At 62.2% G+C, this 95,323-nt stretch carries 91 protein-coding genes, 2 tRNA genes and 5 pseudogenes (1 of these 98 cut by a window edge); 51 read left to right on the top strand and 47 right to left on the bottom strand.

What is annotated here, in order from left to right:
- Positions 1-135 (top strand): annotated as a pseudogene (locus GA0061105_RS33425) (IS110 family transposase); the annotation flags it as partial.
- 490 nt (positions 136-625) lie between these two features.
- Complete coding sequence (locus tag GA0061105_RS19325) at positions 626-817, top strand: DUF6494 family protein (RefSeq protein WP_064692131.1); 192 nt, start codon at positions 626-628, stop codon at positions 815-817.
- 175 nt (positions 818-992) lie between these two features.
- On the opposite strand, the gene GA0061105_RS19320 is transcribed toward GA0061105_RS19325, so the two are convergent.
- The 3 genes from GA0061105_RS19320 to GA0061105_RS19310 form a co-directional block, all read right to left on the bottom strand.
- On the bottom strand, positions 993-1,817 hold the full coding sequence (locus GA0061105_RS19320; protein WP_092752245.1) for a DUF2182 domain-containing protein: 825 nt from the start codon (positions 1,815-1,817) through the stop codon (positions 993-995).
- 8 nt (positions 1,818-1,825) lie between these two features.
- Positions 1,826-2,467, bottom strand: a complete 642-nt coding sequence (locus GA0061105_RS19315; protein ID WP_092752243.1) for a DUF1326 domain-containing protein — start codon at positions 2,465-2,467, stop codon at positions 1,826-1,828.
- A 283-nt stretch (positions 2,468-2,750) separates the two neighbouring features.
- Positions 2,751-4,514 (bottom strand): adenylate/guanylate cyclase domain-containing protein, encoded by a 1,764-nt coding sequence (locus GA0061105_RS19310; RefSeq protein WP_092752241.1) that lies wholly within the window; start codon positions 4,512-4,514, stop codon positions 2,751-2,753.
- Positions 4,515-4,945: 431 nt separating this feature from the next.
- Here GA0061105_RS19310 and GA0061105_RS19305 point away from each other — a divergent pair, with 431 nt between their 5' ends.
- Positions 4,946-6,283, top strand: a complete 1,338-nt coding sequence (locus tag GA0061105_RS19305) for a TrkH family potassium uptake protein (protein WP_342587649.1) — start codon at positions 4,946-4,948, stop codon at positions 6,281-6,283.
- Positions 6,276-6,947, top strand: a complete 672-nt coding sequence (locus tag GA0061105_RS19300) for a potassium channel family protein (RefSeq protein WP_208601667.1) — start codon at positions 6,276-6,278, stop codon at positions 6,945-6,947. The genes GA0061105_RS19305 and GA0061105_RS19300 overlap by 8 nt, the downstream gene beginning before the upstream one ends.
- A gap of 418 nt (positions 6,948-7,365) precedes the next feature.
- On the opposite strand, the gene GA0061105_RS19295 is transcribed toward GA0061105_RS19300, so the two are convergent.
- The 3 genes from GA0061105_RS19295 to GA0061105_RS19285 all read right to left on the bottom strand — a co-directional run bounded on the left by GA0061105_RS19295 (position 7,366) and on the right by GA0061105_RS19285 (position 11,461).
- The gene (locus GA0061105_RS19295) at positions 7,366-9,327 is read right to left on the bottom strand and encodes an elongation factor G (RefSeq protein ID WP_092752238.1); all 1,962 of its coding nucleotides are present in this window, start codon (positions 9,325-9,327) and stop codon (positions 7,366-7,368) included.
- A 305-nt stretch (positions 9,328-9,632) separates the two neighbouring features.
- A complete protein-coding gene (locus tag GA0061105_RS19290) occupies positions 9,633-10,568 on the bottom strand; it encodes a pirin family protein (RefSeq protein WP_064692120.1) in 936 nt (311 codons plus the stop codon).
- Between the two features lie 233 nt (positions 10,569-10,801).
- The gene (locus GA0061105_RS19285; protein ID WP_064692118.1) at positions 10,802-11,461 is read right to left on the bottom strand and encodes a hydrolase; all 660 of its coding nucleotides are present in this window, start codon (positions 11,459-11,461) and stop codon (positions 10,802-10,804) included.
- Positions 11,462-11,601: 140 nt separating this feature from the next.
- Here GA0061105_RS19285 and GA0061105_RS19280 point away from each other — a divergent pair, with 140 nt between their 5' ends.
- Both GA0061105_RS19280 and GA0061105_RS19270 read left to right on the top strand, forming a co-directional pair.
- Positions 11,602-12,474: a LysR family transcriptional regulator gene (locus tag GA0061105_RS19280; protein ID WP_092752236.1), complete on the top strand. Its 873-nt coding sequence runs from the start codon at positions 11,602-11,604 to the stop codon at positions 12,472-12,474.
- 398 nt (positions 12,475-12,872) lie between these two features.
- Positions 12,873-13,613, top strand: coding sequence for an SDR family NAD(P)-dependent oxidoreductase (locus GA0061105_RS19270; RefSeq protein WP_092752234.1), 741 nt, complete (start codon positions 12,873-12,875; stop codon positions 13,611-13,613).
- Positions 13,614-13,762: 149 nt separating this feature from the next.
- Here GA0061105_RS19270 and GA0061105_RS19265 read toward each other — a convergent pair whose 3' ends face one another.
- The gene (locus GA0061105_RS19265) at positions 13,763-14,536 is read right to left on the bottom strand and encodes an SDR family oxidoreductase (RefSeq protein WP_092752232.1); all 774 of its coding nucleotides are present in this window, start codon (positions 14,534-14,536) and stop codon (positions 13,763-13,765) included.
- An 88-nt stretch (positions 14,537-14,624) separates the two neighbouring features.
- Here GA0061105_RS19265 and GA0061105_RS19260 point away from each other — a divergent pair, with 88 nt between their 5' ends.
- Positions 14,625-15,278 carry a TetR/AcrR family transcriptional regulator gene (locus tag GA0061105_RS19260; protein ID WP_092752230.1) on the top strand — a complete coding sequence of 218 codons (654 nt, stop codon included), beginning with the start codon at positions 14,625-14,627 and terminating at the stop codon, positions 15,276-15,278.
- 174 nt (positions 15,279-15,452) lie between these two features.
- On the opposite strand, the gene GA0061105_RS19255 is transcribed toward GA0061105_RS19260, so the two are convergent.
- Complete coding sequence (locus GA0061105_RS19255; protein WP_064694165.1) at positions 15,453-15,926, bottom strand: methyltransferase family protein; 474 nt, start codon at positions 15,924-15,926, stop codon at positions 15,453-15,455.
- 21 nt (positions 15,927-15,947) lie between these two features.
- Positions 15,948-16,841 (bottom strand): NAD(P)/FAD-dependent oxidoreductase, encoded by an 894-nt coding sequence (locus tag GA0061105_RS19250; protein ID WP_092752228.1) that lies wholly within the window; start codon positions 16,839-16,841, stop codon positions 15,948-15,950.
- A gap of 199 nt (positions 16,842-17,040) precedes the next feature.
- On the opposite strand from GA0061105_RS19250, the gene GA0061105_RS19245 reads away from it, so the two are divergent.
- The 4 genes from GA0061105_RS19245 (at position 17,041) to GA0061105_RS19230 (ending at position 22,815) form a co-directional block, all read left to right on the top strand.
- Positions 17,041-17,688, top strand: coding sequence for a TetR/AcrR family transcriptional regulator (locus GA0061105_RS19245; protein WP_167358565.1), 648 nt, complete (start codon positions 17,041-17,043; stop codon positions 17,686-17,688).
- Between the two features lie 247 nt (positions 17,689-17,935).
- On the top strand, positions 17,936-18,562 hold the full coding sequence (locus GA0061105_RS19240) for a class I SAM-dependent methyltransferase (RefSeq protein WP_092752224.1): 627 nt from the start codon (positions 17,936-17,938) through the stop codon (positions 18,560-18,562).
- A gap of 603 nt (positions 18,563-19,165) precedes the next feature.
- The gene (locus GA0061105_RS19235; protein WP_092752222.1) at positions 19,166-20,263 is read left to right on the top strand and encodes a branched-chain amino acid ABC transporter substrate-binding protein; all 1,098 of its coding nucleotides are present in this window, start codon (positions 19,166-19,168) and stop codon (positions 20,261-20,263) included.
- Positions 20,264-20,346: 83 nt separating this feature from the next.
- Positions 20,347-22,815: an adenylate/guanylate cyclase domain-containing protein gene (locus GA0061105_RS19230; RefSeq protein WP_092752220.1), complete on the top strand. Its 2,469-nt coding sequence runs from the start codon at positions 20,347-20,349 to the stop codon at positions 22,813-22,815.
- Positions 22,816-22,944: 129 nt separating this feature from the next.
- Here the strand turns inward: GA0061105_RS19230 and GA0061105_RS19225 are convergent, their stop codons facing one another.
- Genes GA0061105_RS19225 through GA0061105_RS19210 form a run of 4 tightly spaced genes read right to left on the bottom strand, consistent with a single transcriptional unit; the run spans position 22,945 to position 26,423 of the window.
- Positions 22,945-23,127 (bottom strand): hypothetical protein, encoded by a 183-nt coding sequence (locus GA0061105_RS19225; protein ID WP_028744015.1) that lies wholly within the window; start codon positions 23,125-23,127, stop codon positions 22,945-22,947.
- 34 nt (positions 23,128-23,161) lie between these two features.
- Positions 23,162-24,589 (bottom strand): TRAP transporter large permease, encoded by a 1,428-nt coding sequence (locus tag GA0061105_RS19220; RefSeq protein ID WP_092752218.1) that lies wholly within the window; start codon positions 24,587-24,589, stop codon positions 23,162-23,164.
- A complete protein-coding gene (locus tag GA0061105_RS19215) occupies positions 24,586-25,233 on the bottom strand; it encodes a TRAP transporter small permease subunit (protein WP_092752216.1) in 648 nt (215 codons plus the stop codon). Before GA0061105_RS19215 ends, GA0061105_RS19220 begins: the two co-directional genes overlap by 4 nt.
- Before the next feature lie 59 nt (positions 25,234-25,292).
- Positions 25,293-26,423 (bottom strand): TRAP transporter substrate-binding protein, encoded by a 1,131-nt coding sequence (locus GA0061105_RS19210; RefSeq protein ID WP_064694154.1) that lies wholly within the window; start codon positions 26,421-26,423, stop codon positions 25,293-25,295.
- Between the two features lie 243 nt (positions 26,424-26,666).
- Between GA0061105_RS19210 and GA0061105_RS19205 the strand changes: the two genes are divergently transcribed.
- Complete coding sequence (locus GA0061105_RS19205; protein WP_092752214.1) at positions 26,667-27,776, top strand: sulfite oxidase; 1,110 nt, start codon at positions 26,667-26,669, stop codon at positions 27,774-27,776.
- 56 nt (positions 27,777-27,832) lie between these two features.
- On the opposite strand, the gene GA0061105_RS32475 is transcribed toward GA0061105_RS19205, so the two are convergent.
- Positions 27,833-28,432: a gamma-glutamylcyclotransferase gene (locus GA0061105_RS32475; protein ID WP_141130217.1), complete on the bottom strand. Its 600-nt coding sequence runs from the start codon at positions 28,430-28,432 to the stop codon at positions 27,833-27,835.
- Positions 28,429-29,322: a LysR family transcriptional regulator gene (locus GA0061105_RS19190; protein ID WP_092752212.1), complete on the bottom strand. Its 894-nt coding sequence runs from the start codon at positions 29,320-29,322 to the stop codon at positions 28,429-28,431. Before GA0061105_RS19190 ends, GA0061105_RS32475 begins: the two co-directional genes overlap by 4 nt.
- Here GA0061105_RS19190 and GA0061105_RS19185 point away from each other — a divergent pair.
- Both GA0061105_RS19185 and GA0061105_RS19180 read left to right on the top strand, forming a co-directional pair.
- A pseudogene (locus GA0061105_RS19185) lies at positions 29,321-30,795 on the top strand (alkyl sulfatase dimerization domain-containing protein). The gene GA0061105_RS19190 and the pseudogene GA0061105_RS19185 overlap by 2 nt on opposite strands.
- Before the next feature lie 267 nt (positions 30,796-31,062).
- Positions 31,063-32,769 carry an adenylate/guanylate cyclase domain-containing protein gene (locus GA0061105_RS19180; RefSeq protein ID WP_092752210.1) on the top strand — a complete coding sequence of 569 codons (1,707 nt, stop codon included), beginning with the start codon at positions 31,063-31,065 and terminating at the stop codon, positions 32,767-32,769.
- 96 nt (positions 32,770-32,865) lie between these two features.
- Here GA0061105_RS19180 and GA0061105_RS19175 read toward each other — a convergent pair whose 3' ends face one another.
- Positions 32,866-33,729, bottom strand: a complete 864-nt coding sequence (locus GA0061105_RS19175; RefSeq protein ID WP_092752208.1) for an NmrA family NAD(P)-binding protein — start codon at positions 33,727-33,729, stop codon at positions 32,866-32,868.
- Between the two features lie 118 nt (positions 33,730-33,847).
- Here GA0061105_RS19175 and GA0061105_RS19170 point away from each other — a divergent pair, with 118 nt between their 5' ends.
- From GA0061105_RS19170 to GA0061105_RS19165, 4 genes and pseudogenes are all read left to right on the top strand, one after another.
- Positions 33,848-34,747 carry a LysR family transcriptional regulator gene (locus GA0061105_RS19170; RefSeq protein ID WP_092752281.1) on the top strand — a complete coding sequence of 300 codons (900 nt, stop codon included), beginning with the start codon at positions 33,848-33,850 and terminating at the stop codon, positions 34,745-34,747.
- A gap of 75 nt (positions 34,748-34,822) precedes the next feature.
- Positions 34,823-34,932 (top strand): annotated as a pseudogene (locus tag GA0061105_RS34080) (LysR family transcriptional regulator); the annotation flags it as partial.
- A 48-nt stretch (positions 34,933-34,980) separates the two neighbouring features.
- A pseudogene (locus GA0061105_RS33420) lies at positions 34,981-35,104 on the top strand (LysR family transcriptional regulator); the annotation flags it as partial.
- Between the two features lie 94 nt (positions 35,105-35,198).
- Positions 35,199-35,708 carry an adenylate kinase family protein gene (locus GA0061105_RS19165; protein ID WP_064694196.1) on the top strand — a complete coding sequence of 170 codons (510 nt, stop codon included), beginning with the start codon at positions 35,199-35,201 and terminating at the stop codon, positions 35,706-35,708.
- A 219-nt stretch (positions 35,709-35,927) separates the two neighbouring features.
- Here the strand turns inward: GA0061105_RS19165 and GA0061105_RS19160 are convergent, their stop codons facing one another.
- Complete coding sequence (locus tag GA0061105_RS19160) at positions 35,928-36,674, bottom strand: glucose 1-dehydrogenase (protein ID WP_092752206.1); 747 nt, start codon at positions 36,672-36,674, stop codon at positions 35,928-35,930.
- Between the two features lie 107 nt (positions 36,675-36,781).
- Here GA0061105_RS19160 and GA0061105_RS19155 point away from each other — a divergent pair, with 107 nt between their 5' ends.
- Positions 36,782-37,126 (top strand): ArsR/SmtB family transcription factor, encoded by a 345-nt coding sequence (locus GA0061105_RS19155; RefSeq protein WP_064694146.1) that lies wholly within the window; start codon positions 36,782-36,784, stop codon positions 37,124-37,126.
- Positions 37,127-37,366: 240 nt separating this feature from the next.
- On the top strand, positions 37,367-38,062 hold the full coding sequence (locus GA0061105_RS19150) for a class I SAM-dependent methyltransferase (protein WP_092752204.1): 696 nt from the start codon (positions 37,367-37,369) through the stop codon (positions 38,060-38,062).
- Positions 38,063-38,513: 451 nt separating this feature from the next.
- Here the strand turns inward: GA0061105_RS19150 and GA0061105_RS19145 are convergent, their stop codons facing one another.
- The 7 genes from GA0061105_RS19145 to GA0061105_RS19115 form a co-directional block, all read right to left on the bottom strand.
- On the bottom strand, positions 38,514-39,104 hold the full coding sequence (locus GA0061105_RS19145; RefSeq protein ID WP_092752202.1) for a hypothetical protein: 591 nt from the start codon (positions 39,102-39,104) through the stop codon (positions 38,514-38,516).
- Positions 39,105-39,118: 14 nt separating this feature from the next.
- Positions 39,119-39,316, bottom strand: a complete 198-nt coding sequence (locus tag GA0061105_RS19140) for a response regulator transcription factor (protein ID WP_184458465.1) — start codon at positions 39,314-39,316, stop codon at positions 39,119-39,121.
- 8 nt (positions 39,317-39,324) lie between these two features.
- The gene (locus GA0061105_RS19135; protein ID WP_064694143.1) at positions 39,325-39,621 is read right to left on the bottom strand and encodes a GcrA family cell cycle regulator; all 297 of its coding nucleotides are present in this window, start codon (positions 39,619-39,621) and stop codon (positions 39,325-39,327) included.
- Positions 39,618-40,016, bottom strand: coding sequence for a hypothetical protein (locus tag GA0061105_RS19130; RefSeq protein ID WP_064694142.1), 399 nt, complete (start codon positions 40,014-40,016; stop codon positions 39,618-39,620). Before GA0061105_RS19130 ends, GA0061105_RS19135 begins: the two co-directional genes overlap by 4 nt.
- Complete coding sequence (locus GA0061105_RS19125) at positions 39,982-40,350, bottom strand: hypothetical protein (protein WP_092752279.1); 369 nt, start codon at positions 40,348-40,350, stop codon at positions 39,982-39,984. The genes GA0061105_RS19130 and GA0061105_RS19125 overlap by 35 nt, the downstream gene beginning before the upstream one ends.
- A gap of 32 nt (positions 40,351-40,382) precedes the next feature.
- Positions 40,383-40,649 carry a hypothetical protein gene (locus GA0061105_RS19120; RefSeq protein ID WP_092752200.1) on the bottom strand — a complete coding sequence of 89 codons (267 nt, stop codon included), beginning with the start codon at positions 40,647-40,649 and terminating at the stop codon, positions 40,383-40,385.
- Positions 40,650-40,784: 135 nt separating this feature from the next.
- Positions 40,785-41,009: a hypothetical protein gene (locus GA0061105_RS19115; protein WP_092752198.1), complete on the bottom strand. Its 225-nt coding sequence runs from the start codon at positions 41,007-41,009 to the stop codon at positions 40,785-40,787.
- 85 nt (positions 41,010-41,094) lie between these two features.
- Between GA0061105_RS19115 and GA0061105_RS19110 the strand changes: the two genes are divergently transcribed.
- The 3 genes from GA0061105_RS19110 to GA0061105_RS19095 all read left to right on the top strand — a co-directional run bounded on the left by GA0061105_RS19110 (position 41,095) and on the right by GA0061105_RS19095 (position 43,040).
- Positions 41,095-41,742 carry a S24 family peptidase gene (locus GA0061105_RS19110; protein ID WP_092752196.1) on the top strand — a complete coding sequence of 216 codons (648 nt, stop codon included), beginning with the start codon at positions 41,095-41,097 and terminating at the stop codon, positions 41,740-41,742.
- A gap of 793 nt (positions 41,743-42,535) precedes the next feature.
- Entirely contained in the window at positions 42,536-42,799 is a 264-nt protein-coding gene (locus GA0061105_RS19100) for a hypothetical protein (RefSeq protein ID WP_064694137.1), read from the top strand.
- 13 nt (positions 42,800-42,812) lie between these two features.
- A complete protein-coding gene (locus GA0061105_RS19095; RefSeq protein WP_092752192.1) occupies positions 42,813-43,040 on the top strand; it encodes a hypothetical protein in 228 nt (75 codons plus the stop codon).
- A 26-nt stretch (positions 43,041-43,066) separates the two neighbouring features.
- Here GA0061105_RS19095 and GA0061105_RS19090 read toward each other — a convergent pair whose 3' ends face one another.
- Positions 43,067-43,306, bottom strand: a complete 240-nt coding sequence (locus GA0061105_RS19090; RefSeq protein ID WP_064694135.1) for a DUF982 domain-containing protein — start codon at positions 43,304-43,306, stop codon at positions 43,067-43,069.
- Positions 43,307-43,966: 660 nt separating this feature from the next.
- On the opposite strand from GA0061105_RS19090, the gene GA0061105_RS19085 reads away from it, so the two are divergent.
- The gene (locus GA0061105_RS19085) at positions 43,967-44,578 is read left to right on the top strand and encodes a hypothetical protein (protein ID WP_092752190.1); all 612 of its coding nucleotides are present in this window, start codon (positions 43,967-43,969) and stop codon (positions 44,576-44,578) included.
- 142 nt (positions 44,579-44,720) lie between these two features.
- Positions 44,721-44,984 (top strand): hypothetical protein, encoded by a 264-nt coding sequence (locus tag GA0061105_RS19080; RefSeq protein ID WP_092752188.1) that lies wholly within the window; start codon positions 44,721-44,723, stop codon positions 44,982-44,984.
- Here the strand turns inward: GA0061105_RS19080 and GA0061105_RS19075 are convergent.
- The gene (locus GA0061105_RS19075; RefSeq protein WP_092752186.1) at positions 44,981-45,445 is read right to left on the bottom strand and encodes a hypothetical protein; all 465 of its coding nucleotides are present in this window, start codon (positions 45,443-45,445) and stop codon (positions 44,981-44,983) included. The two genes, GA0061105_RS19080 and GA0061105_RS19075, sit on opposite strands and share 4 nt — an antisense overlap.
- Positions 45,435-45,674 carry a hypothetical protein gene (locus GA0061105_RS19070; protein WP_092752184.1) on the bottom strand — a complete coding sequence of 80 codons (240 nt, stop codon included), beginning with the start codon at positions 45,672-45,674 and terminating at the stop codon, positions 45,435-45,437. Before GA0061105_RS19070 ends, GA0061105_RS19075 begins: the two co-directional genes overlap by 11 nt.
- A 79-nt stretch (positions 45,675-45,753) precedes the next feature.
- Here GA0061105_RS19070 and GA0061105_RS32890 point away from each other — a divergent pair, with 79 nt between their 5' ends.
- Positions 45,754-45,924 carry a hypothetical protein gene (locus tag GA0061105_RS32890; protein ID WP_156665731.1) on the top strand — a complete coding sequence of 57 codons (171 nt, stop codon included), beginning with the start codon at positions 45,754-45,756 and terminating at the stop codon, positions 45,922-45,924.
- A gap of 159 nt (positions 45,925-46,083) precedes the next feature.
- Here the strand turns inward: GA0061105_RS32890 and GA0061105_RS19065 are convergent.
- Positions 46,084-46,160 (bottom strand) — tRNA-Pro (locus GA0061105_RS19065).
- 262 nt (positions 46,161-46,422) lie between these two features.
- Between GA0061105_RS19065 and GA0061105_RS19060 the strand changes: the two genes are divergently transcribed.
- Positions 46,423-46,830 (top strand): hypothetical protein, encoded by a 408-nt coding sequence (locus GA0061105_RS19060; RefSeq protein WP_092752182.1) that lies wholly within the window; start codon positions 46,423-46,425, stop codon positions 46,828-46,830.
- A 392-nt stretch (positions 46,831-47,222) separates the two neighbouring features.
- On the opposite strand, the gene GA0061105_RS19055 is transcribed toward GA0061105_RS19060, so the two are convergent.
- On the bottom strand, positions 47,223-50,198 hold the full coding sequence (locus GA0061105_RS19055) for an NAD(P)-dependent oxidoreductase (protein ID WP_092752180.1): 2,976 nt from the start codon (positions 50,196-50,198) through the stop codon (positions 47,223-47,225).
- A gap of 243 nt (positions 50,199-50,441) precedes the next feature.
- Here GA0061105_RS19055 and GA0061105_RS19050 point away from each other — a divergent pair, with 243 nt between their 5' ends.
- Positions 50,442-50,951 (top strand): nuclear transport factor 2 family protein, encoded by a 510-nt coding sequence (locus GA0061105_RS19050; protein ID WP_245304377.1) that lies wholly within the window; start codon positions 50,442-50,444, stop codon positions 50,949-50,951.
- Between the two features lie 608 nt (positions 50,952-51,559).
- On the opposite strand, the gene GA0061105_RS19045 is transcribed toward GA0061105_RS19050, so the two are convergent.
- From GA0061105_RS19045 to GA0061105_RS19025, 4 genes are all read right to left on the bottom strand, one after another.
- Positions 51,560-52,624: a dipeptidase gene (locus GA0061105_RS19045; protein WP_092752178.1), complete on the bottom strand. Its 1,065-nt coding sequence runs from the start codon at positions 52,622-52,624 to the stop codon at positions 51,560-51,562.
- A 279-nt stretch (positions 52,625-52,903) separates the two neighbouring features.
- On the bottom strand, positions 52,904-56,299 hold the full coding sequence (locus tag GA0061105_RS19035; RefSeq protein WP_092752176.1) for an acyl-[ACP]--phospholipid O-acyltransferase: 3,396 nt from the start codon (positions 56,297-56,299) through the stop codon (positions 52,904-52,906).
- Positions 56,300-56,391: 92 nt separating this feature from the next.
- Positions 56,392-56,673, bottom strand: a complete 282-nt coding sequence (locus GA0061105_RS19030) for a YiaA/YiaB family inner membrane protein (protein WP_011424367.1) — start codon at positions 56,671-56,673, stop codon at positions 56,392-56,394.
- Positions 56,674-56,720: 47 nt separating this feature from the next.
- Positions 56,721-57,407, bottom strand: a complete 687-nt coding sequence (locus GA0061105_RS19025; protein WP_092752174.1) for a PspA/IM30 family protein — start codon at positions 57,405-57,407, stop codon at positions 56,721-56,723.
- A gap of 111 nt (positions 57,408-57,518) precedes the next feature.
- Here GA0061105_RS19025 and GA0061105_RS19020 point away from each other — a divergent pair, with 111 nt between their 5' ends.
- Together GA0061105_RS19020 and GA0061105_RS19015 are read left to right on the top strand one after the other, a co-directional pair.
- A complete protein-coding gene (locus GA0061105_RS19020) occupies positions 57,519-58,133 on the top strand; it encodes a TetR/AcrR family transcriptional regulator (RefSeq protein WP_092752172.1) in 615 nt (204 codons plus the stop codon).
- A 500-nt stretch (positions 58,134-58,633) separates the two neighbouring features.
- Positions 58,634-59,413 (top strand): SDR family NAD(P)-dependent oxidoreductase, encoded by a 780-nt coding sequence (locus GA0061105_RS19015; RefSeq protein ID WP_092752170.1) that lies wholly within the window; start codon positions 58,634-58,636, stop codon positions 59,411-59,413.
- A gap of 22 nt (positions 59,414-59,435) precedes the next feature.
- Here GA0061105_RS19015 and GA0061105_RS19010 read toward each other — a convergent pair whose 3' ends face one another.
- Positions 59,436-60,260, bottom strand: a complete 825-nt coding sequence (locus GA0061105_RS19010) for a DUF429 domain-containing protein (RefSeq protein ID WP_092752168.1) — start codon at positions 60,258-60,260, stop codon at positions 59,436-59,438.
- A gap of 749 nt (positions 60,261-61,009) precedes the next feature.
- A tRNA-Gln gene (locus tag GA0061105_RS19005) sits at positions 61,010-61,084 on the bottom strand.
- 167 nt (positions 61,085-61,251) lie between these two features.
- Between GA0061105_RS19005 and GA0061105_RS19000 the strand changes: the two genes are divergently transcribed.
- The 4 genes from GA0061105_RS19000 (at position 61,252) to GA0061105_RS18985 (ending at position 65,193) form a co-directional block, all read left to right on the top strand.
- The gene (locus GA0061105_RS19000) at positions 61,252-62,160 is read left to right on the top strand and encodes an MBL fold metallo-hydrolase (RefSeq protein WP_092752166.1); all 909 of its coding nucleotides are present in this window, start codon (positions 61,252-61,254) and stop codon (positions 62,158-62,160) included.
- 24 nt (positions 62,161-62,184) lie between these two features.
- A complete protein-coding gene (locus GA0061105_RS18995) occupies positions 62,185-62,634 on the top strand; it encodes a thiol-disulfide oxidoreductase DCC family protein (RefSeq protein ID WP_092752164.1) in 450 nt (149 codons plus the stop codon).
- The gene (locus GA0061105_RS18990; protein WP_092752162.1) at positions 62,631-64,352 is read left to right on the top strand and encodes a saccharopine dehydrogenase family protein; all 1,722 of its coding nucleotides are present in this window, start codon (positions 62,631-62,633) and stop codon (positions 64,350-64,352) included. Before GA0061105_RS18995 ends, GA0061105_RS18990 begins: the two co-directional genes overlap by 4 nt.
- Before the next feature lie 160 nt (positions 64,353-64,512).
- Positions 64,513-65,193 (top strand): peroxiredoxin-like family protein, encoded by a 681-nt coding sequence (locus GA0061105_RS18985; protein ID WP_092752160.1) that lies wholly within the window; start codon positions 64,513-64,515, stop codon positions 65,191-65,193.
- Between the two features lie 540 nt (positions 65,194-65,733).
- On the opposite strand, the gene GA0061105_RS18980 is transcribed toward GA0061105_RS18985, so the two are convergent.
- Entirely contained in the window at positions 65,734-66,642 is a 909-nt protein-coding gene (locus tag GA0061105_RS18980) for a DUF1499 domain-containing protein (protein ID WP_092752158.1), read from the bottom strand.
- Between the two features lie 231 nt (positions 66,643-66,873).
- On the opposite strand from GA0061105_RS18980, the gene GA0061105_RS18975 reads away from it, so the two are divergent.
- The gene (locus tag GA0061105_RS18975; RefSeq protein WP_092752156.1) at positions 66,874-67,260 is read left to right on the top strand and encodes a hypothetical protein; all 387 of its coding nucleotides are present in this window, start codon (positions 66,874-66,876) and stop codon (positions 67,258-67,260) included.
- Positions 67,261-67,276: 16 nt separating this feature from the next.
- On the opposite strand, the gene GA0061105_RS18970 is transcribed toward GA0061105_RS18975, so the two are convergent.
- On the bottom strand, positions 67,277-67,522 hold the full coding sequence (locus GA0061105_RS18970) for a hypothetical protein (RefSeq protein WP_092752273.1): 246 nt from the start codon (positions 67,520-67,522) through the stop codon (positions 67,277-67,279).
- Positions 67,523-67,643: 121 nt separating this feature from the next.
- Here GA0061105_RS18970 and GA0061105_RS18965 point away from each other — a divergent pair, with 121 nt between their 5' ends.
- Together GA0061105_RS18965 and GA0061105_RS18960 are read left to right on the top strand one after the other, a co-directional pair.
- Positions 67,644-67,841, top strand: coding sequence for a hypothetical protein (locus GA0061105_RS18965; RefSeq protein WP_092752271.1), 198 nt, complete (start codon positions 67,644-67,646; stop codon positions 67,839-67,841).
- A gap of 212 nt (positions 67,842-68,053) precedes the next feature.
- On the top strand, positions 68,054-68,329 hold the full coding sequence (locus GA0061105_RS18960; protein WP_092752154.1) for a hypothetical protein: 276 nt from the start codon (positions 68,054-68,056) through the stop codon (positions 68,327-68,329).
- Between the two features lie 19 nt (positions 68,330-68,348).
- Here GA0061105_RS18960 and ppdK read toward each other — a convergent pair whose 3' ends face one another.
- The gene (ppdK, locus tag GA0061105_RS18955) at positions 68,349-71,015 is read right to left on the bottom strand and encodes a pyruvate, phosphate dikinase (RefSeq protein WP_092752152.1); all 2,667 of its coding nucleotides are present in this window, start codon (positions 71,013-71,015) and stop codon (positions 68,349-68,351) included.
- 1,021 nt (positions 71,016-72,036) lie between these two features.
- Between ppdK and GA0061105_RS18950 the strand changes: the two genes are divergently transcribed.
- A complete protein-coding gene (locus GA0061105_RS18950; RefSeq protein ID WP_092752150.1) occupies positions 72,037-72,690 on the top strand; it encodes a glutathione S-transferase family protein in 654 nt (217 codons plus the stop codon).
- Between the two features lie 764 nt (positions 72,691-73,454).
- On the opposite strand, the gene GA0061105_RS18945 is transcribed toward GA0061105_RS18950, so the two are convergent.
- The 3 genes from GA0061105_RS18945 to GA0061105_RS18930 form a co-directional block, all read right to left on the bottom strand.
- Entirely contained in the window at positions 73,455-76,916 is a 3,462-nt protein-coding gene (locus GA0061105_RS18945) for a chromosome segregation SMC family protein (RefSeq protein ID WP_092752148.1), read from the bottom strand.
- A 279-nt stretch (positions 76,917-77,195) separates the two neighbouring features.
- Complete coding sequence (locus tag GA0061105_RS18935; RefSeq protein WP_425348772.1) at positions 77,196-77,966, bottom strand: DsbA family protein; 771 nt, start codon at positions 77,964-77,966, stop codon at positions 77,196-77,198.
- Between the two features lie 341 nt (positions 77,967-78,307).
- Positions 78,308-78,805 carry a DUF721 domain-containing protein gene (locus GA0061105_RS18930; RefSeq protein WP_092752146.1) on the bottom strand — a complete coding sequence of 166 codons (498 nt, stop codon included), beginning with the start codon at positions 78,803-78,805 and terminating at the stop codon, positions 78,308-78,310.
- Between the two features lie 108 nt (positions 78,806-78,913).
- On the opposite strand from GA0061105_RS18930, the gene mutY reads away from it, so the two are divergent.
- From mutY to GA0061105_RS18915, 3 genes are read left to right on the top strand one after another with little or no spacing between them, the layout of a single operon-like run.
- On the top strand, positions 78,914-80,005 hold the full coding sequence (gene mutY / locus GA0061105_RS18925; protein WP_092752144.1) for an A/G-specific adenine glycosylase: 1,092 nt from the start codon (positions 78,914-78,916) through the stop codon (positions 80,003-80,005).
- Positions 80,006-80,007: 2 nt separating this feature from the next.
- A complete protein-coding gene (locus GA0061105_RS18920) occupies positions 80,008-80,622 on the top strand; it encodes an HAD family hydrolase (RefSeq protein WP_092752142.1) in 615 nt (204 codons plus the stop codon).
- 5 nt (positions 80,623-80,627) lie between these two features.
- Positions 80,628-80,993, top strand: coding sequence for a nuclear transport factor 2 family protein (locus GA0061105_RS18915; protein WP_092752140.1), 366 nt, complete (start codon positions 80,628-80,630; stop codon positions 80,991-80,993).
- Between the two features lie 111 nt (positions 80,994-81,104).
- Here GA0061105_RS18915 and GA0061105_RS18910 read toward each other — a convergent pair whose 3' ends face one another.
- From GA0061105_RS18910 to GA0061105_RS18895, 3 genes are all read right to left on the bottom strand, one after another.
- Positions 81,105-82,235 (bottom strand): site-specific DNA-methyltransferase, encoded by a 1,131-nt coding sequence (locus GA0061105_RS18910; protein ID WP_092752138.1) that lies wholly within the window; start codon positions 82,233-82,235, stop codon positions 81,105-81,107.
- Between the two features lie 730 nt (positions 82,236-82,965).
- On the bottom strand, positions 82,966-83,316 hold the full coding sequence (locus GA0061105_RS18900) for an antibiotic biosynthesis monooxygenase family protein (RefSeq protein ID WP_092752134.1): 351 nt from the start codon (positions 83,314-83,316) through the stop codon (positions 82,966-82,968).
- The gene (locus tag GA0061105_RS18895) at positions 83,313-83,642 is read right to left on the bottom strand and encodes an NIPSNAP family protein (protein ID WP_092752132.1); all 330 of its coding nucleotides are present in this window, start codon (positions 83,640-83,642) and stop codon (positions 83,313-83,315) included. Before GA0061105_RS18895 ends, GA0061105_RS18900 begins: the two co-directional genes overlap by 4 nt.
- A 69-nt stretch (positions 83,643-83,711) precedes the next feature.
- Here GA0061105_RS18895 and GA0061105_RS18890 point away from each other — a divergent pair, with 69 nt between their 5' ends.
- From GA0061105_RS18890 to GA0061105_RS18875, 4 genes are all read left to right on the top strand, one after another.
- Positions 83,712-84,398: an ArsR/SmtB family transcription factor gene (locus GA0061105_RS18890; RefSeq protein ID WP_092752130.1), complete on the top strand. Its 687-nt coding sequence runs from the start codon at positions 83,712-83,714 to the stop codon at positions 84,396-84,398.
- A gap of 217 nt (positions 84,399-84,615) precedes the next feature.
- On the top strand, positions 84,616-85,086 hold the full coding sequence (locus GA0061105_RS18885; RefSeq protein WP_064694099.1) for a hypothetical protein: 471 nt from the start codon (positions 84,616-84,618) through the stop codon (positions 85,084-85,086).
- Between the two features lie 51 nt (positions 85,087-85,137).
- Positions 85,138-85,482, top strand: a complete 345-nt coding sequence (locus GA0061105_RS18880) for a hypothetical protein (RefSeq protein ID WP_064694098.1) — start codon at positions 85,138-85,140, stop codon at positions 85,480-85,482.
- Between the two features lie 9 nt (positions 85,483-85,491).
- Positions 85,492-85,935 (top strand): hypothetical protein, encoded by a 444-nt coding sequence (locus GA0061105_RS18875; RefSeq protein WP_092752128.1) that lies wholly within the window; start codon positions 85,492-85,494, stop codon positions 85,933-85,935.
- A 111-nt stretch (positions 85,936-86,046) separates the two neighbouring features.
- Here GA0061105_RS18875 and GA0061105_RS18870 read toward each other — a convergent pair whose 3' ends face one another.
- Positions 86,047-86,946: a LysR family transcriptional regulator gene (locus GA0061105_RS18870; RefSeq protein ID WP_064686236.1), complete on the bottom strand. Its 900-nt coding sequence runs from the start codon at positions 86,944-86,946 to the stop codon at positions 86,047-86,049.
- A gap of 117 nt (positions 86,947-87,063) precedes the next feature.
- Between GA0061105_RS18870 and GA0061105_RS18865 the strand changes: the two are divergent.
- A pseudogene (locus tag GA0061105_RS18865) lies at positions 87,064-88,451 on the top strand (MFS transporter).
- 158 nt (positions 88,452-88,609) lie between these two features.
- Positions 88,610-89,299, top strand: coding sequence for an HAD family hydrolase (locus GA0061105_RS18860; protein WP_092752126.1), 690 nt, complete (start codon positions 88,610-88,612; stop codon positions 89,297-89,299).
- Between the two features lie 328 nt (positions 89,300-89,627).
- Here the strand turns inward: GA0061105_RS18860 and GA0061105_RS18855 are convergent, their stop codons facing one another.
- Together GA0061105_RS18855 and GA0061105_RS32885 are read right to left on the bottom strand one after the other, a co-directional pair.
- Complete coding sequence (locus tag GA0061105_RS18855; RefSeq protein ID WP_208601669.1) at positions 89,628-90,275, bottom strand: hypothetical protein; 648 nt, start codon at positions 90,273-90,275, stop codon at positions 89,628-89,630.
- Between the two features lie 56 nt (positions 90,276-90,331).
- Positions 90,332-90,535, bottom strand: a complete 204-nt coding sequence (locus tag GA0061105_RS32885) for a hypothetical protein (RefSeq protein WP_167358564.1) — start codon at positions 90,533-90,535, stop codon at positions 90,332-90,334.
- A 2-nt stretch (positions 90,536-90,537) separates the two neighbouring features.
- Between GA0061105_RS32885 and thrC the strand changes: the two genes are divergently transcribed.
- The 4 genes in view from thrC to GA0061105_RS18835 are tightly spaced (at most 28 nt apart) and all read left to right on the top strand, a layout consistent with a single transcriptional unit that may run on beyond the window.
- Positions 90,538-91,962, top strand: coding sequence for a threonine synthase (gene thrC / locus GA0061105_RS18850; RefSeq protein WP_092752122.1), 1,425 nt, complete (start codon positions 90,538-90,540; stop codon positions 91,960-91,962).
- A gap of 3 nt (positions 91,963-91,965) precedes the next feature.
- Positions 91,966-93,261 carry a M16 family metallopeptidase gene (locus tag GA0061105_RS18845; RefSeq protein ID WP_092752120.1) on the top strand — a complete coding sequence of 432 codons (1,296 nt, stop codon included), beginning with the start codon at positions 91,966-91,968 and terminating at the stop codon, positions 93,259-93,261.
- A gap of 28 nt (positions 93,262-93,289) precedes the next feature.
- The gene (locus GA0061105_RS18840) at positions 93,290-93,904 is read left to right on the top strand and encodes a GNAT family N-acetyltransferase (protein ID WP_092752118.1); all 615 of its coding nucleotides are present in this window, start codon (positions 93,290-93,292) and stop codon (positions 93,902-93,904) included.
- Positions 93,901-95,323, top strand: partial view of a sensor domain-containing phosphodiesterase gene (locus GA0061105_RS18835; protein WP_092752116.1) — the beginning only. It continues 1,490 nt past the right edge of the window; 1,423 of the gene's 2,913 nt are visible here — the first part of the coding sequence; it begins with the start codon at positions 93,901-93,903; its stop codon lies beyond the right edge, outside the window. The genes GA0061105_RS18840 and GA0061105_RS18835 overlap by 4 nt, the downstream gene beginning before the upstream one ends.

The following is a 95,323-nucleotide window of genomic DNA, read 5'->3' as shown; positions in this document are numbered from 1 at the left end:
AACTTCGCTCAAAGTTGGCTGGGGCGCATTATCGCTCGCAAGCCTATCAAACTCGCGGCAGTTGCCTTGGCAAACAAAATGGCAAGGATCATTTGGGCGGTGATGACGCGCGAGGAGACTTATCGACCGGCATAAGTATCTATCGCCAGGATCAGCCGAATCCTGACGGTGGTGGTGCAACGGCGCTGAATGGAAAGATGACGCGACAGTTGTTAGACGAGATCGGAACACCCAGTAGACTTGTAGGCGCTTCGAGCGCGAGAGCTTGTTATGGACCCGATCCGCGAATCTCATCTGGGCCGGCGGCCAAGTATGCCGCCTTTATGTAGGCCGGACACATGCAAGCTGCCGACTTTCGCGCATCACTCAAAAAAGCCTCTTGCATCACGGGAGCCATCCACACATGCAGGTCTCGATCAGCGACGCGACGGTCGCCCAGTTCTCCGCTCGAGCATCGTGTCCGGCAAATGACCACGCAGCTCCGCCTGTATCCGATAAAGCTCGCTGATATTGCCGCCATCGCCCATAAGGTCAGAGCTCCCTGATGTACTTCACCAACTCTCGATAGCTTCCCCGACCACTTTCCTTCCGTTACAATCTCTTTCGGATGTAGAGGAGTTCCGCCATGAGCGAAGACGCCTTCAACATGTCGATCCGCAAGTTCCTAAAGGAAGTCGGCGTGACCTCGCAGCGTAAGATCGAGGAGACGGTGCGTAACGGGCAAATCGACGGCAAGAAGCTGAGAGTTCGCATGACGCTGACGGCCGAAGGCAGCGGCCTCAACCACGTGGTGGAGGGTGAGATAGAACTTCCATAGGCCGGGGAATTGATTAAGTGACGTCGACCGGCCGTCGGCGCCCTCCATTTGATGCTCGCTCGCGGCTGCTTTGCTAGAGTTGGAAGAACTAGAGCCGAGCAACAGGATTTTTGAATCCACTCTACGCTACAACTTGAACTAAGGCCCGATGCTGAAGACGAGATTCCAGTCGTCGCTAGGTCCACATCAGATCAGCGAAAGATGTCGTGAGAAGAGCCATCCCGGCTATGACCAGCACCGCCGCCATGATGCGGGAGACGTTCTTTCCGGCAGGAGCGAGCTTCTCCACGGCTACATAGACTGCGATGGCGGCGATCCACCAGATGTTCATGATCCCGCCGACGAACAAAAGCATCATCAATGCCCAGCAGCAACCGATGCAAAATCGACCGTGGACCAGGCCCATGCGGAATGCAGCGGCCCTGCCCGTCCGGCGATGGCGGATGAGCGCCTCGACTGGACCCCGGCAGTGATCGAGGCATGCGGCTTTGACGGGCGAAAGTTGGTACAGCCCAGCGCCGATGAGGACTGCCGCGGCCAAATAGCTGGTCGCAAGGTTCATATACATGGCGGACATCAAGCCGCTTGCGGCAAGAACACCTTGAACAGAGGTCGCCACAAGGCTGAACGCGGCCCACATTGCCAGGTAGCCGGCAAGAAATTCGAGCGCCCCCCGCGCGCCACGGTCTCGATGAAGCGCTCCATAGAGCAGGATGGTCGGCGCCGCGCTCGGCACCATCATGGCGACCATCATCAGCCACCACATGGCGAAAACGATCACACCATAGCGCACCGACCACGCTTGGGGGCTGATCATGTCGTCGGTGCCCGCAAGCAGCGCCCCGCCGGGTCCGGTCTCGACGGACATCTCCACGGGAGACATGCCCGTCCGCGCTCCGTCGAGGATGTACCAGGCGGACAGGGCAACGCAGAGCGCTAGCGACACGACCACGATGGCCCGGTCGCGTCCGAGGATACGTTCGACTGTTGGCTGCGCCATGGGTGTTCTCAGGCGGCGTGTTCGATGACGCCCTGGCCGTTCATGTAGACCCGGCAGATATGGGCGTGGCTATCCTTGTTGTTTTCGAGCGACATCATGCCGAATGTCCTGGTCGTGCCGCTGGCAATCTCGGCCACCCGGTATTCGAAGCCATGCGGCAAGTTGATGCGGGCGCGGTGTTCGGCTCCGGTGATGGGATTACGGATAGGCTGGATGTCCATTTCAAAGACATCGAGGACCCGGACATGGCCCGTCCGCTTCTCGACGTCGACCTCCAGATCGATCGGCTTGGTCAAAACGTCGAGCTTGTTCGGAGACATCTTGCTGAACACCCAGAACATGGTCGCCATATCCTCGGTGTCGCCGCCGGAGACGATGGTCGCGACGGCGTCGCGTTGTGCCGGAGTGGCACTTGAATCCACGATCAGTTGGACCGTCCCGTTCCCGAGATGGATCGGACCAGGCCATTTGGCGGTGAACGCCATCTTCACGCCGTCCAGCCTAACATCGCCGTAGAAACCCGATTTGATGGCGAATCCCACCGCAGCCTCGCAGTTACCGTTCGTCGGCAGCGAGTTGAACTGACAGGGGCATCCGGAGCTGCAATTGCAATTGGTGATCGCAAGCGCATCGATCTCCCAAGGCGTCATGACAAAGCCTCCCCCGTTGATCTAAATGACCGCTAATAAAGATATCACTAATTTAATGTTCGCGGTAGGGTATGACGATCGCCGGCGCGCAGGAAGAGATGTGTGCGCTGCCGTCGGAAGTTGCCTCTTCTCCAGACCGGGTACGAGTTCACGAGGCGCAGGCGGTCGCCTGCTGCCGATACCCCATTGCCATTGAACGCGCGGGACATGACGCTCGCGAAGGGGGCCGTCAAGGCCAATCTACCAGGTGGACGCTTCGCTTGTCCTAGCTGCTTCTTGCGGCTCAAGTCTTCGAAACAGCGCGGTCCGTCGCACCCGCCCTGACGAGCCCATCCCGCATGTGCTGCACATTGGAATCCTGCGCGTAATGCAGGGTGGAAAGAAAAGTCTCAACGTCGAAATCCGACGCGAGTGCTCGCACCTTCTTCAAATGGGAGCGCGCGCTGTCGGCGTCGCCACGCCAGCCGTGGCAGGCCGCGGCAAAGGCATGCTGTTCATGATCCATCGTCGACAAGCGCTTGAACGCCTCGAGCGCCTCGTCATACTGTCGGGCTGCGAAATGGGCCTTTGCCAGGTGGCTCCAAAAGCGTTCGGGATGATGGGGGTTGAGCCGCATCGCCTTGCGTATCCAGTCCATGCCCTCTTCCGGCCGCCCGAGCCAGGTAAGAAGTTCACCTTGCTGCACGACGACCAAGTCGTAATTCGGATTGAGGGAAAGAGCCCTTTCCTGATGATATTGCGCCTCCGAAAGCTGGTTGCTGCTGACGCGGACTGCGGCGAGAATGCGGTGCACGTCGGCATCGTTGTCGTCGAGAGCCAGTGCCTTGTCGAGTTCGCTAGTCACCTGCTCCCAGGTGGCGTCCTTGTCTTCGCACCAGCCGTGCACCCACGCCTGGCCAAGGATGCACGCTCGCCACGCATGGGCGTGGGCGTATCCGGGGTCGAGTGCAATTGCTTTGTCGATGAAGGCCTGGGCCTTCAAATTGTCCTCGGCTGTGCTTCGGTGATGTAAGACCTTCGCGGCAAGGGCACATTCATAGGCGACCATGTTCGACGGCTTCATCCTGGACAAGTGGTCGCGCTGGGCCGCCTCGACGCGTCCGGGAAGTGTGGCCGCGATTGAGGCCGTCACCTCATCCTGAATGGCAAAGACGTCGTCGAGCTTACGATCATACTTGTTGGCCCAGATATGTGTGTCGTTGACCGCATCGATCAACTGAACGGTGACGCGCAGCCGGTCTCCGATCTTTCGCACGCTGCCTTCTACAAGGTACTGGACTCCAAGCTTCTCGGCGACTTCACGCACATTGGTCGATTTATCCTTGTAGACGAAGCTGGAATTTCGGGAAATCACGAAGAGCTCGTGGTGGCGAGAGAGTTCCGTGATGATGTCCTCAGTCAGGCCGTCGGCGAAGAACTCCTGATCGGGATCACCGCTCATGTTGTCGAACGGCAGCACCACGATTGATGGCTTGGTGTTCGTACGTCGCCTCTGAGACGTTTCTTTCACCGCCGGGTGAGCAGCAATTTCCTCATCGATGCCGATGCGATAGAGCCGCACCGGGCGGCTGATGTTCTTGAGCACCTTTTCGCCCAAGTCTTCGATCGATACTTCGAGCCGATCGGCGATCTGCGCCGCAACCGCCGCTGTGATGCAAATGCCGCCGACGTCGGCGAGCTGTTCGACCCGAGAGGCGACATTCACTCCATCGCCAAAGATATCGCCGTCGTCGAATATGATGTCACCAACATTTATGCCGATCCTGAACTCGATCCGCCGGTCCGTGGCGACGTCGGAGTTGCGCCGCTTCATGCGCTGCTGTATTTCGACGGCACAACGCACCGCGTCACTCACGCTTTGAAACTCGACCAGCATACCGTCGCCCGTCGTCTTGATGATACGACCATCGTTCTTGGCGACCGCTGGATCAATCAATTCAATTCGGTGGGTCCGCAGGCGGGCAAGCGTGCCTGCTTCGTCGGCTTCCATGAGTCGGCTGTAACCCGCCATATCGAGCGCCAGAACTGCAGCGAGCTTCTGTCTCATGGAAGCACCAAGGGTAACGCATTGGCCAGACCGCAACATTTTAGCGGAATATGATGCGATCTCCTATCGAATTTGGCGTTCCTTCATGTTCGAGGCGACATCGACGCCGTCAGCTCTGGCAGGAAAGCGAAAGCTTGCTCCGGTCCTCCTGACCGACGGAAACAATGCCCAGAGTGCTGTTTTCGTCTGCTCCGTCACTTCGAGTTGGACTGCTTTGCCTTCTTCCGAATGAAGATGCTGATCGGCTATCCAACCACAGTTCCTCGACTCTTGCGTGACGAGGTCCCATATACGCAGCTTGTTATCGATGGAAGCAGGAGCGCCCGCCCCATCATTTGTGCAATCGCCTCTTTTGCCCGCGCCCAGCTCGCTGTAGGAGTGTCCTGCCGCGAACGGCCATATTGGGGTGAAGACCCTTCTGAGAAACAGAGGTGAATGTGCCGCAATCGATTCGACATCCCGCTCGAATGGTACCGATTGCTTTCCTGGCCGCCATCGCGATAGGCACACTGCTTTTGATGCTGCCGATCTCTCGCAGCGGACCGGCCGGTGCGCCATTCCTCTCCGCCCTGTTCACGGCGACCTCAGCCGTTTGCGTGACAGGCCTCATCGTCCACGACACGCCCCATTATTGGTCCGGCTTCGGACAGGGCGTCATTCTCGCGCTGATCCAGGTCGGCGGTTTCGGCATCATGACCGGGGCAACTCTCCTTGGGCTGCTGGTCACAAAGAAACTCCGGCTGTCAAATCTCCTGGTGGCGCAAGCCGAAACCCGGAGTTCAGGCCTTGGCGATGTCAAGAGCGTGCTGCGGCTGATCTTGACGGTTACTCTCGCTGTGGAGGCGGTTACCGCACTGGTCCTCATGCTCCGCTTCCATTTCGGCTATGGGCTCCCTTGGCTGGAAAGCTTCTGGCACGGCCTCTTCCAATCGATCTCCGCATTCAATAATGCCGGCTTTTCCACCTTTTCGGACAACCTGATGGGCTTTGCGGGCGATGTGGCAATCCTTGGTCCCATTATGCTTGCAGTGGTCATCGGCGGCCTGGGTTTCCCCATTCTCTTCGAACTGCCGCAGGGTGTGCGCGATCCCTCGCGATTTTCCGTTCACGCCAAGATCACGCTTGTCGGCACCGCTATCCTGCTCATAGTCGGATTTGTTGCGGTTGCCGCCTACGAATGGACCAATCCGGCAACTCTGGGCCCGATGAGCTTGCCCGACAAATTGCTCAACGCCATGACCCATTCGGTGATGACACGCACCGCCGGCTTCAACTCGGTCGACGTGGGCAAGATGACCACCGAGACGCTGACGCTGAGCAACGCACTGATGCTGATTGGCGGCGGAAGCGCCGGCACGGCCGGCGGGATCAAGGTCACGACCTTCATGCTTCTCGGTGTCGTTGTCTGGGCTGAAATCCGCGGAGATGCGGACTCGAACATATTCCGGCGCAGGATCGGCCGGCATGTGCAGCGGCAGGCGCTTACCGTGGTCCTCCTGGCGCTCGGTGCCATTGGAGCCGGCGTGCTTTTCGTCCTGAGCGTCACGCATTTTTCCCTTGAAGCCGTCCTGTTCGAGGTCATCTCGGCCTTCGCTACCGTCGGCCTCTCCACCGGCATCACCGCCGATCTTCCGCCATCGGCGCAATTGGTGATCGTCGCCTTGATGTTCGTCGGAAGGGTTGGCACCATCACGGTGGCGAGCGCCCTGGCGCTCAAGGAAAGATATGTCCCCTACCGCTATCCAGAGGAGCGCCCAATCGTTGGCTAAAAATTCGGCTTTCACGGGTGACGGCGTCGTTGTCATCGGCCTTGGCCGTTTCGGAACTGCGGTCGCGCAGTCCCTCGTCCTCCTTGGGCACGACGTCCTCGCCATGGACGAAAGCGCCCAGCTGGTGCAAGACTGGTCCCATCGGCTGACCCACGTCGTCGAGGCAGACAGCACGAATGCCGACACGTTGAGAAAGCTCGGCGTACAGGATTTCGCCCATGCGGTAGTCGCGATCGGGACCGACCTTGAAGCAAGTGTGCTGACGGTCCTCGCGCTCTCCGAGCTTGGCGTGCCTGATATATGGGCGAAGGCGTTAAGCCCGAACCACGGACGAATTCTCGAGCGAACCGGAGCACACCACGTCGTCTATCCGGAAGCGGCGATGGGCGAGCGTGTTGCCCATCTGGTGACGGGAAAGATGATCGATTTCATCGAGTTTGATGACGGCTTCGCAATTGTGAAGACCACCGCGCCCGCCGAAGCAACGGGAAAGACGCTGAGCGAGTCGGGGGTGCGCACGAAGCACGGGGTGACCGTGGTGGGGGTGAAGAGGCCTCATCAGGACTTCACCTATGCGACGCAAGAGACGATGGTCGAGCGAGGCGACCTGCTGATCGTCTCTGGACCAACTGCCATGGTCGAGAAGTTCGCAGCATTGAAATGACCGAATGCTTGTTCAGGATGAGAACCGAACGGTGCGGGGCCTGACGAGCTGTCGAAGGATAGCGTCGATCCGAGTTGCGTGTCTCCCTGACAGCCGCTTCTGGCGCAAAGCGGTCATATTGCTGCTCTTGAGCGGACTTGAGCCAGCAATCCTGAAGAAACAAGTCCCTGCTCCCCCGAAATCAATGAGTTGAGGCGACATCGACGCCGTCATCAACGCCATCGAGCTGCCCCGGAGCAACGGACCGGCCGAAGGCCAGATCAACCGTCTCAAGCCTCAAGCACGCAATATGGTCGGGCAGGTCCAGAACTGCTGAGGGCACGAATGCTACCACCGCTCCACACGAAGTGAGGAAGACCCGGCTAACTCAACGACATAAGCCCCATTCTGCGAACGAGCATGACGTGGCGCGAATGTTTCAGTGTGCGACGCCTTGTTCCTCGTGTGCTCTCACGACGGCGTCCGCTTCCTTGCCGTATAGCTCCTCGAAGTGATCGAAGGTCTTGGAAAAGTAGCCAATGCCCTGCGTCGCCGAGCGCAGCGCCCGCGCCAGATCGTCAAGCGCGCCGCCCGGAACAAGTGCCCGGAAGATGTCCCATCCCTTGGCGGTTTCATCCCGGTCGAAGCCGAGAACCTGACCCTTGAGGGCGGAGACGATCTGGACGAGGCTCCCGGAATAGATCGACGGAATGTGAATTTCGCTGCGGAAGACCGGTTGCATCAAAACGGCCGACCCTTCCGAAAGCGCCTGTCGCACTCCCATTCTCGACGCGGTCCTGAAGGCGTGTTCCGAACTGTCGACGGCATGGTGCTGACCATCGAACAGCGTTACGCCGACATCGATGACCTGGAAGCCGAGCGGCCCTTTCTCCATCGCTTCGCGCGCGCCTGCTTCGACGGCAGGGATGTAGTTGCGCGGAACGACGCCACCCTTGACGGTTTCGCTGAAGGTGAAGCCCCGGCCGCGCTCGTTGGGACGAATGCTCAGCTTCACATCCGCGAATTGCCCGGCACCGCCGGTCTGTTTGCGATGCCGGTAGTGAACCTCGGACGGCTTCGCGATTGTCTCGCGGTAGATCGGGCTGGGCGTTCGATCGGTTACGTTGATGTGGAAGACTTCGGACAGGGTTCGGCAGAGATCGCGCAGATGTACCGGGCCCTGGGCGCGGACGAGCTGGGCGCCCGTGCCTTCCTCCTGCAAAACGACAAGACCGCGATCGGTCTCGGAAAGTTTTGCCAGCGTTTCGGACAGCTTGTTTTCATCGCGTTCGCTGCCCGGGACCAGGATCCTTTCAAGCATCGGCGTCGGTGGCTCGGTCCATTCGGGCGGGGCGACCGTCGCGTTCGACGTCAACAGCGACGGAACGGGCAAGTGGTCGGACTTGACCGTTGCGAAGACATCCCCCGGTGCAGGCGTGATCGCCGAGCTGGACCGTCCGTTTGCGGGATCCTGCACGGCGCCGAGGCTGGAGCCGCCCAGTGACGCGCCTTGCCGCAGTCCCTCACCAAACGTACGCACCAGCACCGTCTTGCCGATATTCTGACGATGATAGGCATGGAAGCTCACGGCGGTCAGCTTGTTTTCATCGACATTGCCCGCACGAGCCAGGCGCTGTCGAAGAGCCGTGACCTGCGGCGCCTCGTGGCGCAGCGCCTTCATCAGCCTCATCATGCCGTTGCCATGGCTTGCGGCACCGATCAGGACTGGAATGATCCTGTTTTCGCTCAGAACCCGTGACGAAATGGCATAGAGGGCGTCGCTGGGTGGCTCGCGATCTTCGATCAGCTCCTCGAGAAGCCAATCGTCGAATTCGGACAGGTGTTCCAAAAGCTCCGTGCGCGCCTCGTGCTCGCGCTCGGCGGCACTTTCGGGGATTGCGATCAGCGCCGAAGGCTGGCCTTCCCGGTAGCGCCACGCCCGTTCCGAAATCAGATCGCAACTGCCTATGATCCTGTCTCCCTCGCGGATCGGGATCTGGCGAAGCAAAAGCGTGTGGTTGGCGTAGTCCTGAAGCGCGGCGATCACGTCCCTCAACCGCCCTCTCGGTTCGTCCATTCGGTTGACGAAGAGGATGCACGGCGTGCCCGAGGCTTCGACTATCCGCAGATAGGGCGCGGCGAGCACAGCCTCCTCGGGTGCCGATGAAACACACAGGATGCAGGCGTCGCTGGCAAGAAGCGCGTGCTGCACATGCGCCAAGGCTTCGTTCGGTCCCGGCGCATCCAGCGCGCACCACGCCTCGTTTCCAAAGGTGAATTCTGTGAGGTTCAGTCCATAGGGGGAGCTGGATTTTCTCGGTGTTCCCCCCAACGAGCCGAGCTTTTCCACGACTGTTGATTTTCCCGTCTGCGAGGGTCCAAGCACGGTAAAGCAGCGCATCGGCATTCCTCCAACTGCCATAAACACAATTCTCAGCCATCATAGGATGCCCTGAACCGCTGCAAGGCGCCAGAGGGGTTCAGTTTCACAACGTTTGACCTAAAGACGTAGGAGATGTTCTTCAGTTGCCGGCGGGGCTGACCGCAGGGGCTGCAGACGCATCCAGAACGATCCATCCAGAGCCTCTGACGCTACTCGCGCAAGTCGTCAGGCGTGAACTTGCCGGCTGCCGCGCCAACCCGGCGGCAAGCGCATCGCGTTCATCGATACCATGCAAGAGACCGCCATTGAGGCGCGGCTCGCGGTCAGTCCGGAAGAGGAATGAACTCACCACGATCGCCGATCGGAAGGTCGAAGCGTCCCTCCCCCCATTTTCCGGCTCGCCACTCCGCCTTCGCTTCTTCGATACGTTCCTCCGACGAGGCAACGAAATTCCACCAGATATATCTGGGTCCTGAGAAGGTGGCGCCGCCGAGGATCATGATCCGCGCGCCTCCTTCACCAGCCGCCACCGTGATCCTGTCTCCGGGACGAAACACCATCATTTGCATCGCTGCGAACTCTTGCCCGGCGACGGAGATCGAACCGTCGACGATGTAGATCGCACGATCTTCATGCTCGTCCGGCATCGGCAGACGCGCGGCCGGCGCCAGTTCGACGTCCGCATAGAAGGTTTGCGAAAACATCCTGGCGGGCGCCTGCGCGCCATAAGCGCTACCGAGGATCAGGCGCGCCGAGATACCGTTATCCTCGATCATGGGCAGCGCGTTCTTGGCGTGATGTTCGAATGACGGGGTCACATCCTCATGACTTTCGGGCAGAGCCAGCCATGTCTGGATTCCGAACAAGCTGTTCGGGCCGGTCCGTGCTGCGGCACTCGTGCGTTCCGAGTGAGATACGCCCTTGCCTGCGACCATCCAGTTCAACTCTCCCGGTCTTATGATCTGGTCGGCGCCGGTGCTGTCCCGATGGTGAAAGTCGCCGCGATAGAGGTAGGTGACGGTGCCGAGACCGATGTGAGGGTGGGGACGAACGTCGATGCCCTGCCCGGTCAGGAGCTCGGCGGGGCCGGCCTGATCGAAGAAGATGAACGGCCCGACCATCTGCCGTTTCGGCGCGGGCAAAGCGCGACGGACTTCGAAGCCGCCGAGATCGCGAGCTCGAGGAATGATCAGCGTTTCAATCGCATCCATTCCCACTTGATCAGGGCAGCCGGGTTCGATGGCGGGGTTCCAACTCATGTACTACGTCCTTCTGGTGGCGTTTTGATCCGATGCGTTTGCCTTGGGGTCCACAGGAGACGGAAGCTCACAAGCTACAGTCTGCGCGCGCGCCGGTCTACGTCCGCATGATCGGTTGCGCCAAGGCCAGCGAAAAGCTAGGGGCGGTCGGCTGTTTGATCGCCGGCCCGAGCGAGGACGTGATTGGCGAGCGAAGGCCGCTCCCGGCTTTCGCTCGCCAACGCGTAACCCGATTACATTCCTGTGCCGGTTTTGGGCACTGGGGTGTTGAGCAATTGCTGCTCCCACAGATATGCAATCCCGCTACCGCCAACATGCTGGACGATGACATCTGTGATCCTTGCCGCCTGTTCGGCACGAGCCCAGTCGCGCTGCCATTCGGCTGCGAGCGCCAACCAGGTCATCATGTTGACGCCGGCTGCGATCATGCGCTGGATTGCGACCTGGTGCGCCTCGACCGAGACTGCGCCCGAGGCGTCGGTAATCACCGTGACGTCCCAGCCTTCGCCCGCAGCCTGAATTGCCGGCATGGCGACGCATACCTCTGTCCAGAGACCCGCTATGATCAGTTGCTTGCGGCCGGTCGCCTTCACGACGTCGACGACCTTCTGATCCTGCCAGGTGTTGATGAGCGTCCGGTCGATGATCTCCTGGCCGGGAAACACGTCCGCGATCTGGGGGAACAGGTTGCCGCCGCGCTCTGCGATCACCGTGGTGAGGATCGTCGGAACGTCGAAGGCTTTGGCCGCCTTGGCCAAACCCACTGTGTTGTTGACCACCATTGTGGGCTCGTGGCTGTTTACGTTCGCGAGCTGATAAGGCTGATGGTCGATGAGAACGAGCACCGAATCTTCGGGACGCAGGAGAGAGTTGAGGCCGTTACGAAAGGTCATGGAATATCCTGGGTTGGCGGTTCGTCGAGGCACATGTGAACGCTCCCTCGGGAGGCGATCCGCGCGAACCCTGTCATTCTCACATGCGATACGGTAGTCCTCGGATAGGGTGAGCTGTGTTGCAGAAAGGGGAACGCCGCGTGGAAATCGAGGATCTCAGGACATTCGTGGAAGTTGCCGATGCGGGCGGAGTGACACCTGCCGCGCAACGGCTCGGCATCTCCAAGTCAATGGTCAGCAGGCGCATCGCCCGGCTTGAGGCAGATCTTGGCGCGCAGCTTGTGGCGCGGACGACGCGTGGTATCGCACTTACCGAAGAAGGCGCCACTTTCCGAGACTACGCAGCGAGAATCTCGGCTGAGATCGATGCGGCGCGTGAGACGATCCTTCCGGCCGGAGAGCTCTGCGGCCGCCTGCGAGTTGCAGCGCCTCTTTCGTTCGGGCCGACGCACTTTGCGCCCGTCCTGTCTCAAATGGCGCGTCGGCACCCGCAACTACACGTCTACTCATGCTACACCGACCGCTTCGTCGATCTCATCACGGAAGGTTTCGACTGCGCCATCCGGGTCGGCTACCTGCCGGATTCCAATCTCGTCGCCAGACGAGTCGGACCACTGTATGGAAAATTCGTCGCCAGCCCGGACTACATCGCGGCGAACGGTTCCCCTGAGACGCCGGACGAGCTTCTCAACCATCAGGCTCTTATGCAAGGAACCGAAATCTGGCAGGTCACCGATGGAGACCAAGTTCTCAACATTCGGCCACAGGGACGCTTCAAGGCCGACAACGGCGTAGCCCTCCTTGCGGCCGCGTTGGAAGGGCTCGGGATAGCAAGACTCCCGAACGGCCTCACGGATGAACATATCTCCTCGGGTGCGCTCGTCGAGGTGATGCCACGCCACCCCCCGCCTCCAGCCGGCATCTTCGTCGTCAGGCCTCCCGGACAGCACCCGGCCAAGAAGGTCCGTGTGCTGACAGAAATGCTGATCGAATGCTTCGATTCCGGCTCGTAGAAAGCGCCTCGAATCTGTGGCAGGTGAGATCGTCAACGGTGCCGTGAACTGCTCGCCTTTCGAAGAGCGCTCCCATAAACACTCCATGCAGCGTTTGGTAGTTCCGCATAGACTGCCATGGATCGGCGTCGAGCTTGCTGCCTCCAGCATTCCACGAAAGACAAGACGGCCTTCGGCAGCGAGCGCGGAGCTGTGGCCCTGCAGGTCTATCGACCGCACCGACGAGAGCCGAAACGGCGGATACCTTGGCCGCTGTTCCTCTTCGCGCAACACTCTGTCGCGATCGTCGCCACTACGGGGATCCCTGCGGAAGCACAAAATAAGCCGAACTGGTCGTCGAGCGCTTCTGCGCCTCCCGACCTGCTGAAACTTGACTGTCAGTAACGGAAAGGACCAACATGATCGATCTAAGCGGAAAACGCGCCTTGATCACCGGCGGCTCGCGCGGCATCGGTGCAGCTATTGCCGAGGCGCTTGCCGAAAACGGAGCCGACGTGGCGTTCACCTATCAGCATTCGGTTGAGAAGGCTGAGGCGGTGGCAAAAAACATTGAAAGCCGCGGCCGGCGCGCAGTTGCCATCCAGGCCGACAGCGCCGATCCGAGCGCAATAGCTCGAGCAGTAGAAAAGGCCGTATCTGCGCTCGGCGGGCTCGACATCCTTGTCAACAGCGCAGCTATCGGCCATGCCGGAACCATTGCCGACCTGGATGTGGAAGAATATCAGGCCGTGATGGACGTCAACGTGCGAGCGCCGGTGCTGTTCGCAAAAGCTGTTATCCCGCATTTGCAGGAAGGTGGCCGTATCATCACGATCGGTTCGGCCCTTGGCGAGCGGGTGCCATTTCCTGGAATTACGCCTTACGCCATGTCCAAGGCGGCGCTCACCTCATTCACCCGCGGCCTCTCGCGTGAACTGGGGCCAAAGGGCATAACTGTCAATCTCGTGCAACCAGGCGCGACGGATACGGATGCCAACCCCGCCGACGGCGCGGCCGCCGATTTCCAGCGCAGCCTGACGTCACTAGGACGCTACGGCGAGCCACGCGAGATCGCGAACGCCGTGGCCTTTCTTGCGAGCCCCGCCGCCAGCGTGATCACCGGCGCAACCCTGACTGCAGACGGAGGGGCAATCGCCTAGCCGCAGATCACTAGTCGAGCACCTCTCAGTGGCGGCGGCTGTCAAGCCGGTCACGCTGAGAGGTGATAAGTCAACCGCCGGCAATACAAAGGAACATTGTCACAAGGCGCGCTCGGCACGGCTGCAGACATAGTGGAGCGTCGGATCGATCAGATCCGGGCGCCGCCCGTCGCATCAATCATTTGCCCCGTCGTCCAACGCGCATCGTTCGATGCGAGGAAGGTGATGACGTCGGCGACGTCCTCCGCCCGTCCGACACGTGAGAAGACCGAGAGTGCTTCGGCGCCGGCGCGCGCATCCGGCGATGCCAGCCACTCGGCATTCATGTCCGTCTCCGTCACACCCGGCAGCACAGCATTGACTGTAATCCCGCGAGCCGCAAATTCAGGTGCCAGCGCAAGTGTCAATGTCTCCAGCGCGCCCTTGGAGGCAGCATAGGCCGGATGTGTCGGCGCCGCGATCCGTGTAAACCCGGTCGTGACATTGATGATCCGGCCGTTCTCGCGAATGTGGTCGGCTACGGCCTGGATCAGGAAGAACGGCGCCTTGTAGTTAATCGTCATCACCTCGTCGAACGCGGCTTCGCTCGTCTGCTTCAACGGCAGTGCGGGCGCGATGCCGGCATTGTTCACCAGAATGTCGAGACCGGGCGAGCCCGTCTCGGTACGCGCGGCTTCGCTGAACTGTGCCCAGAGGCTGTCGGCCGCGTCCTTGCCCTGTCTGAGATCGGCCTTCACGGCTACGGCCTTGACCCCGAGCGCCTCGATGTCGCGTACCGTGACATTGGCCGCATCCGCGTTGGCGGCGTAGTGCACGCCAATCAGCGCGGCGCCCTCTTTTGCAAACGCAAGGACAGCAGCTCGGCCAATACCGCGCGAACTTCCGGTTATAAGGGCCGTCTTGTTTGCTAGTCTTCGGGACATTTTTCACTCCGTTGCTAAATTAAATAGTGAACCCTATAATAAAAAGCGACAGGCGTCTGTCAACAATTTAATAGGGATCGCTATTTTAATGACTGAGGCTGTCCGCAAACGAGGCAGACCGCGTGTTCTCGATCGCGACATCGGGCTCGACATCGCGGCACGGCTTTTCTGGGAAAGGGGCTACGAGGGAACATCGACCGCCGACCTTACAAAGGCGATGGGGGTCAATCCGCCCACGCTTTATTCGATGTTCGGCTCGAAGGAAGAATTGTATCGTCAGGCGCTCGACTCCAGCATTGCCCGTGAAAACAGCCGACGGTCGGAAATCCTGCAATCGAGTCTTCCGGTTTATGAAGCCCTGAGCCTTTACCTTTACGATATCGCTGACGGAGACACCCAGCCGGGCAAGCCGCCAGGCTGCATGGTCTCGACGGCCGTCCTGCAGCATGCGGAAGAAAATGCATCCGTCGCGCGGATGACGGCAGCATTGCGCGAGACGTCGATGCAGACCCTCAAAGCCCGCTTCGACCGTGCCGTCGAGGAAGGCGAATTGCCTGCACATACAGATACCGACACGCTCGCGCGCTTCTATGGTGCGATCATCCAGGGAATGTCCGCTCAGGCATGCGACGGCGCCTGCAATGCCCTGCTGAAACGGCTGATCGACCTTGCACTCACGGCCTGGCCCGGAAAGCGTCAGACCTCCGCGGGGGAACTCGGATTAAAGCCACCTAACCACTGATATGACCGGCAAAAAACGCAGTTATCGCCTCTGGCTGCCACAGGAAGAGGCGAAACTTTTGCGCGGCCTTGGCGAGGGTGGGGTGAAAGCTACCGCCGTTTGAATATGATAGCCGGCGGCAAGGAAGCCGGTGCTGGTTTATCAGAAGCCCCGCAGGCGGCAGCGGCGGAATAGTCAGAGCCAACGGCGAATCTCGGCCTTGTAGCGGCGGTAGTCGTCGCCGAACTTCGCTTCGAGATAGCGCTCCTCGCGGGCGATCACCTGCGTCTGGATCGCGATCAGCACCAACGGGAGCAAGGCGAAAGCGATCGGCCCGTCGAAGCCGATGGCAAGGCCGGCATAGATAAGGGCCATGCCGAGGTACATGGGATTGCGGGTCCACCGATAAGGACCGGTCGTTGCGATGAGGGTCGTTGGCTGCGACGGCCGAACGTTGGTGCCGAGCCGCCGGAACAGCCCCGCCGCCGCAAGCATCATCGCCGCGCCGGCAACGAACAGCAGCGCGCCCGTCGCGGCCAGCAACCGCCAGTCGATGCCGAAAGAGCGCAGGGGGACGAACCGCTCCGCCGCCAGCCCCAAGAGCAGCGCTCCCAGATAGATGAAGGGCGGAGGGAAGCGCACACCCGCGCTGTCCGGTTCGACTGCCATGCTCATCTCCAATCTGTGTTCTCAAACCAGCATCGACTGCTGGGCGGAGATACCCGCCGTTGCGCCTTGCGATATTGCCGTGGTGACAGAGGCCATGGCTGGGTTCGCAAGATCGCCGGCAGCATAGATGCCGGGCGTGCTGGTTTCGCGGCGGTCGTCGACTTTGAGGGCGATGCCGAAGGGCGTATTGACCGTGGCAAGGCCAAGTGATTCATGCAGGCGTGCCGACGGCGTGTTGCGCGGATGCGCGAACAGGATATCTACCCCGGCATTGCGGCCGCTCTCAAGATTGACGTTGGTAATTCGGCCCCTGTGATGGGCGATCTCGGCGATCCGGCCTTCAACGACACTTATGTTGCGGCGCGCCAGATCGGCTCGGATATCGGGTGAAATGTCGTGACCATCGGCGAAGACCGTCAACGTTTCGGTCCAGTCGTGGTACAGCCTGACATAATTGTGCGACGGCGGGCCGGACCAGACGAGGCCCCAATGCTGGTCGGCTACTTCAAAACCATCACAATAGGGGCACGGCACGATCGATGTTCCCCAGCTTTCGGCGAAGCCTGGAACATCAGGCATCTGGTCAGCGACGCCATAGCTCAGGATCAGGCGGCGCGCGCCGAGGCTTTCGCCCTCGCCAGTGACGACGAAGAAATTGTCGATGATGCCAGAGATGCTGTCGGCCCGGGCATTGACCAGCCTGACCGTGGGATAACGCGTCAGCTGCTGCCGGGCCTCTGCCAGGATGTCCAGCGGTGGCTTGTGATCGTGGCCGAGCAAGCCATGTGAATGGCCTGCAAAGCGATTGCGCGGCTGGCCGGTGTCGAGAACGACGACCTTGCGGCGGGCACGGCCGAGCTGCAAAGCGGCTGCGAGGCCGGCAAAGCTGCCGCCGATGATGATGACGTCATCCATGGTGATGGGCTCCGTGCTGTGGATGGAGGGAGTTGGGCTGAGCGTGGCGCGCAATATCGTCCGGCGATGCGCATTCGCTATCGCCGGGCGGCCAAGGGAAACCTGATTTGGAGGACACGATAAATCCACTCTTGGAATTTCGGACACTAAGTAGTATCGTAATTCAAGAATAATGATACTGTCAAGTATTGGAATTGTCGTGACCGAAAATAATCAGGCCCGGCGCGGCCGTCCCGCCAACGAGGCGCTTGGCCAAACGATAATCGACGCCGCGGGTGAACTCTTTGCGGAACTGGGTTTTCAAGCGACGACATTGGACAAGGTCGCCCAGCGAGCGAAGATATCCAAGCTCAGCATCTACAGGCACTTCGAGAACAAGGAGGCGCTGTTCAGCGCGGCCTTTGCGGCCCGCTGCCATCAGTTTGTACCACCGGCCCTTTTTGAAGGCGTCGACGGTTCGGCCGAAGATCAACTCATGGCTGTGGGATCATCGCTACTTCGCACGCTGTTGCGACCGGACGTCCGCAACGTCGAAGCGATGGTCATGACCGACACGATAAATCAAAAGTCGTTGAGCAAGCTTCATTACGAAGCCGGCCCCGCCCATATCATCGCCCATATCGAGGCCCTGTTGCGTCAGTTGCACGCGAAGGCGGTTCTGAGCGTGCCCGATCCTCTCCTATCCGCCCGCCTATTTGCCGCGCTTATCAAAGGATCCGATCTCCTGATTATCGCACGCTTCGATCAGGCGAGAGCAGAGGACGAGAACGAAATTGAGTCCTATTGCCGGTCGGCCGTCGCCATGTTCATCGCCGCGCACGGTGGCAGCGACCATGCGGCGGGATAGCGAGGACAAGGCCGCGAAGAGATGTTAGCCTTCGGGAAGCTGCAACGGTGGTCTGAGTGGCGGAAATGAGGGCGCATTGCCGCCCGGCAGCATTGGCGATCGGCCGGTGGTGTCTCTGACCGCATTTCTGCTAAAGCTGGGGAGCAAAACCGCCCGCGATGTCACCAACTGCCGAAGTGTGAAGGGCGCAACGGGCTGATGGGCCTCTCGCTCATCAGGCCTCTTGTCTTGGAGGAGGAGCGATAGGATGAGCACCGACCCGGATACCGTGCGGTCCTATGATATGGTCGCGGCGGAGTACGCTGCCGAGGCCGCGGCGATGCCCGGATGGGTCGCGACAGAGATCGGTGCGTTCGTGTCCGAGCTGGGCGGCTCGGGCAGAGTGCTGGAGATCGGAAGCGGCGGCGGGCGAGATGCACTTGAGCTTGAGAATCGGGGAATTAGCGTCCGGCGCACCGACATTTCGAAGGGTTTCGTCGAACTGCTTCGCGAAAGCGGCTTCGAGGCCGACCTGTTGGACCCGCTGACCGAAGACCTGGCCGACCCGCAGCGTCCCGGCACGCCGTACGACGGCATCTGGGCTTGTGCCTGCCTGATTCATGTCGCGCGCGAGGATTTCCACACGGTGCTTGGGCGGCTTGCCGAGGCGACCCGGACCGGTGGCCGACTGCACGCATCGGTTAGAGAGGGCGAAGGCGAGGATGTGTCCACACACGGCAGTGCTGCAGCGCCTCGGCGCTACGTCGAGACCTACTGGCGCGAGTCTGCCCTGCGGTCCGCACTCACTGACGCTGGCTGGATCGTCAGCGAGGTACGTCGGTGCGTCGGAAAGCCCAATGATCGGTGGCTGAGCGTGCGGGCGTTTCGGGCGTGATGCACACAGAACTTCCGGGAATGGCCGGTTGTGGCGCGACTATGAACTCCAAGTGATCGCCGCAATGTCGGCTTCCGGGCGAAGGTAAAGATCCCCTCTGTGGCCGACATGGGGCGCATAGCCGCTCCGTCAACTTTCTCGTACGAGGGCCACTCGCGCGCCGCTCGCGGCCCCAGTGTCGTCCACCTCGACGCCGTCGGTCATAAAGAGGGATGACGGCTTGATGGAGGTGGAGGTCGGGTGATCAATTTCCGAGCCGAGAGCCCGTAGGTCGATGGTCGAACAGGCTTTTTGCAGCCGATTGCCGTCACGAAATGGCGGCGGTTGAACGATTGCAGTCTATCCGGACGATTGACCGATTTGAGGCCGGAAGCCGCCCGTCGCTGCTTGGAAACCCAACACGAAAAGCGGACGTCACAGTTTTCGCCGCCAAGGGTTGGGATTCGCCCAAAGCAGACAATGAGGTACCCGCAGGAACGTCAACTGCTGACCAGCCCACACGGATAAGAGGCAAGCGCGCTGCAGAAATGGCGGAGATATCTGCGCCTGCGCAGGGGCTGTCGGCGGGGACGAAATTGGCGTAAGCTGTGAAGGAGGTTCACCATGCGCAGCAGCATCACTGCAGCTATCGTCGCGCTCGTCGTTTCGCTCGGCAGTCTAGCGAGGGCGGAGATCCTGATCGGGGCGGCAGGCCCGGTCACAGGACCGCTCGCCTGGATTGGGGAGCAGATGCAGCGCGGCACAGAGATGGCAGTGGCCGACATCAACGCGACTGGCGGCGTGCTCGGGCAGAAGGTGCAACTCATCACGGTCGACGACTTTTGCGATCCCGAGCAGGCTGTGGCGGCCGCCCAGAAACTGGTGGCTGATGGTGTGGTGCTCGTCGCCGGGCATTATTGTTCCCAGGCCTCGATCCCGGCATCCAAGGTGTACGAGGCCGCGGGAATTCTACAGATTTCACCGGGTTCGACCAATCCGCTGTTGACCGAACAAGGTCGTGCCAATGTTTTCCGCGTCATTGGGCGCGACGACGCGCAGGGGGTGGTAGCCGGCAACTATTTGGCCGATCGCTGGGGTGACAAGAAAATAGCGATCCTTCACGACAACACCACCTATGGGAAGGGGCTCGCCGACGAGACCAGAAAGCAGTTGAACAAGCGGGGTGTCACCGAAGCGATCTACGAGGCCTTCACCCCTGGGAAGAACGACTATACGGCCGAGATCTCGGCGTTACAGGGCGCCGGCATCGCCGTGTTGTATGTTGGCGGGTATTTGCCCGACGTCGCGCTTATGGTTCGCGCTTCGCGAGACCGTGCCTACGCACTTCAACTCGTCTCAGGCGATGGCATGGCGAGCGAGGACTTTGCACTGATCGCCGGATCTGCCGCCGAGGGTACCCTCTTCACGTTTAGCGCGGACCCACGGCGCGCACCTCAGGCGGCTCAGGTCGTCGAGCGTTTCCGTGCCGAGAATTTCGAGCCAGCAGGCTACACACTGCTCAGTTACTCCGCCGTCCAGGTCTGGTCGCAGGCGGTGAAGAAGGCCGGCTCTCTAAGGCCGCAAGAGGTGATCACCTCAATGCAAGGTAATCAATTTGAAACGGTAATGGGCCGGGTCGATTTCGACGACAAGGGCGACCTCACAGTTCAAAGCTGGATTTGGTATGTCTGGAAGGGTGGCGAATACGTGCCGCTGGAATAGTCAGCCGCCGGCCGGGTGGATCGTTTTAGGTCAATCTGTGCAGACTTTATTGGCTGTGCAAGCAAGACCTTGCAGTTGCCGCTATGTTTGAACGCGTCGGCATACGCGGGCGCTTGTTGCTCGCTTTCTTCGGCATCAGCACCTTCGCAGTGCTCGCGACCGCCGCAGCTCTCTATGCCTTCCTTCAGGTCGGCGACGTGGTCGATCGCATCACCAAGGAACGGGTGCCGACGGCGCTCGCCTCTCTCCAATTGTCGCGCCAGGCTGAGAGGGTCGCCTCCACCGCGCCGTCCGTGCTGGCGGCGACCAGCACGGTTCAGCACAAGGAGGTCTCGGCTGCGATCGGAGTCGAGATGGGGCGTCTCGAAGAGTTGCTCGCCGCACTTAAAGGCACCGCATTCAGCGCGACGGCGGTGACTGAAATCGAAGCCGCCGTGATTGGTCTACGCCGAAACCTCGATGCTCTCGACGATCTTGTGGCCGTTCGCCTTACCATGGTTCAGCGCAAGGAGGCGTTGCTGCGCCGCTTGTCGGACACGACAAATGCAAGTCAGCGTCTCGTCGCGCCCGGCATCGTCGTGATGAACTCCAAGGTTCCCCAGTGGCGCGCAGCGGTGGCTGATCCCGCCGCACCACCCGACGCGCGTGCTGCGGCGACGAGCGACCTGGTCAAGGCAATTGCGGCCTACATCCCCCAGCAGAGAGCGCAACAGGAGATCTCGGCAGTCAACGACGCGCTGGTCAAAACTGCCAACGCGCCTACGCCGGGAGACCTGAAGCTGATCCTGTTTCCGCTGCGTCGGTCGCTCGCCGTACTCGAAACGCTCTCCACCGAGATCGACGAAAAGTTGCGGACCCGCTTCCAACAGCGGCTGGACGAGTTGAAGTCGCTGACCGATGGTGAGAACGGGATCCCGAAGGTACGACAGGACGAGTTTGCCGTCCTTGCACAGGGCGAAAAGCTTCTGGCTGAAAACAGTCGGCTATCGCGCGACCTTACCGCAGCCGTCGATCGCCTGGTTGCAAAGGCGAACCATGAGATCGCCGCGTCCGCCCTCGAAGCCTCGGTCGTCCAGCGCTACGGCACCGGCATTGTCCTTGGCTCCGCCCTTCTCAGTCTCCTGAGTTCGGTTCTGGTTGTCTGGCTCTATGTCGACCGCAGCCTTCTCGCTCGTCTCGGAGAGGTAAGCCAAAGCATGCTGGCAATCGCGGGCGGCAATCTGCATGCGCAGATGCCCGCCGGGGGCCGCGACGAAATCGGCCGCATGGCCGGGGCGCTCAGGCTATTCCGGGATACTGCGGTCGAGGTGGAGGAAAACAGCCTGCGCGAGGTCGCAGTAGCGCGCCAGCGGCTTGTGGATGCCATCGAGAGCATCTCCGAAGGATTCGCTCTGTACGATGGCGAGGACAGGCTCGTGCTGAGCAATAGCCGCTACCGCGAGCTGTTGTACGCCGGCCTGGAGGAAATGACACCCGGCACGACATTCGAGCAGATTGTTCGCCGGTCCGCTGAGGGCGGCTACATCAAGGATGCTGAGGGGCGAGTCGAGGAGTGGGTTGCCGAGCGGCTTTCGCGGCATCGCAACCCTGGTGAAACGTGGGTGCAGCGGCGTCGCGACGGGCGATGGATCATGATTAGCGAGCGGCGGATCACGGCGGGTGGCACGGTGGCCGTCTACTCTGATATCACCGAGCTGAAGCAACGGGAGGAAAACCTTGCCGAGAAATCCGCGGCTCTCGAGGCGCTTTCCAGCAAGCTGGCGAAATACCTGGCGCCGCAAGTGTACAACTCCATATTCACCGGCCGCCAGGACGTCAGGATCGCCAGCCAGCGGAAGAAGCTGACGATATGCTTCTCCGATATCGCCGGCTTTACCGAAACCACAGACAAAATGGAAGCCGAGGATCTCACACAACTCCTCAATCACTACCTGACGGAAATGTCGAAGATTGCTTCAGATCACGGCGCGACGATCGACAAGTATGTTGGCGACGCCATCCTGATGTTTTTCGGCGATCCGGAAACCCGCGGCGTCAAGGATGATGCGCTCGCCTGCGTGCAGATGGCTCTCGCCATGCAAAAGCGAATGAGCGAGCTTGGGGAAATCTGGCGCGATATCGGGATTGAAACACCGCTGCGCTGCCGCATTGGCATTCACACAGACTACTGCACTGTCGGCAACTTCGGCAGCGAGGACCGGATGGATTACACCATAATCGGCGGCGCCGTGAATCTCGCCTCGCGCCTTGAGCAGGAAGCGTCGCCGGGCACCGTGCTCATTTCTTATGAGACGTTTGCGCAAGTGAAGGACACGATCGAGTGCGAGGAACTGGGGCATGTCCACGTAAAGGGAATAGCCTATCCGGTCGCCACCTATCGCGTGGTCGATCTGAAGGAAAATCTGGTCCGCAGCTGTCATACTGTCCGGACCGAACTGCCGCACCTGAGATTGGAAGCCGAGCCCGAGCTTATGTCGACCGATGAGCGAAATCAGGCCGCCGCCGCACTTCGAGATACGCTCGATCGGCTTTGTCACAAGCCTGGGTCGTAGGCTCACGTTCGCGCGGGTTGTCGCCTTCCATAGCCATCAATCTCGTCGACGGCCCTCGGGCTCACCACTCGACCTTCCTTTTTACAGCGGATTGCCATCACGAAATGGCGGCGGTTGAACGATTGCAGTCTATCCTGACGATTTCGATGGGCGTCGCCGAAAGAGCTGATCCCAGATGTCGTACCCCGCAGGGACAATCCCGATCAGCAGTGCAGCGGCCAAATCGAACCGTGGAACAAACGCCAGGATGACCGCGCAGAACGCGACAAGCGTCACGAATGCAAATACTGCAAAAAACCGGCTTCTGTTCATCGGTCTATCCTTCCGGAATGGGCCAGACACAGCGTCACCTCGGTCCTCCATAGAGCAGATTCGGCAGCATGTAGACGATGCTCGGGAATAGATAGATGACCACCATGCAGAGAATGACGATCAACATATACGGCATCATGCCGCGGAAGATGTCGGTCAGTTTGACATGCTGCGGCGAGACGCCCTTCAAGTAATATGCCGACATCGCCATGGGTGGTGATAGGAAGGCCGTCTGCAGGTTGATTGCCACGAGGATACCGAAGAACAGCGGATCGATCCCGAAATGCGGCAGCAGCGGAATGAAGATCGGGATGAAGATGACGATGATTTCAGTCCATTCCAGGGGCCAGCCGAGAAGGAAGATGATGATCTGGGCGAGGATCAGGAACATCAGCGGCGACATGTCCAGGCCGGTCACGAAGTCACTGATAAACTGCTGGCCGCCGAGATAGGCGAATACCGATGCGAAGGTCGCCGAACCGACGAACAACCAACAGACCATCGCGGTCGTTCGCGCCGTCAGATACACCGACTCCTTCAGTCGCTGCCAGGTCAGCGCCCGATAGGCCGCAGCAAGCGCCAGTCCCCCCAATGCGCCGATCGCGGCGGCTTCCGACGGCGTTGCCAGGCCAAAGAGAATGGCACCGAGCACCGCAAGAATCAGAAAGGCGAGCGGCGCGAAGGATGTAAGCATCATCCAGGCGAGTTGGACCGGCGTGTGCTCGCCCACATCTTCTTTCGTTGGCCGCGGCGCCAGTTGCGGCTGCAGGATTGCCCGCACCACGACATAGATGAGATAAAACCCGGCCAGGGCGAGGCCGGGCAGGAGCGCCGCCGCATACATTCGGACGACCGAGATCCCGGAGGTGGCCGCATAGACGATCAGCAGGATGGAAGGCGGGATCAGGATCCCGAGCGTGCCGCCCGCGCAGATCACGCCCGTCGCGTAGCGCACGTCGTATTTTGCCTTCAGCATCGCTGGTAGGGCGAGCAGTCCCATCAACGTCACCACGGCCCCGACGATGCCGGTTGCCGTGGCAAAGAGTGTGCAGGTGGCCAGGGCGGCGACCGCCATCGAGCCGGGCACCCGGCGCGTGACGCTGAATAGCGTCGAGAACAGCCGATCGACGATGTTGGCTCGCTCGACGATGTAGCCCATGAACAGGAACAGCGGGATAGCCGTCAGCACGTCGTTCTGGATGACCGAGTAGGTCTGGTTGACGAACAGATCGAAGATCCGGTTGTTGAATAAACCGCCGATCCAGGTCTCCGCCAGTGTAAAGGCATCGCCGCCGGATTCGAGCGCGCGGTCATAGCCGCGCCACATGCGGGCGGCATCGTAATAGGCATAGTATCCGAAGCCGACACCCAGAGCCATCAAGGTGAACGCCACCGGGAAGCCGAGGAAGATGGCGAGGATCAGGATCAGGAGCATCCCGACGGCGATATGTGCATCCGTCATTGAGCGTCCCGATCCCGTGGTTCACGTCCAGCGTCAAGTTCCCGCGACGGAAGGAAACCCTCCTCTTCGGACTTGAGCACCTCCAGGCTTTTTGTTTCCAGTAGTACCTTTTCCAGTTCTTCGACATCTTCGGCCTGCTTCGGCCATTCGCCCGTCCTTATGCAGAGAATGCAGCGGAAGACCTGCGCCACGCCCTGCAGGAACAGGAGAATGCCGGCGGCGACGATCACGGCCTTGAACTGGAAGATCGGCACACCGGCGGGACTGTTGGAACTGACCTCCAGGTAGCGCCAACTGCGCGCTGCATATTTCCAGCCCGAGAACACAAGCGCGGTTATACCGGGAAAGAAAAAGATGAAGTACAACACCAGTTCCAGCCTGGCCTGCGTCCGCGGTTTCCAGAGCCGGTAGATGAAGTCGCCGCGCACATGGCCATTACGTGAGAGGGTATACGCTCCCGCCATCATGAAGATCGCTCCATAGAGCATGTAGCTCAGATCGAAGGCCCAGGGGGTCGGCGCGCGAAAGAGGTAGCGTGCAACAACCTCATAGCCGACGCCGAAGGCCATGATGAGTATCCCCCACGCGAACATCTTGCCGAACCACGCCGACAAATCGTCGGCGAATGCAATGTAACGGAGCATGCAAGCGCCTCCCTAACCTCGATGAGGGACAAGGCCCGGAAATACCGGGCCTTCACCATCTATTTTCCGAGGTTCAATTTTCCGGGGAAATAGTGCTCATAGGCGAGTGCGAGATCGGCGGAGTTCATCAATTCGTAGTACACGACCCTCTCCACCCACTGCCGCTGGCTGTCGAGCACCTTCTTCATGAACGCATCCGCTTCAAGCGTGGGGATGATCGCATCCCAGGCCTTCAGTTGCGCATCCAGAATTTCCTTTGGAGTGCGGTGCACGGTCACGCCATGTTCGGCCTGGAGTTTTCGAAGGTCGCTCGAATAGTTGTCCATCGCGGACGCTGTATTCGCCGTGCTTGCTGCCTCCACGCCATATTCCAGGATCGCCTGCAGATCGTCGGGAAGGTCGTCGAACACATCCTTGTTGAAGAGGAACTCGAAAGATTCGCTCGCTTGATGGTAGGACGACAGCATGTAGTTCTTGGCGACATCCTGCGAACCAAACCGTAGGTCAGAGGAGGGATTGTTGAACTCGAAGGCGTCGATGACACCTCGCTCCATTGCCGGCACGATCTCGCCGCCCGGAAGTTGAGCGACGCTCATGCCCATGTTCTGCATGAGATCGGCGGCGAGCCCGACCGTACGATATTTGAGGCCGTTGACGTCGGCCACGGTCGCGACCTGGTTCTTGAACCAGCCGAACGGCTGCGCGGGCATCGGGAAGCCATAGAAGCCGTAAAGGTTCAGCCCCATGATGTCCTGGGTGAGTTCTCGGTAGAGATCCTTGCCGCCACCTTGATGGAACCATCCGAGCATGGTGGTTGCGCTGCCGCCAAATACCGGCCCGGTTCCGAAGAGGGAGGCTGCCTTGTGCTTTCCGTACCAATAGACGGGAACGGTGTGGGCTGCGTCGATCACGCCATCGTTGACGCCGTCGAGCACCTGAAACGCGCCGACGACCGTACCGGCAGGCATTAGTTCGAACTTCAGGCGTCCGCCGGACATTCGTTCGACCCGTTCGACGTACTGGCGGGCAAAATCCATCCAGATGTCCGACGCGGGCCAGGATGTTTGCATTTTAATGACGGTGGGTGCCTGGGCCAGCACGGCCGGGGCGGCAAGAGCCCCAACTGCGGTTACTCCAACGAGTGTAGATGCTCCCAGCAACTCTCGACGCGATACTGCCTTTTTGTTCATTGTTCTTCCTCCCTGGATTGTTGTCGAATTCTCCCTACATTTCTTGGTAGTCTGCCAAGTTGAAGAAGAGGGCTCACAACCTTTTCGCGATCAGTGTCGACAACTGATTGTTCTCATTTGTCTAATATACACACTTTTTGCAGTTCTGACAGACGTTCAAGTGTTGTTGATGACAGCTTGCGGCTGTGTTTCAACGGCCAAGGCACAGTCGACATTGTGCTTTTGAAAGGGGAGACGAGGACGATGCCGACACCACAGCAACCCAGTCTAATCGTTCGACAGAAATCCCCACAGAACATCGAGTTTCCGTTTGCGTCGCTCTCCGATTGGCTGATCCCAACCGAGCTGTTCTTCGTGCGAAACCATTTCCCGTCACCGGACCTCGATGTGCGAGACTGGAGATTGCGCGTTGGCGGGGCGGTGGAGCGACCGCTCGAACTTGACCTCGACAGCATCAAGGCGATCCGGAGTACGACTCTCACCGCCGTCGTCGAGTGTGCAGGGAACGGGCGCGTCTACTATGAGCCGCCGAAGGAGGGGTTGCAGTGGCAGAACGGAGCCGTCGGCAATGCCGCGTGGACAGGTGTTCTTCTGCGCGAGATTTTGGAAATGGCGGGCGTCAAGCGAACCGCACGTGAGGTTCTCCTCGCAGGCGCCGACAGCGGCGTCGTCGACGCGAACAAGAAAACGGCTTCTCCCGGCCCCATCGCTTTTGCGCGCAGTTTACCGCTTGAGAAGGCCATCGCTGACAGCACGATCCTTGCCTATTCGATGAACGAGGAGCCGTTGACGCGCGAGCACGGCTACCCACTACGCGCGGTCGTGGGTGGCTGGTTCGGCATGGCTTGGGTCAAGTGGATCACGCATATCACGGTTGTGGAGCAACCCTTTCTTGGCTACTGGCAGGCGCGCGACTATTTCCGTTGGGAGCGCAGCCTCGGGGAACCCAGGCTGGTCCCCCTTGCGGAGATGGAGGTCAAAGCGCAAATCGCGCGTCCCGTACAGGGGGCGCATCTCATCGTCGGCCAACCGTACCGGATTTTCGGAGCCGCCTGGAGCGGAGAGGCTGTTATCCGGCAGGTGCAGGTCTGCGCCGGAGATGGCAGGGGCTGGCGCGAGGGAAGGCTTCTCGAAACAGAACGTCCCTTCGCGTGGCGCTTGTGGGAGTACATGTGGACCCCTGAAGAAGTGGGGCGATATACACTGCGATGTCGCGCGATCGATGCGGCCGGGTGCGTGCAGCCCGACCTCCAGCGTCCCGACTGCGAGAGCTACGCGGCCAATTGGATCATCCCGGTGGAGGTCACGGTCGTTCCCGAGCCACTGACGTACGCGGAGGAATTCGTGATCTAATCACCGCATGGGCGGAACGGCGGCTTCGCAAAGAATGGGTACCATAGGCGTTTGCTTCAAGGCCAATGCTCTGGACCCATCGGTGAACGATGCGCGCGTATTGTCGGGTCGAGAGGTGGGTCGACTGGCGGCGTCTGCCGGGAAACAAGTAACTTCCTCCAGTTCTCTTGATCGACGGAAGCCATGCCATGAGCGCGATTTTCGTCTGTTCCGTTTTCCACCCATCTGATCATCGACGCGACTTCCCGATAGCGGATTTTCCGCGCCAGCGACCGCCTAAGATCGTCAGCTTGCTTGGACTGCCGCATTCGGAAGGCGATACCTTTGCAGGTCCCGCTGCGTTCGAGGGCGAGCATCAGACCGGGTTTGCCAGACGTAGCTCGCCGCCTCTCAATATGCAGTGAGAAGGAGCGGTGCCAGCCGTAGATTGTTCCAACCTCTCTCGCATCGAAGTCGAAGTCCGGATTCCTGATCAGGGAGCCGTAAGCGAATATCCATAGCGGCTCGTTTTTGCTCTCCTCATTGACCCGCCGCACCAAGGCATCCAGTTCATCCTCTGGGATAGATGTCCATCTTGGCTCCGGCCCTTCCTCTGGGACAGGCCTCAGCGTCCGCGTGACGAGTTCCGGCGTGAGCGCCATCTTCGTTCTACTCATGATGTCAGCCGACATCTTGCTTCGACAAGCGCGATGTGAGCGGAGCAGAAATCGAGATAGGCCCGGACTATCGTCGAGGGATGACGCTGCCTCTTATAGACCAGGTGTAAAGCCGTTTCCGGGAAGGGGTACTCGGGCAGAAGCTCTACCAGTTCGCGTGACTTCAGGTATTCGGCTGCAAGAAACGATGGCAGTTCCGTTGCCACATCTCCTGCCATCGCCCTTGCTCTAAGGTGCAGATAATCGTTCGCCGTGAAGATCGCATTGATCTTTTGCGTCTGGCTCCCGAGTGTCCAGGTGGGCTGCGCATCGAGCGTAGAGCCCCATGCCGCACAAGGCAGCCGCAAGATGTCTTGCGGACCTTCTGGCCTATCATGTGCTGCCACAAGCTTGGGGCTGGCGACAAGGATATGCCGAAACGTCAGCATGTGACGCGCGATAACAGTGTCGTCAGCGATTGTGCCTACGCGAAGCGCGACATCCACTCCGTCCGCGAGCAAATCGACGCGCCTCTCCGTGGAATAGACGTTGATCTGAATGCCGGGGTGGGCACGCTGGAACGAAGCCAGCAAGTCCCACCACGGCTCGAAAGACTGCGGGAGCGATAGACGCAAGCGGCCCACCAGTTGTGCCTGCTCGCTCAAGATTGCTCGTTCAGCTTCCTCAAGAAGATCAATTCCACCGCTCGCTTGCTCGAACAACCGCGACCCGGCTTCTGTGGGTCGGCATCCCTTCGCAGTCCTCTCCAGCAGTTGAACCTTGAGGTCCGCCTCCAGCTCAGCCACCTTCCGGCTAAGTGTGGGCAGTGGCACACCGAGGCGGGCGGCAGCAGAGGAGAGACTGCCCGTCTGAGCCACCGCGACAAACATTCTGACAGCGTTGTAATCCATGTCTGGCTTATCGTATATGAGAGGCTGGTTGTCAATTTTGCCTCTACATTACCAATATTGGTTGGCCTATTTTGGGCGATCGGACGGCTTCTCGTCCGCAAAGATTGGAGATGAGATGCTCGGTTCATCGATACTAAAGGCAGGAGTGATCGCCGCCATGATTTCAACTCTCGCAACCACGTCCCCTGCTCTCGCGGAAACCGCGTATTCAGGAAGGGACAAACTGATCGCTCACTCGGATGAGTTTCAGAAACAGATCATTGAGGTGACCGATGGCGTGTATGCGGCTGTTGGGTACTCTGCCAGCAACGTCACGCTGATCCACGGCAAAGACGGATCGATCATTGTTGACACATCAGCCAACCCGGTCGATGCGAAGGCGATCATGGCGGCATTCGGAGAACGGTTGCGCCATCCAATCAAGGCAATCATCTATACGCATAATCACCCGGATCATACGGGCGGCGCGACGGTGTTCGTGGGCAAAGACAAGCCCGAGATCTACAGCCACAAACTGCTGATAACAGCGAACCCGGATACCGGACGCGGACGCCGTGATGGTGGTGACGCTTTCGGAACCATGTTGCCCGACGAAGACTTCATCAATGCAGGGACGCAACTCGAATATGGCAGGACGACCCCTCACACGCGCGACGGCTTCATCCCGCCGACGAAGATGTTCGAGGGCGCGGAAAAAGAGCTGACGATTGCGGGTGTACCGCTCAAGTTGATCTTCACACCGGGGGAAGCTGACGAAAATATCTCCGTATGGCTGCCGGACCGCAAGGTGCTGATCGCAGGTGACGTGTTCCTAAAGACATTTCCCAATATCGCGCCACTGCGCGGCTTGCCCACGCGTCCGGTAGAAAAATGGGTTACGAGCCTCGATAAGTTGATCGCTCTCGGCCCGGACTTCGTCATCCCCGGCCACATGGGTACCATCCAAGACGCTGCTGAAGCGAAGGATGCCCTCACTGCGTACCGTGACGGCATCAAGTTCGTTTACGACAAGACCATGGAGGGCATCGCAAAGGGCAAGACGCCGGATGAGCTGGTTCAAGAGGTAAAGCTCCCGGAGAAACTCGCGAAACACCCTTATCTGCAGGAGTTCTACGGAACCGTGGCATGGTCGGTACGAGGCATCTACTCACAGAACGCGGGCTGGTTCGATGGAAATCCGACCAACATATTCCCGTTGACTGACAAGGAACGGGCAGAAAAGCTGATCGCACTGGTTGGCGGAAGCGATAGGTGCTGAAAAGCGCCCAAGATGCTCTGGAAGCAGGCGAGTTCCAATGGGCCGCTGAACAGGCTGACTACCTTCTGGCGGTCGACGGGAAGAACGCAGCCGTCCTCGATGTGAAAATCAGAGCTTTCCGTGAGTTGGGCGAACGGCAGATGAATGCCACCGCCCGAAACTACTATCTCACGGTGGCCAACAGCCTGAAGACAGCTCGCTCCAGCGACAGGTAGACTGTGACAAGGCATCGCCTAACTAAGGCTAGGCGATGCCGCATGTCGGCCAAAGGCATGTCTGACGCAAAGCGCTCATATTGCTGCTCTTGAGCGGACTTGAGCCACGGGGCTGACCGCAGGGGCTGCAGACGCATCCGAGACGTTCATCCAGAGACTGACGGTCTGATGGAGGTGGAGGTCGCCTGGGCACTAACTCTTACGATTTCTTGACTCACCCGCGCTTGACCAATACCTTGCGCACTCGGTCGTTGGGCTTGTCCTCAAATGACGAACCATTCTCTCCAGCGTCGCCTTGCCGCCATCGTCGTTGCCGATGTGGTGGGATATTCACGCCTGATGGAGGCTGATGAAGTCGCAACGCTTGAGAATCTCAGGGAACTCCGTTCTGGCGTTATCGAGCCGGCTGTGACGGGTCACCATGGTCGCATCTTCAAGGTCGTGGGCGACGGCTTCCTGATCGAATTCGGTAGCGCGGTGGACGCGGTCGCAGCTGCGTTGGAAATGCAACGGGCCACCACTGCCGTTGAGGCTTCCGAAGACCGGCGCCTGCTTTTACGCGTGGGCGTCAATCTCGGAGATGTCATTGACGAGGCTTCGGACGTCTTCGGCGACGGGGTCAATGTCGCAGCGCGCCTCCAGACGCAGGCCGCGCCAGGAGGTATCTGCATTTCTGCCAGCGTTCACGGCGAGATCGTCGGCAAGATCGCCGAGCAGTTCTTCGATGCAGGCGAACGCTACCTGAAGAACCTGACCCGCCCAGTCCACGTGTGGCATTGGCCGGATGCGCTGCAGAGCATATTGCCGCTGCCGGAAAATCCCTCGATCGCTGTATTGCCGTTCACGAATATGAGTGGGAATGAAGCGGACGAGCCCTTCGTCGACGGCTTGACTGAAGACCTGATCACCGACCTTTCCCGCACGGCTGGCCTGTTCGTCATCGCGCGTAATTCCGTGTACGGCTACAAGGGCAAGCCGGTCGACGTACGGCTGGTCGCCCAGGAACTCGGCGTCCGCTACGTCCTCGAGGGGAGCGCCAGACGCGCAATGGGCCGTGTCCGCATCAATGCCCAATTGGTCGACACGCTTGGCGGCCAGCACTTGTGGGCCGAACGGTTTGACAGGACGGTGGAAGATGTTTTCGAGTTGCAGGATGAGGTCAACGCCAAGATTGTTGAAGCTCTCGTCGGCCGGCTGACCATTCCGACGCCGCGCAATCGGCCGAAGAACTTTGAGGCCTATGACCTGTGTGTGCGCGCCCGCCTCCTGACAGAAGAGTCGCCGCAAACCGAGCGTGAGGCCTATATGCTGCTCCAACGCGCGGTCAAGCTCGAGCCATCCTATGCCGAGGCGCTCGGTCTGCTCGCCTATAACCGTTGGCTTGCCTGGACTCATTTCGGCGAGCCCGAAGATCCTAACCGCCGGATGGCGGTGACATCAGCGCAGAAAGCCGTCGACCTGGACCCCAACGATGCCGGCTGCCGTTACGTTCTGGGGACCATTTTGGCTTATGAGCGGCGATGGGAGGAATCGGAGGCCGCCTTTGCCAAGGCCCTGGAGCTGGACCCCAACCACGCCGACACCTGGGCTGCCATGTCTGACATGTCCGTGCTGGACGGCAGGATTGCCGACGGACTGGCGCAGATCGAAAAAGCTCTGCGGCTCAATCCCTATCCAGCCTGCTGGTATCTTTGTCATCTCGGGCAGGCGCAATACGCTGCGCGTGACTATGAGGCGGCAGCCGCTACACTCCGCAAGAAAGACACGTATCGTACCAACTCACGCAAATTCCTGGCTGCTGCGCTTGCGCAGTTGGGCCACCATGAGGAGGCGCGGCGAGAGGCAGAATTGTTCCTGATCGCCCACCCTCATTTCACGATCGGCCATTGGCTCAGCTCCCAGCCGCTGCGCGATGCATCTGTACGAGACCACTTCGTCGACGGCTTCCGAAAGGCTGGCCTGCCGGAGACGTGACAGCGGGCGGCGACAATCCCGATACGTTCGCCCGCTCACGCCTATCGGCGTATTCTCGCCGCCTCGCCGGACTATCTTGCCCGCCATGGCCTTTCATCAACCGCGTTCAACCAGCTTGCGAAGAGCGGTCTCAAAGGTCGTTGTGCCCTTGTGCGATCGGGCCTCGCTGCCTTCGAACTCGATCCAGCCTTCGTTGAAGCCGTCAAGCATGCGCATACGGGGTCGGGGGTTCTGCATGCCCTGGTTCAAAAATAACGCTTCCCATGTCTCTCTTGCAACCGCCTCAGCACGGACCGTCTTGCCGAGCACGGCAGAGAAGGCCTCCGCCATCTGCAGCGGCGTGATGCGAAAAGGGCCCTCAAGCTCGACGATGCGTTGACCGGTCCAATCCTCCTGCAGCATTTCAGCCGCAACGGCGCCGATATCGCGCACGCAAACCATTGGCACGGGTTTGGTGAGCGGCTGCAGGAAACTTGGCATGATGCCGCTCTCCCTTGCAGGCGCGATGTCCCAGGCTGAATTCTCCATAAACCAGCCGGCGCGCAGGAAGGCGACCGGCATCGGAAGTGTCGACAGAGCCTGCTCGACGAGGCCGAGCTGGCTCAGCAGGTTCTCCTCCTTTGCCTGAGCGCCGATCGTCGATAGGCAGACCACCTTCTTCGGTGACGCCCTTGTGAGCGCCGTCGTCAGTGCTTCGATGATTGCCTTTACCTCCGGGAAACCCGGCGCAGGATCGAAGCTTGGCGGCAGAAGCAGGAAGACGCCCTCGGCGCCTTCGAAGGCTAGCGCGAGCTCCGGCGCGTCCGTCATGTCGGCAATGGCGATTTCCGCACCGCGATCCCGCCAGGCGCCTGCTTTTTCCGCGTTGCGCAGGACTGCCCGGACAGGAAGCCCCTGATCTATCAGATTCGCGCCGACCACGGCGCCGACTTGGCCTGTTATTCCAGTCACAGCAAACATTCTCGGCCTCCTATCGGCAGCGGCCTGCGCCGCGATCAATGAAAGATGCGCCAAAATCGCTTTTGACTGAATTGCCCTTTTGTCAGATATTTCATGACAAAATATCAGGAATTGGATGATGTTCGACGGACGTTTGCTGAATGGGGTCAGCGTGCTGGCCGCCGTGGTTGAGAGCGGCAGTTTTGCGCGGGCAGGCGAGGCGCTGGGGCTGACAGCTTCTGGTGTCAGCCGGGCGGTGGCGCGGCTTGAGAGCCGTATCGGCGTACGCCTGCTCGAGCGGACGACGCGCTCCCTGAGGCTGACCGATGAGGGCACGCGCTTCTACCAACAGGTCGTGCCGCTACTTGGCGGCATCGAAGAAGCCGCTGCCTATGCGGCCGGGACGACCAAGACGGTGCGTGGGAGGCTACGGATCAATGTGGATCCCTATTTTTCGCGGCTGATCCTCGGTCCGAAGCTCGGCACGTTTCTCGACCGCTATCCCGATCTTCAGATCGAGGTGGTCACAAGGAACGAGATCGGCGATCTTGCCGCCGACGGCATGGATGTGGCGGTGCGCTTTGGCGAAATCCCGGCGAAGAGCTCGCTGATTGCCCGGCAGCTTTTTCGCACGAGGGTGATCACGGTTGCCGCGCCGTCCTATCTTGCGAGGCACGGCACGCCGAAGCTGCCTGCCGACCTAACCGATCATACCTGCATCCAATATCAGGACCCTTTGACGGGGAGGCCTTTCAAATGGGAGTTGCGGCGCGGAAAGAAGGTGGTGCCGATCGAAACTCGTGGCCGCGTCCTCGTCAATGATGCAGGCACGGCGCTTGCCACCTGTCTCGCCGGCATCGGCATCGCCCAGGTCTTCTCGCTCGGCATGAAGCCCTATCTCGACTGCGGTCAGTTGGTCGATCTCTATCCGGATTGGCCTGATGAGACCTTTCCACTGCACTGCTTCCACACCTCCCGCCATCATGTGCCTGCCAAGGTTCGCGCCTTTATTGATTTCTGCGTCGAAATCGCCAGCTAGATGTCTCTGCCTGCCTTTTTCCTTACGATCAGCGATCGCAGACAGAAGTACAAGGTTCTCGGGAGCTGTGTGGCGGCGTTGCTCGGTCCGGCGCTTGCGCGCACGCTACCGATTATCCCGACATCAGTGTTGAGGTCGTGATCGACTATGGGCTGACCGACATTGTCGTAGGGCGTTTCGATGCATTCTCGGTCCTGCTCGATGCATTGCGGCATTCGAGAAAGCATAGTCCCGAGCAGGTGCTGCCGGAATGGTCCTGCAGGCCTGTGCCGATGTTCCTCATCTACGCCCCTAAACCGCCGGCCGACAGCGATGCTGCGGACGGTGATCGATTTCCTGGTGGAACGGTTTGGCTAACTCGATCGACGTCGACATGGCGACGGGCATGTCGGCTCATCGTCCGCACGGCGAGACCCTTCTCACCGGATCAAAGCCCGTGATAAAAGCGCTCATGGGCATCAAGAACTATTTGATCGAAGGCAGTTCGGGCACTGGAAAAACGTCTGTCGCCTCCGAACTGGAGCGGCGGGGCTACCATGTTGTCCATGGTGACCGCGTCCTGGCATATGTGGGCGACCCCGAAACAGGCCGCGCACTCGCGGGACCACCCGAAGGCGCCGACCGCATTGCCTGGGGATTCGCACATTGGATCTGGCCTGCCGAAAAGGTCCGGGCCATTGCTGCCGACACCACCCACCCTGTTACTTTCTTCTGTGGCGGCTCGCGCAATTTCCACAAATTCCTTCACCTCTTCGATAAGGTTTTCGTGCTCGACATCGACGTTGAGACTTTGAACCGAAGATTGGATGGGCGGCCCGATGAGCCGGGCTTCGAGCCGGCCGAGCGGGCTCTCGTACTCCGTTACCATAATAGCCGGGAGTATCTTCCCGTCGGTATCAATATCGACACGGCGGGTAGCATCACATGCGTCGTCGACGACATCCTCGCTCAACTGACCTGAAGTCCTATAGCTGAATCGGATGCGAGCGCCTGAACGCTGCCGGCGAGTTGGGCGGAAACGCACCTTGGGCCTCGTCATTCCTGGCCTTGGGCCCCCAACCCATGGCCATAGCCGATGATGCCGACGTGGGCCCTCGGGGCAAGCCCGAGGACGACGGAGGGTGGGCGGGTGGTACCCGGGTATGCGCGCGCTCAAGAAGCGCGCGCTTTTACTTGCATCTCAGCGGAAACCGCCGCTGGCGGCCAAGCGTTCGCCGGTCAGCCAGCGGGCGTCGTCGGAGGCGAGGAAGACCGCGACGTCAGCGATATCATCAGGCTGGCCGATGCGGCCGAGCGGCGTCTGGGCGGCGATGCTCTGCTCGAGATCCGAGCCGATGACGCCGGCCGTGTGCGTGCCCTCGGTCTCGACCATGCCCGGCAGGATGGCGTTGACGCGGATCTTGCGCGGGCCGAGCTCCTTGGCAAGCACGCTGTTGATGCCCTCGACGGCTCCCTTGGTGCCGGTGTAGACGGCAGTGGACGGCAGCCCCAGGGTGGTGACGACCGAGGAGATGTTGATGACGCTGCCGCCCTCGCCGAGATGTTTGACCGCTGCCTGCGTGGTCATGAGAACACCGAGAACGTTGACGTCGAAGATGCGGCGATACTGTTCCTCGGTCACCTCGTCGATCGGCGCGAATTCATAGACGCCCGAATTGTTGACCAGCACGTCGAGCTTGCCGAATTCCTTGACTGCGGCATCGACCAATCCCTGCGCCTGCTCGGCCTTCGACACATCGCCCTGGACCGCGATGGCCTTGCCGCCCTTGGCGCTGATCGCCTCCACCACGGCATCTGCTCCCGCCTTGCTCGAGGCGTAATTGACCACCACTTGCGCCCCCTCTGCTGCGAACGCCTTGGCGATCGCAGCGCCGATGCCCTTGGAGGCTCCGGTTACGACTGCGACCTTTCCTGTGAGCTTAGCCATCTGTTGTTCCTTCTGATCCGGACAGCCGCCGGAATTGGCAGCCTCGTTCCGTAGTTCAGAAATTCGGAACTGTTGATCTCGATGTCAAGTGGGACTATATAAAATTCATGAGACCGCTCTTTCACCCAGCCCTGGAGGACATAAAGCCCGAGGCGATCCTCTATGCGCTCTCCGATCCCGAGCGCGTCGCCATCTATGCGAAGCTTGCCGGTGCGGCCGGCGGCGGCACCTGTTCTGCGCTGGCTGACCTCGGTGACCGCATCATTCCAAAATCGTCACTGTCGAACCATTTCAAGGTGCTGCGCGAATCCGGGCTGATCCGCAGTGAGCGCCAGGGTGTCGAGATGCGCAACCAGACCCGCTGCGCCGAGCTCGACGAGCGCTTTCCCGGGCTGGTCAGCGCGATCCTGATGGCTTACGGACAGCTTGCCAAAGAGCCGAAGACGGGTTGATCCGCCCCTAGAGCAGAAGGCTCCCGCATGCGGTCAAGCCGGGGACGAGACCTGCTGGTGTCGTCCGTTATAAGGTTTTGGCAGAAACTTATAACTATGGTGTGAGATCGCCCCACTCGCTGCCCGTCAACTTTAAAACCAGGAAACGCGACCGAAGCTCCCTCGCCATCGCGCGACGATGTAGCATCGCTGTCGCCGGCCCTCGGCAAAGCAGCATTCGAGCACAAGAAAGGAAAAATCTTGGCCGAGAATGATTATGATGCTTTCGCCGCGGCCTATGACGCCGACAACGAGGCGAATGCCTGGAATGCCTATTACGAACGGCCGGCCATTCTCTCCCTGGTCGGCGAGGTTGCCGGTCTTCGTGTCCTTGATGCCGGATGCGGCGGCGGGGCGCATGCGGCGGTCCCCATCGAGCGCGGCGCTCAAGTGACCGGGATCGATTCGAGCGCGGGCATGCTTGATATCGCCGAGCAGCGCCTGGAAGGGCGCGCGCGCCTGCTTGCCGCTGATCTCAACCAAGCCCTGCCGTTCGAAGATCAAACCTTCGATCTGATCCTTGCCTCGCTTGTCCTGCATTATCTGCCGGACTGGTCGGGGCCGCTCGTGGAATTCCACCGGCTGCTGCCGCGAGGCGGCCGTCTGGTCTTTTCCACCCACCATCCCTTCATGGACCACCCGTCGAGCGGCCGCGACAATTATTTCGAGACCTACAGTTTCGACGAGACTTGGCAGCGCGGCGGAAAGGATATCGCCATGCGCTTCTGGCATCGGCCGCTGCACGCCATGTTCGACGCCCTCAAATCGGCCGGCTTTACGATCGATATCGTCAGCGAGCCCCAGCCCGATCCCCGCGCCCGCATGCTCTTTCCGCAGGCCTACCGCAGCCTGACGACCACGCCGCGCTTCCTGTTTTTCTCGGCGGTGAAAGCATGAGGGGGATCAGGCGGGGTTTTTCTGAAGCGCGTCGCGTCCAAAATATTCCGCCGGCTCGGGAACAACGGGCTTCGCCGATCGTAACTATTATGGGCCGTGCGGAGGTGCTTATAACACAGCCATGCACTTCGATACTCTGTGCGGCCCACTCCAGTTCAAAGCTAGGGCGCGTCCACGTATGTGCGAGCGCCCGCATGATTGCCCACTTCTGATCGACACAGCGATTGGAGCCGCACCCGCACCCTCCGTCATCCCAGGCCTTGAGCCTGGGATCCATGCGGGCGAGGCACTGCGTGCCGACGGTGTGCGACGCAAACAACTGCAGCCGCGTGCGTGGCTGTGGATCCCAGGGTCAAGCCCTGGGATGACGGAGTGTGGGGTTGGCCTTGTTGCCCAACGCACCCGCCGGTGCGGACGGAGGATGAGGCACGCTCTGCGGCAGACCCCCATATCACCCCTTCGCCCTGCGCAGCGCAATCAGCCCCCGCCGCAGCCACAGCAATTGCTGTGGCGGCATCTGGCGCAGATGTTCGTAGTCCATCACCGCGACATTATAGACGGTGCTCCGCACCTGCGGCCCGTCCTCGCAGCGCAGAAGAACGGCCTGCAGTTCCATCATGCGATTGCTGGCCTTGCGGGCGCGGTCGGCGAGGCTTTCGGTCACCTCGCCTTCGTGGCCCTTGACGGCAAAGAGCGACTGGGCCCTGGGGCTCGGGGCCGGGATGCCCGTCGTCTTGTGGTAGCGGGCCATGACCTCGGCATAATCGTCGCCGGCCTGGCGCTGCTCGTCGGTGATCAACCCGTCGAGGAACATGCGGCCAAGGGTATAGCCGGCATAGGGGCTTCTGACGGTCTCGTCATCAACCTTCCTGCCGAAGCCGTGGATGCGCCGGCGCGCCGCCATCGCCACGCTGATATTCTCCTTCTCGGTTTCGAACGGCTTGATCTTGCCGCAGGGGAAACGCTCGACATTGGCCTTGCGCGGCCGGCCGGCGCCCTTGTTTGCCCGCTGTATCTTCACCTTGGTGGCCTTGCCGCCCATCGGGATGGTCCTTCCTATTGAATGATGCCGTTTCGAAGTGCGGCGGCGACCAGCGCGGTCTCCTTGAACACGCCGAGTTTCGCCTTGGCGTTGGCAATGTGGGTGTTGACGGTGATCGGCGAGATGCCGAGGATGGTGCCGATCTCGGCGGCGGTCTTGCCTTGCGCCATCCAGCCGATGATTTCCCGCTCGCGCGGAGTCACGGCGCTGATCACGGCGCTCATGGCGCCGGCCCGTCGATCGTCGGCACACGCGGCATCGTCACCTCGGCGCCCGACAGCGTCACCCGCCTGACACGGTCGGGATGGCGGATCGGCGCGGGCGCCGCGCCGGCGGTCGCCAACTGCTTGCGCGCATCCTGCCTTGACGGAAACCTGTCGCGGTTGCGATGCGCCATGTTGATGACGGTGTTTTTCTTCGAGCCGAAGAGTTCGGCGATCTCACGCGCCGAAAACCCTTCCTGCCAGAGCTTCTGCGCCTTGACGATCTTGTCTTCCGTCCAGAACAGATCTCTCATCCCACTGCCTCCTGTGCGTCTCGTGCGGCCTTTGCGATGACCGGATTGTCGGGAAACATCTCAGCCAGCGCCCGTTTGGCGCTGCGGCTGCCGTTTGCCGCCTGTCTCAGCAGCCGCATCTTTTCGGCCGCGACCTTCGGCAGCGGCTGTTCGGGTGGCGCCTCGACGCGCGGCCGGCGTTGCGCCATCATCACCGCCTGCTGCTGGCGGGCGATCTCGGCGAAGCTCGCCGAGCTCGGGGCGAAGGCGCGGTTATGATCGCGGACCTTGCCCGAGAGGAACAGCTTGGCGGCCAGCCAGACCGCCTCTGCCGGAATGCCGTCGATGGCAACGAGATAGGCGCGGAGCTGCATGTCGGGATCAATGCCGGCGGAGGCCGGAAAGCCCGAAAGCATCCCCGCTATGATCTTGACCGGAGAGGAAATCTCTTGCGGCATCGACCGATGTCCTTCTGCCCACGCTTGCATTGATCGGCCCGGCTTCCCTCGCCTTCTCATTGAAATACCAGTCGGATTTGATCGCCCGCCAGCCGCGCAGGATCTGCATCTCGGCGGCCTCGACCGGGTTGCCGGTCTTGAGATACTCCCTGACCTGGATCCTCGCCGCATAGACCGTCAGCGGCTTCTTCAGCGTGCGGCTGCGATGCACGATGATCGCCTCCGCCAGCTCCTGCCCCAGCACCGGGCTGAGGATCTCCATGATGTCCTTATCGATCTCTTCCTTTTGCATGCGCATCCCTTTCCGCTCGCCCACTGCCGATCTCAAACCGGCAGCCTGCGTCGGGCGCCGGCGAAACCGACCAGGGCGCCGGGCTTGGCGGCGCGACCGGCAAACCGCCTGGCCTTGCCGGCGGCGTAATCCTGCTGGGCGGTGTCGCCCTTCTCGGCGCTGCGAAGCCGGTGGATCTCGCTTTCCACAGAGGGTACCGACATGCCGACGATGGCCGAGATTTCGATATAGTCCCGGCCGGAGCGGAAGAGCTCGAGGGCGTTCATGTGAGTGCCTTGATAGGCTGTGGCGATGCTCATCGCTTGATCCTCTTTCTCATTTCGATCCGCAGCCGGCCCTTCCCGCCAGGCGGGCGCCGGCCAGATCGTTCAGTTTCAAACCTGTGGAAGAGGCTGGCGTCGCCGAGGGAGCGCGACGCCAGCTGCCGATAGCCTTCAGGGAGGAGTGAGGCTGTCGGGTTTGGTGGTCGGCTGAGAACCGGGCAAGACCGGCGTCTGCCGCATCTCCTCCGGATCCGTCTGCCGGCCGCATTGCTCGCAATGGCGTTCGATCACCTCGGCGATCGACAGCGTCCTGCCGCAGTGCGGGCAACCGGTGTAGCGGGCATTGGCAAAGCCCGAAAGCCGGGGCCGGTTGTTGAAAATCTCGATGCTTGTCATGGCTATAAGGGTACGTAAAATACCTCGCACACGTCAAGCGATTTAGGGCATTACATATACCTTTTTTTAGGGTATAATTTATATCATGTTGAAAGATCAAGAACAATTTGAGCGCGAAGAACGCGCAAGGCGTCTGGTCATGGCCAGGAAGAACGCGGGCTTTGCCGGGCCGAAAGCGATCGTCGATCGTTTGGGCTGGAACGCCAATGTCTACAAGGCGCACGAGTCGGGCCGGAACGGCTTCGGCATCGCCGACGCGAAGAAATATGCCAAGGCGTTCAGGGTCAATCTCAACTGGCTGCAGTTCGGGACCGGCGATGCGCTCGATCCGGAGGAGCGGCCGGTCTCCGTCGCCGACGTGCCGAAGATCTCCTGGGTCAGCGCCGGGCAGCTGACCGAGCAGGCGCCGATCACCGACTTCTCGGAATTTCCGACGGTCGCCGCGCTCGATCTGCCCGATGGCGACTGGATCGCGCTCGAGGTCGAGGGCAATTCGATGAACAAGATCTCGCCGCCGGGCTCGATCATTTTCGTCAATCGCCGCGACAAGCGCCTGGCGCCGAACGCGCTCTATGTCGTCGCCGACGAGACCGGGGCCGCCACCTACAAGCGCTACCGCCCGAACGACAACCCGCCCTTCCAGCCCGCCTCCTACGAGGAGGTGCCGCCGCCGGAATTCCAGGGCGCCGTCACCATCGTCGGCCGCGTCCGCCGGTCGGTGATCGAGATGTGATAGCAAGGCACCCGGAAAATGCCAGTTCATTCAGTGGCTTAATTCTTATCATTCCAGCAAAATTCCAACCACTTCCCAAAAAGATTCAAGATCATCCGCCTGCGCTCACGAACCGGCAGACCTGGCTCCAAATCGCGACACTTGCCGTGCTGATCACAGCTTTCGGCGCCACGCTGGCGATCCTGCTTTGATGCGAACCTCTCGCAAGCCCGAGGCCGGCTCCGCCCGGCGCTTCGATCACCACACGCAATGCATGCAGCAACCTTGCGAGACCGACGGCTGCAAACAACCGCCTCGAAGGCAGGCCTCAAAATCTGAAAGCCGCGACGCGCCGCAGAGCGGATCATCGCCGCCGCGCCGCGCGCCTGCGATATCCTGATCTCTCTCACTCCTCTCTCTTCCATCTCTTTCCAGTTCCTGAAGGCTGGTGAGGGAGGGTTCCGGCCAAAGCTTCCCCCTACCCCATGAGCAAAGCCCATGAAGCCGGGAGAGCATTGGCCATGTCCTGAAGGCCGGAGCCGGGATGGGACACGTGCCAGAGGGGCCATTCGCTTCGCCCTCGTCCTGATTTTCTGACAGCGCACTTAAGGACTTTCGCTTCCCGCGCCGCTGGGCTTCGTCAGCTCGGGAGTTGCACCCGGTCGCCCAATCATCTGCCCGAGACATAAGCCTACGATTCGTACCTCGTCAACCTATTAGGTATTTTTTATACCTCTTGTCGTTGACGCGCGAGGGTATCTTATATACCTTTCTTTCAAGCAACGACCAGCCGGCGCGAGAGAGGGGCAAAGCGATGCAGCATATCCGCGGGATCGAGACCGAGCAGAGCCGGCGGGACGCCCGCTGGAATGCGGCACAAGGGCTCGGCGATTGCGCCGCCTATATGGCCAACGAGGCCCAGCGCATGGGCGCCCTCGGCTTTGCCTATCTCGCCCGCCCCGAGCATTCGGTCCGCGGCCCGTCATGGCTGCGCGGCGCCACGGCCAGCGTCGAGGCGCATTACCGCTACGCCCGCGAGATCATGGGCATCACCGATGGCGATCAGCTCTATGCTTGAAGGAGAACAGGACATGTCCGCCGATTGCGTCATCAAGGCCTTCTCCGGCTGCGCCTGCCCGCCCTGTCAATGCGGAAAAAAGCCCCTCACCCCGGCGCCCGTCACCTTCGTCTCCTGGCGGATTCAAGCAATCACCTGCATCGCCTTCGGCTTCCTGGCCGCGATCCTCTCGGCCGCGTGGATGGAGCCGCAACTCAAGAATCGCGATCTCGATCACCAGGAGCAGGTGTCATGGAAGTAAGCGAATGCTTTTCCAAGCGCCGCCGGTCAGGAGCTGAACTTGATATCGCTCGCCTTGGCTGCGGTAATGAATGCCCGCCGCACCTGCTCGGGCTCGGCGACATCATTGAAGACATCGAGCACAAGCAGCTCGGCAGCCTTGGCCGCCGGCGTCTGCTCCGGCCAATCGTTGAGCAACGTATTGCCGGCCTGGACGACGTTATAAACGGTCCTGGTTTTGCCATTGATGGTGATCTTCACCGGCTTGAAGCTTCGTCGCCTGCTCATGATGCAGCCCCCCAACGCGGAACACGCGACTCAACGAGCGACGTCGGGACTCGTTCCGGTTGAGGTGACTATCTCACATGTTATCGTCGCTGGGCGAATCAACTTGCCGGCAGCCAGACGTCGAAAGCCAGAAAACGTGGCGACCAGTTGCCGCCTGACGCACAGGAGACGCAATGCTTGGGCTGGTTGTAAATAATTCGTTCTTTCGAGAAGAAACGGACAATCATACGCCTAGTCCATCTGAATATAGCCGCCAGAATGGTATTCACCATAGTATTACTCATTGCAATAAATATTGATTTGCGCAAGTAATTGCGCAGCGCCTAGCCGCGCAAACTATGAAACACCCCCCTTTCTCGACCCCGCTTTCGCGGGGCTTTCTTTTTCTCAGTCGCACCTCCGGATGCAGGCCCTGACCCAGCAAGCCGGCGGCAGCTTTGGGATATCCACTGAGGAATTCGACCGAACGTACGAGCATGCTTTAAACGACTGGCGGTCAGGAGCTGAACTTGATTGCCTGCTTTGGCCGCGGTCGCCTGCTCATCATGCAGTCCCCAGGCGGAGTAGCGCCTCAAGAGCGACGTCGGGCCTCGTTCCGGTTGAGGTGACTATCTCACATGTTATTGTCGCTGCGCGAATCAACTTGCCGGTAGCCAAAACGTGCCAAAGCCAGAAAAACGTGGCGACCAGTTTACGTGGACATACGCCCTCTGGCTGTTGCCGCTTCTGGGGCAGGATTGGCTTTATTGGCTTGCTCCCCAATGGGACTGGTGGACGGTCGATCTTTTCGTCTTCCTCGCAACGCTGATCGCCATCGCAGGCTCCCTCTGCTTCAACCTGGCGCTGCGGCGCTGGCGGCGGGTCCTCTCTCTTCTGACAGCACCCCTGCTGTTGCTCTTCGCGCTTTATCTCCTCGGCACGGCCGGTATAACGTCCGATAGCGTTCGATTTGCGCTGACCAGGCAACCATATCTGGCTGAGATCGAACGAAGCGACCCGCCGGACGAGGCGCCGCGCTTCCGCACATTCGTATGGGACGACACGTTCAGGAATAAGACATACTCGACGCTCGTCTATGATGAGAGTGACGAGATCGCCTTGCCGAAAGGCGCGCAATCTGCAGCCTGGCGACAGCGCCTTCATAAAGCCTGTTCGGAAAACAAGAAAGAATGCGTCAGTCTCGATCCGGGTCCGGACGAGGTCGTCAGCCTCAGAAAGATCGGCGAGCACTTCTATATTCTGGACAATAGTCTGCCGAACGCGTTTCCTTAAGCCAGATGCTGCCGGGCACTTCATCGGCTGGCGGTACGAGCAAATCCGCACCGGCTTTCTCGGCGTAATCCAGAAGCAGTTCGACAGCGCGCGTCAGCAAGAGGAATACTCGCCCCTTCTTGTGGCTCGGGTGGAGTATTCCTTGTACCTTGATCACGTGAAGGAGGCGCAGACGAAACTGAAGACTGAGGTCTACCAGCACCTCCACGAATTGACTGACCTCAACCGGGAACTGACCGTAGAGAATATAATGGAGAAATGGCTCGATACCGTTCTCTCGGACAAGTTCACCGATCTAAGCCTCGCCGGTCTAAAGGTGATGACCGACAACGCCGATATCCTCAAGACTGCTGACGACAACTGGCGGCGCAAATTTCCCGAACTCGCCGCAGCTCAGCTCGATTAAATCTGGTGCGCCAATCTGCTCTGCATACTTTGCAGCTGCTCGAACATTACGGTTGCCGGGCCTGCCTCGTGAAATTGGAAGACGTACATCTCGTCGCGCTGGATACCCCATAGCGTTCGTAGAAGTTCACGTGTCAGTGTAGCATCACGACGATCCATGTCGACGTCTTTGCTGTTGCTCAGCTGCCAAGTCAGCGTGCGCAATATTTCATAGATTGCGTCGAACTCATAGAGGAATGGAAACCTGAAGCTCAGGCCGATGCTTACGCCTTCGGACCCATATCGCCCGGAACCATCCCGACTGATGACCAACGTCCCATTGCGAAGCTTACCATAATACAGCTTGTAGTGTCGGCCGGTAATGCGAGGCAGGTTATATCCTGACCAGTCATCGGCGATCCCGACATCGCTTTCGATTACGCGCCATTGCCCTCCACCATATGACAACCGGTCATTCAGCAAGCGACCAGCGCAGACAGTGCGCTCGAAAATTTCTTCGGTCTGCTTCCGCGACGTGTTTAAAATCCATGGCCTCCAGGGTAGCTGCCTGCTTATGAACTTCCGGATGTACGACCGGATCGGGAAAGACTTCATCGAAATCTTCGGATAGCCGGATTGCTTCGCGGTGTTCTTCGATTTCGTCCTGCAGCGTCTGTCGAGCTGATTTGGTCTCCGTCTTTTTCCAGAACATCTTCCCCTCCACCCCTCGAATCTTGCACCGCCGCGTCCGCTGATACCGTCAGCATATACAATGTTGATGAGTTCTTTGCATGGCTATTGATGAAAACTTCTTGATGAAGGAAATCCTGAAACTGAACACCGCCGTCGCCGGGATTTCGGGTAACATCGATGGTTTCCTGCGATTCATCTATCGTCGGAAGCGGCGGCAGATCATCGAAGCAGGGAAAGTGGCTTACGCTGAAGGAGAAGTAGGAGAATGACTACCCTGAGGAAGAGCGTTGCCCTCGTTATCGGAACGTTGGCAAAGCGCCCGAGGCAATGGACGCTTCTCGATCAGGGCTCATACCCAGATGGGCTTCCCCATTTTGATTAATCTATGAGTGAGAAACGAAAAACCCCGCCGGAGCGGGGTTTCTAGCTGGTCGGAGTGGAGTGATTCGAACACTCGACCCCCACGTCCCGAACGTGGTGCGCTACCAGACTGCGCTACACTCCGTGACCAGCGGCGCTTCTATAGAACAGCCTATCTGGTTGCACAAGCGCCAAATTTCAAAAACCCGACGGATTTTTTGACGGGTTGATGACAGCGGCCGGGATGGGACGCCGCTGCAAAAAGACACACCCTCGGCAAATCGAACGGAAGTGCAAAAGGGGCAATTTTCTTTTGCCGGGTTCCGCGCTAAAGGGCTCGGCGGGACAGGCGAAACCGCCGTGACGGCGGCTTCGCAGCCAATGCGCTAGAGATCAGGAACGACACGATGAAACTCCGCACCATCACCGCGGCCGGGCTTGCCATTGCGCTTGCCGGATGCACGACCATTCCTTCCGCCGGCAATCCGATCGAGGCCCGCTGGGTCGGCAAATCGGCCGGCATCTTCTTTGCCGCCTATGGGCCGCCGATCAGCGATCGCGAGGAAGGTGCGAGCACCATCTACGCCTGGCGCGGCGGCTACAAGACCGTGCGCATTCCGGCGAAATACGCCGAGGGCGCCGATGGCAAGCGCGGCAAGCAGATTTCCGCCGCCCGCACCGCCTATCTGCGCTGCCAGGCCGAAATCACCACCAATTCCGACTACACGATCCGCGACATCCGCACCGTCGCCGACATTCCGGGCGTCAACGGCCCGTCCTATTGCGCCGAGTTCCTGGCGCCCGAACAGAAGTAACGGGCTCATCCGGCTTATGGAGACAGGCGGCAAGGGTGCCGCCTGAGACCGCCGGTAACGCGTAGATACCCCCTCTGCCCTGCCGGGCATCTTCCCCACAAGCGAGAGATCGGATGGGCTTCAGGGTTTCCCTGAGCAATTTCCGTTTACAACGTCGCTCGTCTTTTCAGACGAATCTGCGCATCGGCCAGCGAGGACGAAGTCTTCGCCTCCTGCCAATCTCCCCCCGTGTGGGGGAGATGCCCGGCAGGGCAGAGGGAGGTTCCACAGGATTCGACGCCCACGTCTGCCCACGCGCCGCGTGATGTCGATAATCGCGATCGTCTTGCCGCGTCCCCTCATTACGATAATGATAGGAGACCATCGCTGCCCGCCGAGCCGGCCGATTGAGCTCAGCCCTCCGCCGGGCCGTAGAGGCCGAGCTCCTCGAGAAGCGCCCGCTGCCGGTCGGCGTTTTCGACCAGGAGGGCGGTGTAACGCTCGACGATGCGCGCGCGATGGCCGGGATCGGAGACGGCGGAGAGCGCGCCCGTGATGGCGGCGATCTTTTCCGAGGTCTGGCGCAGTTCTTCCAGCAGTTCCGCCTTGACGCCGGCTTCCGCGACCACCTGCTTCGTCACCTTGCCGATGCCGGCCGGCGTGCGGCTGCCGGCCGAGACGTAACCCTCCGGCAGGTCGCCCTTGAGATTGACGACGGATTTGAAGCGGATGACGTCGAAGATCTGGTCGACCGCCTGCTTGGCGCCGGTCACCCGCGAGGGGTGATCGGTGTCGGCGGCGGCATGCGGCAAGAGCTCGAGCTTGCCCTTGTGGCGCTGTTCGAGCGGCAGGTAGGGCAGCATCGGGCCGCTGAGCGTGCCGGTCGCGGCATCGCTGAAGAGGTCGGCGTCGATTGCCGCATGGGCGATCTTGCCCGACGACAGCGCCGCGTCGAGCGCGTCGGTATCGACCACTTCGCCGCGGTCGTAATTGACCAGCACCGCGCCATGGTTCATGGCGGAGAGCACTTTCGCGTCCACCGTGCCGGCATTGGAATAGATGCCGGTCGATGCATCCAGGCGGCCGAGGCCGATATGGACGGAGAGCACATCGGCGCCGCTGGCCGCTTCGGCCGGGCTTGCGGCATAGTTAAAGCCCTCGGCCTCGATCCAGCGCTTGTGATGCTCGCGGGCATAGATCGCCACCTGCATGCCGAAAGCCCTAGCGAGCTTGGCGACTTCACGGCCGATATTGCCGTAGCCGAGCACGGCGAGCTTGCGGCCCTCGAGCTTGGCCGTCGGGAAATCCTTGAGCTGGCGGCCGGTATCGAAATCGCCGCCGGCGACCATCCGGTGCAGCCGGTCGACCGGCAGGTCGGGAACGACCTTCAGGATCGCCTTCACGGCCATCTGTGCGGTCGCGCGGCTGTTGATGCCGGGCGTGTTCATCAGGGCCGCGGTGCCGCCCTCGCCGTTGCCGCCGCCCCAGGAGGCCGAGCCCATATTGCCGGTGCCGGCGCCGATGCGCACGCCGCCGAGCGGGAAGACCGAGGCCTTCGGGATGAAGGTCGCAGCCGCAATCAGGGCGTCGTACTGGCCCTTGTCGGTCTGCGGCAGGATTTCCGCCTCGGTGCTCAAGTTCGGCTGGTAGAAGAAGTGGATGCGGCCCTTTTCGAGGCCGGCGCGATCGCCGAGCGGGCCGAGATGGAAGACCCCGCCCTTCTCCTCGATATAGGCCTTGACCTCGCTGTAGTCAGGCTCACCGTCGGCGCCGAAGCGCAGGCCGACCAGATCGGCGATCAGCACCGTATAGGCGCGGTTCGGATCATCCTTGCGCAGCGCGCCTTCAGCTTTGACCGGCGCCTCGAAGGTTACGCCGTGTTTTTCCAGCTCTTCCTCGAGAACGACGATCTTGGCTCTGAGATAGGCATATTGCAGATTTTCCAGGAGCGCCACTACATCTTCCGGCTCGCGGATGCCGCCAACCCAGGCGCGGTAATCGCCCGGCGTGCCCGGGAAGGCGTTGACGTAGCGGGCCGCGTCGAGGCCGGGCTCGTATTCGCCGTTCGGATGGGTGATGCCCTCATAACCGAGCAGCTGCTTGGAGCGGGCAATGATACGAGCGTGGATGGCGGCATCGGTGATGCCCTGATCCTCGACCTTCAGCAGCGTCACCGCCGCACCGCGCCGCTCGGCATCGGTGACGGTCAAAGACAGAAGCGGGTGCGACTTGACCCATTCGTCGATCACGGCGCGATTGGCGGCGGAGCGGCGGTTGAGCTCGACGACCGAGCCGACCCTGGCCTCCGACTGCAGCAGGCCGAAGGTGGTCTCCGCAAAGGCGAGCGCGCTATAGGTGTTGATGACGCCGCCGAGCATGCGGTCTTCGGCGGCATCGTAGAATGGGCCGGCATCGACGGAGCGCTTAGCCGAAAACGGCTGGCGCGGATCGATCGGCGGCGCGATCTTCAGCTGCCGCGGGATCGCCCAGGCGGGATCCTGCTGGTTCTTCTCGATCAGGGCCAGGGCATGCGGGGTGAAGGAGGCGACGAAATAGCCGGAGATGCCGCCGATCGCCTTCTGGAACGGCATGAACAGGCAGCATTTCGCCATCACGGCGCTGACCAGTTCGGGCTCCCAGGGCATGGCGCCGAGCATCGAGGTGGCGTCGAACACCGCATGGCGGTTGGCCGGATCGCCATCGAGCCAGTTCAACAGCTCGTGGATTTCGCCGCTGGTATAGGCATTGGCCCCAGTCGTCTCGTGGCCGACGCCGACGAAGATCGACACGCCGAGGGCCGACAGTTCGGCCGCCGTCGGGATCACGCCCTCGGAGGCGGCGAAATGAATGCGGCTCTCGCAGCCTTTTTCGGCGAAGCGCTGCATCTCGATCAGCTGTGTGGCCCATGACTGGCGGAAGAAGCCCGCCGCCTTGGACGGATCGCTCTCCGGCCGCGGCGTATCGACATAGACGCGCTGGCCGGCATCGTTGGCATTCATCAGGTGCTGGATGCAGACGGTGAAGCCGCTGTGGCCGCCGCCGAGACCGACCGCCATGCGGTTGGTTTTGGGAAAGCCGAAATAGCGGTGGATCGCCCGCATCATGTCGGTCAGGATCTTGTCGGCCGGATAGCCGCGATGCATGCTGCGGGAAATCTCGGCCGTGGTGAAGCCGCCGATATCGTTGCCCTTGTCGTCGAACTTGCGATAGGTCTTTTCGATCCAGGCGTCGAAGGCGATGCGCCGCAGGCGGCTGTCGACCTCGTCGGTCGTCGCATCGGTGATCGGCCCGACGCCGAAGAACGGGTTGGACGGCAGTCTCGGCGCGCCAGACGCGGTCTGTCGAAGGGCGCTCAACCGCTGTTCCTGCATCTGCGCGATATCTGTCATTGCCTGCCTGTCTCTGTCCGGAGCTGAAGTTGCCTTCATGGTGAAGCGACTGCCCCGGCGACACAACCTCATATGCGCCGAACAACAGGCGAAACGCGTCATCAGGATACTTCGCCCACGCAAGCCCGACAGTGCACCGGCGATTTATGCCTCCCACTGAGATTGATCAGGAGCCGGAATCTCTTGGCAAATACGCCCGCTGCTCCGGACAGGGACGCAATCGCGCCATCATAGACGACGGTGATGACACGTCTGTTCGGCGTGAAGAACGAAGTGTGCACTCTTTGGCATGAACGCATCGACATCTGGCAGTTCCGCCACTGGCAACGCCTGCTGCAGCCATGCGAATTTGCCCGGCCGACAACAATGGGAAACACGATGCGCCGCGATACCGAACTGCTGGATGCGATCCAGATCTATTTCGACGCCCTCTATGCCTGCGATCTCGCCTTGTTCGACCAGGTCTTTCACCCCGCCTGCAGCCTGTTCGACGCAGACGAGGGAAGGATCACGGTCGACCCGATCGCAAATTACCGCCAGGTGATCGCCAAGCGGGTGTCTCCGGCCAGCCGCGCCCAGGATCGCGAGGATGAAATCATCCTGATCGACTGGCTGTCGCCGAAGGCTGCCACGGTCAAGGTCCGGCCGCGCATCCATGCCAATATCTTCATCGACCACCTCTGCTTCGCAAGGGGCGCCGAGGGCTGGCGCATCGTCGCCAAGGTCTGGCATCTCGAAAGCGTCAAATCCTGAACCTCAGGCGAGCGCGGCGGTGCCGCTGTAGGCGACATCGCCGGCCCGAAACCGGCGGGGCGCTGGTCGATGCCGCCACGCGATCGAGGCTTTACCGGAGCGGTGATGCCAGTCGTGGCGGGCGCATGGCGACGCCGTTGCGCCCGCTTGCCCGCCGTGCTCGGCTGTGGATCCCAGGGTCAAGCCCTGGGATGACGGAGGAGAGGTGGTGCCGGGAGCACACGCCTCGCCGGCGTGGGATGGGGCTTCTGACGGAGGAGAGATAGTGCCGGACCCGTCAGCTCCACCGGCGCGATGCAAAGGCGCGCGTCCTGCACCGGCGGTACGTGTGGTGAGAACGCCACCCAACACTCCGTCATCCCAGGGCTTGATGTAAAGCCCTGGGATGACGGAGGAGAGGTGGTGCCGGGAAACACAGGACTCGCCGGCGCGATGAGGCCGCGGCTCAGCGGCGGTAATGGAACTGCGGCAAGCGGAGGCACACGCTGCACCGTCTGTGGGTTTGGCAAGAACGCCAACACACACTCCGTCATCCCAGGGCTTGAACCTGGGATCCACAGCCAAGCACTCGACTTCATTGGTCTCCCCGCAGCGGCACCGCATCCGCGTCACGACGACGGACCGTTCTTCCATGTCAGCTTAAACACGCGCAGCCAGTTGTCGAAGGCGAATTTCGACAGGCTCTCACTGTCGAAGCCGTTTTTGCGCATCGCTTCGAAGAGCTGCTGCAGGCCGCTCGCATCCTTGATCGCGCGAGGAATCACCGCGCCGTCGAAATCCGATCCGAGGGCGACCCGGTCTTCGCCGACGCGGTCGATCAGATATTTGATATGGTCAACGATGTCGTCGAGCGGGGTATCGTCAATCAGGTGGCCATCCGCCCGGATGTCGTTGACCGAGAGGTTGAAGCCGATCACGCCGTCGGTGTCGCGGATGGCGTCGAGCTGCCTGTCGGTGAGGTTTCGGGTCGACGGGCAGACGGCATGGGCGCAGGCATGGGTGACGACGAGAGGGGCGTCGCTCAAGGCTGCCACATCCCAGAATCCGCGTTCGTTCAGATGCGCCAGATCGATCATGATGCCGAGCCGATTGCAGGTCCTGACCAGCTCCTTGCCGATCGCGGTCAGCCCGGGACCGGTATCCGGCGACCTGGGATAGGCGAAGGGAACGCCGTAGCCGAATATGTTCGGGCGGCTCCAGACCGGCCCCAGCGACCGCAGGCCCGCATCATAGAGCTGCTTGAGATAGTCGAATTCGCCATCCACCGCTTCGGCCCCTTCCATATGAAGCACGACGGCGAAGGCGCCCTCGGCTCTGGCGGCCGCGATCTCATCGACATTGACCGCCAGGCGCATCCGACCACCGGAGCGGCGGATCAATCCCTCCAGCGCCAGACGCTGGGCCTCGATCTGCCGGCGGGCATAAAGCGGATCGAGGCTCTCGGCATAGACGACTTCGTAGCCGTCTTCTTTTATGATCAGGTCATTTTCCGGCGGATGCTCCGGGCCCGCATGCAGTGCAAACAAGCCGCCGACCAGGCCGCCCTCACGCGCCCGCGGCAGATCGAGATGCCCGGTTTCCGACCTCAGCAGGAAGTCCCGGCCGGACGGCGTGTATTCGGCGATGAACTGAACGGCGTCATTGTGCCCGTCGAAGATTTCGATGTCGGCCATGTCGGTTTGCTCCGAGGGTTAACTTTGCATGGTCGGGACGCTTGGATTGCCGAATAGTCACTGCGGCGTGTGGCACCCCCCTCTGTCCTGCCGGACATCTCCCCCACAAGGGGGGAGATTGGTTGGGCTCACGGGCTTCCCCAAACAATGACCGCTTACATCCGTATATCAATAGAAGGGACCGAGGTGTTCGCCGCTTGCCGATCTCCCCCCTTGTGGGGGAGATGCCCGGCAGGGCAGAGGGGGGTGCCACAGAACCGGACGCCCCCTAACCTTCGCCTACGCCGCCTCTTCCTTCTCAGCCGCCCCCTCCGCCAGCTTGCGCGCCGCGACGAAATCGACCTTGCCGGAGCCCAGCACCGGCACCTTGCCGATGGTGACCTCGGCCGGGACCATCATGTCCATGGCGCCCCTGGACTTGGCGAAGGCGAGGAATTCGGCGCGGGTGGCGGTTTCGGCTTCGGTGAGCAGCACCAGGCGCTCGCCCTTCTTGGGGTCGGGCAGCGAGGAGACGACCGAGAGCGCGCCGGGCCAGAGCTCGGCGGCGAGCGCCTCGATTGCCGCCAGCGACACCATTTCGCCGCCGATCTTGGCGAAGCGCTTGGCGCGGCCGCGGATCTTGACGAAGCCGTCCTCGTCGATGGTGACGATGTCGCCGGTGTCGTGCCAGCCATCGGCGAGCGGTTCGAGCACGCCGGGCTTTTCGGCGCGGAGATAACCGGCCATGACATTGGCGCCGCGCACATGCAGCCTGCCGCCCTCGTCGATGCCGGGCACCGGCTCGAGCTTCCAATCCATGCCCGGCAGGATTTTGCCGACCGTGCCGGAGCGGTTGTACATCGGCGTGTTGATCGAAATCACAGGCGCGGTCTCGGTGACGCCGTAACCTTCGAGGATGCGCAGGCCGAATTTCTCCATGTAGGTGTGGCGGGTCGAAGCCTTCACCGGCTCGGCGCCGGAGAAGATGTAGCGGATCGAGCGGAAATCATAAGGATGCGCCGTCCTGGCATAGCCGTTGAGGAAGGTATCGGTGCCGAAGATGATCGTGGCGTTGGAGACATAGATCAGCTCCGGCACGATGCGGTAATGCAGCGGCGATGGATAGAAATAGACCGGCACGCCCGAGATCAGCGGCAGCACGGTGCCGGCCGTCAGCCCGAAGGAATGGAAGACGGGCAGGATGTTGAACACCTTGTCGCCGCTGTGGAAATCGATGCGGGCGGCGGCCTGGGCGGCGTTCGACAGGATGTTGCGGTGGGTCAGCACCACGCCCTTCGGCGTGCCCTCGGAGCCCGAGGTGAAGAGGATGACGGCCGGATCGTCGGCCTGGCGCTTGACGAGCGGCCGCGCCTTGCGGAGAAGCCCGATGAGCTTGTCCTTGAATGAGATTTCGGTTGTGAGATCATCGAGCCAGACGATCGTCAGCTGCTTTTCCAGCTCCTCGATGACAGGGCCGAGCTTGGCCTGGGTGACGAAGGCGCGCGAGGTCAGCACGTGTTTGACCTCAGCCGCCTTGCAGGCAGAGAGGATATTGGCGGCTCCGGCGGTGAAGTTCAGCATGGCCGGAACCTTGCCGGCGCTCATGACGCCGAGCAGGGTGGCGGCGGCGCCATTGGCATTCGGCAGCATGACGCCGAGGTTCTTCTCCGGGAAACGGGCGCGGAACTTGGCGCCGAGCACGGCAGCACCCGTCAGCAGCTTGCCATAGGTCAGCCGGCCGGTGACCGGATCTTCGACGGCGAGCTTGCCCATGCCGAATTCGTGGCCGGCCTGGATAACACGCTCGAGCACGGTGGACGAGGTATCGGCGGTGCGGAACAACAGGTTCGACATCACCTGGTAGAGGGCGGCACCCGCTGCCGTGCGACGCTTGCGGCCTTTCAGCTCCGGCGGCACTTCGAGCTTTACCGGCTCGAGAATGGTGACCTTGACCTTGGGAAACAGCCGGCGGCGGATCTTGCCGTTGTCGAGATAGGAGAAATAGGTCTTCTCCAGCCCGTCGATCTTGACCGGCACCACCATCGAGCCGGTCTTGTCGGCGACCATGGCGGCACCGTCATAGACCTTCATCAGCGTGCCGGTCACCGTCAGCCGGCCTTCGGGGAAGATGCCGATCGGGTTGCCTTCCTGCGCCACCTTGATCAGCGAGCGCGTCGCCATCGGCTTTGTCGCGTCGAGCGGCAGGAACTTGCACAGTTTCAGGAAGGGCCGCACCCACCAGGCCTGGGCGATCTTGTAATCGACGGCAAAGACCGGCTCCTCCTCGGTGATGGCGAGCGCCAAGGCGCCATCGAGCAGGCTGACATGGTTGAGAGCAATGATCGGCGCCGGGCCGGCCTTCTTGATATTCTCCAGCCCCTCGACCTCGAGACGCATGAAGGCGCGGAACAGGATCGAGATGAAATCGCGGAAGGCATTGGTCGGCAGCGTCTTCAGCATCAGCCAGGCGACGGCGAAATTGACGATGCCGAGGCCGATCAGGATCTCAGGGATGGAGGCGCCGAGCGCCTGGATGACGGCGACGAGGCCGAGGCCGACGGTGATGAACAGCGCCGACAGCACATTGGCGGCGCCGATGACGCGGGCGCGGCGGTCCTCATGCGCCCAGCTCTGCAGGCCGGCGAAAGTCGGCACCGCGATGAAGGCGCCGGAGATTGCCATGCCGGCGAGATCGATGGCGACGCGGATGGTATTTTCGCCGGCGAAGAAGGCGAGGATGGTCGTCGCGTGCGACGTCGAAGCGAGGCCCCAGAGGTTCCAGGCGAGATCGAGGCTGAAGAGGCCGAGCAGCGCCGTACCAACAGGGGCCGGCAGGAGCACGATGCGGCCTGATGACATCCAGGCGGCGATGCCGGAGCCGATCGCGACGGCCACCGCAAAAACGGTGAGATAGGCCGGCACGACGAGCTCGGAGCCGCCGAGCAGCTCGGTCACCATGGTCGGCAGGATGGAGAGAATGAAGGCGCCGACCAGCCAGAACCAGCAGTTCATCAGCGCCGAACGCCACAGCCGCTTGTCCTCACGGATTTCCATGACCAGCGTGTAGCTGGAGCGGATGACATTGCGATCGATCTGAAGATCCGGCGCCTTGGAGCCGGTCGGCGGGATCATGCGGGCCGAAAGCCAGCAGAGCAGCGACAGCCCCATCATCATCGAGCCGAAGAGCAGCACATTGTCGCCGCTTGAGAAGGCAAGGGCGGCGATGATCGTGCCGCCGAGAATGGCGATGAAGGTGCCGCCCTCGATCCAGGCATTGGCCTTCGGCAGGTCGCGGCGTTCGAGATGATCGGGCAGGATGCCGTATTTGATCGGCCCGAACAGCGCCGAGACGACGCCGAAGCCGAAGAGCGCCACCATCAGCACAAAAATCGAGGAAAAGCCGAGGCCGACGACGGCAAGAGCGGCGATGCCGATCTCGCAGCGTTTCAAGAGTTCGGCCACCTTGGCCTTGTCGTGCTTGTCGGCGATTTCGCCGCCGAGCGCCGAGAGCAGCAGGAAGGGCACGATGAGGATGACGCCGGCAAGCGTCACCAAGGCTGCCCCCTCGCTCGCCGACATCTTGAAGAGGATGAGGAATACCAAAGTATTCTTGAGGAAATTGTCGTTGAAGGCAGTCAGGAACTGTGTCCAGAACAGCGGCGCGAATTTCCTCGATGTCATCAGATTGTTTTGCACGGCGAGACCCTCTTTTGGTGGGCAGAGAAGGCCACAGAGTTGTTACGCAAAAGTTGAGTGCGATAACAACTCTGCGATGTGGTTAAGGAAGATCAATCTTCATCGCTACGATTGAATTTGACCAGCAGCTTTTCGGTGCGGGCATCTTCGACCTTGCGGATCAGCTTCTCGGATTCGGCATTGTCGCGCAGCGTCTTGGTGATATTCACCGTCGTCTGCACCAGCATCAATATGCCCATGGCGAGATAGCCCTTCCCCCAGAGATCGAGCGGCATCATGTAGAGGCCGAGCGCCAGCATGAAGGCGGCGGCGCCGAAGGAGATGTAGGAGAAGCTGACCCAGCTGGCGGAATGTTTCTGGAAACTGTCGTTCATGGTCTTTGTCCCTTGGTTCGATGAATGAATGGCTGGATGGAATGCGATCAGGCGGCCGGGGTGATGCGGCTCTTCAGCCGGGCGAGCACGTCATCGGCCGATGAGGTGAGCGGCGCGCCGCAGCCGGCATTGGCAAGCTTTTCGATGATGCCGGCCGGCCGCGTGGCGCTTTCCATCTCCTTCAGCGCCGCCGCCGTCAGCTCGTTCTGGCTCTGGCGCAGGCGAAGCCTGGCCAGCGTCTCCTCGGCCTCGTCGAGCGTGGCAAGGCCGGGGCCGGCGACTGCGATATCGAGCTTCTGCGCTTCCTGCGTGGCGCGGGCCAGCCGCTCGCCGCGCTGCAGCGCCTGCAGCCGCGCCTCGGCATCCCTGACGATGCCCTTCAGCTTGGCGATCGATGTGGTGAACTGGCTCTGCGCCTGTTCCGACGCATCGCGCTCGGCCTCGAGAAAGGCGATCGCCTCAGCCGCTTCCCGCGCCAGGGCCTCATTGCCCTTGGTGAGCGCCGCGGTGGCGCGGGTTTCGAGATCGGCGATGCGGGCAAGGATCGTCTGATGCTGCGCCTTTTCCTGCTCGTTCTGGGCGATGGCGACGGCGACGCTGCGCCGCGCCGTCTGGATCGACTGGGCGGCCTCGCGGATCTGCTGGGCCAGCAGCGGCACGGCGTGGCGATCGGCGAAAGCCTGCTCGGCATCATGCGCCCTGCCCCGCAGCAATGTGGAAATCAATTTGAACATTTCTGTCCTCCGGTTTATGAACGTTGTTCACGAGATGAGTTATGGCAGAATCATGAACGACGTTCAAGATAAATTTTGAACGTCGTTCAAAAAATCGAAGGGAAATGGTTAATGGCCGGCAGACGAGAAGAAAAACGCGAGGATTTGAAAGCGCGGCTGATCGAGGCGGCGCACGCCCGCATCGCCCGCGACGGCCTGACCAACCTGCGCGCCCGCGACATCACCCAGGACGCCGGCTGCGCGCTCGGCGGCCTCTACACCGTCTTCACCGATCTCGCCGAGCTCGTCATCCACGTCAATTCTTCGACGCTGAAGGCGCTGGAGGCGAGGCTGACGCTTGACGAGGCCAAGGGCAAAAGCCCGACCGACCGCCTGCGCAATCTCGCCCAGGGCTACCTCGCCTTCGCCGTCGAACACCGCCATCTCTGGAAGGCGCTGTTCGACCACTTCCCCCCCGCCACCAGCCCGACGCCGCAATGGCACCTCGACGAACACCTCTTCCTGATGGACGTGATCGCCGAGCCGCTCGCCGAACTGCAGCCCGACATGCCCCCCGAAGACCGCGCCATCCGCGCCCGCACATTGTTCGGCGCGGTGCATGGAGTGGTCAGCATCAGCCTGGAGGGGCGCTTCGTCGGCCTGCCGCTGGAACGGTTGGCGCGGGAGGTGGACGAGCTGGTGCAGACGATCGCGGCGGGGGCGGAACTGCGGCGGCAGGGGATGTGAGGGTGTTGAAATGGCGGGGTGGAGCGGCGGACCAACGTTGCCGTGTTCGCCGCACCGCCACCACACACTCCGTCATCCCAGGCCTTGAGCCTGGGATCCATGCCCCGAGCATTGTGCTCGCCGTGTCAGACGGAGCGGCATCATCCGGCGAACGGCCTCGCGGTTCCGGCCTAAACCCCACCCCCCTCTCCGTCATCCCAGGGCTTGACCCTGGGATCCACCCGCAGCACTCGGCGTGCATTAATTTACAAAGGCGTGCCCCTGCCCTCCCGCCGACCGCCAACGCCGCGCTCGCCGCATGGATCCCAGGGTCAAGCCCTGGGATGACGGAGTGTGTGGGGAGCGCCCCGCCAAGCTCCAGCCTCCCCGCACGCGGCCGGACCTGCTCCACCATCCCGCCTCTCCCCAATCGCGCCTCCCTACTCCGTCCTCCCAGGCTTGACCCGAGCACCCCTACCCAGCACCCTGCGCCCTTCACGCCCCCCGCGAAAGGAACCCCAATGAGCCGCATCTTCATCACCGGTTCCACCGATGGCCTCGGCCTCGCCGCCGCCCGCACTCTCATCCGCGAAGGCCACGAGGTCGTCCTCCACGCCCGCTCCCGCGAGCGCGCCGCGGCCATCGCAGAAACCTCCGCCGCCGCCCTCGGCCTCGTCATCGGCGACCTCGCCAGCGCCGAGGAAACCTGCTCGATCGCCGAACAGGTCAACGCCATCGGCCGCATGGACGCCGTCATCCACAATGCCGGCATCTATCTCGAGCGCAGCCGCGGCGACACGCCGGAGGGTCACGCCAAGACGCTGGCGGTCAACACCCTCGCCCCCTATCTCCTCACCGCCTGGATCACGCGGCCCCACCGGCTGATCTATCTCACCAGCGGCATGCACCGCAGCGGCACCAGCGCGCTCGACGATATCGACTGGAAGAAGCGGCCATGGAGCGCCAGCCAGGCCTATTCCGAAAGCAAACTCTACATCGCCACCCTCGCCGCCACCATCGCCCGCCACTGGCCCGACGTCCTCAGCAACGCGGTGGATCCCGGCTGGGTGCCAACCAAGATGGGCGGCGCCGGCGCGCCTGACGATCTGGACATGGGGCATCTGACGCAGACGTGGCTTGCGACGAGCGAGGACGAAGCTGCGAAGGTGAGCGGCGGGTATTGGTATCACCGCCAGCAGCGGCAGGCGGCTGCGGAGGTGAATGATGTCGGATTTCAGGAGGCGCTGGTGGAGAGGCTGGCGGAGTTGACGGGGGTGAGGTTGTTTGAGGAGCGAGTTTAGACAATCGCGAAATGCGCGGGAGTCACGCGATCGGCACCCCCCTTTGTTGCGCCGCCGCGCGCAGTCGCTCATGCACGCCTCGCGTAGCTGGCGCAATCATATAGCCAGTTTCCAAGTCACCGATCATCACCGATTGATCTCGCGGGGCGACAAGCCAATGCAGGCCGATCAAGCCGCAGATTAGCGCGTCAAGCCTGTCCTGGTCAGCCTTGCTAGGCGTCTCAAAGCTCACCGCGACCGAACACCAGTCTTCCAAGTGGCTCAACGAGTTCAACATGCCGAAGCGCCTGGTCGCTTCAGCAACCGCCCGCCAGTCAGTGATCTTGAAGCGCCTCCTGTTGACCGGATTGTATTTCGGAGCTGCAAGCCTCGAACAGAAGGTGGCTTCGATTGCAGCCAGTGCCAGCGCGGGAAAAACCTCTATCAAGAAGAGGCCGCTCGATGCAACCCGTGCGAGTTCCGGCTCTTCCTTCGCACCCAGCGCCTGTTTGAAGCGCCAGATCGGCGCGGCGTCGTCGAACATCCCTATCTTTGACCGGCTTGCAGGCTGAACGCCGCCTCCGATCCAGGAGATCAGAGATCCGGCCACTTTATCGACGGGACGCGAGCCAGTCAGGTTCGGAACGATCGTTGGCTGATCTAAGGCGACAAGGCACTTCTGTGCATCGGCGCGCTCACTCTCGACAATATCGAGTGCCTGCGCGAACGAAGCGAGCTGCGGCGCGAGATGCAGATGAGCTCCGTCGCCATCTAGACGAATGACACAGATTGCTCCCGGAGCTTTCGGATTGTCAGTCCAGGCTGAATCAAAGCCGATGATTGAGGCGAAACTGGTTTGCAATGCTATCCCATTTCATATCGCCGTAGCAGCGGCTGTGCCTTCTCGCTATGGATTTGAGCGGTAGTTCCAAATCGCAGGTCCCGTGGTTACCTCGTCACATTGCGAGAGAACCCGTCTTGACGCCCCCATCACGGACGGGTCCAGTTTGAGCTGCCAAGTACTCCCGATTGATGGATCTGCAAGCAAACGGAATTCTTAACGCGCGTGAGGCGTACAATGCTGCGGTTCCGCAACGTGCTTTCCGTCACCGAGTCAACCAAAAAATGATGGACGCTTCAAGACCCCGAGTTCCACTAACTCCTGAGAGGGCCTGTTATACATCCCGGTTCCTCCAATCAGGATCAAGCGATGATGAAATCTGAATTAACAAACTTCGCCCACCAATTTAGATGAAAGGCACTCGACCTATAGACTTTGTTTTGTGCTTTAGTGTTTTGCGCTCAATCGGAGACGCTAACGATGCCAGCGAATGTACAAACTTGTTCCGATCATCTGCGCTAGCCCAATTCACAATTTCAGCGCCTTGGTGTTGTGCGGCCTCCAATGATGGCCTGGCTACTCTTTCGAGCGAAGGAGATGCTATATATACGAGTTTCGACTTTGTTGTTTCTGCTCCAAATCGCATTCTGGCCAAAGCCTAATTTCTTTTCCGTTTCGTTACGATACACATACGAGACAAAAGGCGGTGCTCGGGCTTTCTCCGAAGGACTATTCCATCGAACGGGCCGAACCAAGAAGAGAATCGAAAGAAACACTGGCTGGGGCGCCTGGATTCGAACCAGGGGATGGCGGTACCAAAAACCGCTGCCTTACCGCTTGGCTACGCCCCACCAGAGCTTGAGCGGCGAACCGCTTGCTCACAAATCGACGCCTGATTAGCAAAGCTCTTTGCCTGTCACAATGACTAAGTTTAAGCCTCGTGCAGATTTATGCGCGCGAAGCGGCGGGCGGCGTGCTAGCATAAGGCGATATTATCAACCTGAGATCATCGTCCCGCATGGAAAGTCCCGCATTCGACCTTGCTTTCGAGCCGGCCTATGGGCGCGCCGTGCCGGTTGCTCCCGATATCTTGCGCATCACGGGGGAAAATCCCGGGCCCTTCACCTTTTTCGGCACCAACAGCTATCTCGTCGGCTCCTCCTCGCTTGCCGTCATCGATCCCGGGCCGGAGGACGAGGCGCATTATCAGGCGCTGATGGCTGCGATCGGCGGACGCGAGGTGACGCATATCTTCGTCAGCCATACCCATCGCGATCACTCGCCGCTCGCCCGCCGGCTGCAGGCGGAAACGGGGGCGGTGACGGTGGGGCAAGGGCCGCACCGGCCGGCGCGGCGGCTGCGCGAAGGCGAGGTCAATCCCTTTGCCGAGAGCTCGGATATGGATTTCGTGCCCGATATCGCGCTCGGCGACGGCGAGACGATAACGGGGGATGGCTGGTCGCTGACAGCGGTGCTGACGCCGGGGCATACGGCCAATCATGCCGCCTTCGCGCTCGAAGGCCGGGATATCCTGTTCTCAGGCGATCATGTCATGGCCTGGTCGACCTCGATCGTCGCGCCGCCGGATGGGGCGATGGCGGATTACATGGCCTCGCTCGACAAGTTGATAAGGCGCGAGGACGGCCTGCTGCTGCCCGGCCATGGCGGGCCGGTCAACGAGCCGAAGACTTTCCTGCCGGCGCTGAAGGCGCATCGGCTCAGGCGCGAGCAGGCGGTGCTGGCGCGGGTCGCGGCCGGCGATCGAGAGATATCGGAGATGGTGAAGGCGATCTATCGCGATACCGATCCGAAGCTGCATGGGGCGGCCGCACTTTCCGTGCTCGCCCATATCGAGCATCTCATCGAGCGCGGCGAGATCGCGGCGGATGGGCCGCCTTCGCTTGCCGCGCGCTACCGGCCGGCGTAAAGGAGAGGCGGAGGGGAGATGAGCATGGGCCGCGCCGATTACAGCTATCGCACCGATCCCGCCGTTCCCGCCTTTGCCGATGACCGGCCACTGATCGTCTTCGATGGTGAATGCGTCTTCTGCTCCGGCTGGGTGAAGTTCGCGCTGAAACACGACAGGCGGCAGCGCTACCGCTTTGTCGCCGCGCAGACGCCGCTCGGGCAAGCGCTCTACCGGCATTACGGCCTCGATACGCGCGACTACGAAACAAATATCCTCATCGAGAACGGCCGCGCCTTCTTCAAATCCGACGGCTCGATCCGCATGGTGGCGGGGCTCGGCTTTCCCTATTCGCTGGTCAAGCTGTTCCGGCTGCTGCCGCGGCGCGCAGCGGACGCGCTTTATGAATTCATCGCCCGCAACCGGCTGAAGATCGCCGGCCGCCAGAGCTGCATGGTGCCGACGCCGGAGCAGCGCGGCCGCTTCATCACATGAGCGGCGGCACCTTTTCCCTGCTGATCATCGGCGGCTACGGCAGCTTCGGCGGCCGGCTCGCCCAGCTGCTCGGCGAGGAACCCAGGCTCCGGTTGCTGATCGCCGGCCGCTCGCTGGAAAAGGCCGATGATTTCGTCTTCGATATGCGGTCGCCGAAAGGTGGCGCCGGGCGGCTCGGCAGCAACGATCTCGGGGCGTGGCTGCAGGCGGTGGCCTTCGATCGTGACGGTGACCTCCGAGAGCAGCTGACGCGGCTGAGGCCCGATCTCGTCGTCGATGCCTCCGGGCCGTTCCAGAGCTTCACCGGCGATGGCTACAAGCTGGTGCGGGCCTGCATCGAGCTCGGCATCGATTATGCCGATCTCGCCGACAGCACCGGCTTCGTCGCCGGCATCAGCGGGCTCGATGCTGAGGCGAAGGCCAAGGGCATCTTTGTTCTCTCGGGGCTGAGCAGCCTGCCGGCCCTCTCCTTCGCGGCGCTGCAGGCGATGGCGCCGCATTTCTCCCGCATCGAAAGTGTCTCGGCCGGCATTGCCCCGTCGGCGCATGTGAAGATCGGCCTCAATGTCGTCAGGGCGATCGCAAGTTATGCCGGCAAGCCGGTGGCGGTGCTGCGCGAGGGGCAGCCGGCCGAGGGGCGCGGGCTGATCGACGAGATGCGGGTGACGATCGCGCCGCCCGGTGTGGCGCCGCTCGCCAGCCGGACGTTCCTGCTAGTCGATGCACCGGATCTTGCGCTGCTGCCGCAGCACATTGCCGGGCTGCAATCCACCTTTACCGGGGTCGGCACCGAGCCGCAGGCGCTGCAGCGGCTGCTGAGCCTTGCCGCCCGGCTGGTGAAGATCGGGCTCTTGCCCTCGCTCGCGCCGTTTGCGCGGGCGCTGCAGGCGGCCAGCCATCGCCTCGCCCTCGGTGCCCATCGCGGCGGCATGTTCGTGCGCGCCGGCGGCCTCGATCGCGACGGGCGGCGGCTGACGGCCGACTGGTCGCTGATTGCCGAAGGCGATGACGGGCCGTTCATTCCGGTTCTCGGCGTCGAGGCGCTGGTGCGCCGGCTGCTCGAAAACAAGCGGCCGGAAAGCGGCGCGCGGCCGGCGGCGGGGGAATTGTCGCTTGCCGATTTCGAAGCGGCCTTCAGCCGGTTCTCGATCACATCAGGCATCCGGCTGGATTACCAGGAAGAGCCGCAGCCGCTCTACCGGCGCATTCTCGGCGACGCCTGGGAGAAGCTGCCGCCGGCGCTGGCGGCGATCCATGGCGGCGGCACCCGGCTTGCCTCCGGCCGGGCGCGGATCGAGCGCGGCCGCGGCCTCCTCGCCCGGCTTATCGCCGGCATCATCGGCTTCCCCGCCGCCGGCGAGGATGTGCCGGTCGCGGTGCGCTTTGTCGCCGATGGCGACGGGGAGATCTGGACGCGGTCTTTCGGCGGCAAGACCTTCCGCAGCTGGCAAACCGCGGGCAAGGCCGGCGACCGCCACCTGCTTGCCGAGGTGTTCGGGCCGTTCCGGGTGCTCTTGGCGCTGGTGCCGGAGGGAGAGAAGCTCAGGCTCGTCGTGCGCGGCTGGCGCTTTTGCGGCATTCCGCTGCCGCTGTTCCTGGCGCCGGGCGGCGATACTTATGAGGAGGAGCGTGACGGGCGCTTCCACTTCCATGTCGAGATCGGCGGGCGGCTGACGGGGCTGGTGGTGCGCTATTCGGGGTGGCTGGTGCTGCAGTGAGGGGTGGCCTGCGGCTGTGCTGGAGTCCGCGTCAGCCCTTCCTCGCATCGTGCCTGTCACTCATCCGATCTCGACATCGGGCGGTGGGTCTTCCTGCAACAAGTGTTATAGTTCGATTTCGGCCGTTTCACCCGAGACGATCCGGGAAAGGAACCATTCCATGGCAGACCAGAACCGCCCGCTGCAAGTTGGAGACACCGCACCCTCCTTCGAGCTCGCCACGGCCAATTTCGACGGGACGGTCTCCTTGGCCGATTTGCGTGGCCGCCCGTTCCTGATCGGCTTCTTTCGCGGGCTGCACTGCCCGTTCTGCCGGCGCCAGCTCGAACAGCTTGCCGGCATAGAGCCGACCCTCAGCGCCGCCGGGGTGAAGATCGTGGCCGTTATCAACACGCTGGTGGAGCGCGCCCGCCTGTATTTCCGCCACCGCCCGACGCCGGTGACGCTCTTATGCGATCCCGACTGCCGCACGCATCGCGCCTATGGCGTGCCGCGTGCCGAGTTCCCGCCCGACGGCAGCAGCGAACAGCCGGACTGGCCTTATCGCGCGACGATGGCGCAATTCCAGGCGGCGCGCATCAACCCCACGGGCGAGTTCTCGCAACCGGTACAGCCGATGGAAGCCAACACCGTGCTCAACGCCAGGGACGGCTTCGAGCTCGACGAAGCCGATCATGCGATCTTCGCCAAGCACGCCACCCAGCTCGTCGGGCACTTCCTGGTCGATCAGAACGGCACCATTGCCTGGGCGCAGATGGAGGCGCTGGACGGACCCGACAGCCTTTGCATCTTCCCGACGGCAGCGGAGATCATCGCCGCCGTCGGCGAGCTTGGGCGCTGATCTGCAGCGTTATCGGTCGAGGGCCGGATGATTGCCGGATCAGGGTGTTCGATCCCACCTCTCCGCCCTCACCTGTGCTCGTCACAGGAATGAGGGAGGTTGGGATGGTCGTCTCGCAGATCTTTGCCGGCGTGCCGTGTGGCACCCCCCTCTGCCCTGCCGGGCATCTCCCCCACAAGGGGGGGAGATCACAAGGGTCAGGACCTTCCTGCCTCGTCTCTATCGTTTTGCCGAGCTGCGAGGCCAACTGTTTGGGGAAGCCGGCAAGCCCAGCCAATCTCCCCCTTGTGGGGGAGATGCCCGGCAGGGGCAGAGGGGGGTGTGCACGGCACACCCTCCCCGTCATTCCTTCTGGACGTTTGACGAAGCAGAGATGAGGGAGGCTTGCTCGGGTTATATTGCAGGAGCGTCGAGTTCGCGGCACCGGAACAGAGGTCGTGCCTGCCGCACCCTCTCCCGGCCCTTCGCTTGGGCTCAGGGCGTTCGCCGCTGCAATCGATTCACTGGATCGATTGCTGCCGCCTTTGGCGGCACCGCGGCTCACCCACCCGCAATTCCCAGGAGTTCGGCGTCGAGCGCCTTCAGATAATCGCCGGCGATTGCGGCGCTGAGGCCGAGGTCGTGTTGGCCGTAGCGGGAGGCGACGCGGATGTCGACGAAGGTGGTTTCGGCCTCTTCGCGCAGCCGGATGAGGATATCGAAGCGCAGGCCGAGGACGAGCGTGCGGGTGGTCGCCTGCAGCGTCACGCCGTTGGCACCGCGGATCAGCTTGGCGACATCGTCTAGATAGGGGCGCGGCGTCGGCACCGGGATGATGCCGGGTGCGTCGGTCACCGCATCGTCGCTGCCGGGCGCCGGCTTTTCCGGCCTGTCCTCGAGGTCGCGGTCCGGCTCGGTGGTGCCGGCGCTCTTGACGATCACGAAGCCGCTTTGTTTGGCGACCTTGCGCACCGCTTCCAGCACGCGGTCGAGCGCGCCCTCATAACGCCGGCCGGTCAGCTCGGGATAGGCGGCCAGCTGCTGTTCGCGATCCCCAGGCGTCACGAGATTGCGCTTCAGCCAGATCTGATCGGATTTCGGGGTAGACAGCCAGTCGGGTGCTGCGACCGGATCAGTGGAGACGTCGTAAATATCAGGCAGGCTGAGATACCGCTCGGCCGCTACGGCGCCGAGACCCAGTGGAAAGGCGGCATAGATCAGCGCCGCCAGCGCGGCGAGCCCGCCTTCGGCCCCGGTCAGCCAGAGGCTGCGCAGGCCGATCGCCGCGAGCAGTGCCGTCAGCAGCGCGCAGCCGGCGGCAAACATCAACAGCAGCACCAGATAGGGGGTAGCGAGCCCGCCGAAGCGGTGGGCGATCAGCACGGCGAGCGCCAGCACCAGCGAAAACGCCCCAAGCAGCCGCGAAAAGCGGGCGGCGCTGGAAACGGGACGGTCGTAGCGGATGGCCATCAAACTTACCGGTTGCTCGTCAGCGCCGCGTCCTCAACCACGCAAATCGCCATAGACCTGTTTAGTGCAAGATTCGGCTGAATTGAAACTGTTGTCTCGGAATATCGGATGGAATTCATCGGCGATGGCCGGGGCGCGGGCCGCCCGCTTCATAAGCCCTTGCTGATAAGCCGAAAAAAGGCCATTCTGGCGCGGTTTTTATCTCCTCACGGTGAAGACGGGAGAAACGGGATGATTTCACCCGAGATAGCAGCAAGGCCGCAGTCTGCGCTTGGCGGGATCGACCACAGCGAAGCGATGCTGCCGATGGAGCTCGTCGAGCTCGAACTTTCGCTCGAAGGTTATGCCGGCGGCGATGCCGGCTTCTGCGAGGCGGTGCGCCAGGCGGCCGGCCGTTCCGGCGGCGAGCTGCTGTTCGACCTGCCGGCCGGCGGCCTGATCGAGGATTGCCGCCGCATCGCCGTCCTGCGCATTCCCGATGGTGGCGACGGCATGCGCGTCGTGCTGGCGCTGCTCGATCACAACGGCACCGAGATCCGCATGCAGGCACCCGACGAGGACACCGCCCATCTCGTGCGCTTTGCCGATGCCTTCATCGAGGTGCTGGAGCGGATCTGAGCGTGACCCGAGAGTTTCAGCGCCGCTCGGCGGCGGTTTCCGCCAGGCTGCGGAAGGGAAACTTGCGGCCGCATTCGCACTTGATCATGAAGCTTTCCTGGTGATTGGCGGCGCGCTGCACGGCGAAGCCGCGCGGCAGCTGATCGACGTTGAAATCCGGGTGCTTGCGCCTGGGGTCGTCGATCTCCGAAGCCTCGGCAAAACCCGCATTGCCGCATTGCGGGCAGTTCAGTTTCTTCGAGAATCGATCGCGGATGGCCATGCTCAGTTCCATGTTGCAGGCCCTCTCATACAGAGGAATGCCGCTTGTGCATAGCAAGGCGGGCGGCGAAAGTGGAACCATCCGAAGGCCGTGCCGTTCCTTTTTCGAAAAGGAGGCGATCATGCCGAACAGAGATCCGATCCCGACACCCGCTACCGATACCCCGCGCGGCCCGACGCCGACGCCGGGCATTCCCGACCGCGTCCAGGAAAAACCGCCGCTGACCCCGGCGCAGGACCCGGGCGACACCAAGAACCCGCAAGACCCGCCGCTCGACCCGGCGCTGCTGCCGATCGGGGATCCGGCCGGGGCGGCGTGAAGATGGTGTCGTGTGATTTGCCCCTCACCCTAACCCTCTCCCCGTAAACGGGGCGAGGGGACGTGCCCCGCGAAAGGCTGACGGGGACGGAGACAGTGCGGTATATCCCCTTCTCCCCGCGCGCAGGGAGAAGGTGCCGGCAGGCGGATGAGGGGCAACTTGACGCCCTCGCCCGAATGGCATTTCCTCAGGGAAAAGCAAGGACCAAGCCGATGCGCATCCCCATCCTCCTCACCCTCCTCGCCACCATCGCCGGCCTTTCCGCCTGTCAGACGATGACGCCGGAGGAGCGGCGGGCGGCGGATGAGCAGAAGTGCCTGAGCTATGGTTTCCGCCGCGGCACGGATGCGTTCGCCACCTGCCTGCAGCGCATCGATCTCGACCGCCGCGCCGAATCGCGGGCGCAGAGTGCGGAGATGATGAACCGCATGGCCTGGGATCTGAACGGACCCTATATCTACCGCGATCGCTGGCGGTATCGTCACTGAGGACCCGTGCTGCCGGTATTTACCTGCTTTCCGCAATCACCGCCTGGGCGGCCGCCAACCTGGCGATCGGCACGCGGAACGGCGAGCAGGAGACGTAGTCCAGCCCGATCGTTTCGCAGAAGCGGATCGAGGCCGGGTCGCCGCCATGTTCGCCGCAAATGCCGAGCTTCATGTCGTTGCGGGTGCGCCGGCCGCGTTCGGCGGCGATGCTGATCAGCTCCCCCACCCCGTCGAAATCGAGCGAGATGAAGGGATCGTGCTCGATGATGCCCTTGCGCTGATAGGTGGGGATGAAGGCCGACGCATCGTCGCGCGAGATGCCGAAAGTGGTCTGCGTCAGGTCGTTGGTGCCGAAGGAGAAGAATTCCGCCGCCTCGGCGATCACATGGGCCCGCAGCGCTGCGCGCGGCAGCTCGATCATTGTCCCGACGAGATAATCGATCTTCATGCCCGCCTCGGCCATGACATTGCCGGCGATGGCGTCGATGCAGGCCTTGACGTAATCGAGCTCGGAGCGCAGGCCAACGAGCGGCACCATGATCTCGGGCACGACGGCCGCCCCGGTCTCCTGGGCGGCTGCGACCGCGGCCTCGAAGATGGCGCGGGCCTGCATCTCGACGATCTCGGGATAGGAGATCGCCAGCCGGCAGCCGCGATGGCCGAGCATCGGGTTGAACTCGTGCAGCGCATCGACGCGCTGGCGCAGCGCTAAGGGCTCCATGCCCATGGCGAAGGCGACCTCGGCCACCTCGTCGTCGGTCTTCGGCAGGAATTCGTGCAGCGGCGGATCGAGCAGGCGGATCGTCACCGGCAGGCCGTGCATGACGGTGAAGAGGCCGGTGAAATCGGAGCGCTGCATCGGCAAGAGCTTGTCGAGCGCCAGCCGCCTGCCCTTCTCATCCTCGGCCAGGATCATCTCGCGCATGACATGGATGCGATCGCCCTCGAAGAACATGTGTTCGGTGCGGCAAAGGCCGATGCCTTCGGCGCCGAAGGAGCGGGCGGCGCGCGCATCGGCCGGCGTGTCGGCATTGGTGCGCACCGTCATGCGCCTTGCCCGGTCGGCCCAGCCCATGATGCGGCCGAAATCGCCCGACAGTTCCGGCTGGATCATCGGCACCTCGCCCTTCAGCACCTGGCCGGCCGAGCCGTCGATGGTGATGATATCGCCCTTCTTCAGCGTCACGCCGATGCCGAGCAGCCGCTCGTTGCGTTGATCGATGCGCATGGTGCCGGCGCCGACGACGCAGGGAATGCCCATGCCGCGGGCAACGACCGCCGCATGGCTGGTCATGCCGCCGCGCGTCGTCAGGATGCCTTCGGCGGCATGCATGCCGTGAATATCCTCCGGGCTGGTCTCGACCCGGAGCAGAATGACCTTGCGGCCCTCGGCCTCCGCCTCGACCGCCTCTTCGGCGGTAAAAACGATGGCGCCGGTCGCAGCTCCCGGCGAGGCCGGCAGGCCGGTGCCGATCACCTGGCGGTTGACGCGCGGATCGATCGTCGGATGCAGCAGCTGGTCGAGGCTCGAAGGCTCGATGCGCAGCACCGCCTCCTCCTCGGTAATCACCTTCTCATCGACCATGTCGACGGCGATCTTCATCGCCGCCCGGGTCGAGCGCTTGGCCGAACGGGTCTGCAGCATCCACAGCCGGCCGCGCTCGATGGTGAATTCGATATCCTGCATGTCGCGATAATGGATCTCGAGTTCGGTGCAGATGCGGCAGAGCTCGCGAAACGCCTCCGGCATCAGCTTTTCCATCGAGGGTTTTTCCGAGCCGGAAGAAAGCCGCCCCTCCTCGGTGATGCTTTGGGGCGTGCGGATGCCGGCAACGACATCCTCGCCTTGCGCATTGACGAGGAATTCGCCGTAAAGCGCCTTCTCGCCGGTCGACGGGTTGCGGGTGAAGGCGACGCCGGTCGCCGACGAATTGCCGAGATTGCCGAACACCATCGCCTGGATGTTGACGGCCGTGCCCCAGCCTTCCGGAATATTGTGCAGCTGGCGATAGGTGACGGCGCGCGCGCTCATCCAGCTGGAAAAGACCGCGCCGACCGCGCCCCAGAGCTGGACTTCCGGATCCTGAGGGAATTCCTGCTCGAGCTCCTCCTCGATCAGCCTTTTATAGAGGGAGACGATATGCTGCCATTCCGAGGCGCTGAGCTCGGTATCGAATTCATGGCCGAGCTTGGCTTTTTCGTCTTCGAGGATCTCCTCGAAGGCGTCGTTTCCGAGGCCCATGACGACATCGGCATACATCTGGATGAAGCGGCGGTAACTGTCCCAGGCAAAACGCGCATCGCCGGCATCGTGGCCGAGCGCCTGCACCGTCTCGTCGTTGAGGCCGAGATTGAGCACGGTGTCCATCATGCCGGGCATGGAGACGCGGGCGCCCGAGCGGACCGAGAGCAGCAGCGGCTGGCTGGTCGAGCCGAAATGGCGGCCGGTGATCGCTTCGATCGCCGCGATCCCGGCGCGCACCTCGGCCTTCAGCCGGTCCTCGATATGCCCGCCATTCCTGTAATAGGTGTCGCAGGCGCTGCTGACGATCGTCAGCCCCGGCGGAACGGGAAGGCCGAGAGCGCACATTTCAGCGAGGTTCGCGCCCTTGCCGCCGAGAATCTGGTGATCGCGCGCGCCACCCTCAGCCTGTCCGTCGCCGAACCTATAGACCCACTTGGTCATCTTCCCCCCAACACCAGATCGGGATCAGATTGATCCCTCAGCTGTCGACAAACCTCGCTCTCTTCTCGGCGCCATCCTCGCCTTGTGGCGAGGATCTGCTGCGTATCACCGGTTGCAGATGCTCGGGACAAAACCGAGCATGACGAAAGACAAGCAGGCAAGCACTGTCGTCAGCCTGAGAGATCAGCTTAATGCCTTGGAGTTGAAATGAAAATCGACAAATGCGGCGAAAATGCTGCGTCGCACAATATTTTCGCGGGTAGCGGCGGTCGAAGCCATGAAAACCGCGCCTGATGTGAAAGAAGGCATAAAAAAAGCTTTGCGGGACTGCAACATTGTCCCGCAAAGCCTTGTTTCCGTCCGGCCAGGAAAACCGGACGGGGGGTCCCTCAACCCAGAACGGCTCATGGAGCCGCCCTGATCCTCGTTTTCCGCAATCCTAAGAAAAACTGCCTGTCGTTTCCCCGGGATTGCTCAAACAGCTTTCCGGTCCTTGCCCTCTACCGGAAAGCGCATCGCAAATTCGACAAATACGCAACGTTGACCGCCCGCTTTTCAGCAAAGTCATCAGGTTGCGTTGAAACAACTTCTAATGCAAGTCAGGGAAAAGAGCATCACCCAAATGGAGTAAGGGCCCATACACAGCCGACCTTTTTTGGTGTTTATCCCCGAATGCGGGTAAATTGCCCGCGATCTGTGCGGAGTCCGTGTCTCGAGCGCGACTCGCGGCCGGATCATCGGCCGTCGGGTGCTTCCAGGTCGGCGATGACGCCGACACCACGAAAGGCTCTTTGAGCGATGAATCGGAGGGAAAAGGGGGAGTCAGGAACTACCTGATCGAACGCGTGTCCGGCAGCGGTAGAACCACGGTGGCCGAAGAGTTGCGCGGCGCGGCCAGCATTTTGTCCTGTTTCGACTTCAGACGACCGAGATGGGGAAGCTGACGCTCAAGCGCGGCAGATGAAATGTCGGGGTGCAGGTTGGCCGAACGTCTTCAAGCCGACGAGCTATGGAGAAAGCGATGACGATCACCATTACCGCCTTTGAACGTTCGCCCGATCGCGGCCGCGGCCTGGCGCGCGACATGCGAGTTCGCTGGGCGCTCGAGGAAGCGGGACAGCCCTATGATGTCAGCCTCGTCTCGTTCGAGACGATGAAGCAGCCGGCGCATCTGGCGCGTCAGCCTTTCGGCCAGATCCCGACCTATGAGGAGGGCGATCTCAGCCTGTTCGAATCCGGCGCGATCGTCCTTCATATTGCCGAGCGTCATGGCGGCGGCCTGTTGCCCAGGGACGCCAATGGCCGGGCGCGGGCGATTGCCTGGATGTTTGCCGCGCTCAACACGGTGGAACCGCCGGTCTTCGATCACAGCCTCGCCAGGATCCTGGAGCGCAACGAGCCGTGGTACGAGCAGCGCCTGCATGCCCTCGAGAACAGCATCCGCAAACGGCTGGACAGCCTTTCGACCCATCTCGGCGATGCCGACTGGCTCGACGGCGCCTTCAGCGCCGGTGACCTGCTGATGGTGTCGGTGCTGCTGCGGCTGAAATCATCCAATATCCTCGACGAATACCCAAACCTTGCCGCCTATGTCGCCCGCGCCGAGGCACGCCCGGCCTACCAACGCGCCTTCGCGGCACAGTTGGCGGTTTTCCACGCTGCATCGGGCGGCTGACCAACGTTTCCCAGGCGGGCCGGTGTAAAAGGCGTAGGAGCAGATGGCAAACTCGGCAGCAGAACAGCGAGACCGAAGGGGAATGCAACGACGCGCACCACGTTCCGCGCCTCCTGCCGCTCCCTCCCCTCGTTCTCCGTCATCCCAGGCCTAGCGCTGGCGGATGCGGCATGGGTCCTCGGGTCAAGCCCGAGGAAGACGGAGGGCGGGTGACAGCCGCAGCAAAACAGTGACGGATAGCCAGATACGAATTCGGCGGCGCCCCTGTCTGTCGGTGGCCTCCTGCCGGTCCGTCCCTCAATCCCCGTCATCCCAGGCCTTGAGCCTGGGATCCACGGCCTGGCGCTGGCGGATGCGGCATGGATCCTCGGGTCAAGCCCGAGGAAGACGGAGGGTGGGGTGACAGCCGCGGCAAAACAGCGATGGATCGCTAAATACGAATTCGGCGGCGCCCCTGTCTGTCCGTGGCCTCCTGCCGGTCCGCGCTTCCTGCCGGTCCGTCCCCTCGTTCTCCGTCATCCCAGGCCTTGAGCCTGGGATCCACGGCCTGGCGCTGGTGGATGCGGCATGGATCCTCGGGTCAAGCCCGAGGAGGACGGAGGGTGGGGTGACAGCCGCAGCAAAACAGCGATGGATCGCTAAATACGATTCGGCGGCGCCCTGTCTGTCCGGCCTCCTGCCGGCCGCGCCTCCTGCCGCTCCGTCCCCTCAATCTCCGTCATCCCAGGCCTGGAGCCTGGGATCCACGGCTCCCGCGGACGATTTCAGGCGATTTCGCGCAGGCGTTCCGCGGTCTGCAGGTCGACCGAGACGAGCGTGGAGACGCCCTGTTCGGCCATGGTGACGCCGAAGAGGCGGTTCATGCGGGCCATGGTGATTGGATTGTGGGTGATGATGACGAAGCGGGTTTCGGTCGAGGCCGCCATTTCGTCCATGAGGTTGCAATAGCGCTCAACATTGTGGTCGTCGAGCGGTGCGTCGACTTCGTCGAGCACGCAGATCGGCGCCGGATTGGTGAGGAAGACGGCGAAGATCAGCGCCATCGCCGTCAGCGCCTGCTCGCCGCCCGACAGCAGCGTCATGGTCTGCGGCTTCTTGCCGGGCGGCCGTGCCAGGATTTCGAGGCCGGCTTCCAGCGGATCGTCGGATTCGATCAGCTGCAGCTCGGCGGTGCCGCCGCCGAAAAGATGGGTGAACAGCCGCTGGAACTGGCCGTTGACGACGTCGAAGGCGGCGACCAGGCGCTCGCGGCCCTCGCGGTTCAAACTCTGGATGGCGCCGCGCAGCTTGCGGATCGCATCGATGACGTCGTCGCGCTCCTTGATCAAGGCTTCGAGCTTCTCGCTCAGTTCCTTCTGCTCCTCGTCGGCGCGCAGATTGACGGCGCCGAGCCGCTCGCGCTCCATCTTCAGCCGCTCGAGATCGCGCTCGACCTCGCGCGGATCAGGCAGCGCCTGCAGCGGCTGGAGGCCGGCGAGCCGCAGCGCCTCATGCGGCGGCACGTTCAGCGCCTCACGGATGCGGCTTTCGCTTTCCTGCCGCCGCTCGCGGGCGGAAACCAGGCGCTCCTCGGCGCGGCCGCGGCGTTCGCGGTATTCAGCAAGCTCGGAAAGCGCGGTCGCCGCCCTGTGGTCGGCCTCGCGCTGGATGCGTTCGGCTTCGGCGAGCAGATCGCCGGCATTTCGCCGCGCCTCCTCGGCCTTCTGCAATTCGCTGAGCAAAGCGCGACGCTTGTCGTCGAATTCATCCGGCGCCATTTCGAGCTCGGCCGCCTCTTCGCGCGCCTCTTCCTCGCGCTCGCGCAGTGTGGCGACATGATCCTCGCCGCTTGCCGCCCGCTGGCGCCAGGTTTCGCGCTCCTGGCCGATCGCCATGATGCGGCGCTGGCGGGCCTCGTTCTCCCTGGCGAGGCTTTCATGACGGGCGCGCGCCTCGGCGAGCGTGCCGCGGTCGGTCGCCACTTCCGCCTGCTGGAAACGCAGCCGTTCGTCGATCTGCGTGAGGTCAGGCGCGTCCTCCAGCTCGATGCGGGCATTTTCTTCCTGGACGCCGATCTCCTCCAATTGCGCCCCCAGCTGGCTGGCAGCCTCGCTGACCACGTCGCGGCGACGGATGAGATCACCGGAAGCACGCTCGGCGGCAGCCAGCGCCTCGCGCGCTTCGCCGAGATGACGCGCCGAAAGCCGGCTCATGTCGCGGGCCTCGGCCAGCCGCCGCTCCTCGATGCGGATGGCATCGGCGGCGGCAGCCTGCCGCTCCTCGGCCTCGGCAAGCACGTCACGGGCGATTGCCGCTTCGCTTTCGAGTTCGCCAAGGCGGTTCTTCTGGGCAAGGCGCAGCGCCGCAGCGCTTGGCGCGTCGGCACCGGTGACGTGGCCGTCCCAGCGATAGACGGCGCCCTCCTTCGTCACCAGCCGCTGGCCGGGCTTCAGCGCCGCCATCAGCGAGCGCGCGTCCCCTTCCCCGACCAGACCGATCTGGCGCAGGCGGCGGGTGAGAGCTGGTGGCGCGCTGATATGGGTGATGAGCGGCACGACGCCTTCCGGCAGCGGGGGATCGCCAGCGCCATCGCCATTCTCCGACCAATGGGCCGGCGCCTCGGCATCGAGCGGCGATTCCAGATCGTCGCCGAGTGCTGCACCCAGCGCCGTCTCGAAGCCGCGATCGACCTTCAGCTCCTCGGCAACCGGCGGAAACTTGCCGGCGGCAGCACCGGCGGCGAGCATGCGGGAAATGGTGCGGGCCTCGGTTTCCAGCGCATTCAGGCCGGCGCGGGCCTGATCGACCGGGGCACGCGACAGTGCCTCGGCCTGGCGGGCGGCAGCCAGCGCCTGTTCGACCGTCTGGGCGGCGGCCTCGGCATCGGCAAGCGCGATTTCACCGGCTTCGACGATCGCCCGTTTCTCCTCGGGATCGGCCAGGCCTGATATCTTCTCTGCGATGGCCGACAATTCCGCGTTCGCTTCGTCCATCTGGCGCTCCAGGCGCATGCGGCGGTCGGCGAGATCGCGGATGGCGCGCTCCAGCTGGTTGCGGCCGGCGGCCGCCTCGGCGCGCTCGGCGGTCAGCTGGGTGAAGATACGTTCGCTGTCGGCGAGTTTTGCGGCGGCAGTGTCGAAAGCCTCGCGGGTTTCCTCGGCAAGACGGCCGGAATCGGCGAGGATTTCGGAAATTTCGGACTCTTCGGCGTCGAGCTTGGCGAGGATGACGGCATTATCGGCCACCAGCCGCTCCTCGCGGCGAATATCCTCGGCAAGCTGGGCTAGACGGCGGGTCAGCTCGTCGCGACGGCGCAGGATGCGGCCGGCATCCTCCTCAAGCTGACTCCTTGCAATCTGCAGGCGTTGCAGGGCGGCGGCGGCGCGGGCCTCGCCCTCGCGCAGTTCCGGCAGCTTGAGGCTGGCAATACCCTGCTGCTTGGCCGCCTCCATCTGCGCTTGCGCCTTTTCGGCGACGATGACGGTTGCCTGATTGAGGGCGCTGTCGGCCTCGGCCTCGGCCTCCTTGGCCTGCACCCAGCGGATATGCAGCAGCATCGCCTCGCGGGCGCGGATATCGGCCGACAGCGTCTTGAAGCGGTTGGCCTGGCGGGCCTGGCGCTTCAGGCTCTCGATCTGGCTTTCGAGCTGCGAGGTGACGTCGTCGAGGCGCTCGAGATTGGTTTCGGCGGCGCGCAGCCGCAGCTCCGCCTCATGGCGGCGCGAATGCAGGCCGGAGATGCCGGCCGCCTCTTCCAACAGCTGGCGGCGGGCCTGCGGCTTTGCCTGGATCAGCTCGCCGATGCGGCCCTGACCGACCATCGAGGGCGAACGGGCGCCGGTGGAGGCGTCGGCAAACAATAGCTGCACATCCTTGGCGCGGCTTTCCTTGCCGTTGATGCGATAGAGCGAACCCTGTTCGCGCTCGATGCGGCGGGTGACCTGGATCTCGTCGCTGTCGTTGAAGGCGGCCGGCGCGGTGCGCTCGCCATTGTCGAGATAGAGGGCCACTTCGGCCGTGTTGCGGGCCGGGCGGTTTCCCGAACCGGAAAAGATCACGTCGTCCATGCCGGAGGCGCGCATGTTCTTGTAGGAATTCTCGCCCATCACCCAGCGCAGCGCCTCGACGAGGTTGGACTTGCCGCAGCCGTTCGGACCGACGACGCCGGTCAGCCCCCGTTCGATGATGAATTCCGTCGGCTCGACGAAGGATTTGAAGCCGACCAGGCGCAGCTTGTTGAACTTCATGCGGAAGCTCCGCGGCGGAGGGTGGAGGTAGCACCCCCCTCTGCCCTGCCGGGCATCTCCCCCACAAGGGGGGAGATCAGCAAGTGGCTAGGGCTTCGCCAAATACGCGAGCGTCTGCGCGGAGCGGTCACGAAAGCCGAGACATTGCCCCCAGCCGATCTCCCCCCTTGTGGGGGAGATGTCCGGCAGGACAGAGGGGGGTATTCCCTGCCGCCACCGCGCCACAAAAAAACGGGCGCACGGCTTTCGCCGTCGCCCGCAATGGTCGAACGGTCCGGTTCAGATGAGGCTGTCGATGAGCTTCGACATGGTGTCAACCGGCATGTCTCCAGAATAGCGCTTGCCATTGATGAGGAACGTTGGCGTGGCGTCGACGCCGAAATCCTTGGATCCTCTTTCCCGCGTGGCGTTCACTTCATCCAGAAGCTTCTGGTTCGTCAAGCATTTCGTGAAGCTATCCTCAGTAAATCCGGCAAGCTTGGACATCTGCAGCAGTGCGGCGCGGCCATCTTCGGCGGCAGCCCAGACCTGCTGCTGCTTGAACAGCATTGAGACCATCGGGAAATACTGTTCCGGCGTGCTCAATTGCTCCGGGCTGGAGGCGTTGCAGCGGGCGAGCATGAAGGCGGCGGCGGCGCGCGGATCGAAGGGGAATTCGCGGATAATGAACTGCACCTTGCCGGTATCGATATATTTCTGCTTGATCGTGTCGAAGGTGGTGTTGTGGAAATGGGCGCAATGCGGGCAGGTCATCGACATATATTCGACGATCTTGACCGGAGCGTCGGCCTTGCCAAGCGCCATCTCCGGCAGCGCGCCGGGCTTCAGCACCTCGGCCATGTCGACATCGCCGTCGGCCTGCGGCATCTCGGTCGCCGAGGTGGCCGCCGTCTGCATTGTATCGACATCTGTGCCGTCGGCCATGGTCTTGCCGGAAGACGACGCATCGGCAGCGTCCTTGCTGTCGTTGCAGGCGGCAAGCGCTGCGGCAGCTGCGGCGATGGCGATCCCACCGAGGAGGCGGCGTTTCGTCAGTTGCATTTCGGACATCTGCATGGGTTCCCCATAAGTAATGAGAGTGACGGCGTGACTGTGCGATATAACGGCCGGCAGCCGCCTACAAGGCACGGTTGGCCAACTTCCTTCAAAGAATTGTGACCGTGATGGGACCGCTGACCAAATCAATGGATTCAATGACGCGCCATACGCTCGATCAGTTGTACGGTATCAGTCTCATCCTGGAGGCACACATCGCCCTTGCCACGACGGACTAAGAGGTGGCCGCATAGCGCCTCTTGCCGATTGCGTTCCCCAATCTCCGTCATCCCAGGCCTTGAGCCTGGGATCCATGCTCAGGCTGACGGATGCAGAATGGATTGGGAGAACCCCCTCTAGCGCCCTCTCCCCCGCTTGCCCATCACCGCTGTGCCCAAGCGCTGGATCGCCTGGCGCAGCTTATCGCCTTCTATCCCCTCCATCATGCCTTCGAGCTTGCGGGCGGCTTCGCCTTTCAGCGGCGGCGGCGTGCGGGAGCGACGGATGGCCTGGGAGACCGGCTTCTGGACGATGCGGATCTGGTGGACGGCGGCGAAGCCGAAGAAGCTGTTGATGCGCTGGATGAGTTCGCCCTGGGCATGGGTGAGGAAAAGCGCGCGCGCGCCTTCACAGGCGATCGTCAGCACGCCGGGGCGGAAGCTGCCGTCGTCACCGCCGCCGCGGGCCCAGGCGATCTTTTCCGGCCGGGTGCAATCGGCGAAATCCTCGCCGGCGATTTCGCTCCAGGAGCCGAGCAGCGCCGTATTGATGCCGGCGCGCCGCGCAAGGACGGGATCGATCAGCCCGTTCGCCAGCTCGGAAATCTGTTTTGCACCTTTGCGTGGATAACTCATCGAAAACCTTGGGTGCCCCTACCAACCGCACAGGGAATTGACGGGACCGACTTGATCGCGCGGCATTGCTTCGCCAAGTATAGGCACTTCCCCCGATCCCGGCAAATCATGACGATCACGACACTCGACACGCCCTCGGCAAAGCCCCTCCTCGACTGGTACGACCGCCACCACCGCGATCTGCCCTGGCGCGTTTCGCCCGGCATGGCGGCGCGTGGCGTCCGGGCCGATCCCTATCGTGTCTGGCTTTCCGAAGTGATGCTGCAGCAGACGACAGTGCAGGCGGTCAAACCCTATTTCGAGAAGTTTCTTCAGCGCTGGCCCGAAGTGACCGATCTTGCCGCGGCCGAGAACGACGAGGTGATGGCCGCCTGGGCCGGGCTCGGCTATTACGCTCGGGCCCGCAATCTGAAGAAATGCGCCGAGGCGGTGGCAAAGGAACATCGCGGCATGTTTCCCGACACCGAAGAGGGACTGAAATCGCTCCCCGGCATCGGCGACTATACCGCGGCCGCCGTCGCGGCGATCGCCTTCAACCGGCAGGCCGCCGTGATGGACGGCAATGTCGAGCGGGTGATCTCCAGGCTTTATGCCATCGAAGCGCCGCTTCCGGGCGCCAAGCCGGCGATGAAGGAAAAGGTGGCGCTGATGACGCCGTCGGGCCGGCCCGGCGATTTCGCCCAGGCGATGATGGATCTCGGGGCGACGATCTGCACGCCGAAGCGGCCGGCCTGTTCGCTCTGTCCGTTCCGCGATGCCTGTCAGGCGCTGAAATCTTCCGATCCCGAGTTCTTTCCGGTCAAGGCGGCGAAGAAGGAAAAGCCGGTGCGCCGTGGCGCGGCCTTCGTCGCGGTGACTGGAGAGGGCGAGATCCTGCTCAGGCGGCGCGCCGAAAGCGGCCTGCTCGGCGGCATGACCGAGGTGCCGACATCAGCCTGGACGGCGCGCCTCGACGGCGAAACATCCGTCACGGCCGCGCCCTTCGACGCGGCATGGCAGGCCAGCGGCACCATCACCCATGTCTTCACCCATTTCGAGCTCAGGCTGTCGATCTGGCGGGCGGCGATCTCCGGCCCGTTCGATACCAATGACGGATGGTGGGAGCCGGTTACAAATCTTGAAGCTCAGGCCTTGCCGACCGTCATGAAAAAAGCGATCGCAGCGGCTATTCCTCTCGCGTTCAAAACATCCAGGGCATAAACATGACCTCCGAAATAAAGCATATCGTTTTCGACATCGGCAAAGTTCTCATTCATTACGATCCGCACCTTCCCTTCGCCCGCCTCATTCCCGACGAGGCCGAGCGCAACTGGTTCTTCGCCAATATCTGCACCCATGACTGGAACGTCGAGCAGGACCGCGGCCGTACCTGGGCGGACGCCGAAGCGCTGCTGATCGAAGCACATCCGACGCGCGAGGAGCATATCCGCGCCTTCCGCAAATACTGGCACGAGATGGTGCCGCACGCCTATGAGGAGAGCGTCGCGATCATGGAGGGACTGATCGACGAGGGCCGCGACGTGACGATGCTCACCAATTTCGCCTCCGACACTTTTCGCGAAGCGCAGCAGCGCTTCCCGTTCCTGACGAAACCGCGCGGCGTCACCGTTTCCGGCGATGTCGGCTTGATCAAGCCTGACATCGCGATCTATGAGACGCATACGAAAAGCTTCGGCCTCGATCCCGCCGCAACGATCTTCATCGACGACGCGCCGGCCAATGTCGAAGGCGCCAGGGCTTTCGGCTGGAACGCGGTGCTGTTTTCGGGCACGGAGAAGCTGCGCAGCGATCTCGCCGCCCATGGCTTGAGGGTCTGATATCAATGGCCTTCGACCCGGCAGAGGAAATCGAACGCTTCCACGCCGCGATCAATGCGCTCGATTTTCCTGCTATCGAGGGCTATTTCGCTGAGGATGCGACCTATGTCTCGAACGGCGTCGGCAGCCTTTCCGGGCGACCCGAGATCATGGCCGCCTTCCGGCGCTATTTCGACGACTACCCCGATCAGACGGCCGAGAATTCGCTTGTGGAGCGGCTGACGCCGCTGTCCGGCCGCGCCGTCTGGTCGCTCCGCGCCACGAACAGCCGGACCGGCAAGCCGCTGGTGCGCGAGGGCGAGGAGACGATCACCTTCAATGAAGATGGCCGCATCACGCGGGTCGAGGTTACCGACTACAAGTCGTTTTGACCGGTGATGCTGAAATAGAAGACGCCCGAGGTTGAAACCCCGGGCGCCTTGGTCTTCTTCCGCAACTGGAGGAAACCGGAAGAAGGTATCTCGATCCCGCGAAGGCGCTGCTCAATCCACCTTTGCCAGATCACTGCGGATGACGGACCTGAGATCGTCGATCGGGCGCAGGGACTGCCCTTCTTCGAAGTGCCAGAAGGTCCATCCGTTGCATGCATCGAGCCCCTGCACCTTGGCGCCGAGACGATGAATGGAGCCGGCCTCGCCGCCGGAGGCTACCGTGCCGTCGGCGCGCACGATCGCGCTGTAGCGGCGCTTGGCGTCGGTCAGCACCTGGCCGGGCTTGATGAGGCCGCTTTCGACCAGCACGTTGAAGGCGACGCGAACCTCGGCCTTCTTGCCGGTCATGACGGTCAGTTCCGCCTTGCCGAGCGGCTCGACGGCGGCGATGCGGGCCGATGCCGCATCGATATAGTCCTGCTCGCGCTCGATGCCGACGAAGTGGCGGCCGAGACGCTTGGCGACGGCGCCCGTCGTTCCCGAACCGAAGAAGGGATCGAGCACGATATCGCCGGGTTTGGTCGAAGCCATGATGACCCGGGCAAGCAGCGCTTCCGGCTTCTGGGTCGGATGCACCTTCTTGCCGTCCTCGCCCTTCAGGCGTTCATTGCCGTTGCAGATCGGGAACAGCCAGTCGGAACGCATCTGCACGTCGTCATTGGCGGCCTTCATCGCATCGTAGTTGAAGGTATAGCCCTTGGCCTTGGCATTCGGGCTCGCCCAGATCATCGTCTCATGGGCGTTCTGGAAACGGCGGCCCTTGAAATTCGGCATGGGATTGGTCTTGCGCCAGATGATGTCGTTGAGGATCCAGAAATTCAGATCCTGCAGCGTGGCGCCGACGCGGAAGATATTGTGATAGGAGCCGATCACCCAGATCGAGCCGGTCGGCTTGAGCACCCTGCGGCAGGCGAGCAGCCAGGCGCGGGTGAAAGCGTCATAGGCCTCGAAGGAGGCGAACTGATCCCATTCGTCATCGACGGCATCGACCAGGGACTGGTCGGGACGATGCAGCGTTCCGCCGAGCTGGAGATTATACGGCGGGTCGGCGAAGATCACATCGACGGAGTGGTTGGGCAAGGCTTCAAGGGCGCTCACGCAGTCGCCCTTGATGATCGTGTCAACCCAGGAGTCCGCCTTGACGGAAGCCTTGAGGTCGGCAAGCGGAAAAACTGACGCCATTCTGATACTCACTCATACGCTTTACGCTTAACTCTCCGTTATGGTTACCCAACTTAGTTACCAAAGCCTGAAGCGATGACCGATTTCGGGAATTTATTGTGGCGACAGTCGGCTCGGCCGGCCGCACGGCTGCCTGCCTGGTGGCTGAACGAGTTCACTCTCCGCTCTTGCTAAGTTCCAACACCCTCGCCAAAGGGCCGTCCTTGGCAGCGAGCCGTGACCTCCCAGGCGCGACCCCCTGTTGCAGTATCGCGAATAGTTGTCCACGTACCCATAGCTGCGCCTCAATCAGCCGATCGGCAGGTTGCTGCCACTGAACCAGTAGCTCGGAGGTGCTTCCTATCGGTCTGAAATCGACATTGCTTACGAATTCTGCCGGATTTGAAAAAGGCAGTTTTGAAGGGTCGCTCCAATCGACTGTCTCAGGTGCAGGACCGCGATTGTACAGCCAAACATCGCTGACAATCCCTCCCTCGGAATCCAAGAGATATGCATAGCCCTTCGCACCGTCATCTTCGATTATGATCGAGTATCCTGTTCTTTCATCCGAAAGCTGTGCCCAAAAATCCTCCGGTCTCTCCAACCTGCTTCGCTCCTGACCGTTACATGGCGCAGATACGTTCGCCAAAAGGCGCTTTGTCAACAACACCCAGCATCGCCCGCAAAAATTCATTCAGCAGGCGACACAATCCGTATGTCCTTAAGTGTTCAGCGGCCCTCGCCTCTCGGATTAGGCCGCGTCATGAACGCTGCGGCTATCACTCGGCGCCTCCTCGCGTTCGAACATGCCGTAATCGCGCACGACACTGGCGATCCGCAGCCGGTAGTCGGCGAAGACGCCGCCGCGGCCGGCCTGCTGGGCGGCGCGATGGGCCTCGCGGTTACGCCATTCCTTGACCGCTGCCTCATCGCGGAAGAAGGAGAGCGACAGCAGCTTGCCGCGGTTGGTCAGGCTCTCGAAACGCTCGATCGAGATGAAGCCATCGATCGTTTCGAGCTCGGCGCGCAATTCACCGGCGAGATCGAGATATTTGTGGCGTTCGCCCATATAGGGCACGACTTCGAAGATGACGGCGATCATGGCAACACCAGCTTGGCGTGGGGAGCGGAGACGTTTTTCAGGAAGATCCGATCCTCCTTCAGGATGAAACGCTCATGCTTGGCGAATTCGTAATTGTCGCGGCCGAGCGGATCGGCAGCCAGCCGTGCGCGGTAGGCTTCGTAGGCGGCGAGGCTTTCGATGTTGTAGACTCCGTAGGCCGTCGTCGCCGATCCCTCATGCGGGGCGAAATAGCCGATCAGATCGGCGCCATTCCTCGGGATCGCCTGGCCCCAGTTGCGGGCATATTCGGCAAAGGCCTCCTTGTTGAAGGGATCGATCTGATAGCGGATGAAGCAGGTGATCATCGGGTTCTCCTTTGTGCTTCCCCGTTTTCGCACATTGCCTGGCGACAATGCTTCGGTTACGATCGAACTATGAAGGAAGGTCCGGACATTGCCCAGATCGGTGCGCTCATCGGCGACCCCGCCCGCGCCAATATGCTGGCGGCGCTGACCGGCGGGCGGGCGCTGACGGCGACCGAGCTTGCCGGCGTTGGCGGCATCACGCTGCAGACGGCAAGCACGCATCTGGCCAAACTCGAAGCCGGCGGCCTGCTGAGCCAGCGCAAGCAGGGGCGCCACCGCTATTTCACGCTCGCCGACGAGGCCGCCGCCCGGCTGATCGAAAGCATGATGGGCTTTGCCGCCGGACGCGGGCATCTGCGCCACCGGCCCGGCCCGAAGGAGCCGGCGCTGCGCAAGGCGCGCATCTGCTACGATCATCTGGCAGGCGATTACGGCGTGCGCATGCTCGACAGCCTGATCGCCTCAGGCGCGATCGAGGCGGTCGGAGAGGGTCTGGCCCTGACGGAAAAGGGCGAGAGCGATCTTGCCCGCATCGGCATCGACGTCGGCAATCTCAGATCCTCGCGCCGCCCGCTCTGCCGCTCCTGCCTCGACTGGAGCGAAAGGCGCGCCCATCTTGCCGGCAGCCTCGGCAAGGCGCTGCTTGCAAGCTTCCTCGACAAGGGCTGGGCCCGGCGCACCGCCGAGAGCCGCTCGATCACCTTCTCGCCGGAAGGCGACCGGCAGTTCCTGAGGCTGTTTCCGGTTGAGATGTAGTTGTCGCGTTTCTGTACCGATGTGCTCCACCGGCCACCGGCGTTTCAGGGCTGATCGGTTGCACTCACCGCGGCTCCCACAAAATCAGGCCAAGGTCCGACGCCCGTCCGACTGAGGTCCCACGACAGGAACAGCCGGATAAAACCGTCGTTTGTCAAACAGCCGCCCATCCATTGCAGATGTGGCGGCGACTGACAAACAATCGGAGGAATACCCTATGATGAAAGTAACACATCTCGCATTGGCGGCGGCCCTTCTGGCCGGTACGGCGGCGTCCGGCTTCGCCCAGTCATCGAGCACGGTCGGCACCGGCGGTTCGACGGCCGGCGGCGGAACTGCGAGCAGCACGGTCGGTACTGGTGGCAGCTCTGCCGGCGGCACCTGCCCTGATGGTACGACCACCTGCAATTCAGGCACGTCCTCGACGACCGCCACCGGCGGCTCGTCGGCGGGCGGCGGCACCTCCAGCAGCACGGTCGGCACCGGCGGCTCGGCCGCGGGTTCAGGCGACGCCAATTCGGCCTCGAGCGTCGGGACCGGGGCTTCGTCTGCGGACGGAGACAAGACCGGCAGCACCGTCGGCACCGGCAGCAGTGCGGCAGGCACCTCGCATGACAACCAGGGCAAGAAGGGTTGCGCGCCCGGCCAGGTCAAGAAGGACGCCGCCGGCACCGAGGATTGCAAATGATCCAGGGCCGGCGCCTTAAGGGCGCCGGCCAAACCCCTTGGAGATAAACCCATGACCCGGTTTTCCACAATCGCACTGACGGCTTCGCTCGCCATGATCGCCGGCCCGACAATGGCCGAAGAGATCAAGCTCGACGACGGAACGACATGCACCATCGTCCAGTCGCAGGCGGGGGACACATCGACCACGGTGACTGCGGGCAACGGTCACGTGTCTTCGTCGACAACGACCGCCGGCGGCTCGAGCAGCTCTTCTTCGTCATCCGCCTCCGCCGGCTCCTCGGCCGGATCGGGTAGCGTCGACAGTTTTTCCACCGCAAGCATCACGCGGCCGGACGGCACCGTCATCACGAAGCGCTCCGATGGAACCTGTTCCATCACCAAGCCGAACAAATAGGAGATGGCAATGAAACCAATCAATCTTATCGCAGCCGCCGCGATCGCGCTCTTCGCCTCGAGCCCGGCCGTCCTTGCGGAGGAATGCAATGCGGCCGGAACCGTCGGAACGGCTGGAAGCGCTTCGGCCGGCGGCACATCCGCCAGCTCGGCCGGAACGGCAGGCGCCTGCCAGACCGACGGCGGCACGACATCCTCGATCGGATCGGGCGGAAGTGCGGCCACCACCGACGGCAAGGCGCAGAGCAAGACGCATGTCAACGACAATGGCGACAAGCTCAAGGCGCAGACCAAGGCCCAGGCGGTTGATCAGGGGACGTTCAGCAAGTCCCGCACCAAGACCAGCACCGATGGCGACACGCTGCAGAGCACGACCCGCACCATGTCGCATGTGCCCGGCGAGAAGCCGGTCAAGAGTACCACCACCAATAAAATCATCCTGCCGGAGCAGTAGGTCAGAAGGGCTCGCTTCACTCGAACCGAGGCGAGCCCATGGCCTCTATGGGCCGGCGTCGAAGCGCTTCTGACATTATGCGCCCTCGTGAAGAGCCGACCCTGACCGTGTTCAGTTCATCGAGTGGAACGTCTCGAAAATAAGTGCCCTCAGCCAGCGATGAGCGGGATCAGCGTCCATGCGCGGGTGCCAGGCCTGAACGATGTTGAAACCCGGCACGGCGACCGGCAGGTCGAAGGTTCTGATCTCCCTCATCGCGGCGGATTTGCAATAAGACTTCGGAACCGAACCGATCAGATCGGATGAGGCTGCAACGGCGATCACCGCCGGGAAACTTGGCACGATCAGTCTGGCATCCCGATCCAAGCCCAGTTCGGCGAGCGCCCTGTCGACCGGACCGGCGTAGTCCGCCTGCGTCGAGAAAAGCACGTGGCCGCAGGCGGCATAGCGCTCGGCCGTTATCCGATCTGCGTCGAAGATCGGATGCCCCACCCTTGCAACGCCAACGAACCGATCCTCGAAGAGGCTCTGGCAACGCAGCTCGCCGCTGTCGCGCGGGAGCACACCGATGTCCAGATCTATCGCCGCCTCCCGCAAAGCCTGAACGTCCTTGTCGGATCTCGGCGCAAAACGAAGCCTTATTCCCGGTGCAGCATTCGTCACTGCAGCGCTCAGATCCGCGGCGTAGAGAAGCACGAAGGCTTCATTGGCGCGGATCGTGAAGTGGCGCCGCACCTCCCGAATGTCGACGGTCGACGGCGGACTCAGCACCGCTTTCACAGCGTCTTTCAACAGATGCACGTCTTCGGCAATGGCCAGGGCATGGGGTGTCGCCACCATGCCGCGGCCTGCCGGCACCAGGATCGGATCACCGAGCGCAGTCCTCAAGCGTGACAGTGTCCGGCTCATGGCGGATGTGCTGAGGCCAAGGCGGCGTGCGGCAGCCGATACGCTTCGCTCGGCCAGCAAAGCGTCCAGCGCGACGAGAAGGTTCAGATCGAGATCAGACATGGCGCGATCCTACCAAACGTGGCGCCACGCGCAACTGAGCATTGCTTCCGTTGCGTCTGGCGCAATGGCCCGGCTGGGACTAACTAATCCCCATCCCAGGCACACCGAGGATTTCCCATGTCTCTCAGCTACACCGCACCCGTTTCTCAAGAAGGTCTGGCATCGCCCCGACGCTATCTGGCGGTCGCCCTTCTGCTTCTGGCGGTTGTTCTCGTCGTATTGGATGGAGCGATCGCCAATGTCGCCTTGCCGTCGATTGCGCTCTCGCTGCAGGCGGAAGCGGATAACACCGTATGGGTCGTCTCGGCCTACCAGCTGGCCGTGCTCGTCGCCATTCTTCATGTGGGGCGCTCGGCGAGATTTACGGCGCCCGGCGGGTCTTCCTGATCGGCGTCGCGCTGTTCACCGCGGCTTCCGCAGGCTGCGCCTTGGCGGACGACCTGCCCTTGCTGATCCTTGCGCGTTTCGCGCAGGGCCTTGGCGCGGGCGCGATCATGGCGCTGGCGATGATGAACCTGCGCCAGGCCTTGCCGCAACGCATGCTGGGCCCGATCATCGGCATCAATGCCATGGTCATCGCAATTTCCTCCGCCGCCGGCCCCGGAATTGCCGGCGCCATCCTTTCCGTCACGACCTGGCCTTGGCTGTTTGCCGTCAATATACCGCTCGGGGTCATCGTTCTCCTCGGCGGCGGCCTGCTCGGCCACGTTGAAGGCGCGAAGCGGAAGCTGAAGGCGAAGGCGTTGCTGGCCAATACGCTGATGTTCATCCTGTTCTTCTCAGGCGCCGACCGGATAGCCACCGCGCCGGTCAGCGGTGCCGCCCTCATCGCCGCCTCACTCGCCTGCCTGTTCGGCCTGCTGCGTCTGGAACGAAACAGTGACGTACCTCTGTTTCCCACGGACCTGTTGGCGGCGCCGGCATTCCGCATGGCGGTGATCGCCTCGATCTCCTGCTTCTGCGGACAGATGCTGAGCTACATCGCCCTGCCCTTCTACCTCCAACACAGGCTGCACATGACGCCGGTTCTGGCTGGTCTCTACATGATGCCCTGGCCTGCCGCGACCGCAATCATCGCGCCGATCTCGGGACGTCTGGCAAACCGGGTCAAGACGTCATGGCTTTGTGCAATCGGCGGGGCGCTTATGGCGCTTGGCCTTCTCGTGGCCGGTCTCACGCCGCCAGACCCGAGAGGTATCGGATTTCTCGTCGGCACGGTGATCGCCGGCCTCGGCTTCGGACTGTTCCAGACTCCCAACAACCGAATTCTGCTGCTTTCGGCACCGAAAGCCAGAAGCGGTGCGGCCGGCGCCATGCAAGGGACCGCGCGGCTTCTCGGCCAGACCCTGGGCGGGGTCTCGATGTCGATCATTTTCGCAACGCTGCCGTTATCGGCAGCGCTCGACTTCGCGGTCGCCATTGCAGCCGGCTGCACTGCCATCGCCGGCCTGGTCAGTCTGAGCCGGGCTCGTTACGAAGTGGCGGGGCAGCCTGCAGCGGCCTGAACTGCCCGCTTCATGGGCGTCCGGCGACAGTGGTTCCATCGAGCCGGTCGCCTGCCGCATCGCAGCCATGCTTGCGTTCAGGTTGAGCTTTGGCCTGCCATCGTGTAAAGCCGCAGCATCCCCTGATAAGACCCGGATTTCCAGCAAGGCGTGAACATATGGACGGCTTCGACCTCATCATCTTCGACTGCGACGGCGTTCTGGTCGATTCCGAAATCATCGCCGCGGGGGTCGAATCCGCGCTGTTGACGGACGCCGGATATCCGATCAGCGTCGAGGAAATGGGCGAGCGTTTCGCCGGCATGACCTGGCACAACATCCTGCTGCAGGTCGAGCGCGAGGCCAGCATCCCGTTTTCCGCCTCCCTGCTTGATAAGTCCGAGAAGCTGCTCGACATGAGGCTGGCGAATGACGTCAAGGCGATCCCAGGCGTCGAATTCGCCGTCTCCCGGCTGCCGATGAAGCGCTGCATCTGCTCGAATTCGAGCACCAAGCGGCTCGACATGATGCTGGGCAAGGTCGGACTGAAGCCGCTGTTTGCACCCAACATCTTCTCCGCCAAGGATCTCGGCGCCGACCGCGTCAAGCCGAAGCCGGATATCTTCCTGCACGGCGCAAGCCGCATGGGCGTCTCGTCCGACAAAACTGTCGTCGTCGAGGATTCCGTGCACGGCGTGCATGCGGCGCGCGCCGCCGGCATGCGCGTCATCGGCTTTACCGGCGCCTCGCACAGCTACCCTGCCCATGCCGACAAACTGACCGATGCCGGCGCCGAAACGGTGATCTCCCGCATGAACGACCTGCCGGGCGTGGTTGCCGCGCTGGCTGCCTGGGAAGGCGTGCTTTAGGTTTAGGTGCTGGGGTCGGCCCGCACCCGCCCCTTCACTGGGAATTGCTCAGGCTCCCCGCTCCGTCATTCTCGGGCCTGCCCCGCCCACTGCCCGGGTCGTACCGATAGCAGCCCCTCACCCTAACCCTCTCCCCGTAAACGGGGCGAGGGGACGTGCCCTGCGAGAGGTCAGCGGAGGATCGAGAGGTTGCAGCATATCCCCTTCTCCCCGCTGGCGGGGAGAAGGTGCCGGCAGGCGGATGAGGGGCCGCCCTCGCCGATCTCCCAGGGCTGGGATGTCACATGATCCGGACGCTGTGGGCCAAGTCCGCTTTTCCGGTGATAGCTCAGCTGCTCTTCTTGCTCTTCGCCGGCTGGGTCTCGAAGCCGATATTGACGCGCACCAACGCGCCGGCGCCAACCGGAATCTGGATGCCTTCCTTGCGGAAGATGACCTGCGTGCCCGGGGAGCCCGCGGGGATCTCGGTCGGGAACTTGGTGACCTCGGAATAGAGCACGTTCTCGCCATCGAGGATGGTGACGCGGACCGGCAGCGTCACCGGGCCGGGATTGCCGGCCGGGCCGGTGATGAGGCGCAGCTGGGCAACAACGGTCATCGTCAGGGCCGTGTCGTTCAGCGTGCATTGACGGGTGTAATCGCCGAAGGAGGCCTGGAAGACGATCTGCTGCGGGTCGTCCTTCTTGCCCTTGGCATAGGTGCGGAAGATCGCATCCTGGTCACGCAGGAAGATCTGCGGGCAGGCGCCCTGGACGACGGGAGCGACGGCGCCCTGGGCCGTCTTGGCGGTACCGATCGAGGGGTTGTTCGAGGAGGGATTGGCCGGCGCCAGCGGCATGATCTGGGCATTGCCGTTCGGCTGCGTCGGCGCCGCCTCCGGCTTGCTGTCGCCGCCGATGCCGAGCGAGTTGCAGCCGGCAAGCAGGGCAACGAAAGAAGCGGAGATGATAAGACGCGAGACCTTGCCGAGCACTATGTTCCACCCTTTGCACAAGCGTTTCTTGGAGGCCCCCGTCTTTTTCGCGAGGCCTTTCACGACGGTTTGCGATGGTCTATATCAGCGGCGCAAACAAAAATCGATTGGGTACGCGCCGTTTTGATGCACTTTTCGCCGCCGGATGCGGGCAACTTCAACAAGATAACGGCAATGGTATGGCCTGAAGGCAGCCCCTTGCCGGTTTCCGGCAGAGCGGGCCACGGCTCGGCCCGGCCAAATTTCTTCCAGCGATAGATCAAGGATGACCAACGTGGACTATATCTCGACCCGCGGCGAGGCCCCTGCCCTCGGCTTTTGCGACGCCCTGCTGACGGGACTGGCGCGCGATGGCGGGCTCTATGTTCCCCGGGAGTGGCCGCAGTTTTCGAAGAAGGAGATCCGCGCGCTGAGGGGCAAGAGCTATCAGGAGATCGCCTTCACCATCCTGTCGCCCTTCACCAATGGCGAAATCCCCGCGGCGACCTTCCGGGCGATGATCGACGAGGCCTACGCCACCTTCCGCCATCCGGCGATCGCCCCGCTCGTCCAGACCGGGCCGAACAGCTTCGTCATGGAGCTGTTCCACGGCACGACGCTCGCTTTCAAGGACGTGGCGATGCAGCTGCTTGCCCGGCTGATGGATTATGCGCTGGAAAAGCGCGGCGAGCGGGCGACGATCGTCGGCGCCACTTCGGGCGATACCGGCGGCGCGGCGATCGATGCCTTCGCCGGGCGCCAGCGCACCGATATCTTCATCCTCTTCCCGCACGGCAAGGTCTCGCCGGTGCAGCAGCGGCAGATGACAACGTCGACTTCGTCGAATGTGCATGCGCTTGCCGTCGAGGGCAATTTCGACGACTGCCAGAACCTGGTGAAGGCGATGTTCAACGACGCGGCCTTCCGCGACAAGGTCGGTTTGTCGGGCGTCAATTCGATCAACTGGGCGCGCATCATGGCCCAGATCGTCTATTATTTCACGGCGGCGGTGGCGCTCGGCGGGCCGGACCGGAAAATCTCGTTCACGGTACCCACCGGCAATTTCGGCGATATCTTCGCCGGCTACTGCGCCAAGCGCATGGGACTGCCGATCGACCGGCTGGTCATCGCCACCAACGAGAACGACATCCTGGCGCGGACGCTGAAGACCGGCCGCTATGACATGAAGGCGGTCAAGGCGACGACCTCGCCGTCGATGGACATCCAGATCTCGTCGAACTTCGAGCGGCTGCTGTTCGAAGCCTATGGGCGCGATGCCTCGAAGGTGCGCGCGGCAATGGAAAGCCTCAAGCAATCCAATGGCTTCGAGATCGGCGGCCAAGCGCTGAAGGCGATCCGCCGCGACTTCCGCGCCGGGCGCGCCAGCGAAAGGCAGGTCGCCGAGACGATCCGCCAAGTCCATGCCGAGACCGGTTATCTCCTCGATCCGCATTCGGCGATCGGCGTCTTCGTCGCCGCCAAGAAAGAGAAGCCGAATACACCGATGGTGACGCTTGCGACCGCGCATCCGGCGAAATTCCCCGCCGCCGTAAAATCGGCCTGCGGTATTGACCCGGCGCTTCCGACGTGGCTTGCTGGTCTGATGCAAAGGGAGGAGCGTTTCCAGATTATCAACCCGGAGCTGAAAGCCGTTGAGACCTTTATCGGCGATCACGCCCGCAGCGAAAAGACGGCAGGCGCAGAAAGATAGCCAATGACAGTTGAGTGCACCCGGCTCAAATCCGGGCTGACAGTAGTCACAGAAACCATGCCACACCTTGAAAGCGTGGCGCTCGGAGTCTGGATCAAATCAGGATCGCGTAACGAGACGCAAGACGAGCACGGCATCGCCCACCTGCTCGAACATATGGCCTTCAAGGGTACGGCCCGGCGCACGGCCCGCCAGATCGCCGAGGAGATCGAAGATGTGGGCGGCGAAGTCAATGCCGCCACCTCGACCGAGACGACGTCCTATTACGCCCGCGTTCTCAAGGACCATGTGCCGCTCGCCGTCGACATCCTCGCCGACATCCTGACCGAATCGGCCTTCGAGGAGGAAGAGCTGGAGCGTGAGAAGCAGGTAATCCTGCAGGAGATCAACGCCGCCAACGACACGCCCGACGATGTTGTATTCGACCGCTTCTCCGAGGCCGCCTATCGCGACCAGACGCTCGGGCGCGCGATCCTCGGCACGCCTGAGACCGTCGTTTCCTTCACGCCGCAGCAGATCCGCACCTATCTCGGCCGCAACTACACGACCGACCGGATGTTCATCGTGGCGACCGGCGCCGTCGATCACCAGGAATTCGTGCGCATGGTCGAGGATCGCTTCGCGAGCCTGCCGACCGCGCCGTCCGCCCCGCCGGTCATGGAAGCGGCGCGTTATATTGGCGGCAGCGTGCGTGAGCCACGCGACCTGATGGATGCGCAGATCCTGCTTGGCTTTGAGGGCAAGCCCTACCACGCCCGCGATTTCTACTGCTCGCAGATCCTCGCCAATATCCTCGGCGGCGGCATGTCCTCCAGGCTGTTTCAGGAAGTGCGCGAATTCCGCGGCCTCTGTTATTCCGTCTATGCCTTCCACTGGGGCTTTTCCGATACTGGCATCTTCGGCATTCATGCCGCCACCGGCGGCGAAAACCTGCCGGAGCTGGTGCCCGTCATCATCGACGAGCTGCACAAGTCGGCCGAAGAGATCCACCAGAAGGAAATCGAACGCGCCCGCGCCCAGATCCGCGCCCAGCTGCTGATGGGCCAGGAGAGCCCGGCCGCGCGTGCCGGCCAGATCGCAAGGCAGATGATGCTCTACGGCCGGCCGATCTCCAATCCGGAGATGATGGAGCGACTGGAAGGCATCACCATCGAACGGCTGACCGACCTCGCCGGCCGGCTGTTCTACGACACCGTGCCGACGCTTTCGGCGATCGGGCCGCTCGAGCAGCTTGCGCCGATGGAAGACATCACCGCCTCGCTTTCGGCCCCGGCGCCGAAGACGATGCAGGCCAGCTGAGCCGAGGTCCGTCTGCCGGGAGTGATCGATGCCAAAATCGGTGTTTCGGTTCCTGTCACGGCAGCCGGATGCGGTCGAGCTGGAGAATGACAGATACCTCTTGCGTCTGCCGCGCTACCAGGATTTCAGCCAATGGCACCGGCTGCGTGCCGAAAGCCGCAAATTCCTGGAACCCTGGGAGCCGACCTGGCGGCGAGACGAGCTGACGGAAGGCGCCTACCGCGCCCGCGTCATTCGCGGCAAGCAGGAATATGCCTCCGGCCAGGCCATCCCGCTGTTCATCTTCCTCAAGGAAAACCGCACCCTCGTCGGCGGCATCACCATCGGCTACATCAGGCGGGGTGCGGCGCAAAGCTGCATGATCGGATACTGGATGGGCGAGCGCCATGCCGGCCAGGGGCATATGTTCGCCGCCCTTCAAATGGTTATTCCTTACATCTTCACCGGGCTTGAGTTGCACCGTATCGAAGCAGCCTGTATTCCAGATAACGCGCGCAGCATGCGCCTGCTTGAAAAGGCCGGGTTTCAGCGGGAAGGCTATCTGCGCGGATACTTGAAGATCAACGGTCAGTGGCACGACCACGTGATGTTCTCACGGCTCGCCACCGATACGGATAAAGGCAGGAAAACCGACAGCCGATGACAAGAAACCGCATGCTGCCCAAGTCACCGTCCGGACGAGTGATCGCGGTGATCGCAGCCCTTTTCCTGGCGGCCTTCGCCCTGGCGGCAAACGTTGCTCAGGCGGCCGAACCGGTGAAGATTTCCCGTGACGATACCGCGCTCGATCTCACCGCGACGACCGAGATCTACGCCAACCAGGGCGAGGCCTTCCAGGTTTCGACGGCGGCCGGCGCCGACGGCATCCGCCGGCGCATCGAGGTCAGGGCGAGTTCGGAGAACCATCAGGGCGACTGGGCGGTGTTTGCGCTCGCCAACGTCTCGGAGGAACAGCTGGAGCGCGTCATCGTCGCGCCGCATTTCCGTCTGGTCAATTCCAAGCTGTTCTGGCCGGATCTCGGCTCGCAGCGCATCATCGCCATCACCCCGAGCGAGGGCTTTGCGCTCGACCGCCAGCCGAGCGACGAGGCCGACGTCTTCCGCATCACGCTGAACCCGGGCGCCGTCATCACCTTCGTCGCCGAACTGTCGACGCCGGAACTGCCGCAGATCTATCTCTGGGAACCCAACGCCTACAAGGACACGATCAACGCCTTCACGCTCTATCGCGGCATCGTGCTCGGCATCGCCGGCCTGCTCGCCGTGTTCCTGACCATCCTCTTCGTCGTCAAGGGCACCTCGATGCTGCCGGCGACGGCGGCGCTCGCCTGGGCGGTGCTCGGCTATATCTGTGTCGATTTCGGTTTTCTCGGCAAGCTGATCAGCGTCGCCTCGGCCGACCAGCGAATATGGCGGGCCTGCGCTGAAGTTGCGCTGGCCTCGAGTTTCGTCATCTTCCTCTTCACCTATCTGAACCTCAACCGCTGGCACGCGCATCTGGGTTACGCCACGCTTGCCTGGGTGCTCGGCCTTGCCCTGCTCTTCGGCGTGGCGATCTACGATCCCTCGATCGCCGCCGGCATTGCCAGGCTCTCCTTCGCGCTGACGGCGGCGACCGGGCTGCTGCTCATCATCTATCTCGGCTTCAACCGTTACGACCGGGCGATCCTGCTGGTGCCGGCCTGGGCGCTGACGCTCGTCTGGCTGTTCGGGGCGTGGCTGACGGTCACCGGGCGGCTCGACAACGATATCATCCAGCCGGCGCTCGGCGGCGGCCTGGTGCTCATCGTGCTCTTGATCGGCTTCACGGTCATGCAGCACGCCTTTGCCGGCGGCGCCTTCCAGCAGGGGCTGTTTTCTGACCTCGAACGGCAATCGCTGGCGCTGACCGGCTCCGGCGACATGGTCTGGGATTGGGATGTGGCGCGCGACCGCGTCGTCACCATTCCCGACGTCTCGGTCAAGCTCGGCCTATCGCCGGGCACCATGCATGGGGCGGCGCGCAACTGGCTGCCGCGGCTGCATCCTGATGACCGCGACCGCTTCCGCGCGACACTCGACG

It is taken from the genome of Rhizobium aethiopicum, from assembly GCF_900094625.1.
Taxonomy (GTDB): domain Bacteria; phylum Pseudomonadota; class Alphaproteobacteria; order Rhizobiales; family Rhizobiaceae; genus Rhizobium; species Rhizobium aethiopicum.
The sequence above is the reverse complement of the archived record's forward strand: the minus strand, read 5'-3'. Positions and strand labels throughout refer to the sequence as shown.

Coding starts and splice junctions, on each gene's coding strand:
- GA0061105_RS19250 (WP_092752228.1), bottom strand. CDS start 16,841: ATGGATGACGTCATCATCATCGGCGGCAGCTTTGCCGGCCTCGCAGCC.
- GA0061105_RS19265 (WP_092752232.1), bottom strand. CDS start 14,536: ATGTCCCGAAGACTAGCAAACAAGACGGCCCTTATAACCGGAAGTTCG.
- GA0061105_RS18845 (WP_092752120.1), top strand. CDS start 91,966: ATGACAGTTGAGTGCACCCGGCTCAAATCCGGGCTGACAGTAGTCACA.
- GA0061105_RS19215 (WP_092752216.1), bottom strand. CDS start 25,233: ATGCTCCGTTACATTGCATTCGCCGACGATTTGTCGGCGTGGTTCGGC.
- GA0061105_RS19160 (WP_092752206.1), bottom strand. CDS start 36,674: ATGGCTAAGCTCACAGGAAAGGTCGCAGTCGTAACCGGAGCCTCCAAG.
- GA0061105_RS19070 (WP_092752184.1), bottom strand. CDS start 45,674: ATGTTCTGGAAAAAGACGGAGACCAAATCAGCTCGACAGACGCTGCAG.
- GA0061105_RS18990 (WP_092752162.1), top strand. CDS start 62,631: ATGAGCGGCGGCACCTTTTCCCTGCTGATCATCGGCGGCTACGGCAGC.
- GA0061105_RS18920 (WP_092752142.1), top strand. CDS start 80,008: ATGACCTCCGAAATAAAGCATATCGTTTTCGACATCGGCAAAGTTCTC.
- GA0061105_RS18985 (WP_092752160.1), top strand. CDS start 64,513: ATGGCAGACCAGAACCGCCCGCTGCAAGTTGGAGACACCGCACCCTCC.
- GA0061105_RS19120 (WP_092752200.1), bottom strand. CDS start 40,649: ATGAGCATCGCCACAGCCTATCAAGGCACTCACATGAACGCCCTCGAG.
- GA0061105_RS19320 (WP_092752245.1), bottom strand. CDS start 1,817: ATGGCGCAGCCAACAGTCGAACGTATCCTCGGACGCGACCGGGCCATC.
- GA0061105_RS18860 (WP_092752126.1), top strand. CDS start 88,610: ATGGACGGCTTCGACCTCATCATCTTCGACTGCGACGGCGTTCTGGTC.
- GA0061105_RS18980 (WP_092752158.1), bottom strand. CDS start 66,642: ATGGCCATCCGCTACGACCGTCCCGTTTCCAGCGCCGCCCGCTTTTCG.
- GA0061105_RS19090 (WP_064694135.1), bottom strand. CDS start 43,306: ATGAGCAGGCGACGAAGCTTCAAGCCGGTGAAGATCACCATCAATGGC.
- GA0061105_RS19295 (WP_092752238.1), bottom strand. CDS start 9,327: ATGCGCTGCTTTACCGTGCTTGGACCCTCGCAGACGGGAAAATCAACA.
- GA0061105_RS19015 (WP_092752170.1), top strand. CDS start 58,634: ATGAGCCGCATCTTCATCACCGGTTCCACCGATGGCCTCGGCCTCGCC.
- GA0061105_RS18870 (WP_064686236.1), bottom strand. CDS start 86,946: ATGTCTGATCTCGATCTGAACCTTCTCGTCGCGCTGGACGCTTTGCTG.
- GA0061105_RS19060 (WP_092752182.1), top strand. CDS start 46,423: ATGAAACTCCGCACCATCACCGCGGCCGGGCTTGCCATTGCGCTTGCC.
- GA0061105_RS19155 (WP_064694146.1), top strand. CDS start 36,782: ATGAGACCGCTCTTTCACCCAGCCCTGGAGGACATAAAGCCCGAGGCG.
- GA0061105_RS19030 (WP_011424367.1), bottom strand. CDS start 56,673: ATGAACGACAGTTTCCAGAAACATTCCGCCAGCTGGGTCAGCTTCTCC.
- GA0061105_RS19180 (WP_092752210.1), top strand. CDS start 31,063: ATGACGAACCATTCTCTCCAGCGTCGCCTTGCCGCCATCGTCGTTGCC.
- GA0061105_RS18910 (WP_092752138.1), bottom strand. CDS start 82,235: ATGGCGTCAGTTTTTCCGCTTGCCGACCTCAAGGCTTCCGTCAAGGCG.
- GA0061105_RS19230 (WP_092752220.1), top strand. CDS start 20,347: ATGTTTGAACGCGTCGGCATACGCGGGCGCTTGTTGCTCGCTTTCTTC.
- GA0061105_RS19170 (WP_092752281.1), top strand. CDS start 33,848: ATGTTCGACGGACGTTTGCTGAATGGGGTCAGCGTGCTGGCCGCCGTG.
- GA0061105_RS19260 (WP_092752230.1), top strand. CDS start 14,625: ATGACTGAGGCTGTCCGCAAACGAGGCAGACCGCGTGTTCTCGATCGC.
- GA0061105_RS19205 (WP_092752214.1), top strand. CDS start 26,667: ATGCCGACACCACAGCAACCCAGTCTAATCGTTCGACAGAAATCCCCA.
- GA0061105_RS18950 (WP_092752150.1), top strand. CDS start 72,037: ATGACGATCACCATTACCGCCTTTGAACGTTCGCCCGATCGCGGCCGC.
- GA0061105_RS19325 (WP_064692131.1), top strand. CDS start 626: ATGAGCGAAGACGCCTTCAACATGTCGATCCGCAAGTTCCTAAAGGAA.
- GA0061105_RS18915 (WP_092752140.1), top strand. CDS start 80,628: ATGGCCTTCGACCCGGCAGAGGAAATCGAACGCTTCCACGCCGCGATC.
- GA0061105_RS19055 (WP_092752180.1), bottom strand. CDS start 50,198: ATGACAGATATCGCGCAGATGCAGGAACAGCGGTTGAGCGCCCTTCGA.
- GA0061105_RS19290 (WP_064692120.1), bottom strand. CDS start 10,568: ATGAGTTGGAACCCCGCCATCGAACCCGGCTGCCCTGATCAAGTGGGA.
- GA0061105_RS18840 (WP_092752118.1), top strand. CDS start 93,290: ATGCCAAAATCGGTGTTTCGGTTCCTGTCACGGCAGCCGGATGCGGTC.
- GA0061105_RS19240 (WP_092752224.1), top strand. CDS start 17,936: ATGAGCACCGACCCGGATACCGTGCGGTCCTATGATATGGTCGCGGCG.
- GA0061105_RS18960 (WP_092752154.1), top strand. CDS start 68,054: ATGCGCATCCCCATCCTCCTCACCCTCCTCGCCACCATCGCCGGCCTT.
- GA0061105_RS19045 (WP_092752178.1), bottom strand. CDS start 52,624: ATGGCCGACATCGAAATCTTCGACGGGCACAATGACGCCGTTCAGTTC.
- GA0061105_RS32890 (WP_156665731.1), top strand. CDS start 45,754: ATGGCTATTGATGAAAACTTCTTGATGAAGGAAATCCTGAAACTGAAC.
- GA0061105_RS18970 (WP_092752273.1), bottom strand. CDS start 67,522: ATGGCCATCCGCGATCGATTCTCGAAGAAACTGAACTGCCCGCAATGC.
- GA0061105_RS18875 (WP_092752128.1), top strand. CDS start 85,492: ATGAAACCAATCAATCTTATCGCAGCCGCCGCGATCGCGCTCTTCGCC.
- GA0061105_RS19095 (WP_092752192.1), top strand. CDS start 42,813: ATGTCCGCCGATTGCGTCATCAAGGCCTTCTCCGGCTGCGCCTGCCCG.
- GA0061105_RS19135 (WP_064694143.1), bottom strand. CDS start 39,621: ATGAGAGATCTGTTCTGGACGGAAGACAAGATCGTCAAGGCGCAGAAG.
- GA0061105_RS19285 (WP_064692118.1), bottom strand. CDS start 11,461: ATGACCTTTCGTAACGGCCTCAACTCTCTCCTGCGTCCCGAAGATTCG.
- mutY (WP_092752144.1), top strand. CDS start 78,914: ATGACGATCACGACACTCGACACGCCCTCGGCAAAGCCCCTCCTCGAC.
- GA0061105_RS18895 (WP_092752132.1), bottom strand. CDS start 83,642: ATGATCACCTGCTTCATCCGCTATCAGATCGATCCCTTCAACAAGGAG.
- GA0061105_RS19130 (WP_064694142.1), bottom strand. CDS start 40,016: ATGCTTTCGGGCTTTCCGGCCTCCGCCGGCATTGATCCCGACATGCAG.
- GA0061105_RS19270 (WP_092752234.1), top strand. CDS start 12,873: ATGATCGATCTAAGCGGAAAACGCGCCTTGATCACCGGCGGCTCGCGC.
- GA0061105_RS18975 (WP_092752156.1), top strand. CDS start 66,874: ATGATTTCACCCGAGATAGCAGCAAGGCCGCAGTCTGCGCTTGGCGGG.
- GA0061105_RS18935 (WP_425348772.1), bottom strand. CDS start 77,966: ATGTCCGAAATGCAACTGACGAAACGCCGCCTCCTCGGTGGGATCGCC.
- GA0061105_RS18900 (WP_092752134.1), bottom strand. CDS start 83,316: ATGATCGCCGTCATCTTCGAAGTCGTGCCCTATATGGGCGAACGCCAC.
- GA0061105_RS18965 (WP_092752271.1), top strand. CDS start 67,644: ATGCCGAACAGAGATCCGATCCCGACACCCGCTACCGATACCCCGCGC.
- GA0061105_RS19220 (WP_092752218.1), bottom strand. CDS start 24,589: ATGACGGATGCACATATCGCCGTCGGGATGCTCCTGATCCTGATCCTC.
- GA0061105_RS19020 (WP_092752172.1), top strand. CDS start 57,519: ATGGCCGGCAGACGAGAAGAAAAACGCGAGGATTTGAAAGCGCGGCTG.
- GA0061105_RS18945 (WP_092752148.1), bottom strand. CDS start 76,916: ATGAAGTTCAACAAGCTGCGCCTGGTCGGCTTCAAATCCTTCGTCGAG.
- GA0061105_RS19025 (WP_092752174.1), bottom strand. CDS start 57,407: ATGTTCAAATTGATTTCCACATTGCTGCGGGGCAGGGCGCATGATGCC.
- GA0061105_RS19050 (WP_245304377.1), top strand. CDS start 50,442: ATGACACGTCTGTTCGGCGTGAAGAACGAAGTGTGCACTCTTTGGCAT.
- GA0061105_RS18930 (WP_092752146.1), bottom strand. CDS start 78,805: ATGAGTTATCCACGCAAAGGTGCAAAACAGATTTCCGAGCTGGCGAAC.
- GA0061105_RS19115 (WP_092752198.1), bottom strand. CDS start 41,009: ATGACAAGCATCGAGATTTTCAACAACCGGCCCCGGCTTTCGGGCTTT.
- GA0061105_RS19125 (WP_092752279.1), bottom strand. CDS start 40,350: ATGCAAAAGGAAGAGATCGATAAGGACATCATGGAGATCCTCAGCCCG.
- GA0061105_RS19110 (WP_092752196.1), top strand. CDS start 41,095: ATGTTGAAAGATCAAGAACAATTTGAGCGCGAAGAACGCGCAAGGCGT.
- GA0061105_RS19100 (WP_064694137.1), top strand. CDS start 42,536: ATGCAGCATATCCGCGGGATCGAGACCGAGCAGAGCCGGCGGGACGCC.
- GA0061105_RS18995 (WP_092752164.1), top strand. CDS start 62,185: ATGGGCCGCGCCGATTACAGCTATCGCACCGATCCCGCCGTTCCCGCC.
- GA0061105_RS19225 (WP_028744015.1), bottom strand. CDS start 23,127: ATGAACAGAAGCCGGTTTTTTGCAGTATTTGCATTCGTGACGCTTGTC.
- GA0061105_RS32475 (WP_141130217.1), bottom strand. CDS start 28,432: ATGAGTAGAACGAAGATGGCGCTCACGCCGGAACTCGTCACGCGGACG.
- GA0061105_RS19145 (WP_092752202.1), bottom strand. CDS start 39,104: ATGGGCGGCAAGGCCACCAAGGTGAAGATACAGCGGGCAAACAAGGGC.
- GA0061105_RS18880 (WP_064694098.1), top strand. CDS start 85,138: ATGACCCGGTTTTCCACAATCGCACTGACGGCTTCGCTCGCCATGATC.
- GA0061105_RS19165 (WP_064694196.1), top strand. CDS start 35,199: ATGGGCATCAAGAACTATTTGATCGAAGGCAGTTCGGGCACTGGAAAA.
- GA0061105_RS19235 (WP_092752222.1), top strand. CDS start 19,166: ATGCGCAGCAGCATCACTGCAGCTATCGTCGCGCTCGTCGTTTCGCTC.
- GA0061105_RS18885 (WP_064694099.1), top strand. CDS start 84,616: ATGATGAAAGTAACACATCTCGCATTGGCGGCGGCCCTTCTGGCCGGT.
- GA0061105_RS19000 (WP_092752166.1), top strand. CDS start 61,252: ATGGAAAGTCCCGCATTCGACCTTGCTTTCGAGCCGGCCTATGGGCGC.
- GA0061105_RS19175 (WP_092752208.1), bottom strand. CDS start 33,729: ATGTTTGCTGTGACTGGAATAACAGGCCAAGTCGGCGCCGTGGTCGGC.
- GA0061105_RS19190 (WP_092752212.1), bottom strand. CDS start 29,322: ATGGATTACAACGCTGTCAGAATGTTTGTCGCGGTGGCTCAGACGGGC.
- GA0061105_RS19255 (WP_064694165.1), bottom strand. CDS start 15,926: ATGGCAGTCGAACCGGACAGCGCGGGTGTGCGCTTCCCTCCGCCCTTC.
- GA0061105_RS19315 (WP_092752243.1), bottom strand. CDS start 2,467: ATGACGCCTTGGGAGATCGATGCGCTTGCGATCACCAATTGCAATTGC.
- thrC (WP_092752122.1), top strand. CDS start 90,538: ATGACCAACGTGGACTATATCTCGACCCGCGGCGAGGCCCCTGCCCTC.
- GA0061105_RS19310 (WP_092752241.1), bottom strand. CDS start 4,514: ATGAGACAGAAGCTCGCTGCAGTTCTGGCGCTCGATATGGCGGGTTAC.
- GA0061105_RS19210 (WP_064694154.1), bottom strand. CDS start 26,423: ATGAACAAAAAGGCAGTATCGCGTCGAGAGTTGCTGGGAGCATCTACA.
- GA0061105_RS18890 (WP_092752130.1), top strand. CDS start 83,712: ATGAAGGAAGGTCCGGACATTGCCCAGATCGGTGCGCTCATCGGCGAC.
- ppdK (WP_092752152.1), bottom strand. CDS start 71,015: ATGACCAAGTGGGTCTATAGGTTCGGCGACGGACAGGCTGAGGGTGGC.